The following is a 114,149-nucleotide window of genomic DNA, read 5'->3' on the forward strand; positions in this document are numbered from 1 at the left end:
GCGGCTAACCCGGCGTCCTGCCGGGTTACCCCCCAAATCAATATCGGATGACGGCCAGCGTGGTTTAACGGGGCGCCTAAGATCAAAATCACAAGCAAAGCGAGGCGGCCTGACAGCCGACCTGATCGTCGAAGCGTACGCGTACCCCTGTAGGAGCGGGCTTGCCCGCGATGACGGCAGGTCTGCCAACAGATTCATTGACTGATACACCGCCATCGCGGGCAAGCCCGCTCCTACAGGGGAATGCAGCTTCGCGCTCTGGCTTTGCTGTTGCCCTGCTTTTGATCTGGCTTTTGATCTCAGGCGCCCCGTCAAACCACGATGGCCGCAGGCAGGTATTGCGCAGTGGGCACCCCGGCAGGATGCCGGGGTAGCCGCGACACGGCCATGGATGGCCGATCGCGGCGGGCCCACGGAGCAATGCCTGACTGCGGGCATGCCGAGCCTAGGCGAGGCACCGAGTGGTGGGGCAAGAGCGTTTTGCTTACTTTTGCGCTCTTCAAAAGTGAGCCGCTGTAAGAGCGGAACCCTAAGTGGCCGTGACCGCAGCAACGGATATGTACACAACCCCAAGAACCATCAAAAAATTGTGTAGATACCCATGCGCATCGCAGCCAAGCCAGCCCCCCCATTTGCTTGGGAGTCAGCCCAAGTCTTTCGGCGCCTGCAAGTGCTGGGTCGGGAATGCCTGGGCGTATACCTGGCACACCCGCAACACCTGCTCATCGGCAAACCGCGCACCCACCACATGCAAGCCCACCGGCAATCCATTGGCCGCCAACCCGCACGGCACCGAGGCCGCCGGCTGCTGGGTGAGGTTGAACGGATAGCTGAACGGCGTCCACTCCATCCATTCGCCCAGCCCAGAGCCCGGTGGCACGTTATGCCCGGCATCAAAGGCGGTGATCGGCAGCATCGGCGAGACCAGTAGGTCGTAGTGCTCATGAAACGCCGCCATGCGCGCCACCAATGCCGCCCGGGCTTCCAGGGCCGCGTTGAAGTCGCCCAGGCTGAGGCGTTCGCCCTGTTGCGCAATGCGCAGCAGGCCGGGGTCGAGCAGGTCGCACTGGGCGCCGCTCAACTGCCCGGTCAGGCGCGCCGCGCCGGCGAACCACAGGGTGTTGAACACCTCCAGCGGGTCGCTGAACCCCGGGTCGATCTGTTCCACATGCGCTCCGAGTTGCACCAGGCCCGCGACTGCCTGCGCGACCACCTTGGCCACCTGCGGGTCGACGTCCACGTAGCCAAAATCAGGGCTGTAGGCGATGCGCAGGCCCTTGAGGTCCGTGCCCGGCGTGAGCCACGGCGTGCTGCGTGGCGCGCCGATCAGGCCGTCACGGGCGTCCGGTTGGGCCACGGTTTGTAGCATCAGCACGGCATCTTCCACGGTGCGGGTCATCGGGCCCAGGTGCGAGAGGATCGTCATCGAGCTGGCCGGCCATTGCGGCACGTAGCCAAAGGTCGGCTTGATGCCGAAGGTGCCGGTAAAGGCGCAGGGAATGCGGATCGAGCCGCCGGCATCGCTGCCCTGGTGCAACACGCCAAGGTTCAGCGCCGCCGCCGCGCCCGCGCCGCCGGACGAACCACCGGCCGTGGTGCGCGTGTCCCAGGGGTTGCGGGTGATGCCGTACAGCGGGTTGTCGGTCACGCCTTTCCAGCCGAATTCCGGGGTGGTGGTCTTGCCCAGCAACACTGCACCGGCCTTGCGCATAAACGCCGAAAAAGGCGCATCGACGTCCCACGGCCCGGTGGCGGATGAGGTGCGTGAGCCCTTGCGCGTGGGCATGCCTGCCGTCAGGGTCAAATCCTTGATCGACGCTGGCACCCCGTCCAGCGCACCGCAGGGTTGGCCCTTGAACCAGCGCTGTTCCGAGGCCCGTGCGGCGTTCAAGGCGCCCTCGGGGTCGACGTGGCAGTACGCGTTGACCACCGGGTTGTAGCGCTCGATACGCAGCAACGTGTCTTCGGTCACTTCCACCGGCGACAGGCTTTTATCGCGGTAGCGTGCCAGCAGTTGCACGGCCGTCAGGTTGGCGATATCAGTCATGCCGCGGGACCTCCCTGGGCTGCGTTGACCATGGCCCGCAGTAACACCGCGCAGCCGGCGGCCAAATCATCCGGCGCGGCATTTTCGATTTCGTTGTGGCTGATGCCGCCTTCGCACGGCACAAAAATCATCCCGGCCGGGCCCAGTTCAGCGACAAAAATTGCGTCGTGCCCGGCGCCGCTGACAATGTCCATGTGGCTCAGGCCCAGCACCTGGGCGGCATCGCGCACGGCGTTGACGCAGGTGGGATGAAAGTCCAGCGGCGGGAAGTCGGCGGTGGGCGTCAGTTCATAGCTCAAGCCATGCTGCTGGGCTGTGGCCTCGATCACCTGGCGCACTTCATCGACCATGGCCTGCAGCTTGTCGGCATGCAGGTGGCGCAGGTCGATGGTCATCTGCACTTGGCCTGGGATCACGTTGCGCGAGCCCGGATGCAGGGTCAGGCAGCCGACCGTGCCGCAGGCGTGAGGTTGCTGTTGATGGGCAATGCGGTTGACCGCGCTGACCACCTGCGCGGCACCCACCAAAGCATCCTTGCGCAGGCGCATGGGCGTGGGGCCGGCGTGGGCCTCGACGCCGGTGAACGTCAGGTCGAACCACTTCTGGCCCAGGCAGCCCATGACCACGCCAAGGGTGATGGCCTGATCTTCCAGCACCGGGCCCTGCTCGATATGCGCCTCGAAATAGGCGCCCACCGGGTGCCCGAGTACCGCGCGCGGGCCGGCGTAGCCAATGCGCTGCAACTCGGCGCCCACCGACAGGCCTTGCTCGTCCTGTTTGTCGAGGGTCTCCTGCAGGTCGAATTTGCCGGCAAACACTCCCGAACCCATCATGCACGGCGGGAAGCGCGAGCCTTCTTCGTTGGTCCACACCACCACTTCAATCGGCGCTTGGGTCTGGATCTGCAAGTCATTCAGGGTGCGGATCACTTCCAGGCCGGCCATCACCCCATAGCAGCCGTCGAACTTGCCGCCGGTGGGCTGGGTGTCGATATGGCTGCCGGTCATCACCGGTGGCAGGTCCGGGTTAAGTCCGGCGCGGCGGGCAAAAATATTGCCGATCGCATCCACAGTGACGCTGCACCCGGCCGCCGTACACCACTGCACAAACAGGTCGCGGGCCTGGCGATCGAGGTCGGTCAGGGCCAGGCGGCACACGCCGCCCTTGGCCGTGGCGCCGAGTTGGGCCAGGTCCATCAGCGACTGCCACAGGCGGTCGCGGTTGATCAGCGGGGCGTTGCTCTTGAGCGGTTGCGCAAAACTATTCATCAGCAGTCTCCGGTCAGGCACTCAGGGCCAGGTAGCGGTTCTTGATCGTCGGGTCGGCGCGAAAGGCCTCGGCGCTGCCTTCGTAGACCACGCGGCCCTGTTCGAGCACGTAGTGGCGGTCGGCAAGCTTGTCGCAGACCAACAGGTTCTGCTCCACCAGCAACACCGGCAGGCCGTCCTCCTTGATCTTGCGCAGGATCTTCACCAGTTCGTCGACGATCACCGGGGCCAGGCCTTCGGTGGGTTCGTCGAGGATCAGCAGCTTGGGATCGTTGAGCAGGGCGCGGGCGATGGCCAGCATCTGTTGTTCGCCCCCGGACAACGCATGGCCGGCGTTTTTGCGCCGCTCCTTGAGGCGCGGGAACATCGCGTACACGTCCTCCATTTGCCAACGGCTGGTCTTGCGCACGGCGATGCGCAGGTTTTCTTCCACCGTGAGCAGGCGGAAGATCCCGCGGTTCTCCGGCACCAGCGCTAATCCCTGGCGGGCAATTTCAAAGATTTTCTGCCCCACCAGCGGTTTGCCGTTGAAGTGAATCTGCCCCTGGCGCGGGCAGATAATCCCCAGGATGCTGCGCAGGGTGGTGGTCTTGCCGGCGCCGTTACGGCCGAGCAGGGTCACCAGTTCGCCGGGGTTGACGGTCAGGGACACGCCCTCCAGGACGTGGCTCTTGTCGTAGTAGGAATGGATATTGTCGACGGTCAGCATCAGGCGGCCTCTCCCAGGTAAGCAGTGCGTACGCGCTCGTCGGCGCGCACGAACTCCGGCGTGCCTTCGACCAGGATCTGCCCGTGGCTCATCACGGTGATGCGTTGGCTGATGGACATGACGATGCTCATGTTGTGCTCGATCAGCAGCACCGTATGGTCACGGCCCAGGTCGCTGATCAGTTGGGTCATGATCGGGATGTCGTCGATGCCCATGCCCGAAGTGGGCTCGTCGAGCATCAACAGCTTGGGCTTGGAGCAGATCGACATGCCCACCTCCAGCACCCGTTGCTGGCCGTGGGACAGTTCACCGGCCAGGGTCTCGGCGCGGGCGGTGAGTTGCAGGCGCTCCAGGACCTGGTCGGCCATCTCCAGGTGTTCGCGCTGGCTATCCACCCGCCGCCAGAAGTTCAGGGCCCGTGCGCCGTCACGGCCCTGGGCGGCCAGGCGCAGGTTTTCGCGCACGCTGAGGTTCTGGAACAGGCTGGTGAGCTGGAACGAACGAGCCATGCCCAGGCCCACACGGCCGTGGGCCGGTTTGCGCATCAGGTTCTGGCCGTCGAAGTGGATTGCGCCTGTGGTGGCCTGGCGCTCGCCGGTCAGGCAGTGAAACAGGCTGGTCTTGCCGGCACCGTTGGGGCCGATGATGGTGTGGATGGTACCGGCCTCGACCTTGAGATTGACGCCGTTGACGGCATGGAAGGCGCCGTAGGCCAGTTCCAGGTCTTTGGTTTCCAACAGGATGCTCATAGCAGCTCCTCCTTGGTCACGGCGGCGGCCTTGCGGCTGCCACGCACACGTTCGAACAGCGCCGACAGGCCGCCCCACAAGCCACCGCGCATAAAGATCACCACCAGGATCAGGATCACCCCCAGCAGCATCAGCCAGCGTGGCCACAGGTCGGAGAGAAAGTCCCCCAGCAGCACAATGGAGCCGGCGCCCAGCAATGAGCCGAACAGCGAGCCGGTGCCGCCGACGATGGTCATGATCAGGATGTTCTCCGACATCACCAGGTCGATATTGGACAGCGGCACAAAGTGCAGGAGCATGGCGTACAGCGCCCCGGCAATCCCGGTGACCGCGCCAGACAGCACAAACACCAGGATCTTGAAGTGGCGCGTGTCGTAGCCGATGGCCGAGGCGCGGGTTTCGTTTTCGCGGATCGCCATCAGCGTGCTGCCGAACGGTGACGCGATGACCCGGCGTGCGCCGATAAAGATCAGCAGGAACAGCACCGCGACAAAGCCATAGAACACCCGGGCGTCGGCCAGGGACAGCAGCACCGTGTCACCGATGCGGATTTCCGGGCGTGGCACACTGAGCAGGCCGTTGTCGCCGCCGGTCCAGTCGCTCAGGGTGTAGGCCAGGAAGTAGGCCATCTGGCTGAAGGCCAAGGTCAGCATCACGAAGTAGATGCCGGTGCGGCGGATCGCCAGGGCGCCCACCAGGAAGGCCAGGAACCCGCCGACCAGGGCCGCGCCGAGCAGCGCGCTGAACAGGCCCAGTTGCAGGTGGATCATCAGCAAGGCGGCGCAATAGGCACCGGCGCCGAAGAAGATGCCTTGGCCGAACGACAGCAGCCCGGTGTAGCCCAGCAACAGGTTGCAGGCCAGGGCGGCGAGGGCAAAGATCAGGATCTCGGTGGCCAGGGTCGCCGAGGGCAGGATCAACGGCAGGCCGATCAACACCGCCAGCACCCACAGCAACATGGCCTTGGATTGGGTCTTGGCGAACGGCAGGGGGTTTTTCTCACTCATCTCAAGCTCTCCCAAACAGGCCATAAGGGCGTACCAGAATCACCACGGCCATGGCGCCGTAGATCATCAGGCTCGCGCCTTGGGGCCACAGGGTGGTCATCAGGCTCTGCACCACGCCCACCAGCAGGCCGCCCACCAGGGCGCCGCCGAACGAACCCATGCCGCCGATCACCACCACCACGAAGGCGATGCCGAGGATCTCCGGGCCGACAAAGGGCTGGGCACCGCGCAACGGGGCAAACAGCACCCCGGCGATCCCGGCCAGGGCCACGCCAAGGGCGAAGGTCATGGAGAACAGGCGGAAAATATTGGTGCCCAGCAGGGATACCGTCTCGGTGCTTTCACTGCCGGCCCGCACCAGGGCGCCAAAGCGCGTGCGCTCCAGCAGCAGCCACAGGCCCAGGCCCACCAGCCCCGAGAACACAATCAAAAACAAGCGGTAGTAGGGGTACACGAAGTCGCCGACCACCAGTACCCCGCGCAGCAGTTCCGGCACGGCGACGCTCTTGCCCACCGGGCCCCAGATCATCACGCTGGCTTCCTGGATGATCAACGCAATGCCCAGGGTCACGAGGATCTGGAACATGTGCGGCAGGTGGTAGATGCGCTGGATCAATAATCGCTCGATCAGCCACGCCAGCGCGGCCACCACCAGCGGCGCGATCAGCAGGGCCAGCCAGAAGCTTTCGGTGAGGCTGACGACGGTGTAGCAGATGTACGCGCCCAGCAAAAAGAACGCGCCGTGGGCGAAGTTGACGAAGTTCAACAGGCCGAAAATGATCGTCAGCCCGACCGCAATCAGAAAGTAGATCATCCCCAGGCCCAGGCCGTTGAGAATCTGGAACAGGTAAAGATTGAGCATGCAGGAATCCTCCAACAGGCGGCCGCGGTCAACGGCCCTGTCGTGTGTTACCGGTGAAAGTGGGCGGATCAGCCGAGCTTGCAGCCCGTGGCTTCTACCGGTGGGAACGACTGGCCGGCGCTGAGGACTTTGGCCAGGTCATCCTTGTCGGCCATGTCGCCCGTGGCCTTGCCCACCAGCAGGTAGTAATCCTTGATCACCTGGTGGTCGCCGGCGCGGATCGTTTCCTTGCCGGTCGGGCCGTCGTAGCTCAGGCCCTGCATGGCCTTGGCCACGGTGGGGCCGTCGAAGCTGCCGGTGGCCTTGATGGTGTCGAGCATGACCTTGGTGCTGATGTAGTCGGCGGCCAGCGGGTAGGTGGGGTTGATCCCGTACTTGGCCTGGGTCAGCTTGACCAGTTCGCGGTTGAGCGGGGTGTCGACCTGGTGCCAGTACTGCGCGCCGAGGTATACGCCTTCGAGCACATCGCTGCCCAGTTCCTGGAACTGGTCGAGGCCTGCGGACCACACCAGCAGCACTTTCATGCGCTCCTTGATACCGAAGTTGACGGCCTGGCGCAGGGTGTTGGAGGACTGGCTGCCGAAATTCAGCAACACCAGCACGTCGGGGCGGGCGGCGATGGCGTTGGTCAGGTAGCCGGAGAATTCCTGTTCCTGCAATGAGTGATAGCTGTTGCCCACGTGCTCCAGGCCACTTTCGGCCAGCACGCTCTTGGCGCCTTCGAGCAGCGCTTCGCCGAACACGTATTGGGGGGTGATGGTGTACCAGCGCTTGGCCTCGGGCAGCAGCTTGATCAGCGGCACCAGGGTTTCGCGGATCGCGCCATAGGTGGGCACCGACCAGCGGAAGGTCGCGCCGTTGCAGTCCTTGCCGGTGACTTCATCGGCGCCTACCGGGGTCATGAACACCCCGCCAACCTTATCGACTTCCTTGGCCACCGCCAGCGCCGAGGACGACAGGGTGCAGCCCTGGAAGAACCGCGCGCCGTCCTGGCCAATCGCCTCCTGGACCTTGCGCACTGCCTTGCCGGCGTTGCCTTCGGTATCGATCACCTTGTAGTTCAGTGGGCGCCCGAGGAGCTCGGGGTACTGCGCCACGGCCAGGCGTGAACCCATGTCGGCAAACTTGCCATAGCTGGCAAAGGCGCCAGACATGGACTTGAGGCCGTAAAAGGTAAACGGTTCGGCGGCGAATGCCCCGCGCACGCTCAGCGGAAGGCTGAGCGCGGCGGCGGCGGTGAGGCTGGCTTTCAACAACGTACGACGCTGCATGGGGTGACTCCCTGGTTTAGTTATTGGCAGGAGTGGCAATGGCGATACGGTGGAGCACGGCCTGTGGGCAGGCCTTTTTTATTGAAGTCAAACACGGTCAAAACTGTAGGAGCTGGCTTGCCTGCGATAGCGGTTGATCAGCTGAGAAAATTTTCCTGACCGACCGCTATCGCAGGCAAGCCAGCTCCTACAGGGATTTGTGGTGTGTTCAGGAGTGGTCGAACTCCAGCAAAAAATGCGGGCTGACCTGGCCTTCCAGCGCGGTCATGTGGTGTTCGGCGTCGCACATGTGTTCATGCATCAGGCTGCGCACGGCCGCTTCATCGTTGGCACGAAACGCGCTCAACAGTTGCTTGTGATAGTCCAGGTTGGCCGCGTCGAACTGCTTGCGCTTGGGCTTGTAGGCCTTTTTCAGCACCACCAGGTCGCGCAGCAGGTCGTTGAGGAACTGCGCCATGAAACTCAGCAGCGGGTTGGGGCAGGCCCTGGCCAGCAAATTGTGGAACTCCAGTTCCGCCAGGCGTTGCTCACGCTGGCCGGCTTCGCTGTCTTCCGGGGCGCTGCAAAAGTCCACGTTGTCTTGCAGGGCGCGATAGTCGTCGTCGCTCAGGCGTCCCAGCACCGACACGGCCAGCTCCACCTCGATCACTTTGCGCAACTGGTACACCTGCTCGCCATCCAGGTGCTGGAAGTGCAGGTAGTTGCGCAAGGCACGGCTGGCCGGCTCCGTGCCGGCCTGGTTCAGGTACGCGCCACCGGTTGGGCCGGTGCGGGTGCTGACCAGGCCTTCGACCTCCAGGGCCTTGAGCGCTTCGCGGGCCGAGCCCTTGGAGCACTGGAAGCTCTCCATCAGCTCGCGCTCGGTGGGCAAGCGGTCGCCGGGCTTCAAGGCATCGGTGACGATCGAGCGCTTGACCGACTCGACAATCACATCGGAAAGCTTCTGGCGTTTGCGTCGCAGGGGGCGGCTGAGCATGGTTTTCTATTTATCGTATTAATGCGGATAAATAGCACTTAATAGAGGTTGGGACGGGGCGTCAACGGCGGGGGTCGTTTTCAGTGAAAACAGGTCGTAAATCACGTCCAGGGGCCCATGTGGGAGCGGGCTTGCTCGCGAATGCGGTGTATCAGCCGACATACCCATCACTGACCCACCGCCTTCGCGAGCAAGCCCGCTCCCACAGTTGATGTGCAGCGTTCATGAACCTTGAGCCTGGCGCAGTAATTGCGTGCCTTGGTGCTCCAGTCTTTGTGCAGGAGCACCCGAGCATGCAATTACGAGCCTTGCGGTATTTTCACGAGGTGGCGCGCTGCGCCTCGTTGCGTAAGGCGGCCGAGCGTTTGTACGTCACGCCCACTGCCGTCAGCCGGCAGATCGAACACCTGGAACACTTCTTTGGCGCCGCGCTGATTGAGCGCGGCCCGCGCGGTATCCGCCTGACGGTAGAGGGCGAGTGCCTGGCCGAGCAGGTCACCAGTACCCTGCGCGGCCTCGATCAGGTGCGCGATGTGATCGCCAGCCGGCAAAGCCAGGTGGCGGGTAACATCAGCATTCATGTGTCAGAAAGTATCGTTTCCACGGTACTGGCGCCGGTACTCGCGGCGTTCTACCGGGCGCACCCCAAGGTCACGTTCAATATCGTGATCGCCAGCGCCTCGGCCACTCTGGATGCACTGTGCAGTGGCGAGGCCGACCTGGGCCTGGCGTTCTATCTGCAGGAGCGGGCCGATGTGGAAGTCACCGCGCAATGCGAGTTGTGGCACCGCGTACTGGTCAGCGCCGAACACCCGTTTGCCCAGCGCGACAGCATTGAGTTGCGCGAGCTTGAAGGCCAGCCCCTGGCCATTCCCGACTCGGCGTACGGCGTGCGCCAGGCCTTGGAGGCGGCGGCGAAAAAGCGTGGGGTGACGATCCAGCCGGTGTTTACCACCAGCTCCCTGGAAGTGCAGAAAAGCCTGGCCCGGCAACGGGCGGCGGTCTTGATCCTGCCCCAGGTGGATGCCGATGCCCGCAACCTGGGTGATGGCCTGGTGGCGGTGCCGATTGCCGATGAGCACCTGGGGCGGATTCGCATTGACCTGTGCGGCTACCGCAACCGACCGCGCTCGGTGGCGGTCCTCAAATGCCAGGACATGCTGGCCAGCGCCATGCAGCGTTGCGCGCTGGTGGACTAATCGGCCAGGCAACGGGTCGACGACGGCGGCTGTCTGCCCTGGGCCAGGTAGATGCCGGCCCAGCGGTTCACGCACTGGCTGGCATCGGTGGTGGTGCTCTGTAGATAGGGGCCCTTGAGCCGCAGGGTGGCGGGCAGCGTGTCGGATGCCTGGGCGGTGCTTGCGTCGGGCTCGATCAGCACCATGCGCTCGACACGGTCGGCAAACAATTGGGCGTACTCGGCACCCAACAGATTGCCCTGGGCGATGCCCAGGAAGCTGACGCGTTGCTCCCCCAGTTGCTGGCGCACGAACTCCATGTCCCACGCCGATTGTTCATTGGCCACGCCCTTGCGCGGGCTTAGTTCAACGACGTCGTAGAGGCGCGTCAGCGTGCGGTATGCCTCGGTGTTGTAGTACTTCCAGACGGTTGCCAGATGCACCGCGAACACCCCATGCAAATTCGCCTGGGCCGTGGCCGGTCGCGCGAAGATCACGCCCCGGCGCTCCAGGGGCTGCTGGGCACCGACCCGGGTGAGGGTCAGGCGGTAGGTGCGTGCGTCAGGGGCCTGATGGTCCAGCGGCACGGTGACAATGCCGCACTGGGTACGCGCCACCACCTCCTGGTCAAGCGCCCGCCCGGGCAGGCGCGGGCAATCCACCAACCATTCGATACCGGGCGCCGCGGCATGGCCGGGAGAACTCAAGAGCATCATCCATCCACTGATGAGGCAAAGCGCTGCTGCTTTCAAAGGTTTCATCCGCGTTCCTGGGTAACCGTCCATAGGGAACAGGCTTTTTACCAAGGGCGGCGGCGAGCCAATGCCGGAGCAGTCGCATGTAGGGTGTAAGAATTCTGAATTTTACCCGTCGGCAACTGCTGATGCCGACGGGCGGGTGTCAGAACAGGTTGATGGGGAAATTGCCGACGATCCTGAATTCGTCATAGCTGCCGTCAATCTGCCCGCCACTGGCGCGGTGGTTGTAGACGATGGTGCGCAGGACCGAGTTTTTCAACTTCCCCGATTGCACCACATACGCCAGCATCAAGCCGTTTTCGTTGTGCTTGGCGTTGTCCAGCCCGCGCACGTTGTAGCCGGTGTTGTGGCCGTTGCGATCACCCTCGTAGTGCGTGCCGTCGATGCCCCAGCCCTTGGCGTGCCACAGGCTGGCGGTCAGGCCGGGCACGCCGTAGGCGGCCAGGTCAAGGTCGTAGCGCAGTTGCCAGGATTTTTCGTTGGGGCCGTTGTAGTCCGAGTACAGCGAGTTGGCCATGTAGTTGCCGGTGGACTCCCACACATAGTCGAAGTACTCGTTGCCGAACACCTGTTGCCAGGCCAGGGTCAGGCTGTGGGCCTGGTGGTTGGCAGTCACGGCCAGGCTGGCGGCGTCGTTGTCGATGTAGCCCAGGCGCTGCTGGCCGGAGTCCTCGGTGTGGTAGTAGTGCAGGGCGGTCTTGAGGGCGAGCGTGTTTTTGTCGCCAATGCGATGGGTCAGCCCCAGGTAGTACTGGTCCCACATGTCCTCGAAGCGCGAGCCGTAGAGGCTGGCTTCCAGGCCGTAGCCCGGCTTGAGCGTGGCCCCCAGGTAACTGATGCGCGCGCCGCTGTAGGCGCGGTTGCCGAAGGTGGTGGTCAGGCGCTCGGCGCCGGTGCCGGTGCGCGGGATGGCCCGGTCGAAACTGCCGCCCTGAATCGACAGCCATTCCAGTTCGTTGCTGTACAGGCCCACGCCCTGGAAGCTGGAGGGCAGGGCGCGGTTGTCCTTGTAGCGCAGGATCGGGTTGTCGGTCATCAGGCGCCCGGCCTTGAGCTCGGTATTGGACAGGCGCAACCGCACATCGCCCACCCCCAGTCGGCTCCAGGTCGGGATCGCATCGCCGTCGCTGTCCACCAGCACGCGGTCGCCGCCATTGGCCACCTTGCCATGCCCGCGCTGCAGGTTGACCGCACTGAATACGCCGATATCCACCCCCACGCCAATCACACCCTGGGTGTAGCCGGAGCTGTATTTGAGCATGGCGGTCTGCACCCAGGTTTCGCGCACGCGGGTGCGTTCGATGCCACCGGGTTTCTTGATGCTCAGGTAGGTGCTGCGCTGGGTGTGCTGGTTGGAATAGTAGTGACGCAGGTTCAGGTCCAGGCTGCTGCCCTCGATAAAGCCCGGAGCGCTGGCCTGGGCGTTTTCTTGCGCATAAGCCTGGGTGCCGGTCGCCAGGGTGGCGGCCAGGAAAAGACGTGGATACATGGTTAATCCCCACACAAAGAAGAAACTGTAGGAGCGAGCTTGCTCGCGAAAAGCCGGAGACCGCCGCGTGCATCCAGAATGCGCGCGTTATCGTTGACGGTCTTCGCGAGCAAGCTCGCTCCTACATGAAGGGTGCATACGCGCTGTTCAGCGAACCGGGGCTTCTGTGAGCCGGGTTTCGCGGGCCGGGGTGCCGGGCAGCACGGGCCGGGTTTCCTTGGCGAACCAGGCAGCGGTGAGGCACACCAGGTTGGCGATCAGCAGGTACCACACCGGTGACATCGGGTCGCCCGTGGTGCCGATCAACCAGGTGATGATGATCTGCGCAGTGCCGCCAAACGCCGCCACACCAAACGCGTAGACGATGGAGAAACCGGTGGAGCGCACGGATTTGGGGAAGCTCTCCACCAACAGCACGATCAACGCCGCGCCGCTCATGCCATGCAGGCCCGAGAGCACTGCCAGGGTCAGGAGGAAGGTCGACGGGCTGGGGTGTTCGGTCATCAATTGCAAGGCCGGGAACAGGATCAGCAACAGCACCACCCGGGGCGTCATCAGGATCACCCGGCGCCCGAAACGGTCGCACAACATGCCGCCGGCCACCGCGCACACCGCCATGGCCGCGCCGGCCACCAGGGTCGAGAGCATGGAAATACTGGTGGGCAACTTCAGCTCTGTCAGGGCAAAGGTGGTCATGTAGTTGAGGAAGTACTGGGTGATGGTGCTGCCCGAGAGGATCAGCAAACCCAGGACCAGCGCGCGCCGATGCTTGCCGCAGACTTCGCGCACCAGATCGCCGGTGCTGGTGGTTTCGCCCTGGCCGTGGAAGGTCTCGGCCAGGTTACGGCGGATATAGATCCCAATCGGCAACACCAGCAGGCCAAACACGAACGGCACGCGCCAGCCCCAGCTGTTGAGGTCTTCGGGGGACATCACTTTGGTCAGGGTATAACCCACCAGCCCTGCGGCCATGGCGGCGACACCCTGGGCCACCACTTGCCAACAGGCGTAGGTGCCGCGTTTGTGCGCTGGCGCGGCTTCAAGGATATAGGTGGTGGCGGGGCCGGCTTCACCGCCCCAGGCCAGGCCCTGGATCATGCGGGTGACCACCAGCAGGATCGGCGCGGCAATCCCGATGGTCTCGTAGCCGGGCAATATCGCAATACTGCCGGTGCCCACCGCCATCATCACCAGGGTCAGCAACATCGCCGGCTTGCGCCCGACGCGGTCGGCGTAGGCGCCAATCAGCACCGCGCCCAGGGGCCGCACGATAAAGCCGATGCCAAAGGCGGTGACCGAGAGCATCAAGCTGACGAAGGCGCTGTCGGACGGGAAAAACGTGTGGCCGATCATCACCGCGAAGGTCGCGTAGACCCCAAAGTCGAAAAACTCCACGGCATTGCCCAGCACTACAGCGAAGATGCTCTTGCGGCCGGCGTCCGGCGATGGCGTTTCGGGTGTGTGCTCGGGACCCTCGCGAGTCAATTGTTCAGTGTGCATACCAGCCCCTCGGTTTTAGTTATAGGTCGCCCAGGCCCCGGCCTTGTGGCCGGGGAGCGGGCGTGTGGGTGGGCAGTTCAGTTACAGCGTCAAGGTCAGCTCGGGTTCGGCCATTGGTGGATTGCGCCACGCCAGCTCTCATAGGTTTTTGCGATTTGCAGCAGCCAGATATCGGCAAAGCGGGGGGCGATCATCTGCAGGCCGATGGGCATGCCATCGGCGGCGAAACCACAGTTGATCGACAGCGCCGGTTGCTCGCCCATGTTCCAGGGCACGGTGAACACGATGTGTTCGAACGGCAATTGCGGGTCATTGCTCGGCGATGGCCATTGGGCGGGGAACGCGTTGACCTGGTTGGTGGGCGACAGGATCAGGTCCAGGTCGCTGAAGGCCTGGGCGGCGCGGCGGCGCATCTCGAAGGTCTGGTTGAACCCCTGCACCGCCTGTACGCCGCTGATGTCGGCACCAGGGGCGGCCCAGTCGCGGATGTACGGCAAGACTTTATCGAACTGCTCGCTGCTCAAGGCCGACAAGTCGCCCCATTGCCGGGCGCGCCAGAACTGGTCGAGGCCGTCGAGCTGGGCGCGGTCCATGATCGGCGGGATCAGCGTGACCCTGGCGCCATGGGCTTCGAACAGGCGTGCGGCGTGCTCCACCGCCTCACACACGAAACCTTCCGGTTGCAGGCCGGCACCTGGCTCGAGCATCAGGCCGACCCGCAGGCCCTTGACCGACAGCGGCTGGTTGCTCCACTCGCTGGTGAGCGGCGGCAGGCTGGTGGCGTCGCGGGCGTCGGGGCGGGCCAGGTGCTGCATCATCAAGACGCAGTCGTCCACCGTGCGGGTCATGGGCCCGGCGGTGCGGCCGGTGTAGTACGGGTCGATCGGGATGCGCCCCAGGGTCGGCTTGAACCCCACCAGGCCACACCAGGCGGCGGGCAGGCGCACCGAGCCACCGATATCGGTGCCGATATGCAACGGCCCGTAACCGGCGGCGGCCGCCGCGCCAGCCCCCGAGCTGGAACCGCCGGTGTTGTTGGCGGTGTTCCACGGGTTGCGGGTGATGCCATGGAAGCTCGACAAGCCGGAGGAGAGCATGCCGAAATCCGGGACAGTGGTCTTGGCCAGCACAATCGCCCCGGCTTCGCGCATCCGCGCGGCGGGCGGGGCGTCCCTGAGGGCCGGGGTCAGGCGGGTGGCGGCGCTGCCGAGGGGAATCGGCGTGCCTTCGGTGGCTATCAGTTCCTTGATGGTCACGGGCACACCATCGAGCACGCCGTTGGGCTGGCCTTTGTTCCAGCGCTCGGTGGCGGCCTGGGCTTGCCGGCGTACCTGCTGTGGATCGAAGGCGTACAGCGCGCGGATCTGCGGCTCCCAGCGGTCGATATGGCCCAGCAGGTGGTCGTAGTAGTCGATGGGGGAGAGCTGGCGGCTGGCGAACTGCGCCAGCAATTGCGTGGCCGTGAGGTCGTGAAGATCGGTCATTGAGCGCTTCCTGGTGATGGGCCCTGGGGCTCATGGCGGGTGGCTGTTGGACCCGACTATATAAACCCTGGGCAGCAGCGACCATCACATTCGAAGCGGTGCAGTGTTGCGTTTTTGTGTGCACTCAATTGTCACGACTCTGGGCGCCGGCAAGCCCTAATGCCAGTCAGTCAAGCGCACATCCCCTGTGGGAGCGGGCTTGCTCGCGAAAGCGGCGGTTCGGCCACTATTTGTGGCGGCTGGTATACCGCCATCGCAGGCAAGCCAGCTCCTACCTTTGATTTGTGGTGTGGCCCAAACTACTGCCCCGACGCACATCCCCTGTGGGAGCGGGCTTGCTCGCGAAAGCGGTGGGTCAGCCACTGTTTTTGGCGGCTGGTATACCGCCATCGCAGGCAAGCCAGCTCCTACCTTTGATTTGTGGTGTGGCCCAAGCTTCTGCCCCGACGCAGATCCCCTGTGGGAGCGGGCTTGCTCGCGATAGCGGTAGTTCGGCCATTATTTTTGGCGGCTGGTATACCGCCATCGCAGGCAAGCCAGCTCCTACCTTTGATTTGTGGTGTGGCCCAAGCTTTTGCCCCGACGCACATCCCCTGTGGGAGCGGGCTTGCTCGCGAAAGCGGTGGGTCAGTCAACATCAATGTTTGCTGGGCCGACGTCTTCGCGAGCAAGCCCGCTCCCACATTTGATCTTCACTGCGTTGAGCATTGCGTTCGCTTGACTGATCGGCATTACGGCAAGCCCGCTCCCACACTGGATCAGCGCAACAATTGCTCGATGGCTTTGCACACCCGTGGATCATCACAATGCGCCACATTGAAGCGCATAAAATCATGCAGCCCCGGCTCATACCCAAACAGTGCCCCCGGCGCCAACACCATGCCGCGCTTGAGCCCGGCCTCGGCCAGTTGTTCACCCTTGACCCCGGCCGGCAGACGCGCCCAGATAAACATCCCCGCTTCATACCCCATGGGCAGCTCACAGCCACAGCGGCGCAACCACTGTTCCACCCGCGCACCGGCTTCCAGCAGGCGCTGGACCATGCGCTTGCGGTGCCGCGCATAGCTGCCTTCGCTGAGCAGGCGGTAGACCAGTTGCTCGAACAACTCCGAGGTCACGCCGCCGCTCATCAACTTCATGTTGGTCAGGTTGGCCGCCAATTGCGGCGCCGCCACCACATAGCTGACCCGGGTATTGGCGCTGAGGGTTTTCGAGAAGCCCGACAGATAGGTCACCTGCTCCAGCCCGGCGAGTGCCGCCAGGCGGGGCGGCGGGTTGGGGTGCAGGTCGCCGTAGAGGTCGTCCTCGATGATATGGCAGTGATACTGGCGCATCAGTTGCAGCAGCCCAAAGGCCTGGGCCGCGCTGAAGGAATGGCCGGTGGGGTTGTGCAGGATGCTGGTGGTCACATACAGGCTGGGCCGTTCCTCGCTGAGCAACTGCTCCAGGGCCGCCAGGTCGAAACCATCCGGGCCGCGCGGCAGTGTCACCACCTTGACCCCATGCAACGCCAGGTTGGCGTGGAAGTTGAAATAGCACGGCGCATCCAGCAACACCGTGTCACCGGGGCGGGCCAGCAGGCGCATCAACATGTCCAGGCCTTGCAGGGTGCTGGGGGTGGTGATGATCTGTTCCACCGGCACCGCCAGCCCATCGCCCAGGAGTTTTTGTTGCAGGGCCTGGCGCAGCGGCAGGAAACCCGCCGGCGTGCCCATGCCGGCAACCCGCAGGGACGGGGCCCGTACCACACTGCGCAGGGCCTGGCGCATGGTCTCGGAATCGAGCCAGTCTTCGGGCAGGTGGCCGCCACCGGGGCGCAGTTCGCCCTGGCCGGTCAGCATCGGCCGGCGCAGCACACTGAGCAAATCCTGGGGCAGCAGGTCCACCCAGTTGCTGGACGATGGCTGCGTCTGGCGCTGGGCCACAAAGTGCCCGCGGCCCTGGCGCGAGGTCAGCAGGTGTTGGCCGCGCAGGCGGTCCAGGGCTTCATTGACGGTGAATTTTCCGACACCCAACTGTTGCCCCAGCTCACGCACCGACGGCAGTTTGCTGCCAGCGGCCAATTCGCCTTGTTCGATGGCACGGGCGAACGCCTCGACGATCTGCTGGACCTTGGGGGCGCGCTCATGAAAGTGGATCTGCGGAAGGGCCATCGCGATGTCCTGAAGTTTGCCGGTCACTTTACCGGTAAAGCCTGCATGAATAACCGCCGAGTTTACCTGCCCGGCGCCGGATCTGCGCCCTAGACTGCGCAACATTCCTTGCCGCCGTGAAATTACCCACCATGGTCACTGCCCTTACGCTGTCTTCGTTCCTGTATTTCCTGGTGTTGTGCAGCACCCTGGCCTTCAGCCCCGGCCCCATGACCCTGCTGCTGCTGAGCCTGGGGCTCAAGGACGGCCTGCGCCACTCCTTGCCGGCACAGTTCGGGGCCAGTGTGTCGTACCTGATTTCGATCCTGATCTTTGCCGTGGGCTTTTCCGAGCTGATCAAGGGCTACCCGCTGATTACCCAGGGTATCCAACTGGTGGGCGTGGCTTACATTCTGTACCTGGCCTACAAACAGTGGACCAGCAGCGGCGTGCAGATCAACACCAGCGGGCAAGGGCCAGAGACGCCCCGTGGCCTGTTCGGCAAGGGCTTGCTGACCGGCCTGTCCAACCCCAAGGCGATCATTCTGTTCAGCGCGGTGTTCCCGCAGTTTGCCGCCGTGGGGCAGGACAGCGCCGCCGGCGACATCGCGATCCTCGGCCTGACCTTCCTGGTCCTGCAGTTCGCCAGCGGCTGCCTGTATTGCTACTTCGGCCAGCGCATCAAGCATGTGCTCGAGTCGCCGCGCAAGCGTGTGCTGTTGCAGAAGGTCACGGCGGTGTTGCTGCTGGCCGTGGCGATGTTACTGGCCCGTGGATTCTCCAGCTAGGCGCCTGGCGTCAAGGGTTTGGCAAGGTGATGGGCGCCTGGGATAACCCTCTGAGCGGTAGTGGCTATTTGCCGGTCCCCTGATAGACTTCCAGCATTCATCCAGGATCAGCCAGATCATGCCAGCCGCAGGAGGAAAAGGACTTCCGCTCGCCAGACGCCTGTACAAATCGCGGACCCTGGGGCTCACGCTCGGTTTCGTCTGTGTATTGGCCGGCATGTACCCGCTGGATCCGCCAGGCTGGGTCTGGGCCTGGATGCTGCTCAACGCCTTCGCCTGGCCGCACCTGGCCTACCAACTGGCACGCCGCGCCGAAAACTCCCTGCGCGCCGAACGCCGTCATCTATTGGTGGACTCGTTTTGTGGCGGCTTCTGGGTCGGTGCCATGCACTTCAACCCGCTGCCCAGCGTCACCACGCTGTCGATGATGACCATGAACAACGTCGCCATCGGTGGGCTGCGGTTCATGTTGATGGGCTGGGTGGCCCAGGCACTGGGCATCGGGGTGGCGCTGCTGCTGTTCGCCCCGGCCTATATCGCCCTGACCACGCCCGCCCAGCTTTACGCCTGCTTGCCGATCCTGATGCTCTATCCGCTGGCCCTGGGCTGGATCTGTTATCGCCAGGCCATCACGCTGGCCCGGCACAAGCGTGAACTACTGGCCCTGAGCCGCACCGACAGCCTGTCCGGCCTGCTCAACCATGGCGCCTGGAAAGACCACCTGGAAATCGAGTTCGAACGCTGCCGGGGCGGCCAGCAGGGCGCTGCGATTGCCCTGATCGATATCGACCATTTCAAGATCATCAACGACACCTACGGTCACGTCACCGGCGACATCGTGCTGCGCCAACTGAGCAAGATCCTGCGCCAGAACCTGCGCGCCACCGACCTGGCCGGGCGCTACGGCGGCGACGAATTCTGCGTGATCCTGCCGGACATGCCCCTGGGCCACGCCACCGAAGTGATGGACGCACTACGCGACCGCTTCAGCTCCCTGGGCTACGCCCAGGATCCGACCTTGCGCGCCAGCCTGAGCATTGGCCTGGCGCCGTATCAAGCGTCCCACGGTGATGCGACCAGTTGGTTGAATGATGCCGACCAGGCGTTGTATGAGGCCAAGAGTAGCGGGCGCAATCGGGTGCGTTCGGTGCAGGGCGGGTGGGTGCGGTCGGTTTGAACTGCCGGAACTGAATCCGCGCTCAGCGCGCCAGCGGCGGCCCGCCCGCACCCAGGGGTTTTTATGATGTGTGCAGGGTTGTCGTGCGCCCCAATACCAAACTGCACAGCGCCGGCAAGAACAGCAGCGTCAATAACGTCCCCACCAACACCCCGCCAATCAGCACATACGCCAGGGACGACCAGAACACCGACAAGGTCAGCGGAATAAACGCCAACGCTGCCGCCAGCGCGGTCAAGATCACCGGCCGCGCGCGGCGTACGGTGGCTTCGACGATCGCTTCGCCACTCGCCATGCCCTGTTCCTGGTTCTGGCGGATCTGGTCGGTGAAGATCAGGGTGTTGCGCATCAGGATCCCGCCAATCCCGATCAGGCCCAGGATCGCATTGAAGCCAAACGGCTGGTTGAACAGCAGCAAGGTCGGCACCGCGCCGATCAAGCCCAGCGGGGCGGTGGCGAAGACCATCAACATCACGCCGAACGAGCGCACCTGGAACATGATCACCGTGAGGGTCAGCAGGATCATGATCGGGAACAGTGCCGCCAGGGCCACGTTGGCCTTGGCGCTTTCTTCCACCGGGCCACCGATGTCCAGGCGATACCCGGCCGGTAGCCGCGCGATCAGGGGTTGCAGGTCTTTGTAGACCGCCATCTCCACGTCGGGCGGTTGCACGCCGTCGATGATGTCGGCGCGCACTTCGACGGTGCTCGCGCGGTTGCGACGCTTGAGGATCGGCTCTTCCATCACCGCCTGGAAATGCCCGACCTGGGCCAGGGGCACCGACACCCCGGCGCTGTTGGTCAGGGTCATGTTGTCGAGGTTGCCGAGGTCTTCACGCTGGCTGCCCTGGGCGCGGGCCACTACCGACACGGTGCGGTTGCCTTCGCGCACTTCAGTGATGGGGTTGCCGCTGAGCAGGGCGTTGAGCTGGGATTTCACTTCGTTGGGGGTGAAACCCAGCAGGCGCAGGCGATCCTGGTCCAGCACCAGGCGATAACCGCTGCTGCGCTCGCCCCAATCGAGGAACGCGTCCTTGGTCAGGCGGTTGGCGGCAACCACCTGGCGCACTTCCTCGGACAGGCTGCGCAACACATTCACGTCGGGGCCAGACACGCGAAACACCACCGGGAAGGGCACCGGCGGGCCGAACAGCAATTGCGTGACCCGCACCCGCGCGGCGGGGAATTCGCCGCTGGCGATACGCTCGCGCATACGCAGTTTCAAGGCGTCCCGGGCATGGGCGTCGGGGGTTTGTACGATCAGCTTGGCGAACGCCGGGTCGGGTAACTCGGGGTTCAGCGACAGGAAAAACCGTGGTGCACCGCCGCCCACATAGGTATCGACCATGCGGGTCTGCGGCTCTTGCAGCAGCGCCTTTTCCAACTGCGCCGCCACCGCCTCGGTGCTTTTGAAGGCACTGCCCGGCGGCATATACACCTCCAGAATCAGCTCGGAGCGGTCGGAGTTGGGGAAGAACTGCTTCTTCACCACGCCCAGGCCCAAGCCGCACAGTACAAAGGCCGACACCACCAGCCCGGTCACCAGCCAGCGCCGGCGCACGCAGGTTTGCACCAGGTGGCGCAGTTTCTGGTACCAGGGGCCGGCGTAAATCGCGTCGTGGCCGCCGGGTACCGGCTTGATATTGGGCAGCAGCTTGACCCCCAGGTACGGGGTAAACACCACCGCCACCAACCAGGAGGCGATCAGGGCAAAACCGACGATCCAGAAGATATTGCCGGCATACTCGCCCGCGCCCGAACGGGCAAAACCCACCGGCAGAAAGCCGATGATCGTCACCAGGGTACCGGTCAGCATTGGTGCGGCGGTGGAGCTCCAGGCGAAGGTGGCAGCATGGATGCGGTCGAAACCTTCTTCGAGTTTGACCACCATCATCTCAATGGCAATGATCGCGTCGTCCACCAGCAGGCCCAGGGAAATGATCAGCGCACCGAGGGTGATGCGGTCAAATTCGCGGCCGGTCAGCAGCATGATCACAAACACCATGGACAGGGTCAGCGGCACGGCTGCCGCCACCACCAAACCGACACGAAAGCCCAGGGCCAGCAGGCTGATGACCATCACCACGGCCAGGGCGACGAAGAATTTGAGCATGAACTCATCGACCGCCAGGCTGATGTTTTTCGCCTGGTCGGAGACTTTTGCGAAGTTGACACCCAAGGGCAGGTCCGCCTGGATTTTGCCCTCCTGGGCCTTGAGGCTCTTGTCCAGGTCCAGGCCGTTCCAGTGTTTCTCCATGATGATGCCCAGCATCAAGGCCGGGTCGCCCTGGTGCCGGATACGGTAGCTGGGCGGGTCTTCGTAGCCACGGCTGACGGTGGCGACATCGGCGATGCGCAACACTTTGCCGTCCACCGGCAGCGGCACGTTCTCGATCAGCGCCAGGCTGTCGAAGGCGCCGTCGATACGGATATAGGCGCGGGGGCCGGCGGTTTCGACAAACCCCGACGGCGCCACGGCGTTTTGCGCGGCGAGGGCGGTGAAGATCTGCTCGGGCTTGATCCCCAGGGTCGCCAGGCGCTTATAGGAAAACTCGACAAACACCCGCTGCGCCTGTTCGCCGAGAATATTGACCTTCTTCACCCCTGGCAGCCTGAGGAAGTCCTGGCGCATCGTTTCGGCCATCTGCACCTGCTGGCGATGGGGCAGGTGTTCGGCTTCCAGGGCGTACAGGGCGAAGTACACATCGGAATATTCATCGTTGAAGAATGGCCCGATCACGCCCTTGGGCAGTTTGGCGGCCTCGTCGCTGAGTTTTTTGCGGGTCTGGTAGAACAGGTCCTGGATTTCATTGGGGCGCGTGGACTCGAGGAAGGTCATGCGCATCGACACAAACCCCGGTTGGGCGATGGTTTCCACACGATCGTAGTAGTCCAGTTCCTGTAGGCGCTTTTCCAGGCGGTCGGCCACTTGTTCCTGCATCTCCTGGGCCGTGGCGCCGGGCCAGGCGGCGGTGATGGTCATGACCTTGACGGTGAACAACGGGTCTTCGGCGCGCCCCAGCTTGGCGAAGGAAAATATCCCCGCGGCGAGGATCGCCAGGATCAGGAACAACGTGACGGCGCGGTATTTGACCGCCAGGGCGGAAAGGTTGAGGCCATGCATGCTCAAGGTTCCTGGCGTCGATTGAGGGTCAGTGCCTGGGCGGGCAACAGGCGTACGCTGTCCCCTGGGTGCAGCAGGTGCGCACCGAGGGCGACGATCAGTTGGTCGGGGCTGACCCCGCCGCAAAGCAGGGCGTCTTCCTGGCCCAGGCTGGCCACCGTGACCGGGGCGAAGCTGACTTTGTCATCCGCGCCAATCAGCCACACGCCGGTTCCGTTACCCGCATCGTGCAGGGCGCCGATCGGCACGCGGGTGTGTGGCGGCTGGCCGTTGCCTTGCAGGCGCAGGGTGATGGTGGAACCGAGGGCGAAACGCTCAACCCTGCCGTGCAGCACATAGCGCGCGCGGTAGGTGCGGGTGACGGGATCGGCGCTGGCCGACAGTTCGCGCAGGGTTGCGTTGACGGCCTGGTCCGGCGCGCCGAACGGCAGGGCCAGGGCTTTTTGCGAGGCGCGGTCGCGCAGGTTTTCCGGCAGGTGGATGATCGCTTCCCGTGCGCCGTCGTGGGCCAGGCGCGCGACGATCTGCCCTTCGGCCACCACCTGCCCGCGTTCCACCCGCACATCGGTGATCACCCCGTCGCCATCGGCCCGCAGCACCGAGTAGGTGCGACGGTTTTCGATCTGGCTGGCATCCGACTGGGCGGCGGCGAGCTGCGCTTGAGCGACCTGCAGGTTAGTCGCGGCCTGGTCGAAAATCTGCCGTGATACCGCGCCGGTACTGGCCAGGCGTTGATAGCGGTTGGCGTCATCGCGGCGCTGGCGCAGTTGCGCCTGGGCGGCGTTGACGCGGTTTTTTGCCGAGCGCAGTGCCAGCTCGAAGTCGCCGATATCCAGGACCAGCAGGGTGTCGCCCCGGGACACATGCTGGCCGGGATCGACCTTGCGTTCGATCACCTTGCCGCTGACCCGAAAACCCAGGTCACTTTCGGTACGCGCCGCGACCACCCCGGTATAGGCATTCTGCTGGCTGGCGGCGGCTTCGACTTTGGCCGCCAGCACCGGGCGCGCAGGGGCGGCGTTGGCGCTGGGGTCGGCCTGGCTGTTGCAGCCGCTGAGCAGGATCAACAGCGCCAGGGGCGGGAAAAGGCGGTGAAGGGGAGGGCGTGGGCTCATTTCAGGCTCCTGGTGGCGCTGGGCGAATAAAATTACGGTCGTAATATTTGTCTGAATATTACGACCGAAATATTATTTAAGCCAGCCCTCGATCAGGTTTTGTACGAGCCGGCTTGCCGGCGATCGCGGTGTATCAGTCGATAAATCCATTGGCGGGCCTGCCGCCATCGCTGGCAAGCCAGCGCCTACAAAAGCGCATGCGGGTGCAGTTGTCACACTTTGTCCAAGTTATCCGGGCGTAGATGATTACGATTCTCTTTTGAGATAAAACCTGAAGGTCTACGCCCATGCTTCCTGCTTTTCGTTTTGCGCCGCTGGCCCTGCTGGTGGCTGGCAGTCTCAACGCTCACGCCGATGAGCCTGCGTCACTGCAACTCAATGAGGTGGTGGTGACCGCCTCGGGCTTTGCACAGAATGTCGAAGACGCGCCGGCCTCGGTCACGGTGATCGATGGCGAGGCCTTGCGCCGCAAGTCGTACCGCGACCTGGGCGATGCGGTGCGGGATGTCGAGGGCGTCACGGTGAATGGCGGGGCCAATGAAACCGACATCTCGATCCGTGGCATGCCCGCCGACTACACGCTGATCATGGTCGACGGCAAACGCCAGAGCGCCCGGGAGTCGCGGGTCAATGGCAACAGTGGCTACGAGCAGAGCTTTGTGCCGCCGGCGGCCGCCATCGAGCGCATCGAAGTGGTGCGCGGGCCGATGTCGTCGCTGTACGGTTCCGATGCCATCGGCGGGGTGATCAACGTGATCACGCGCAAGGTGTCGCCGCAGTGGGGCGGCTCCGTTGGCTATGACTACTCGGCCCGCCAGCACAGCGACCAGGGCAATGCGCGCCAGACCCAGTTCTACCTCAGCGGCCCGCTCAAGGAAGACCTGCTCGGCTTGCAGGTGTGGGGCCGTTACCTCGACCGCCAGGCCGATGACGATATTGAGCAGACCAATGGCTTCAGTAAAGCCGATCACCGCGACCTCACCGCGCGCCTGGCCTTCACCCCGGGCATCGACCACGACATTCTTCTTGAAGCCGGCGCCACGCGCCTGAAAAACGGCGATGGGATCAGCGCCAACTGGGCCACCCGCGAGCAGGAAAACAACCGCGATCACTGGTCGCTGTCGCACCAGGGCCGCTGGGGCTGGGCCACCTCGGACATTGCCTTTGCCCAGGAAACTTCCACCCGCGAAGGCCGCGCCACGCCGGCCCAAACCGATATTTTCGGACGCAAGCCCGAGGTCAAGAACAGTGTGTTCGACGCCAAGTTGGTGGTGCCCACGGCCCATAACGTCAGCACCGTGGGCATGCAGTGGAACGAAAGCCAGCTGACCGACTGGAACCAGGGCCTGGGCGACCGTGTGGACTACGAGTTCTCGGTGGTGCAAAAAGCCCTGTTTGCCGAGAACGAATGGTCGGTCACCGATAGCTTCGCCCTGACCACCGGCCTGCGCCTGGATCATCACGAAGAATACGGTGCCCATGTCAGCCCACGGCTGTATGGGGTGTGGCGCGCCAGCGAGCAGTGGACGTTCAAGGGCGGCATCGCCCGTGGCTTCAAGGCCCCGGAGATCCGCGCGGTGGTGGCGGACTACGCCTACCTGCGGCGCAACCGTTTCGTGATGTTCGGCAACCCCGACCTCAAGCCGGAAACCAGCACCAACTACGAAATCTCGGCGCTGTGGAGCAACCGTGACGATCTGTCGGCGGGCGCGACCCTGTTCTACAACGACTTCCAGGACAAACTGTCCACCGTCACCACCGACCAGCGCTGGAACGGCTACACCATCATGGAGCGGGTCAACGTCGACAAGGCGATCATCCAGGGCGTGGAGCTCAACGGCCAATGGGATATCAACCCCAGCGTGCTGCTCAAGGCCAACTACACCTACACCGATTCCGAACAGAAAACCGGTGCCAACGCTGGCGCGCCCCTGGCCTTGACCCCCAAGCAAAAGGCCAATGTGCGTAGCGAATGGAGTATCAACGACCGCGCCCAGGCCTGGGCTTCGTTGAGCTATTACGGTGAGGAAACCGGTAACACCATCACCAGCGAAAAACCGGCGCCGGGCTACACCACCGCCGACCTGGGCGGCTCCTTTGATGCGACCGAATCCCTGACCCTCAATGCCTCCCTCAACAACCTGGCCAACAAGCGCCTGGACGACGAGACCTACGGCACCGTGAACTACGGGCGCACCTTGTGGATGGGGGCCACGCTCAACTTCTAAGGCGCTGCAGGCAACCGCACCACCGCGCAGAGACCTGCCGGTGGGCGGTTCTCCAGGAGCAGTTCGCCGCCATGGGCCTGGATGCACGACCGTGCAATCGCCAGGCCCAACCCCAGGCCACCGCCGCTGGCGCCCAGCTGTACGAAGGGTTCGAACACCTTGTTCAGCCAGTCCTGGGGCAGGCCGGCGCCATGGTCGAGAATCTCCACGCACAGCACCCCCGTGTCCTCGCGCTTGAGGCTGATACAGGCATCGCCGCCATGTTTGACCGCGTTATCGATCAGGTTGGCCAGGGCGCGCTTGAGCGCCAGCGGCCGGCAATCGAGCAGCAGCGGCGGGGCGCCCAGCCAGGTCACTGGTTGTTGCAGGCGCCGGTAACGCTTGGCCAGGTCATCCAGTAATGCACTCAACGAGGTTCGGCGGGTGGCTTCCTGCACGGCGTCGTCGCGCACGAAGTTCAGGGTTTCGCGCACCATGGCGCTCAGCTCGCCGAGGCTGTCGAGCATGTCGTCCCGCTCAGGGCCTGGCTCCAGCAACTCAACCTGCAAGCGCAGTTCGGTGAGCGGGGTGTTGAGGTCGTGACTGATCGCCGCCAACATCCGCGTGCGCCCTTCGACATGCCGCGCCAGGTTGGCCTGCATGGTGTTGAAGGCGGTGGTCAAGTCACGGGCTTCCTGGGGGCCGCTCAAGGGCAGCGGTGCGATCCATTCGCCCCGGCTGACCCGTTCGGTGGCCTGGGCCAGGGTTTTCACCGGGCGCACCACTCGCGCGATGAAAAACATCACGATCAGCAGCACCGGCACCGTGGTCACCGGCAGGCTGTAGGCCAATACGCGGCCCCATTCATACGCCCCGGCGGGATGCTGCAGCGCATTCAGGTACTGGCCGTTCGGCAGGGCGATGCTGCTGCGCAACCGCAAGGGCGCCCAGCCGGCGGGGCTGAACACATGGGTGCGCGCGTTGGCGCCGCTGATGCGTTCCAACTGCATGCCGATGGGCACGTCTGGCGGCAGTTGCAGGTGTTGGCGCAGTTCGTTGGCCAGGCGCCGTTCTTCGGGGCGCAGTTCAAACGGCTCGACTTCGGCCCGGGGGGCGATCCAGAAACGTGCGTTCTCGGTGTTCATCGCGGCCAACAGGTGCGCCGGCTCTTCGCCGCCCAGGCCGGCGGCATGGTGTGCGATCACCAGGCGTTCCAGGCTGAAACTGCGCGACAGCGGGTGGATCAGGCTGCCGGTGCGTTGCAGGAACAGCATGGCGATGGCGTTGGAGGCCAGCAGCGCCAGCAGCAACAACAGGCTCAGTTGCTGCACCAGGGTGCGCGGCCATAGGCGGCGCCAGCGGTTCAAGCGGCGCACGGGGTGACGTCGGCCGCCAGCAGGTAGCCGCCGCCCCAGATGGTGCGCAACAGGTCCGCCGCCGCGCCGTCGTGGGCCAGTTTGCGGCGCAGGCGGCTGACCTGGCGGTCGATGGTTCGGTCACTGACATCACTGTCGGCGGCGGCGGTCAGGTCGATCAGGCGCTCGCGGGGCAACAGGGTGTTGGGATGATCGAGGAACACTTGCAGCAGCCGGCTTTCGGCGGTGCTCAGTTGGATCGGCGGGCAGCCTGCGCGGGTCAGCAGTGCGCTGATGGCGCTGAAGTGCCAGCCGGCGAAGCCGTAGCTGCGGCTGGCCGGCGCCATGGGGGCCTGGCTGCGGCCCTGGCGGCGCAGCACGCTGTGGATGCGCGCCACCAGCTCACGGGGTTCGAAGGGCTTGGTGATGTAGTCGTCGGCGCCCAGGTCCAGGCCGCGAATGCGGTCGGCGGCGGCATCGCGGGCGGTCAACAGGATCACCGGGGTGTTGCTGCGCCGATGCAGTTGGTTGCACAGCTCAAAACCGTCGCCATCGGGTAGCAGCACATCCAGCACGATCACATCGAAGGCCTGGGTCTTGAGCAGTTGCCACATGCCCGCTGCATCTTCAGCGGTGCGCACCTCGAAGGTGTGGCGACGCAAATAGATGGCCAGCGGCTCGCGGATCTTGCGGTGGTCGTCCACCACCAGGACGCGCGGCGCTACTGGCGCAGGGGCAAATGGCATGGCGGCCCTCGGGGGATTTGAGCGGGAGAGCGGGAATATTACTACGAGTCATTATCATTCACGTATTTTATGACACGCCGCCATCAAGTCGTCCCATGTGTGGAACGATGCGAGCCAAATCCGCTGTCTACCACCTTATTGGTATTGGATTTAAGGTGTATGCACATTGGAGGATTCTCATGAAAAACATCATCGGTATCTACACCAGCCCACGCAGCCACTGGGTAGGCGACGGTTTCCCGGTTCGCACGCTGTTTTCCTACGACACCATGGGCAAGCACATCAGCCCGTTCCTGCTGCTGGACCACGCCGGCCCGGCGGATTTCACCCCCACCGCCCAGCGGCGTGGCGTAGGCCAGCATCCCCATCGCGGCTTTGAAACCGTGACCATCGTCTACGAAGGCGAAGTCGAGCACCGTGATTCCACCGGCGCCGGCGGTACCATCGGCCCGGGCGATGTGCAGTGGATGACTGCGGCCAAAGGGATCCTGCACGAGGAGTTCCATTCCCAAGCCTTCGCCAAACGGGGCGGGGCCCTGGAAATGGTGCAACTGTGGGTCAACCTGCCGGCCAAGGACAAAATGAGCGAGGCCGGCTACCAGACCATCGTCGACGGCGATATCCCGTCGTTGCCCCTGGCCAATGGCGCCGGCAGCCTGCGCCTGATCGCCGGTGAGTTCGCGGGTCGCACAGGGCCGGCGCGCACCTTCACGCCGATGGACGTGTGGGACCTGCGCCTCAACGGCGGCAAGGCCGTGACCCTGGACCTGCACGCCGGGCGCAATACCGCGCTGGTGGTGCTCAAAGGCACCGTGCAAGTCAACGGTCAGGAACTGGCACGCGAAGGGCAATTGGTGCTGTTCGAGCGTGATGGCGCGCAGATCAGCCTGGAGTCCAACGCCGACGCCATGGTGCTGCTGCTTAGTGGTGAACCCATCGACGAGCCCATCGTCGGTCACGGCCCGTTCGTGATGAACACCGAGCAAGAGATTCACCAGGCCTTCGCCGACTTCCAGTCTGGCCAGTTCGGCCAAATGCACGGCGCCTCCCACTGATTGGGGGTGCCCTATACCCGCCAACGCCATTTCATGCGATCTTCAGGGCATTCGCCCTGGAGTCGCCTGGATGCTGTCTTTCATCTCCGCTCACCCGATGCTGTGCGCCCTGGCGCTGATCCTTATCGATATCGTCGTCTGGCGTCTGTTTTCAGCCAGTTCCGGCAACTGGAAACTGATCGCGCGCCTGGGCATCTTCGCCGTGTTCAGTGCCGTGCTGTTCAACGACGGCATGAACCCCATGCAACTGGCGCCCTATGCCGACAACACCCCACTGCACCTGGCCGCCACGGCCTTGCAGATCGGCTGGTGGTTGTTCGCCGCGCGCACCCTGACGGTGTTGCTCGGGGCCTTGATGATGCAGCGGGTCGGCCACACCGGGCGCTTGCTGCAAGACCTGATGGGCGCGGTGATTTTCCTGATCGCGATCATCGCGGCCATGGCCTACGTGCTCGACCTGCCGGTCAAGGGCGTGCTTGCCACCTCCGGCGCGGTGGCGATCATCGTCGGCCTGGCGTTGCAAAGTACTTTGAGCGACGTGTTCTCCGGGATTGTGCTCAACACCACCAAGCCCTACCAACTGGATGACTGGATCTCCATCGACGGCACCGAAGGCCGGGTGACGGATATCGACTGGCGCGCCACGCGCCTGCAAACCTCCCAGGGCAGCATGGCGGTGATCCCCAACTCGCTGGCGGCCAAGGCCAAGATCATCAATTTCTCGCGCCCGGCCGACATGTTCGGCCTGGCGGTGAGCCTGCAAGTCAGCCCTCACGCGCGCCCGCAAACGGTATTGGAAGCCCTGGAACGGGCCATGCAAGGTTGCCGGCAATTGCTGGCCAAGCCGGCGCCGAGTGTGGCGTTCAAGACCTCCACCGGGGGTGGCGTGGAATATGAAATCAGCGGCTTCGTGCCGGCCATGGCCCTCAAGCGCGAGGTGCGCAACCAGCTTTATGACCTGGCCTACCGGCATTTGCAGGCGGCCGGCGTAAGCCTGCTGTCCAGCGCCGAAAGCCCGACCACGCCGGCCACCACGCCCGCACGTGCACTGCTGGAAAGCTCGAATATCTTCTCGACCCTGCGCCAGGAAGAGAAGGAAACCTTCAGCCAGAACATGACCCTGCACACCTTCCGCGCCGGCGAGATGATCCTGCCGACCGGGGAGGTCAGCGATCACCTGTTTATTATTGAGTCCGGGGTGGTTTCGGTGATGCTGGTCAAGGCCGGGCACAAATTCGAAGCCGGGCGCATGGGGCCGGGCGAGGTGATTGGCGAAGCGGGGATTCTGGGGGAGCAAAGCGTGCCCGCGGACTTTGTGGCCAAGACCTACTGCACCCTCTATCGCATCGAAAAGGAATACCTCAAGCCGTGCCTGGACGCGCGCCACGACATCAGCGAGGCCATGCAGAACCTCCTGGATTTCCGCCTGCACGCCGCCCAGCACCTGACCCAGGACGCACCCATCGTGCCGGTGAAAAAGGGCTTCTTGCATTGGCTGCGCAGCCGGGCCTGAAGCGCCTGGCATTGGCTACCTGTTCTTCGTCAGGATTGGCTATTTGTGCGAGGCAGTGGGGTGATTAAGCTGGGCGCCAATTCCCACTGTCCAGGAGTCACACAATGCACGCCCGCACCGATTTCTACACCGCGTCCCCTGACGCCATGAAAGCCATGCTCGCCCTGGAAGCCGCCGTCGGCAAACTGTCCATTGAACTGCCGCTGCTCGAACTGGTACGCCTGCGCGTCTCCCAGATCAACGGCTGCGCCTTCTGCCTGGACATGCACACCGCCGATGCACGCAAGGGCGGCGAGACCGAACGGCGCCTGTGCACCCTCTCGGCCTGGCGCGAAACGCCGTTCTTCACCCCGCGCGAGCGTGCCGCCCTGGCCTGGGCCGAAAGCTTGACGCTGATCAGCCAGACCCACGCGGCGGATGAAGATTATGCGTTGCTCAATGCCGAGTTCAGCGCCGCCGAGCAGGTTGACCTGAGCGTGGCCATCGCCACCATCAACAGCTGGAATCGCCTGGCGGTGGGCTTTCGCAAGATGCCCAAGTAACGACATTCAAGGGTAGGCGTTGGCCAATGTAGGAGCTGGCTTGTGTGGGAGCTGGCTTGCCTGCGATGCAGGCGCCTAGGTCTTACAGATGCACCGAGGTGATGCCATCGCTGGCAAGCCAGCTCCTACATAAGCCAGGTTTCCCATAAGCCAGGTTTCACATTGGGTCGGGGGTTAGAAGTTGATGGAAGCACTCAGGCGCGCCGTCAATGGCGCACCCTGAAACAGGTAGTCATCGCCCATGTATTCGCCCGCATCACGCCAGTAGCGCTTGTCGAACAGGTTGTCGATGCTCAGGCGCAACACCGTTTCATAGCCATCGACTTTGGTGGTGTAGCGGCTGCCGACGTTGACCAGCGCATAATCCCCCACTTCCACATTGCCGGTGCGGTTGGCGTTCTTGCTGGCGCTGTATTGCACGCCGCCGAGCACTGCCAGGCCGTTGACCCAGGGCAGGGCGTAGTCGGCGTACACACTGGCGCGCAGCTTGGGCACGTTGATTGTCTGGTGATCTTCGTACTGCGGGGTGCCGCTACCGTTCACCCGTGCGCGAATCGCCGCCACGCTGGTGGCGATCTGCAGACGCTCGGTGGCCCAGCCGTTGGCGGACAGTTCCAGCCCGGTGTTTTTCTGCTGGCCCTGCTGCACGTAGGTGAATTCGCCGGCGCTGTCTGGCTTGGCGTACTGGTAGGCCTGGCGCGTCTGGAACACTGCGGCGGCGAAGCTGATGCGGCGCCAGTCGTATTTCACCCCGGCTTCGATCTGCCGCGAGACGGTCGGGGCGAGGATTTCCCCATCGTTGTTCGCATACCACGGTGCCTCACCGCCCAGTGACAGGCCCTTGCTGTAGCTGGTGTACAACGAGATGTTTTCCACTGGCTTGTAGATCAGCGCAGCGTTGGGCAGGAACTCGTACTGCTGGGTGTGACGCTCCTGCACGCCATTTTGATCGAAAGATTTTTCATCCAGGCGCACTTCGCGGCCACCGAGCACGGTTTGCCATTGCTCGTTGAAGCTGATGCGGTCGGTGACGAACAGCCCGTACTGGCGGCTGTCGAGGCGCCGGTGGCTGTCGTTCAGGGGCTTGTCGGTGGGCGGGAAGGTTTCCGGGTCCTGATCGATATTGCCGCTGCCGACGTATTCATTGACTGACTTGCGCTTGTCGATCACCCGGCGAAAAGCGCTGGTGCCGAAGGTCAGTTCATGGCTCAGGCCGGCCGTGCTGAACAGGCCGGTCATGGCCGCCTGGACTTCATCATTGCGCCGGGTGTCGTCGGGGCTGCGGTAGTCATAAATGTCGTAGTCACCCTCGGGGCTGAACGTGTTCGCGTTGCACGTGCCCACGTAGTAGCAACCCCAGGCAAACGAACTGTAGTCATCAATCACCACCTTGCTGCGGGCGGCGCTGACGCTGCCTTTCCACTGGTCACTGAAGCGGTACTCGAACTTGCCGTTGAGGTTCAGCGACTCGATGCCTACCTGCTTGGCGCCGCTCTGGTGGCCGAGCAGTTTTTTCGGTGAGGCGTCGTGGGGCACTTCGGTGCCGCCGAGCAGTTGGTAACCGGGAACCGAGCGCTGTTGCTTGTCCTGGTATTCGGCATCCAGTTGCAGCACGGCGTCGGGGCTGATGTTCCAGTCGAAGGCCAGGGATACAAAGTCCCGCTGGCCATTGGCGTGCTCGACATAGGAATTGAGGTCTTCATGAGCGACGTTGGCGCGCAAGCCAAATTGCTGCTCGCTGCCAAACCAGCCGCCGACATCGGTGGCGATATAGCCGCTGCCGCGATCATCGGTGGACACCGTGACCGAGCGCACGTCTTCCGGGCGCTTGGTCACGTAGTTGATCACGCCGCTGGGCTCGGAAATCCCACTTTGCAGGCCCGCCAGGCCCTTGAGCAACTCCACCCGCTGCTTGTTTTCCAGGGCCACGTTCTGCTCGCCGGTGATGGTGCGGCCGTTGATCTTGTAGCTGCTGGCGGCATTCAGGGAAAAGCCCCGGACCACGAAATTTTCGTAGTAGCCAATCGGTGCGTAGCTTTCGCCCACCGAGGCGTCGTTGCGCAGCACTTCGCTGAGCAGGCGTGCCTGCTGGTCCTTGATCAGCGCGGCATTGATCACGGTGATCGAGGCCGGGGTGTCGAGCAGCGGCGCCTCATCGAAGCCGCCGACCGACGCGCTTTGCGCACGATAACCGGACTCATCCTGGCCCTGGATGTTCAACGCCGGCAGTTCCAGCTCAGCCGCCAGGCTGTTGCCAATGCCGCCGCTGAGCAGCAGGCCGAGGGCCAAATGTGAGGTGACGACGGGGCGAAAACGCAAAAACATGGGGGCAAGGCCTTAAAGCGCGGGGCGGGGGCGCATAAGCTAGGCATAAGTGCGCGTCTTTACAAGTACTCGCCTTGGCGTGGGGCTTGAGACGTTGCGTCTCAAGCCCCACGCCAATCCCTCCGGGCCTCGACAGCGTGACCCCGCACCTGCGATAGACAAGGCTTCGCTTATCGTTGCAGGAGATCATCATGGGTATCGCTGGAAAAGTTGCACTGGTGACCGGTGCCGGGCAAGGCATTGGCCGGGCCATCGCCCTGCGCCTGGCGCGGGACGGGGCGGATATTGCCCTGGTCGACATCAATGGCGCCAAGCTCGAAGCCGTGGCGGCCGAGGTGGTGGCACTTGGGCGCAAGGCCTCGGTGTTCATCGCCGACGTGTCCAAGCGTGAACAGGTGGTCGCGGCGGTCGAGCATGCGCACCAGACCCTGGGTGGCTTTGACATCATCGTCAACAACGCCGGGGTGGCGCAGATCGATTCGCTGCTGGACGTGACCCCGGAGCAGGTCGAACGCACCCTGGGCATCAACGTGCAGGGCGTGTTGTGGGGCATCCAGGCTGCCGGCAATAAGTTCAAGGCGCTCAAGCAGAAGGGCAAGATCATCAATGCCTGCTCGATTGCCGGGCATGAAGGCTTTGCCCTGCTGGGCGTGTACTCGGCGACCAAGTTTGCCGTGCGCGCCCTGACCCAGGCGGCGGCCAAGGAACTGGCAAGCGCGGGGGTGACGGTGAATGCCTATTGCCCGGGCGTGGTGGGCACCGATATGTGGGTCGAGATCGACAAGCGCATGGCCGAGATTACCGGCGCGCCAGTGGGGGCGACGTACAAGAAGTACGTGGATGGGATTGCCCTGGGCCGTGCAGAAACGCCGGAGGATGTGGCGGGGCTGGTGGCTTACCTGGCCGGCCCGGATTCGGACTACATGACCGGGCAGGCGCCGTTGATCGACGGTGGCCTCGTGTACCGCTAACCCCCAGACTCGACTCGGTAAAAAATCTGGGAGCGGGCTTGGATCTTCGTATATTGAGCACCGTGTGCATCCTGCGGTGGCAGTGAAATGCAATCCTCCAATCCCTGAGGATCAATGTAGGAGCTGTCGAGCCTTGGCGAGGCTGCGATAGCGGCGGCATTGCTGGGGTTGATGTTGGCTGACCCACCGCTATCGCTGGCAAGCCAGCTCCTACATTGGATCTTCAGTACATTGAGTGCCGTATGCATCCTGCGGTGGCAGTGAAATGCAATCTTCCAACCCCTGAGGATCAATGTAGGAGCTGTCGAGCCTTGGCGAGGCGGCGATGGCGGCGGCATTGCTGGGATTGATGTTGGCTGACCCGACGCTATCGCTGGCAAGCCAGCTCCTACATTGGATCGTCGTACATTGAGTACCGTATGCATCCTGCGGTGGCAGTGAAATGCAATCCTCCAAACCCTGAGGATCAATGTAGGAGCTGTCGAGCCTTGGCGAGGCTGCGATGGCGGCGGCATTGCTGGGATTGATGTTGGCTGACCCGCCACTATCGCTGGCAAGCCAGCTCCTACATTGGATCGTCGTACATTGAGTACCGTATGCATCCTGCGGTGGCAGTGAAATGCAATCTTCCAAACCCTGAGGATCAAGGTGGGAGCTGTCGAGCCTTGGCGAGGCTGCGATGGCGGCGGTATTGCTGGGGTTGATGTTGGCTGACCCACCGCTATCGCTGGCAAGCCAGCTCCTACATTGGATCGTCGTACATTGAGTACCGTCTGCATCCTGCAGTGACAGCTGAAATGCAATCTTCCAATCCCTGAAGATCAATGTAGGAGCTGTCGAGCCCCGGCGAGGCTGCGATGGCGGCGGTATTGCTGGGGTTGATGTTGGCTGACCCACCGCTATCGCTGGCAAGCCAGCTCCTACATTGGATCGTCGTACATTGAGTACCGTATGCATCCTGCGGTGGCAGTGAAATGCAATCTTCCAACCCCTGAGGATCAATGTAGGAGCTGTCGAGCCCCAGCGAGGCTGCGATGGCGGCGGCATTGCTGGGATTGATGCTGGTTGACCCGCCGCTATCGCTGGCAAGCCACATTTGGATTGCATTGTGTCAGGGGTGTTTACCGGGCATATCAATGCCCAGCTGCTTGACCCGGCGATACAGGGTCGCGCGGGAAATTCCCAGCGCCTGCGCCGCCGGCAATGGCTTCCAGCGATGGCGTACCAGGGCATCCAGCACCACTTGCCGCTCCGGGCTCATACTTTGCTCAAGCTCGAGCTCCAGCCGCTCACCACGCACCTCCACCGGCAAGTCCGCCAGTTGGATTGTGCCGCCTTCACACACCGCACAGGCATACGCCAGCACATGGCGCAGTTGCCGCATATTGCCCGGCCAGGCATAGCCCAGCAGCAACTCCAACGCAGCCTGGCCGATGCCGACCGTGACCCCGCTGCTGCGGGCCTCCTGTTCCAGCAGCCGGTTGATCAACGCCAGTTTGTCGGTGCGCTCGCGCAGGGGCGGCAGGGTGACGCGGGCGCAGCCCAGGCGAAAGTACAGGTCTTCACGGAAACGCCCGTCACTGACCAGGGTCGCCAGGTCGCGGTGGCTGGCGCAGATCACCTGGATATCCACCGCGCGGGTTTTTGCCGCGCCCAGCGGGGCCACTTCACCTTCGGCCATCACCCGTAGCAAGCGTGTTTGCAGGGCCAGGGGCATATCGCCGATTTCATCGAGAAACAGCGTGCCGCCGTGGGCCTGCTGCAACAGTCCGGTCATGCCCTTGCTGGACGCCCCGGTAAACGCGCCGGCGACATAGCCGAACAACTCGCTTTCGATCAGGTTCTCCGGGATCGCCGCACAGTTCACCGCCACGAATGGCCCGTCGCGGCGCGCGCTGCGGGCGTGCAGTTGGCGGGCGAAGACTTCCTTGCCGGCCCCGGTCTCACCCTGCACCAGCACCGGCAGGTTGCGATCCTTGACCCGCACGGCCAGGCGCAGGTGTTCTTCCACGCGTGGGTCGACCTGGGAGCTCGGCAGCGCCCGCGCCGGTTGGCGTCGCGGGGTGTTGACGCGCACTTGCAGCACCCCAGGTTCTCCCAGCCACTGCAGTTGCTGGACCGACTGATCGGTCACTGCGCGCAGGGCATCGAGGTCGAACACCTCGCCGATATGCACCGGTACCTGGCCAAAACGCCGGCGCAGTGCCTGGCGGGCCTTGCTGTTCAAGGCTTGCAGGCGCCCGTCGTGGTCCCAGGCCAGCAGCAGGTCGGGTTGGCTGTCGACATAACCTGGTGTGCTGTGGGCCTGAAGCACCCAGTGCTTGGCGGCGCTGTGCATGAAGAAGGCGTTTTCGATGGCCTGGGCGCTCTGCGCCACCATCTGCCGCACCAGGTGCTGGCTGCGACGGTCATCCGGGGATTGCAGCGCCGAGGCATCCATCACCCCCAGCAGGTTGCCCTGGGGGTCGAAGATCGGCGCGGCGGAGCAGGTCAGGTTGATAAAGGCGGCGCGGAAGTGGTCGCGTTTGTGCACCGTCACCGCTGCCTTGCTGGTCAGCACCGTGGCCACGCCGCAGGTGCCTTCTTCGGCTTCCGACCAGCAGGTGCCCAGGTACAGGCCGGCCTTGCGGCAGTCGCTGCGGATGGCCGCGTCTACGCGGTGGTCGATGGTCTGGCCCTGGGCGTCGGTGAGCATCACGCAGTAGTCGGCGTGGCGCACGCGGTGGTGCAGTTGGCTGACTTGCTCGCTGGCAATGCGCATGAACAGTTCGGCGCGCTCGCGGCATTCCTTGAGCAGCGGCTCGCTGAGGATCCGCGGGCCCTGCAGGGAACCGGGGTCCAGGTGGTGTTGTTCCATGGAGCGGCGCCATGAATCGAAAATCAGCGACGGCACCGGTGCCTGGGGCAGGCGGTCGGCATTGCGGACCACGCGACTGACGCAGTCGACGTGCTCTCTGGAGTTCGCGGCGAGCATAAGGCCTCCGGTTCTCGATCTTTGTTGTTATGCCCGCCATTAAGCGCCCGCGGGCGCAGGGGGACAAGGGCGGCCTGACCAACTGCCCGCCTTGAGACGCAACGTCTCATCCTGCCTGAGACGCAGCCTGCACGCTGCAATGCGCCGTCTCATTGTGCGGTGGCATGCCGCACCGGCACAACCGCACGGTACTGCTCTGGATCAAGGCTTTGCCAGGTTTTGCCGGGCCTTGGCACAGGCTGTGCTGAACAGGTTGCAACTGGCCGCAGCCAGCCTTTTGTGTGTCGAGACAACCTGGAGAACAACAAGATGTCCACTCACCTGTCCACCGATCAACTGCTGCATGCCTACACCGTGATGCGCACCATCCGTGATTTCGAAGAGCGCCTGCACGTGGAATTCGCCACCGGCGAGATCCCCGGTTTCGTGCACCTGTATGCCGGCCAGGAAGCCTGCGCCGCCGGAGTCATGGCCCATCTCAACGATGAAGATTGCATCGCCTCCAACCACCGTGGCCACGGCCATTGCATCGCCAAGGGCGTGGATGTGTTCGGCATGATGGCCGAGATCTACGGCAAGAAAACCGGGGTCTGCGGCGGCAAGGGCGGCTCCATGCACATTGCCGATCAGGAGAAGGGCATGCTCGGCGCCAACGGCATTGTCGGCGCCGGTGCACCGCTGGCGGCGGGCGCGGCCCTGGCATCCAAGCTCAAGGGCAGCCAGGGCGTGGCCGTGGCATTTTTTGGCGACGGCGGTTCCAACGAGGGCGCGGTGTTCGAGGCGATGAACCTGGCCGCGATCATGAAGCTGCCATGCCTGTTCGTCGCCGAGAACAACGGCTATGCCGAAGCTACCGGTTCCGGCTGGTCGGTGGCGTGCAAGGACATTGCCGAGCGCGCCGTAGGTTTTGGCATGCCGGGGGTGATTGTCGATGGCAATGATTTTTTTGCCGTCCACGCGGCGCTGGGCGTGGCGGTGGCGCGGGCGCGCCAGGGCGAGGGGCCGACCCTGGTCGAGGTCAAGTTGCACCGCTTCTACGGCCACTTTGAAGGCGATGCGCAAACCTATCGCGGCCGTGACGAGGTGAAAAACCTGCGCGAAACCCAGGATTGCCTGGCGCTGTTCCGCCAGCGCTGCAGCGCCGAAGGCTGGTTGCAGGCGGCGCAGTTCGAGCGCATCGACGCCGAAGTCGCGCAGTTGATCGACGACGCCGTGCGCCTGGCCAAGTCCGATCCCAAGCCCCAGGCCGCCGACCTGCTCAGCGATGTCTACGTCGCCTACCGCTCATAACAACAAGACCCGGAGAGAATTTCATGGCTCGTAAAATCAGTTATCAGCAGGCAATCAACGAAGCCCTGGCCCAGGAAATGCGCCGCGACCAGAGTGTCTTTATCATCGGCCAGGACGTGTCCGGCGGCACCGGCGCCCCTGGCGAGCAGGATGCCTGGGGCGGCGTACTGGGGGTGACCAAGGGCCTGTACCCGCAGTTCCCTGACCGCGTGCTGGATGCGCCGCTGTCCGAAGTCGGTTACGTGGGCATGGCCGTCGGCGCCGCCACCCGGGGCATGCGCCCGGTGTGCGAGTTGATGTTCGTCGACTTTATCGGCTGCTGCCTCGACCAGTTGCTCAACCAGGCCGCCAAGTTTCGCTACATGTTCGGCGGCAAGACCACCACGCCGTTGGTGGTACGCGCCATGTACGGCGCCGGCCTGCGCGCTGCGGCCCAGCATTCGCAGATGCTCACCTCGATGTGGACGCACATCCCGGGCTTGAAGGTGGTGTGCCCGGCCACGCCCTATGACGCCAAGGGCATGCTGATCCAGGCGATCCGCGACAACGACCCGGTGATTTTCCTCGAACACAAGATGCTCTACAGCCTGCAAGGCGAAGTGCCGGAGGAGCTGTACACCGTGCCCTTCGGCGAGGCCAACTTTGTGCGCGAAGGCAACGATGTGACCCTGGTGACCTACGGGCGCATGGTGCATATCGCCCTGGAGGCTGCGGCCAACCTGGCGCGCCAGGGTATCGACTGCGAAGTGCTGGACCTGCGCACCACCAGCCCGCTGGATGAAGACAGCATCCTCGAGAGCGTGGAGAAAACCGGGCGCCTGGTGGTGATCGACGAGTCCAACCCGCGCTGCTCCATCGCCACGGATATCAGCGCCCTGGTGGCCCAGCGCGGATTTTCCTGCCTGCGCGCGCCAATCGAGATGGTCACCGCGCCGCACACGCCGGTGCCGTTTTCCGATGCCCTGGAAGACCTGTACATCCCCGACGCGGCGAAGATCGAGGCCGCGGTGCGCAAGATCGCTGACAAGAGGACTGCGGCATGATCCATACCTTGACCATGCCCAAGTGGGGGCTGTCGATGACCGAAGGCCGGGTCGATGTCTGGCTCAAGCAGCCGGGCGACCGGGTAGAGAAGGGCGAGGAAGTGCTCGACGTGGAGACCGACAAGATCTCCAGCAGTGTCGAGGCGCCGTTCAGTGGAGTGTTGCGTCGGGTTTTGGCCCTGAGCGACGAGACGTTGCCGGTCGGCGCATTGCTAGCGATTGTGGTGGAGGGCGAAGCCACCGACGCAGAGATTGATACGGTGATCGACCGCTTCAATGCCGGCTTTGTCTCCAGCGGCGCCGAGGCGCAGGCGTCGGGGCCGAGTGCGCAGAAAGTCGAGTTGGGCGGGCGCCTGCTGCGTTATCTCGACCTTGGCGAGGGCGGTATACCGCTGGTGCTGATCCACGGGTTTGGCGGCGACTTGAACAACTGGCTGTTCAACCATCCGGCCCTGGCTGCCGAGCGCCGGGTGATCGCCCTGGACCTGCCGGGGCATGGCGAGTCGGGCAAGCACTTGCACAGTGGCGATGCCGAGGAGCTGAGCCTGGCGGTACTGGCGTTGCTCGATCACCTCAAGCTTGAACGCGTGCACCTCGCTGGGCATTCCATGGGCGGATTGGTTTCGTTGACGGTGGCGCGCCAGGCACCGCAGCGGGTTGCCTCGCTGGTATTGATCGCCAGCGCCGGCCTGGGTGCGGATATCAACGGTGATTACCTGCAAGGCTTCACCGAAGCCAACAACCGTAACGCGCTCAAGCCGCAACTGGTGCAACTGTTCAGCGACCCGGCGTTGGTCACGCGGCAGATGCTGGAGGACATGCTCAAGTTCAAGCGCCTGGAGGGTGTGGACCAGGCGTTGCGGCAACTCACTGCCAAGCTGTTTGATGGCGGTCGGCAGATGCTTGACCTGCGTGCAGTGGTGGGGCAGCAACCAAGCCTGGTGATCTGGGGCAGTGACGATGCGATCATTCCGGTGCGGCATGCCCAGGGGTTGCAGGCCCAGGTTGAGATCTTGCCGGGGCAGGGGCATATGGTGCAGTTGGAGGCGGCGGAGCAGGTGAATCAGTTGCTGAGCCTCTTCCTCAAATCTCCAGCCTGATAGCAATCAAATGTGGGAGCGGGCTTGCTCGCGAATACGGTGGGTCAGTCAGGCATTCATTGCCTGACACACCGTATTCGCGAGCAAGCCCGCTCCTACAGGGTTGAGCGTGTATCAACCATGACGTTTGAGGGTTTCGCTGGGCAGCTCCTTGAACAACGCGCGGTAGCTATTGGAAAACCGCCCCAGGTGCCAGAACGACCAGTTCATCGCGACCTGCGCCACGGTGGAACCCGCTGAGCTCAACAACTCGCGCCGCGCGCCGTTCAACCGGCGCAGGCGCAACCACTGCGCCGGGCTCATCCCGGTGTAGGTCTTGAAGCCCTGCTGCAACTGGCGCAGCGGCACGCCGGCGATCTGCGCCAGTTGCAGCAGGTTGACGGTTTCATCCGGCGCATCCGCCGCCCACGCGCCAATGCGCGCCATCAACCGGCGTTCTTCGCTGCGCCGCTGCAATGAGTGGCGGTCCAGGCACACACAGGCGTTGTCGAGGATAAACAGGCAATCGTCCAGCAGTTGCCGGGTGAGGGCGTCGCGGCTGATCGGGTCGATCTCGCAGGACAAGCGCGTCAGGGTGCCACTGAGCCAGCGGGTGAACAACGCGTTCTGTTGGCAGGTCAACGGCGCCATGAACAGGCCTTCGAGCCTGGCCACATCCAGGCCATGGCGTTGCACGAACTGCGGGCCGAATACCACCGCCACTTCCCGGTAGTTTTCCGGGGTGATCCAGGTGTTGCGGCTTTCGCCATTGAGCAGGTACAGCGCGTTGTCGCTGCCGTCGAAACAGAAGGCCAGGGCGCCTGGCGGCGCGTTGAAGTGCTGCTCGACGCGGGTGTTCATGCACTCTTCGTACACCTGCACCCCCTGCAGGTCGAGGTAGCGGATCTGCCCGGCAAAATGCCCCGGGGACATCTGCTGGTACTGCTGCACCCAACCGGGTGTCGCACTGCATTGGGCGGCCACATCACCGGTGGTGAAGGCCTGTACGCGCAAAGCGGTTGCCTGTGTCATGGGTGATCCGTGCGCACTCTATTGGTGCGTTGTGGGTCGTGCAAAGTGGATAGATGCCTGGGTAAGGCTGGCCCAAGATAGACCTCAATGCGCCGCAAGTACAAGCCGGCGCAGCACCCAACCCATGCCGAGGTCTTTATGAATGCCCCTTTCGATCAGCTGTCCACCTGGCTGAAAGAACACAAGATTACCGAAGTCGAATGCGTGATCAGCGACCTGACGGGCATTGCCCGCGGCAAGATTGCGCCCACCAACAAGTTCTTGCATGAGCGTGGCATGCGCCTGCCGGAAAGTGTGTTGCTGCAAACGGTAACCGGGGATTTTGTCGACGACGACATCTACTACGACCTGCTGGACCCGGCCGATATCGACATGATCTGCCGCCCGGTGGCCAACGCCACCTACGTGGTGCCGTGGGCCATCGAACCCACCGCCATCGTGATCCACGACACCTTCGACAAGCAGGGCAACCCCATCGAGCTGTCGCCGCGCAATGTGCTGAAAAAAGTCCTGCAACTGTATACCGACCAGGGCTGGCAGCCGATTGTCGCGCCGGAAATGGAGTTTTACCTGACCCAGCGCTGCGAAGACCCGGACCTGCCGCTGAAAACCCCGGTGGGCCGTTCCGGGCGTGCCGAAACCGGGCGCCAGTCGTTCTCCATCGACGCGGCCAACGAGTTCGACCCGCTGTTTGAAGATGTCTATGACTGGTGCGAAGCCCAGGGCCTGGACCTCGACACGCTGATCCACGAGGACGGCCCGGCGCAGATGGAAATCAACTTCCGCCACGGCGACGCCCTCGACCTGGCCGACCAGATCACCGTGTTCAAGCGCACCCTGCGCGAAGCGGCGCTCAAGCACAATGTGGCCGCGACCTTCATGGCCAAACCGGTGGCCGACGAGCCGGGCAGCGCCATGCACCTGCACCAGAGCGTGGTGGAGATCGCCACGGGCAAGCCGGTGTTTGTCGATGCCGACGGGCAGAAGAGCCCGCTGTTCTTGCATCATATTGGCGGCCTGCAGAAATACATCCCGATGCTGCTGCCGATGTTCGCGCCCAACGTCAACTCGTTCCGCCGCTTCCTGCCCGACACCTCGGCCCCGGTCAACGTGGAGTGGGGCGAAGAAAACCGCACCGTCGGCCTGCGTGTGCCGACCTCCAGCGCCGAGGCGATGCGCGTCGAAAACCGTCTGCCGGGGGCCGATGCCAACCCCTACCTGGCCATCGCCGCCAGCCTGCTGTGCGGCTACCTGGGGATGATCGAAAAGATCGAACCGAGCGCCCCGGTCGAAGGCCGTGCCTATGAGCGCCGCAACCTGCGCCTGCCGATCACCATCGAAGATGCCCTGGCGCGCATGGAGGCCTGCGATACGGTCAAGCAGTACCTGGGGGACAAGTTCGTGCGGGGCTATGTCGCGGTGAAGCGTGCCGAACATGAAAACTTCAAGCGGGTGATCAGCTCCTGGGAGCGTGAGTTCCTGCTGCTGAGTGTCTGACTCCACCATCAACCATAAAAAAGGTGTCGATATGCGTCTCGTCAAACAGCTTCTCCCACTGGCCCTGGCTGCGGTGTTCAGCAGCGCCAGCCATGCCGCGCCGACGGTCAGTGTCTACAACTGGACCGATTACATCGGCGAGACCACCCTGGCCGACTTCCAGGCCAAGACGGGGATCAAGGTGGTCTACGACGTGTTCGACTCCAATGAAACCCTGGAGGGCAAGCTGCTGGCGGGGCGCACCGGGTATGACGTGGTGGTGCCGTCCAATCACTTTCTGGGGCGCCAGGTAAAGGCCGGCGCGTTCCTTGAATTGGACCGCGCGCAATTGCCCAACTACCCGAACCTGGACCCCAAGCTGCTCAAGCTGCTGGAGCAGAACGACCCCGGCAATGCCCATGCGGTGCCGTACCTGTGGGGCACCAATGGCATTGGCTATAACGTCGACAAGGTCAAGCAAGTGCTGGGCATCGACCACATTGATTCGTGGGCGGTGATGTTCGAGCCCGAGAACCTGAAGAAGCTGCAGCAATGCGGCGTGGCATTCCTGGACTCGGCGGATGAAGCATTCCCGGCGATCCTCAACTATATGGGCATGGACCCGCGCAGCGAGAAGGTCAGCGATTATGAAAAGGCCGAAGCCAAGTTGCTGACGCTGCGCCCATACATCACCTATTTCCATTCTTCCAAGTACATCTCGGACCTGGCCAACGGTGATATCTGTGTGGCCTTCGGTTACTCCGGCGATGTATTCCAGGCGGCCAACCGCGCCAGGGAAGCCAAGAACGGCGTGAACATCGCCTATGCGATTCCCAAGGAAGGCAGCAACCTGTGGTTCGATTTGCTGGCGATTCCCGCAGACGCCACCAACCCGCAACAGGCCCACACGTTTATCAACGACCTGCTGGACCCCGAGGTGATTGCCAAGGTCAGTACCTACGTCGGCTACGCCAACCCCAACCTGGCGGCGAAGGCCTTCATGGCGCCGGAGTTGGTGAACAATCCCGAGGTGTACCCGCCCCAGGACGTGCTCGACAAACTGTACATTTCCACCACCCCCAGCCCGGCCATCATGCGTGTGATGACCCGGGCCTGGAGCAAAGTGAAGTCCAACCGATGAACCAGTCCCAAGACCATGCCCGTTCCTATTACCTGGCGTCCGCCAATGCCATGCCCGAGCGCGCGGCACTGGCTGCGGACCTGAGTGCCGATGTGTGTGTGATCGGCGGCGGCTTTACCGGCGTCAACACCGCCATCGAACTGGCCCAGCGAGGCCTGTCGGTGATCCTTCTGGAAGCCCGGCGCATTGGCTGGGGTGCCAGCGGGCGCAATGGCGGGCAGTTGATCCGGGGTATTGGCCATGACGTTTCGGGTTTTACCCGGTACGTGGGCGAGGAGGGCGTGCGTTACCTGCAACGGGCCGGGATCGATTCGGTGGCCTTGGTGGGTGAGCGCATCCGTGAGCACGGGATCGACTGCGACCTGCGCTGGGGCTTTTGCGAGTTGGCCAACACGCCGGCGCAATTCGCCGCGTTCCAGGGCGAGCAGGACAGCCTGGCCGCCCAGGGTTACATGGCGCAAACCCGGCTGGTGGCGGCGCAGGACATGGCGCAGGTGGTCGGCTCAACCCTGTACGCCGGTGGTTTGGTGGACATGGGCTCGGGCCACTTGCATCCGCTGAACCTGGTGTTGGGCGAAGCCCGCGTGGCCGAGGCGCTGGGCGTGCGGATTTTCGAGCACAGCGCGGTGCTGCAACTGAGCCATGGCGACACCGTGCAGGTGCGCTGCGCCGGTGGCACCGTACGGGCCGGCAGCCTGGTGTTGGCGTGCAATGCACACCTCGACGAACTGGAGCCACGCCTGAGTGGCAAGGTGCTGCCGGCCGGCAGCTATATCATCGCCACCGAACCGTTGCCGGCTGCGCTTGCCGACGAGCTGATCCCGCAGAACCTGGCGCTGTGCGACCAGAAAGTCGGCCTGGACTACTACCGGCTTTCGGCGGACCGTCGGCTGTTGTTCGGCGGCGCCTGTCATTATTCGGGGCGTGATCCGGTGGATATCGCCGCGTATATGCGGCCGAAGATGCTCAAGGTATTCCCGCAACTGGCCAACACCGCCATCGACTTCCAATGGGGCGGCAAAATCGGGATTACCGCCAATCGTTTCCCCCAGGTTGGACGGTTGCAGCAGTACCCCAACGTGTTTTACGCCCAGGGTTATTCGGGGCATGGGCTCAATGTCACGCACTGGTGCGCGCGGTTGCTGGCCGAGGGGATCCACGCGGGTGTCAGCCAGGGCCTGGACACCTTTAGCCGGGTGCCGCACATGACCTTTCCCGGCGGCAAGGCTTTACGCTCGCCGTTACTGGCGCTGGGCATGTTGTGGTATCGGCTTCGGGAAATGCTGGGATAGGTGGGTAGCGGTTTAAAACACAGCAGGATCGGATCCAATACGCTATAACCCCTCGGTCGCTGTGTCATTCCGAGGCCCCGCTTTTCATGCAGAACCCTTTGCAACGCCCGCTGTGGCAGGTCTACCTGTTCTTTCTTGCGCCGATGGTGCTGTCCAACTTCCTCCAGAGTTTTTCCGGCACCCTCAACGGCATCTATGTCGGGCAGATGCTTGGCACCCAGGCGCTGGCGGCCGTGTCGGGGATGTTTCCCATCGTGTTCTTTTTTATCGCCCTGGTGATCGGCCTGGGGGCGGGCGCTTCGGTGCTGATCGGCCAGGCCTGGGGCGCGGGGGAAACGGCGCTGGTCAAAGTCATCACTGGCGCGACCCTGACTTTGGGCGCGTTGATCGGGATTCTCGCCGCCGTGCTCGGCAGCCTGTTCGCGCGCCCGGCCATGCAGGCATTGGGCACGCCGCTGGATGTGCTGGACGACGCTGTCGGCTATGCCCAGGTGATGATGCTGATCATGCCGCTGCTGCTGGTGTTCATCCTCTACACCCAACTGCTGCGGGGCGTGAGCGATACGGTGTCGCCGCTGCTGGCGCTGATGGTCTCGACGGTGGTTGGCCTGTTGCTGACCCCGGCCCTGATCCGCGGCTGGCTGGGGCTGGCGCCCATGGGCATCCAGAGCGCGGCCTATGCTGGCCTTGTGGCCAACGCCGTGGCCATGCTGTTTCTGGTGCTGCGCCTGCGTCATAAAAACCATGTGATGGCGCCGGATCGCGCATTGCTGGCGGCCTTGCGCCTGGACCGGGCGATCCTCGGCAAAGTCCTGCGCATTGGCCTGCCCACCGGCTTGCAGATGGTGGTGCTGTCGTTGTCGGAGCTGGTGATCCTGGCACTGGTCAACGGCCACGGCTCCCAGGCCACGGCGGCGTATGGCGCGGTGACGCAGATCGTCAACTATGTGCAATTCCCGGCGCTGTCGATTGCCATCACCGCCTCGATCCTCGGCGCCCAGGCCATTGGCGCCGGGCGCCTGGAACGCATCGGGCCGATCCTGCGCACCGGCCTTGCCATCAACCTGTGCCTGACCGGGAGCCTGATCGTGCTTGGCTACGTGTTGTCCCACTGGCTACTGGGCCTGTTCATCACCGATGACCAGGCGCGGGTCCAGGCCGAACACCTGCTGCACATCATGCTCTGGAGCATTCTGGTGTTCGGCTTCCAGGCGGTGATTGGCGGCATCATGCGCGCCAGCGGCGTGGTGCTGATGCCGGTGGCGATCTCGATCTTCTGCGTGCTGGGTGTGGAGCTGCCGGTGGCGTACCTGCTCAATGCACACTTTGGCCTGGAAGGGGTGTGGATGGCGTTCCCGGTGACTTATCTGGTGATGTTGGGGTTGCAGACGGCGTATTACCGGTTGGTGTGGCGGCATAAGCAGATCAAGCGGTTGGTGTGAGTTGAGGCAGCGAGGGGCTGGATGGCATAGTGTCATCATGGAGAGAGACCTATGAAAAAAGCATTAATCGCAATCGGCGTCGACCGCGCCGGCCATTTTCCTGTACTGCGTGGCGCGGCCTCTGGGGCTGAGCAGGTGGGGGAATGGGGCAGGGAGCAAGGTTTCGAGACCACAGTTTTTTCCGATGCTGACGGCAAGGTCGTGGGGCCTGAGGAGATATTCGAGGCGATCAGTAAGATCGTGGAGAGCAGGACGTGCTCTCAACTGGTGGTGTTCTTTTCCGGCCATGGTGTATTGAGAGCCCCGGATTGTGAGTTGTGGCTATTGTCCGAGGTGGGCAGGAATCCCAACCATGCCATCAACGTCAATGGCTCGATCAGCCTGGCGCGTCAGTGCGGTATCGAACACGTTGTGATCATTTCGGATGCATGCCGGTCCCTGGCGGGAACCCTTCAGGTGAGCATGGTCGACGGCTACCGGATATTTCCTGCTTATCGCTCTAACAACACGCCCCCGGAAGTGGATGTGTTTTATGCGGCGTTGCCTGGTGACCCCGCGCTGGAGGTACCGGCGGATGATGCCAATGAGCGTCACTGTGGGCTGTTGACCGAATGCATGCTCACTGCTTTGCGCGGCGACGTTCAAACGGTTATCGAAACTGTGATGACCGAGGGCGGTGCGCCGCAGCAAGTGGTTGCTTCGCGTCCACTCAAACAGCATCTGGCACACGCCATTCCCCAGGCAGCGCAAAGAGTTTCCATCGCCCTTTCCCAACGGCCGGAGTCGCGGGTGGAGTCGGCGTTGCCCAAGTTTTTGGCCACGATTGAGCATGGCGCCGGGGGGGCTGCAGCAGAGGGACCTCACCCACCACCCGACCTGACTGAACCTGCCGCTGCGCGGGGAAGCCTGGAGTGGTCTCAGGAGCATTTGATGCGCCCCAGATGGGGCAAGCCTCTTCCCAAGCGGGTATTGAATACCGAGATGCGGCGCCTTGTGGCAGCCATGGATAACCGCGAGACGGGTATGCAGACAGGGTTCCACGTGATTGGCGGCGAGATTGCTCTGATTTGTGAGATTGGGCGGGACCAGAAGACATGGCGCGGGATCGATGGGCCGAGCATTGAGATCCGTGGCGAGGCGGCGCGCACGTTGTACCTGCGCTTTAAGAACGGTACGAGCACTTTGGTCGCCGCCATGCCCGGTTTTGTTGGCACATTGATTGTTGAGGGTGGGCGCATCGTCACGATCAACTACACCCCGTCGGCCATGCGAGACCCCCATAACGACTATGAAAATCTGGGAGAGGAACTGGAGATGCGTCGCGCCTATGTGGCCGTAGCCGCGCGCCAGGGCAGCTTTCGTTTGCCCCAGGCAACGCTGGCTTGGGACTCTGCCCGATATCTGCGCCTGCTCAAACGCATGGACCCGACCTTGGGCATTTATGCGGCCTATGCCTACCACCAGGCGGGAGATTTGCACGGCATCATGAGTATTTACCGCTTTATGCAGGCCGACCGTCAGCTGATTCCTTTTGATGTGGCCATGCTCGCCATGGCGGGCGGCCGGAGGGAGCAGGTTATCCTGGACTACCTGCCCGGCGTGCCAATGCTGTCGCAGGGGTGGTCATTGCTGGGGGAGATGAAGCAATTGATGCCCTCTTTCCTCCTGGAGGCCGGACGCCATCTCGAACCTTCACTGTGGACGACCTTTTCCAAGAAAGGCTCGGCGATACTGGAACGACATTTTTCGGGGTATTTTCTGTGAAGCTGGTATTTATCCACGGGCGTGACCAACAGGGAAGCACCCGGGAAACCCTGGAAAAATTGTGGCTGGACTCGCTGTATATCGGCTGGGGGGAGGCAGGTCTTCCACGCCCCGAAGGGCTGTCTGTGACGATGGCGTTTTACGCCGATGAACTGGATGAATTGACGCGCGCCCTCAGCACCCCGCTGGCGCGTGGGGTGCGCCTGCGGGGCAATGAACAGGCGCAGGATGATTTTCGTGGCAGATTTTTGCAGGACATCGCGACTGCCAATGGCGTGACCGACGCGCAGATCCAGGCGTTTCTCGATGAGCACAGCACCGAGAAGGGCCTTGGCAGTTCACCCTGGGTCCAGGCGCTGTTACGTGCAGTGGATCAGCGCACCGCCCTGGGTGAAGCCGCTCTTGATCGGTTCACGCGCGATGTCTATCTCTATCTGACTTACCCCGCCGTGTCGGATCGCATTACCGCCATCGTAAAGGCTGCCATTGCAGATGAGCCTTGTGTGGTGGTGGCACACTCCTTGGGGTCGATTGTTGCGTACCGGGCATTGCAGGAGCTTGGGCGTCGCGCCAATGTGCTGGGGTTGGTGACGGTGGGCTCGCCCCTGGGCCTGAACACCGTGCGCGAGATGCTCACCCCCCCTGCATTGTCGATGCCTGCGGGTGTGCAGCAGTGGTTCAATGCCTATGATCCGGGCGATGCGGTGGCGTTGTATCCACTGGACGCTACCCGCTGGAACATCACACCCGGCATCGAGAACTTCAACGGCGTGAGTAACCATATGGCCAATCGGCATGGTATTGCGGGCTACCTTGATGATGTAACCGTCGCAACGTGGATGCATCAACGGTTAGTTAAGTGAGCGCAATGTGAACGTTCGTGAAAATCCAAGGTGGGAGCTGTCGAGCTCCTGCGAGGCTGCGATAGCGGCGGTAAGCAGTGCCGACGCCATCGCAGCCTCGCAGGGGCTCGACAGCTCCCACCGGGTTTACCGGTGTCTGTTGGATTCTCACCATAACTGATCGACATTGGCGGCAATCGCAGCCAGGGCGACGGTCAGTAATTGCTCCCATTAATAGGAAGCATTACTATTCACGCCCCGCCAACCCAGTGCATCCTCGATGACTCCTCAGCCGCCCCGCAGACCAGGCTTTTTCGCGTACTACGAGGAGTTGGTCGGGACCTGGACGCGTCGCTTGCGCAATCGCCAGCAGGCCGAGGACCTGGCCCACGATACATTCGTGCGGGTATTGGAGTCCAAGGCGGCGCTGGTCGAGCAGCCGCGTGCCTATTTGCACCAGACGGCGCGCAATATTGCGGTGGATGCCTATCGCCGTGCCGACCGGCGTGAAGCAATGGAGCTGCAAGGCCTTGACCAGAGTGCGCCGCCAAGTGGCGACCCGGAGCATTTCATGCATGCAGTGCAGTTGGCGGACTCCATCGAGCGGGCCCTGGCCGAATTGCCCCTCAATTGCCGCAAGATTTTCATTTGGCAAAAGGTCGAGGGCCTGACCCAACAGGAAATCGCCGAGCGCCTGGGGTTGTCTAAAAACATGGTGGAAAAGTATATGATCCGCACCCTGCGGCATCTGCGCGAGCGCCTGGACGCGCTGGCCCCATGACCAATGCCCGCTTTGAAACAGGATCTTCCATGATGGATACCCGTGAGTGTGCCTGTGGCAGCGCAGCGGTGCGTGACGAGGCGGCGCTGTGGTTCGTGCGTTTGCAGGATCAGCCCCTGAGCGATGCGGACCAGTGTCTTTTCGACACATGGTGTGGGGAGCATCCCGCGCACCAGTACGAATTCGAGGTGCTGCAAGGGCTGTGGAGCGCCGCCGACCTGCTGCCCAAGCGCCGTTTGCAGGCCCTGGTCGATACGCCTGTGCCGCGCAAGCGGCGTGGAGCAGTGCGCTATGCCATGGCGGCTAGTGTGCTGGCGGTGGCCGTGGGTCTTGGGCTGTTCAGCGGCCTGGATCATCCGGCGGTGTACGACGCGCAGTTCAGCACGGTGTTGGGTGAGCGTCGCCAAGTGGCGTTGCCCGACGGCTCGCTGATGGACCTCAATAGCCGCAGCGTGGTGGCGGTGCACTACGAAAAGGGCCGGCGTGGGATAGAGCTCAAGCAGGGCCAGGCGCTGTTCAGCGTCGAGCACGACACCAGCCGGCCTTTTGTGGTGCGGGCCGGGGCCGGGCAGGTGACGGTTACCGGCACGCGGTTTGATGTACGCCGCGACGATGACCAGACCCGCGTGGTGGTCGAGGCGGGAACGGTCAAGGTGCAAGGGCATGCCGCGCAGCCGGTGGTCACACTGACGGCGGGCCTGGGGACATCCATCGACAACCAGGGCGCGGTCGCGGCGGCTCGCCCGGTCAACGCCCAGGCACTGCTGGCCTGGCAGACCGGCAAGCTGGTGTTCAACGACGCCAGCCTGGCCGAGGTGGCGCGGGAAGTCTCGCGCTACCGCGAAAAACCCTTGCGGGTCAGCACCGCGGCCAGCGAGTTGCGCCTGACCAGCGTGTTCAAATCCAACGACACCGATGCCTTGCTCAAGGCCTTGCCGCACATCCTGCCGGTGGCTCTACGCACGCTGCCGGACGGCAGCCAGGAAATAATTTCACGTTAGATTCAGGTTTTTTCCGAGTTCTTCGTCTTCTTGTCCAACTGCAACTGGTTTGCATTAACAGCCGCGCTTTCCTGGGATTACGACGTGAAAAAACTCGCTGCGAACAACAATAAAACCTGGCGCTGGGCGCCCCTGGCCCTGGCATTGGCGATCAATGCCGCACTGCCTGCGGCCTATGCCGACGATGCCATCCATATCAAGGCCCAGCCTTTGGGCGCGGCGCTGAGCCAATTGGGCCAGCAAACCTCGCTGCAAGTGTTTTTCAGCCCGCAGATGGTGGCAGGCAAACAAGCCCCGGCCGTCGATGGCAACCTGTCGCCGGAACAGGCCTTGCGCCAGTTGCTGCAAGGCAGCGGCCTGGAGTACCAGATCGATTCGGGCTCGGTGACATTGCATCCGGCCTCCACGGGCACTGGTGAAGCGGGCTCGCCCCTGGAGCTTGGCGCGACCTCGATCAAGGTCGTGGGCGATTGGCTGGGCGATGCCAATGCCGAAGTGGTGCAGAACCATCCCGGCGCGCGTACGGTGATCCGGCGTGAAGCCATGGTGGAGCAGGGCGCGATGAATGTCGGCGACGTGTTGCGCCGGGTTCCCGGGGTGCAGGTGCAGGAGTCCAACGGTACCGGCGGCAGCGATATTTCCCTCAACGTCGGTGTACGTGGCCTGACGTCGCGCCTGTCGCCACGCTCCACGGTCCTGATCGACGGTATTCCTGCGGCGTTCGCGCCCTATGGCCAGCCCCAGTTGTCGATGGCACCGATTTCCGCCGGTAACCTGGAGAGCATCGACGTGGTACGCGGCGCCGGCTCCGTGCGTTATGGACCGCAGAACGTCGGCGGCGTGATCAACTTCGTGACCCGGGCGATCCCCGAGACCTTTTCCGGTGAGGTCGGCACCACCCTGCAAACCTCTTCCCACGGTGGCTGGAAACATGTCGACAACGCCTTCATCGGTGGCACCGCAGACAATGGCATTGGCATGGCGCTCCTGTATTCCGGGGTCAATGGCAACGGTTATCGCGACAGCAACAATGGGAACGACATCGACGATGTGATCCTCAAGACCCACTGGGCGCCGACCGATCAGGACGATTTCACCCTCAACTTCCATTACTACGACGCCACTGCCGACATGCCCGGCGGCCTGACCCAGAAGCAGTTCGACGCCAACCCTTACCAGTCGGTGCGCGACTGGGACAACTTCAGCGGCCGGCGCAAGGATGTTTCGTTCAAGTACATCCGTCAGATCGACGACCGTACCCAGGCGCAAGTGCTGACCTACTATTCCGACAGCTTCCGTGGCAGCAACATCGCCAACCGTGACCTGGCTACTATCGGTTCCTATCCGCGTACCTACTACACCTTCGGTATCGAGCCACAGGTGTCCCATGTCTTTGACCTGGGGCCCACCAGCCAGGAAGTCAGCGTGGGCTACCGCTACTTGAAAGAAGGCATGCACGAACAGGCCACACGCCTGAACCTGACCAATAACGTCCCTACGCCGGGGCCGCAGAGTGATGGCCATGTGTACCAGGACCGCACCGGTGGCACCGAAGCCAACGCGTTCTATATCGATGACAAAATCGATGTGGGCAAATGGACGATTACCCCCGGTATCCGCTTTGAAAGCATCCGCACCCAATGGCATGACCGCCCGGTGCTGGCACTCAATGGCACTCCCGTCCAGGAGAAGCGCCGCGAGATCAAGAACAACGAACCGCTGCCGGCACTGAGCGTGATGTACCACGTCTCCGATGCCTGGAAACTGTTCGCCAACTACGAAACGTCCTTCGGCAGCCTGCAGTATTTCCAGCTGGGCCAGGGCGGTAATGGCGACCAGACGGCCAATGGCCTACAACCGGAAAAAGCCAAGACCTACGAGGTCGGCACCCGCTACAACGACAATGTGTGGGGCGGCGAAGTGACGTTGTTCTACATCGACTTCTCTGACGAATTGCAGTACGTCAGCAATGACGTGGGCTGGACCAACCTGGGCGCCACCAAGCATGCGGGTATCGAAGCCTCTGCCCGCTACGACCTGGCCAACCTTGACCCGCGCCTGGATGGCCTGAGCGCAAATGCCGGCTTTACCTACACCAAGGCGACCTCCGAAGGTGATGTGGCCTTCAAGGGGCGTGACCTGCCGTTGTACTCGCGGCAAGTGGCAACCCTGGGCCTGCGTTATGCGGTCAACCGCTGGACCCATAACCTGGATGCGTATGCCCAGTCCGGGCAGCGGGCGCCAGGTACCACCAGCACCTATATCACCCAGCCGACTGCGGACGGCCAGTACGGTGATATCCCGGGGTATGTGTCGGTCAACGTGCGCAGTGGCTATGACTTTGGCGCGCAACTGTCGAACCTGAAGCTGGGCGTGGGGGTGAAAAACGTGTTCGACCAGCAGCACTACACCCGGTCCAGCGATAACAACTCCGGGATCTACCTGGGTGAGCCCCGTACGTTCTTTGTGCAGGCGAGCGTGGGGTTCTGACGCGTGCTTCCTACGATCCTTCTGACGAAAGCGAAGGGTCGTAGGGACGCGTTTCCTACCTTTATTTTGTGATTTTCTGCACTTTGCGGAACCGAACTCCGTAGGCCTGCCACACACCTTCAGCTCATCGTGTGCGGGCACCCATTGTCTGGGTGCCTGGGACCGTGAGGTGAACTGTGTCAACAAGCCGCACTGGAGAACATTATGTCGGTAACTGCATTCAATCAGCCTGTCGTCAAACTACCGAATGACGCCACACCTCAAGGGGCTGAGGCAAAGGCCAGCACCTCGGGCGCTGCGGCGCCGGCCGCCGGGGCAGCCTCCAAGGGGCCCAGTTTCAGCGGGCCGCAGAGTCAGTCGGGGCCGGTGTTCGCAGCACCGCAGCCGATGGCACAGGGCGATGCAGCTCGGGGGGCTGCGCCTGCGTCCTATGGGGGGCCGCCGCCAAGGCCTGTTGCGCAGAAGCCTGATCCTATCTACTCAAAACGCAGCCATGATCAGTTGGCCCAGCAACTGCTGGATAACTTCCAGTCGTTCAAGGATCCGAGCAACCCGTCCTTCATCACGCCCCAAGGTCTGAAAGACAAGGCACAGATGCCCCTGACCGGCTACTCGAGCAAGGATCAGGACACCCGGCTGGCCAGGGAGATCCTGAAACGTCCGGACCTGCTCAAGGCGCTAGACCGTGACGGTCGTACGGGGGCGCTGGATGCCCAACTCACCCGACAAAACATTTATGACGTCATACGCTCGGACAACCCGTTGAAGTTCAAGGACGACGCACAGCTGGCCAAGGACATGCTGAATAACTTCAATCAGTTGAAAGGAAATTTCTGGAACAAAGACATCAAGTTCGCCGATCTCGATGCCAAGGCCCAGCGCCCGCTGACGGGTGACCCGTACCGGGACCAACTCACCCAACTGGCCAGGGAGGTCAATAACCGCTCGAACCTGCGCCAACAAATGGACAATACGGCCAGCCCCGATTATGACGGCAGGATCAGCAGACAAGCCTTGAAGAAGTTGTCCCGTTAAGCCGCGGGTATTGCAGCGCAAGCATAGAACCGGGATGGGCCGCGAGTATTACGCCGTGTTTCCCGGTTCGGCCATTAACGATGGCAGGGCTGGCTGAAAGTGCCAGCGTCCGCTCATCGCCTGCCACTTCAATGAACAGGAACTGTTTTCAGCGGTCTGCCACATAGCTTGTAACTGACGGCCTTTATGACGCCGACGGTTTCACTCAAAGAGAGGGTGTTGACATGACTTCTACGTCGTTTGGAACTCAAACTCCTGGCTTGCCACAATCCCTTCTTGCACCACCTTGCGAAACCCGCGCGCAGTGCCAACGTTTCGATGCTCAGCACCAGGGCGTGGCTGGCGAGGGAGGTGCCGAGGTTCAGCGAGCGAAGGGTTTTTCCGCACAGTACACATTCAAGGCCCCGGCGGCGGATGACTTCGCCAAAGGCATGCTTGCTCACCGAGCCACCGCGACGCCAGGCTCTGATGTGTCGACAACGGCGGGTACCACGGTGGGGTTGATCAATGCAATAAAGGCCATGCTGGGTGTTTCGAAATCCGTGGCATTGCCGCCCCAAAAACCTGACTGAAGCCGCGCCCAGGCCCCCTCCGTTGTTTACATGTAGTCATCGAAAATGATCGACCGCCCCGGAACCATTGCCGGTGCTTGGCCACATACTTTGCGCTTTTTGGAAACCACCCTTGTAGTGACGGTGGTGATAGCCGGTCTGAGTATGGATCTAGAAAAGGTGGATATGAAACATGGCAATTGACGGTGGGGTACCTCTCCTGCGGCCTGATGTTACGAGCCGCCATGATGCGATACCGGATGACGCACAACAGAAAGCTCATGCTGCTTCAATCGAGAGCACGCCGCGTGGGTGGCAGGTTGATAATCAGCCTCTGCCCAGCACGATTCGATCTTCGGGTTTCCGGCGCCCCTTGCGGTGGGCCACGCCTGACGAAGTCACTCTGCATCATCAGGAACTCAGAAACACGCCTTCGGCGCGTACCTCCCATATGAACCCCTATACCCAATTGCCGGATAGCCAGTTGGTGAAGGCCTTGGGTGATCATTTTTCCGTGCTGGAAAACTTTCATGAAAACTGAAGGCTTGAAACTGGTGGCGTTGCGACGGATCGCGGGTGAAAAAATGACGGACACACCAGCGCTCAATAACGCCATTCTGCTGGCCAAGGCCCTGCTCCAGCGCCCGCGCCTGATCGACGCGATCCTCGACGAGGAGGGCTTGATTACGCGGCAAAGCCTGTCCAAAGCGGTACAGGGAGTGTTTGGCAACAGCGACCCGAATGCCTTCAGTTCGGATCCCTTTCACGCCAAGACCAACGTCGAACTGGTGCAGGCGTTCAGGGCGGCATTTGATGAACTGCGTGACAGGTCCCGGGATCGCACGGGCTTTTTCGAGAGCGTCGGCTACGTGCAGATCGAGCGGCTTGTTTCAATCAGCAAGGACCCGGACGAAACGGACCAGGAAGGCGCCGTTATCCGGGACCCCGTCACGGGGTTAGCGAAAAAAATGTACAGCGAACAACTGGTGTACATGTCAAAAAACCTGGTGGACCGCCCCAGGCTCTTGAACTCGCTGGAACGCATCCATTCTGGCTGGCGACGCCTTTACGGCAGCCATTACCAGAAGGGCTGGTTGAGCAACAAGGACCTTGATGGCTGGCTGGAAAACAACAAGACCCTGTAGGGTCTTGAGCGCGTTACACCCGCAGGATTTTCCCGCTGATCGCCACCCCCAGCAGGAGCGCGGCGATCAACACAAAGGCCACGCTCAAGCTGCTGCCATGGGCGATAAAGCCGATCAGCGCGGGGCCGGCGAGAATACCGGCATACCCCAAGGTGGTAATGGCGGGCACTGCAATATGCTCCGGCATGACGGTTTGCTTGCCGACTGCGGTGTACAACACCGGGACGATATTGGAACAGCCGGCGCCTACCAGGGCATAGCCCAGCAGCGCGGTTTCCCAGGCTGGGAGCAGGGTAGCCAGGAGCATGCCGGCAGTGGCCAGCAAGCCGCCGATCACGATCACCCGTTTGGCCCCCAGGCGACGCACAATGGCATCGCCGGTCAGGCGTCCGATGGTCATGGTCAGGGCAAATGCCGCATAACCCAGGCCCGCATAGGCTTCGTCGAGGCCGCGTTCGTCACTGAGGAACACCGCGCTCCAGTCGAGCACGGCACCTTCTGCCAGGAACACGATAAAACACAGGCAGCCGATAAACAGCACTACCCCGTGGGGCATGGCGAAGGCGGGGCCGGAGCTTTCGCTGCCGTAGGGCAGCAAGTGCGGGGCCGCCTTGAGCAGGGCGGCCAGGGTAATCACGATGACCACCAGGGTGGCCGACAGCGGTGACAGCCCCAAGCCCAGCAACGCGCTGACCCCCGCCGCCCCGACAATCCCTCCCAGGCTGAACAACCCGTGGAAGCCCGACATCATGGTTTTGCCACTGGCCCGTTCGACGATCACCGCCTGCAGGTTGACGGTGGAGTCCACCGTGCCCAGGCCCGCACCAAACAGAAACAATCCTGCCATCAGCAAGGGTATCGAGCTGACGGTGGCCAGCATCGGCAAGGCCACGCAGAGCAGGAGCGTGCCGGCGCTGAGTACGCGCCGGCAGCCATAGCGTGAAGCCAGCGCGCCGGCCACCGGCATCGCAATGATCGAGCCCACCCCCAGGCACAACAGCAACAGGCCCAGGGTGCCTTCGTTGAGATTTGCGCGGGCCTTGGCATAGGGCACCAGAGGCGCCCAGGCGGCAATGCCGAAGCCGGCAATAAAAAACGCGATACGGGTCGACATTTGTTCCAGGCGCCCGGGAACCACGGGCGCAGGGGTGGGAATGGCAGTCATGAAAGTCCTTGGTTTTTGCGTTCAGCGAACGATGTCCGGCGCGACATCCTTGCACATCAGGCCCTGTGGAGCGAGCCAGGTTCCCTTGGCGATCGCGAACTTTCCTGCAGCAGCAGCGGATACTGCTGGCCTTCGGGTCAGGTGGTTGCCGGCAGATACGCCCTGACTTGCACGACGTCGGCGCCGTCGACGCGCACCACGACCGTGCCACGGGGCGTCGTTTCCTGGCCGATGTAGCTCTCTACCATTACTCGGTCCGCAGCCGTGGCTTGCAGCGATAGCTTATGGGGTTTGCGCAGCAGCTTGCGAGCCTGGGCGTCCACCGGGAATGACGGGTGGCCGCGGCGCACACTGTCGCAAAACGCTAGCGCCACGGCGCGGGGTGTCGGTGGTGGTGGCGAGGGCAGGTTGGCCCCGGCGAACAGCAGGTTGAGTTGATCGGCGGTGGCGACGGCGCGCGGGAAGCCGGTAAAGGCCGAGGCGACCAGCAGCAGTTCGGTCAACTCCCCAGGCGCCAAGCCTTGGGCCAGGCTGGTCTTGAAGTGCACGCTCAACGGTGGGCCGACCATGCCGGCGGCGACGATCGCGGCAAAAATCGCCGCTTCCTGCAGGCGCGGATCGAGGCCCGGGCGATCATGCAGATAGCCATACACCACGCCGACCGCCAATTCGCCCAGGGCCGGTGCGGTATGGAACAACGCATCCAGGCGTGCGCCGCCATCAGGTACCAGCTCAATGAACGTTTTGCGGCCTTCGCGATAAAGCGTTTCAACGGGACTTTGCGGGGCAAGGGGCTTCATGGTGCATCCTCCGAGAAAATGAGGACGGCGTTTGCTCGACTGCGCACGGACTTCGGCCTGATGAAAACGTCCATCCAGGGGAACTAGGAGTGTAGGGCGAGTGGCTGTTTTTGCCAGGGTCATGCACACCAATGGTGCAGGTGGTGTGCGGTGTCGGCGATAGCGTGCGAATGGGGCTGACCTACATAAACTCGACCTGCGCAGGCTGGCGCTTGATCAGCACCTTGCCATTACGGATCGAATACAGCGCCAGGCCCTGGCTGCGAATCACTTCATAGTCGCTGTTTGCCGACAGGATCAGCAGGTTGGCCGGCCGCCCGGGTTCCAGGCCGTAGCGGTCGCCCAGGGCCATGGCTTGGGCACTGTTGTCAGTGACGAGATCCAGGGCTTTTTGCAGGTTGCTGTAGCCGAGCATATGGCAGATATGCAGCCCGGCTTCGAGCACTCGCAGGATATTGCCGTTGCCCAGTGGGTACCACGGATCGACGATGGAGTCCTGGCCGAAGCACACGTTCATGCCGGCTTCCAACAGCTCGTTGACCCGGGTCACGCCCCGGCGTTTCGGGAAGTTGTCGAAGCGGCCCTGCAAGTGAATGCTTTCGGTGGGGCAGGACACAAAGCTGATGCCAGAATGCCCCAGCAGACGAAACAGCTTGGCGCAGTAGGCATTGTCGTAGGAGCCCATGGCCGTGGTGTGGCTGGCCGTGACCCGGCTACCCATGTCGCGGCTGCGCGCTTCTTCGGCCAGCACTTCGAGAAAGCGCGAATGCGGGTCGTCGGTTTCATCGCAATGCACGTCCACCAGGCAGCCCGTACGTTCGGCCAGGTCCATGAGGAATTTGACCGAGCTGACCCCTTGGTCGCGGGTGTACTCAAAATGGGGAATGCCGCCCACCACATCGGCGCCCAGGCGAATGGCTTCTTCCATCAGTTCGCGGCCATTGCGGTAGGACTCGATGCCTTCCTGGGGAAACGCCACGATCTGCAGGTCGATCAGGTGGCCACTCTCCTGGCGCACTTCGAGCATGGCCTTGAGCGCCGTCAGGTCCGGATCGGTGACGTCGACGTGGGTGCGCACATGCTGGATACCATGGGCTGCCAGGGCCTGGATGGTCTGCTTGGCACGGGTCTTGGTGTCGGCCTGGGTGATGGTGGCCTTGCGCTCGCCCCAGCACTCGATCCCTTCGAACAGCGTGCCGCTCATGTTCCAGCGCGGCTCGCCGGCAGTGAGGGTGGCGTCGAGGTGGATATGCGGCTCGACAAACGGTGGCACTACCAGGTTGCCAGCGGCATCCAGGTCGTCCGGCCCCAGGGGCGGCGTGACGGTTTGTGGGGTAATGCTGGCGATCCGGCCATGTTCCAGGTGCAGATCATGCAGGCCTTCACGGTTGCGCAGGCGGGCGTTGATGATATGCATGGGCAAGTTCCTCTTGGGCAAACAGCAATCAGGCAGACAGCCGCCAGATCATCAGCGCGACGCCGATGTCCGACGGTCATTGGAGTGTCGGGGTTCTCAGGCTCATGCCTGGATGTCAGCCAATGGTACGCGCACCCGTAGGGCGGCAGTGAGTGCAATGTAGGTAGCGGCTGCCGCGATAATCCCCACCAGGGGCGCGACCCATGGCGAGCTGAACGCCAGCACCGTACCCACCGCATAGGCAATCAGCCCCGGCCAATTGAAGGCCGGCAAGCGCACGTCTGCCAGCCGTGGATAGTGACCGCGATAGCGATAGAAGAAGTCGGCCATGATCACCCCGCCAATCGGTGGTATCACTGTGCCCAATAAAATCAGGTAGGGCACCAGCATGTCGTACATGCCCAGCAAGGCGAGCAGGGTGCCGATCACGGCGCCGACCAGGGTTACGGTCTTGCGGCGTTTGGTGCGCAGCAGGTTGCAGCCGGCGACGGCGAAATTGTAGATGGTGTTGTCCTGGGTGCTCCAGATATTGAGCAGCAGCATGGCCATCGCCGCCATGGCGAAACCTTGCAGCAGCAATACTTCCACCACATCCGGTTGCTGATAGACGATGGCGCCGTAGGCACCGATCAGCACCATCAGGCCGTTGCCGACAAAAAAGCCGATCAGGCTGGCCAGTACCGCGACCTTGGCCGAGCGGGAAAAGCGCGTCCAATTGGTGGCCTGGGTAGCACCGCTGACAAAGGTGCCGAACACCAGGGTAATGGCCGTAGACAGATCCAGCTCCGCGCTGGGCACCACCGCGAGCAAACCTTGCAGCCCGCCGACTTTTACGGTGGCCACCCACATCGACAGCAACAGCAGCAGGCCCATGGCCGGGACGGCAATGTAGGAGAGGATTTCCAGCCCCCGGTAGCCCACGTAGGCCGTGGCGCAGAACACCAGGCCGAACAGCACCATCAGTGCCAGTACGCTGCCCTGGCCCAATTCGAAATATTTGCCCAGTACCACGGCCGCCGTGGCGGTACCCCAGGCGTACCAGCCAATCTGGGTGAACCCCAGGATCAGGTCACTTAACTTGCTACCCACTTCGCCAAAGCAGAAACGCCCCATCAGCACCGAGTTCAAGCCGCTCTTGAAGGCGATATAACCCAGGCCTGCGGCGTAGATACCCAATAGCAGGTTACCCAGGGCCACGACACCGAGCATCTGGGTAAAACTGAAGGCCACCCCCAGCTTGCCGCCAGCAAACATGGTTGCGGTAAAAAAAGTGAAGCCCAGCAACACCATGGCCGTGGAGCCAAGGCCCTTGCGTGCATGCATGGGCACTTCGCTGAGAGGGTAATCGTTGCCCGGTTCGTTCTGCGTCATGTGCCGTTCCCCTGTGAGTGACCCAGGGCTTGTTGCAGCGCCCGTGCCAAGTGGGGGCTGTGCAGGTTGCACAGTGTTCGGGCGCGGGGAAGGGCAGGAGGCTGGGATTGCTTGTTGGTTAGGCCCAGCCAGGCACAAAAGCGGTGCAGCGGTGATACAAGTTGGATCACCGTGCCAGGGTGTCAGTCAAACAGGGTCTGGCTGATTTCGCCGCGGTGAAAGGCGAAGGCTGCTGCAAGATCACTCTCGATGGTGCGCCCGCGTGATAGCGGTGGCAGGTCGTCGAGTCTGAAGAAACCAACGTCGGTGGTTTCAACGCCTGATGCCATGGTGGGCTTGCTTGGTGTACTTCAAGGCCTGGTTTTAATCGCTGTTGCCACCGAGCACAGCAGCGAATTACTCACCGCGATAAATACAGCCACTGGTGCAGGTCTCATGGATGCGAATAGCGCTGAGTTCCGGCAACAACGGCTTCAACTCATTCCAGATCCACTTGGCCAGCACTTCGCTGGTAGGGTTTTCCAGGCCGGGGATGTCGTTGAGGTAGTTGTGGTCGAGGCGCTCATAGAGCGGCTTGAAAATCGCCTTGATCTCCGAGAAATCACGGATCCAGCCGGTATGCGGGTCGAGGTCGCCGCTCAGGTGGATGGCCACCTTGAAGGAGTGACCATGCAGGCGCCCGCATTTATGGCCTTCGGGGACGTGAGGCAAGCGGTGGGCGGACTCGAAGGTGAACTCTTTGAAAATTTCCACGGTATGACCTGTAAGGCAGGAGTTTCTAGGGCGGTGTGCGATTGTCAGGGTCGGGTGAGCGCTTGATGGGCCCAGGCGACCGACGTGGCGCGCATTCTAACCTGTTTATCGGGCGACCTGGCGTGGTGTGTAAAGCACGGTTATTCCTGGGACCATAGCGTAGTACTGACCTTGACCCCATCCCCGCAGGCCAATGAGCTCTGCGACCCGCGGCGCTCCAGTTCTGCGTGCGCACGAGCACACTGCACCTGGCCTTGGGCGGCTGCATTATCAATGCTGATATTGCCGGTGGTTTCGGACACCAGGTCGCCGTTTTTCTCCACCCGGATCAATGGCCGTTCGGGCTGGATTTCAAAGCGGCTTTTCGTCGGCTCGGTGTTCAGTGCCAGGTCGGTGGGGGCTGCCGACAACTGGTCTTCGGTGACGCCATAGCGAGTGAGAAGCGAGAGATTGGGCAAGTCCTGCGCGTTTGCGTGGCCGGCCGCCAGAAGCAGGAACATGCCAAGGCTATACAGTTTTTTGCGATTAGAATGCATGGTTGTATCTTTCCAAAGTTGTTTCTTGATGGGCTGGATTGAAGAACAACTTGTTGTTATCGCAACCACGTTTAGGGCAGGGAGTATTCAACCAGAAAGATGAACCGTAGCGGTTGCCGAACTGGGTGCCTGGTTCATAAAACTTGAACGAGGAAGGGTCGTAACTGCTGTTACTACAGCCAGTAATCAGGGCGATAGTGAAGAGGCCCAGGAACTTTATGGGTGTCATAGGGGGGAGGTCCGCGTTAAATTGATCAGTATCTTACAGGGTTGCCCGCAAGCCAGGCAGCCCATTCCAGAGCTAGGCGTCTTCGCTCTCGAACTCCAGCAAGTCGCCTGGCTGGCAATCCAGGGCGATACATAGCTTGTTCAGGGTTTCAAGTTTGAAGCCTTTGATCTTTCCATTTTTCAATAGCGACAGATTGGCTTCGGTAATCCCAATGGCATCTGCCAGTTGGTTGGAGCGAATCTTTTTCTTCGCCATCATGACGTCCAATCGAATAATGATTGTCATGGGTTAGATGATGCTTTTGTTTTCATCGTCGATAACTTTTGATTCGGCCACTATCAATGAGAATGCGCACAGAAAGATGCCTTGTATGATTGCATAGATGGCTGCGGATGATACACCCACACTGAGGCTGAATGTGCGCTCGCCAGGCGGCATTTCAATCGCCAGGGCCAAGCCTTGCAGGGTGGAAACAACCGGTGCCAGCAGCGGGGTAGCAATGAATAGGAGGCCCATCCACCACAGGATCTTGATATTGGCCTCGGTCCAGATGTGCCCCTTGGAAAGGCGCATGAAAAAGATCCCGGTCAGCACCAGCGCCAGCACTGTAAGGCTGATCGGCAGCATTTCCAGGGCCAGGACCAGGCCCATGATCCAGGGGGCCGGTTGGTAGCCAGGGGCTAACAGCGAAGGCATCTGCTCGCCGTAGGCATTGAGATACTCCGCCAGGGCGGTGGGATAGTCGAAGATCCAGTACAAAATCGGCGCGCCGAATTCGATCAGCGCGACCGACCACGCCAACAGTGCGGCAAACGCGCCTATGGACCGCAGCCGGGTGTTGGTGGAGACGGTATGCAGGTGATTGCTCATGGGTTGATCCATACGGGGTTGATGGAAGAATAATCCATGAATAATTATCGAATTACAATAATTTTTTGCGAAAAAAACAGTGGCCGATGCTTAGAGTGCAATCAAACGCTCACCCAATCGACCGCTATCGGCCAGTTCAAGGAATTCATCGCCCAGCCGCTGGCTCTCATTCATCGCGGTTTGCCAGTACTGATTACGCCGGGTGTCGTCCCCCATAAAGCGCTTGAAGTCGCTGCGATCCGGCAATTTGCCGTAGGGCAGGCGGGCCAGGTAGTCCCGTGAAGGGGCCACCAGCAATACATCGCGCAAACCCTGCGGACTGCTGCGCCGCCACGGCAGGCTCTTGTCGAACCAGCCGGGGATGACTCTGTCGGTGAAGTGCGGGTACAGCACAATGTCATCACCGTGGTAGGGCAGGTCGAGGTGGTAGTCCAGCAGGCCGCCATCGCGATAGGTGCCGGCCCCGGCGCCCGGCAAGTCGCGCACGCCTTGCATCACCATGGGGATCGAGCCGGACGCCAGCAAGGCCTGGCGCAGGTTGCCCAGTTCCAGGTCGAGGAAGCGCGACGGGAAATCCTTGAGTGGGTGCAGCGGTGGGGCCTGGCGCGGGTCGTGGATGATCAGCCGCTCAAAGTGCCGCGACAGTCGCGCACGGCCGCGCAGGTTGTCGGCGATCACCGAAGACAGGCCCAGGCCCAGGCGCCCACGGTGGTCATCGGCGAGCAGGCCATGGCTTTTGACCACCACGATATTCAGGCGATAGTGCGGGTTATCCAGCAGCGTTGCATCGCGCCCGGCCAGCAAATCATCGAGCATGCGCTGGCAGCTCTGGCTGACCTCGGCCATGGTCACGCCCTTGGCAAAACGTTGCTCGTTGTACAGGCGACCGAGGTCGAGCAGGCCTTGTACCGGGTCGGGCAGGCAGGCACTGGCAAAGCGCCAGGAGCCGATCGATGCGCCAATCAGCGCGCGCTCGCGGGGCGCGCGTGCCAGCCAGTCACCGAACAACGCCAGGTCCAGGCCCTGAATGCCCAAGGCCTTGGGGCCCCCGGCCGCGCCGGGCAGAATCCCCACGTCTTGAGGTTTGAGGCCGTGCTCGCGAATGCGTGTAAAGGCGCGCTGGCCAGCCTTGAGCGTCAGGGCTGGGAACTTGATGTGGATGGCCGTCATACCGATCTCTGTGCAGGCGAGCAGGGCAGTATAGGAAATTTCCCCAGGGGGCTGGCAAGGTGTTGTGGGACAATTGCCATAGTGGCAATTCAGTTTCAGTTAAGTTGCGCGTCGTACTGTGGGGGCCGTAGGTAAAACATTGTGAAATGGAGACTTGTCATGAAAAACCTCACAGCAATTGTCGCCGCCAGTATCATCGCCCTGACCACCGGCCTGGCCCAGGCGCGGGACCTGGGGCCGGATGAAGCGCTGAAATTGCGTGACGCTGGTACCATCCAGTCCTTCGAGAAGCTCAATGCCGCCGCCCTGGCCAAACATCCAGGTGGCACCGTGCATGAAACCGAACTGGAGCAGGAATACGGCAAATATATTTACCAGGTTGACCTGCGCGATGCCCAAGGCGTCGAGTGGGATGTGGAATTGGACGCTGTCACCGGGCAAGTCCTCAAGGATCATCAGGATACGTAATGAAGGTAAATCTACGCACCGGCAGTCGATTGGCGCTGGTGCTCCTGGCCTTTTGCTCGGTGGTGGCTGCCCGGGACCTCAACCAGGATGAAGCCCTGGAACTGCGCCAGCAGGGGGTGATCCTGTCCCTTGAACAACTGTTGCAGCAGGCCATGGCGCGGCATCCCGGCTCCCGGTTGCTGGAGGCCGAGCTTGAGAGCAAACACGGCAGCTATGTCTATGAAGTGGAACTGGTGACCACCGATGGCGTGGTCCGGGAAATCAAACTGGACGCGACCACTGGCGCACTGCTTAAAGACGAGGAAGATGACTGATGCGCCTGCTTCTGGTGGAAGACCACGTACCGTTGGCTGATGAACTGCTGGCCGGGCTCAAAGCCCAGGGTTATGCCGTGGATTGGCTGGCGGACGGGCGTGACGCGGTGTATCAGGGGCGCAGCGAGCCCTATGACCTGATCATCCTTGACCTGGGCCTGCCTGGGCTGCCTGGGCTTGAGGTGTTGAGCCAATGGCGCGCCGCCGCCCTGGCGACGCCGGTGTTGATCCTCACCGCCCGCGACTCCTGGGCCGAGCGCATCGAAGGGCTCAAGGCCGGGGCCGACGATTACCTGAGCAAGCCGTTCCACCCCCAAGAGCTGTACCTGCGCATCCAGGCGTTGTTGCGCCGCTCCCATGGCCAGGCCAACCAGCCGACCTTGCAGGCGGCAGGCTTGCACCTGGATGAAGGCCGCCAGTGCGTGATGCGCGACGGTGCCGAGGTGCAACTGACCGCTGCCGAGTTTCGCCTGTTGCGTTACTTCATGCTGCATCCCGAACAGATCCTTTCCAAAAGCCACCTGGCCGAGCATTTGTATGACGGTGAGACCGAGCGCGACTCCAATGTCCTCGAGGTCCACGTCAACCATCTGCGGCGCAAGCTGGGGCGCAGCGTGATTGAAACCCGGCGCGGCCAGGGTTATCGCTTTGGCGCCAGCCCCGCGTGAGGTCGATCCAGCGGCGGTTGAGCCTGGGGCTGATCAGCGTGATGGTGATCGTCGGCCTGGTGCTGGCACAAACCAGCCTGTGGCTGTTTGAAATGGGTTTGCAGCGCTACCTGGAGTCGGGTTTGCGCAATGACAGCGAAAACCTGCTGGTGGCCTTGGTGCGCGGCCCTGGCGGCGTGCAACTGGATGAGCAGCGCTTGTCACCGGCCTATCAGCGGCCGTTTTCCGGGCACTATTTCCGTATCGACTTCAGCGACCACCACTGGCGCTCGCGCTCACTCTGGGACCAGGAACTGCCGCAACTGCCCCAGGCCGGCCTGCAGGGCAACCTGCAGTTGGGCCCGGAAGGCCAGCAACTGTTGGTGCTGCGTTCGGACTACAAGCGTTTCGGCCAGTCGATTTCCATCAGCGTGGCCCAGGACTACACGCCCGTGCGGGAAAGTTTCCGCCTGATGCGCCAGGTCGGCCTGGTCCTCGGGCTGGCGGCGTTGCTGCTGATCCTGATCCTGCAACGGGTCACCGTGCGCCGGGCCTTGCGCCCGCTGGAAACCGCGCGTGAACAGATTGCGCAACTGCAACAAGGCCAACGCTCACAACTGGACACCCAGGTGCCAGTGGAGCTGGAGCCGCTGGTGGCGCAGATCAACCACCTGCTGGCCCACACCGAAGACAGCCTCAAGCGCTCGCGCAATGCCCTGGGCAACCTCGGGCATGCCCTGAAAACCCCCCTGGCGGTACTGTTGAGCGTGGCCTCCAGCGAGCAGCTCAAGGACCAGCCGCAACTGGCCAAGCTGCTGCGCGAGCAATTACAGCAGGTGCAGCAACGCCTCAACCGCGAACTCAATCGCGCGCGCCTTGCCGGTGAAACCCTGCCCGGTGCGTTGTTCGACTGCGACAGCGAATTGCCGGGCCTGCTGGCGACCCTGAACATGATTCACGGCGAGCACCTGGACCTGAGCTACCACGTTCGCCCCGGCCTGCAACTGCCGTGGGATCGCGAGGACTTGCTGGAGCTCTTGGGCAACCTGCTGGACAACGCCTGCAAATGGGCGGATGCCGAAGTGCGGGTGAGCATTGACGAGGCGCCCCACGGTTTTCAGTTGCGGGTCGAGGATGACGGGCCGGGGATTCCCGAGGCCCAGCGCACCCAGGTGTTCAGCCGCGGCACCCGCCTGGATGAACAGACCGATGGCCACGGCCTGGGGCTGGGGATCGTGCGCGATATCGTCGAGGTATGGGGTGGCACATTGCAGTTGCACGAGAGTGAACTGGGCGGCCTCAAGGTGCTGATCGAGCTGCCCCGACGCCAGGCCTGATGGCACCTTGCTTCCGATCTGTAGGAATTTGCAACAAGGCTTTTCCTGTAACGCCTGGCTGGGACTATTTCGCTTATAACAGCCGCCTGGCTGGCCACGTCGAGCGGGTTTTCCCGCTCGCAACCCATGGCATCTGTCAGAGCACTTGTCAGCCGGGCACTCGCTTGCTCGGCACCTAATAAGAAAGATAAAAGGTGACTCCCATGCGAATGACCAAGCGTTTGTGCGTGTTTGCTGCTGTCGCAGCCTTTGCCGCAAGTACGGCGGCACTCGCCGCTCCCACATTTATCAACGTGCTGACTGGCGGCACCAGCGGCGTGTATTACCCGATTGGCGTGGGCCTGTCGCAGCTCTACAGCAACGGCATCGAAGGGTCGAAGACCTCGGTGCAGGCCACCAAGGCTTCCGTGGAAAACCTCAACCTGCTGCAAGCCGGTCGCGGCGAGCTGGCCTTTGCCCTCGGTGACTCGGTAGCCGATGCCTGGAATGGCGTAGAGGACGCTGGCTTCAAGGCTCCGCTGCAAAAACTGCGGGCGGTTGCCGGTACCTATCCCAACTACATTCAGATCGTTGCCAGCCAGGAGTCCGGCATCACCACCCTGGCCGACCTGAAAAACAAGCGCATCTCCGTCGGCGCGCCGAAGTCCGGCACCGAGCTCAACGCCCGCGCAATCTTCAAGGCGGCTGGCCTGCGCTACGAAGACATGGCCAAGGTCGAGTTCCTGCCTTATGCCGAGTCTGTGGAGTTGATCAAGAACCGCCAGCTGGATGCCACCCTGCAGTCGTCGGGCCTGGGCATGGCGGCGATTCGTGACCTGGCGGCGACCCTGCCGGTCACCTTCGTTGCCATTCCTGCGGATGTCATCGCCAAGATCGGCAACGCGGCCTACCAGGCCGGCACGATCCCGGCGGGCACCTACGACGGTCAGGCCAGCGATGTATCGACAGTGGCCATCACCAACCTCCTGGTCAGCCATGACGGTGTGCCCGATGACGTGGCCTACCAGATGACCAAACTCATGTTCGACAACCTCGATCGCCTGGGCAATGCCCATTCGGCCGCCAAGGATATCCAGCTCGAAGGCGCGGCCAAGGGCCTGCCGATCCCGCTGCATCCGGGCGCCGAGCGCTTCTACAGGGAAGTGGGCGCCCTGTAGACCACGTGCCAGAGCTGCCAGTAAAGCCTGCGTACACCGTACGCCAGGTTTTATTGGCCTATCGACGTTGTAATGTGGGAGTGCCTCCATGAGTGAGCAAGACCAAAGCCTCGCCGCCAATCCCAGGGATTGGCCCCGAGCCCTGTTCTATGTCGCGCTGTTGTTTTCCACCTTCCAGATCATCACCGCCGCCTTCCACCCGGTTTCCAGCCAGATTCTGCGGGCCGTGCACGTGGGCTTCCTGTTACTGGTGGTGTTTATGTGTTTTCCGGCGCGGGGCAGGGCCCAGCCCTGGCAACCGCTGGCCTGGCTGCTGGGGCTGGCCGGGATGGCCACGGCGTTCTACCAGTGGTATTTCGAAGCCGACCTGATTCAACGCTCCGGCGACCTGACTGGCAGTGACATGCTCGTCGGCCTGCTGCTGATCGTGCTGGTATTTGAAGCGGCGCGACGGGTGATGGGCATTGCCCTGCCACTGATCTGTGCGCTGTTCCTGGCCTACGGCCTGTTCGGCCAGTACCTGCCAGGCGACTTGATGCACCGTGGCTACGCCATCGACCAGATCGTCAACCAACTGGCCTTTGGCACCGAGGGGCTGTATGGCACGCCGACCTATGTTTCAGCCACTTACATCTTCTTGTTCATCCTGTTCGGCGCATTCCTTGAACAGGCCGGGATGATCAAGCTGTTCACCGATTTCGCCATGGGCCTGTTCGGCCACAAGCTCGGTGGCCCGGCCAAGGTTTCGGTGGTGTCGTCGGCACTGATGGGCACCATCACCGGTTCGGGCGTGGCCAACGTGGTTACTACCGGCCAGTTCACCATCCCGTTGATGAAGCGCTTTGGCTACAAATCGGCGTTTGCCGGCGGCGTGGAAGCGACCTCGTCGATGGGCAGCCAGATCATGCCGCCGATCATGGGGGCGGTGGCGTTTATCATGGCCGAGACGATCAACGTGCCGTTCTTCGAGGTGGCCAGGGCCGCGCTGATTCCGGCCTTGCTGTACTTCGGCTCGGTGTTCTGGATGGTTCACCTGGAAGCCCGGCGCTCCAACCTGTGTGGCCTGCCCAAGAGCGAATGCCCCAACCCCTGGGCGGCGGTCAAACAGCGCTGGTACTTGCTGATACCGCTGTTGGTGCTGATCTACCTGCTGTTTTCCGGGCGCACACCGTTGTTCTCGGGCATGGTCGGCCTGGCACTGACGTCCATCGTGATTCTTGGTTCGGCGATCATCCTGCGTGTTTCATCCAGGGTCATGCGCTTGGCCTTCTGGATTGCCCTGGGCGTGCTCTGCGCTGGGTTCTTCCGGCTGGGTATCGGCATGGTGTTCGGGGTGGTGGCGCTGCTGGTGGCGGTGTGCTGGTTTATCAAGGGCGGCCGCGACACCCTGGGCCTCTGCTTGCATGCGCTGGTCGAAGGCGCGCGCCATGCCGTGCCGGTGGGCATTGCCTGCGCCCTGGTGGGGGTGATCATCGGCGTGGTGTCGCTGACCGGGGTGGCCTCCACCTTTGCCGGCTATATCCTTGCCATCGGCCAGGACAGCCTGTTCCTGTCGCTGCTGCTCACCATGCTCACTTGCCTGGTGCTGGGCATGGGCATCCCGACCATTCCCAACTACATCATCACCAGTTCGATTGCCGCCCCGGCCTTGCTCGACCTGGGGGTGCCGCTGATTGTGTCGCACATGTTCGTGTTCTATTTCGGCATCATGGCGGACCTCACGCCACCGGTGGCGCTGGCCTGTTTCGCGGCGGCGCCGATTGCCCGGGCAAGCGGCCTGAACATCAGCCTGTGGGCGATCCGCATCGCGGTGGCCGGGTTTGTCGTGCCGTTCATGGCGGTGTACGAGCCGGCGTTGATGCTCCAGGGCGATAGTCTGCTGGCCACACTGTATGTGGTGGCCAAGGCGCTGCTGGCCATTGGCATCTGGGGCGCGGTGTTCACCGGTTACCTGCAGACTCGGCTCAATGGGTGGGAACGCATGCTGGGCTTTGCCGCCGGTGCCAGCCTGATTCTGGCGACGCCGTTAAGCGATGAAATCGGCTTCGCCCTGGCCGTGCTGTTGATCGCACAGCACTGCTGGCGAGCCCGCCGAGCTCAAGTGGCCACTGCGTGATCGGCCTGTGCCTGGGGTTGGCCGGCGCGGTCTGGGCACAAATCCCCACGCCAGCCTTCACCCTGGCCTGGACCCATACCGTTGAGAAAGTGCGCTGGGAGGAGGACTACCGCATAACGCCCGAGGGGTTGCCGTTGGGCGAGGCGCGGGTCAAGGGTTCCGGGGCAGGCATGGAAATCCCGCACGGCGCCGAACTGCGCGAGGGCAGTTGGCATTACCGGCGTCAGTTGCCGCCTGTGCAACCGTTGCGTGTGGGCCGAGCCCCCGAGGCCGGGGATTATCAAGTGTGCTTCAACCAGCGCTGCCACTGGCTGAGTGCCTGGCTCGGCCCGCCACACGCGAGCCGACCGGCGCTGGAGCTGTGGGGGTGTGAGCTGGATGTTGCATCCAGCGCCAGGCCCCGCGCATTTTAAGGCGCCATCAGACCCGGAACTGGTCCATCAGGCCCTGTTGCTGATTGGCCAGGCTGTTCAGCGTCTGGCTGACCCGCGCCGACTCATTGGCCTGGCCTGACAGCGATTCGGTCACGTCGCGAATCGTCGCCACGTTGCTGTTGATCTCCTCGGCCACCGCGCTTTGCTGCTCGGCGGCGCTGGCGATCTGCAGGTTCATGTCGCTGATCACAGTCACGGCGTCGCCGATCTGGCGCAATGCCGTGACGGCCTGGCCCACCTGCTCGACACTGCCCTGGGCCTGGCGATGGCTGTTGCTCATGGAGCTCACCACTTCCTGGGTGCCGTTTTGCAACTGTTCGATCACCTGGCGGGTTTCTTCCACCGACTCCTGGGTGCGCCGCGCGAGGTTGCGCACTTCGTCTGCCACCACCGCAAAACCGCGCCCGGCCTCACCGGCGCGGGCGGCTTCGATGGCGGCGTTGAGCGCCAACAGGTTGGTCTGTTCGGCAATCGCGCGGATCACTTCCAGCACTGAACCGATCTGCTCGCTATTGGCCGCCAGGCCTTCGACCTGGGCCATCGCCGTACTCATGTCGGCGGCCAGGTGGCCGATGCTGGTGGTGGTGCGGTCGATCACGGTCAGGCCTTCGCGGGTGGCCTGGTCGGCATCGCGGGCGGCTTGTGCTGCCTGGGCGGCGCTGCGCGCGACATCCTGGGCGGTGGCGCTCATTTCGTGGGAGGCGGTGGCCACCTGATCCACCTGGCGGTACTGCTGGTCCATGCCGGCGCTGGTCTGGCTGGCTATTGCCGCCGATTGGTCTGCGGTGCTGCGCGCGTCCTGTACCGAGCGTTTGACCTCGGCAATGATCGGTTGCAGTTTGTCGAGGAAGCGGTTGAACCAACTGGCCAACTCGCCCAGCTCATCGCGCTTGTCGTAGGCCAGGCGCCGGGTCAGGTCGCCTTCGCCGCTGGCGATATCCTCCAGCATACGGGCCACGCCGAGGATCGGCCGGGTCACGCTGCGGGCCATCAGCCACACCAACAGCAAGCCGACGATGGCGGCGAGCAGGCCCAGGCCCAGTTCCAGCAGGGTGCCTTTGGTGTTGTCGGCATCCAGCTCGGCCTTGAGGGCTTGCGCGGGGCCGATCAGGACTTTTTCCGGCACATCCAGCAACACGCCCCAGGACTTGCCATTGGGAATGGGCTGGAAGGGGGCCAGGACCTTGAGTTGATGATCGGTACGCAGGCTGTAGGTCTGGGTGCTGCTGGCCATGGCGCTGATCAGTTGCGCGCCGCTGGCGGTATCCACACTGTCCAGGCGCTGGCTGAGCTTGCTGGCATCCGGGCTGTAGCCGGCGAGCAAACCCACCGGGCTGATGATGCTGACGTTGGTCTGGCCGTCATACAGTTTGCGGCTGGCGTTCTGGCTGACGGCCTGCAGGCTGTTGAGGTTGATGTCCACCGACAGCGAGGCGATGACTTTGCCATTGACCATGAGCGGGAACACGATGCTGGTCAGCAATACGTTGTGCCCGTCGATCACATAGAAGTACGGCTCGATCACACACGGCTTGAGCGTGCTACGCGGGCAGGTGAACCAGGTGTTGGCCTTTTCGCCGCTGGGGCCGACGCTGGTGTCGGACATATCGCTTTCCGGCAGCGCCATCGAGGTCAGCGTGCCGGGTGTCGGCTGCGACCAGTACAGGGCAAAGCGTCCCTTTTCATTGCTGCCCAGCTCCGCCTGGCCGGCGAACAGCTCATCCTTGCCATCCAGGGCGTTGGCTTCAAAGACCAGGGACAGGCCCAGCAGGTCCGGGTTGGCTTGCAGGGCAGCCTTGACCTGGCGGGTCAGGTCCTCACGCAGGTCGAAGGCATCGAGAAAGCGCTTCTCGGCCTGTTCGCGCAAAAACAGCACCTGGCGCGAAAAACCATGGCCGTACTGATAGGCGTCCATAAATTGCTGGCGGATGCCCAGGGCCTGGACTTCACCCTGGGCTTCGATGCGCGATTGGGCCGCGACATTGAGCATCTGCGTGCTGGAGGTCTGGACCCTTTGTGAGCTCTGGTCCATCCGATACAGCGACAGACCCACCAGCAGGGTCACGATCCCCAACAGACAAAGGCCGGCGAGGAGGGTGATTTTCCATTGAATGGACAGCTGCCTGAGCGACATGGAGATCCTTAACCTTTCGTTACGACAGAGATGATCCGTTGTATCGGCCGCGTGGTTTTTTTCTTTATTCATACGATCAATTGAATTCTGTTTGCGACGTCGCGCTTTGACATGACGCGCCGGCTGCTGCAAAGTGCGCGCCCTCTAATAAAACTCCCTTTCTGCGTGTGCCGTGGTCGCCATCTGGCCAGGGCGCCGGCGCGTGTTGTTTTTATGTTTCTGTCTTGAGGTAACCATGATTAACGCAGTAATCGCCGCGGTCGGTACCATGCTCGTGCTCAGCCTGTCCCGCGTGCATGTGGTCATCGCGATCATCGTCGGCGCGCTGGTCGGCGGCTTGACCGGCGGCCTGGGGATCGACGCGACGCTCAGCGCGTTCAACAGCGGCCTGGGCGGCGGTGCCACAGTGGCGCTGTCCTACGCGTTGCTCGGTGCTTTCGCCGTGGCGATTGCCAAGTCCGGCCTGGCCCACGCCCTGGCGGACAAGGCCCTGCTGCTGGTGGACCGCCAGGAGGCTACCGGCGGCAGTCACGTCAAATGGCTGCTGATCTGCCTGCTGGGGGCGGTGGCGATTGCCTCGCAGAACATCCTGCCGATCCATATCGCCTTTATCCCGCTGCTGGTGCCACCGCTGCTGTATGTGCTGACCAAGTTGCAGATTGACCGGCGCCTGATCGCCTGCGTCATGACCTTCGGCCTGATCACCCCGTACATGTTCCTGCCGGTGGGCTTCGGCAACATCTTCCTCAACCAGATCCTGCTGGCCAACGTTGCCAAGAGCGGGGTGGATATCAGCCAGGTCAATGTCACCCATGCCATGGGCATCCCGGCGCTGGGCATGGTGTTCGGCCTGCTGGTAGCGGTGTTTATCAGCTACCGCAAAAAGCGCGTCTATGACCTGGAGAAAATCGAGCGGGTCGAGCAAGTGGCGGTGCAATACAACCCGCTGACCCTGCTGGTGGCCGGGCTGGCCATTGCCTCGGCCTTTATTATCCAGTTGTGGCTGGACTCGATGATCATCGGCGCCCTGGCGGGTTTCCTGATCTTCTCGGTATCGGGCATCGTGCGCTGGCGCGACACCGATGACCTGTTCACCGAAGGCATGAAGATGATGGCGATGATCGGCTTCATCATGATCGCGTCTTCCGGATTTGCCGAAGTGCTCAAGGCTACCGGCCAGGTACAGACGCTGGTGCAGGCCTCCGCCGCCTTCATCGGTCACAGCCGGGGGGTGGGAGCGCTGTTGATGCTGCTGGTGGGCCTGCTGGTGACCATGGGCATTGGCTCGTCATTCTCCACCGTGCCGATCCTTGCGGCGATTTTTGTGCCGCTGTGTGTGCAACTGGGGTTCAGCCCGCTGGCCATCGTCTGCATCGTCGGCACCGCCGGGGCCCTGGGCGACGCCGGCTCTCCAGCGTCGGACTCCACCCTGGGGCCGACCTCGGGTCTGAATATCGACGGCCAGCATCACCATATCTGGGACACCGTGGTCCCGACCTTCCTGCACTACAACCTGCCGTTGCTGGTGTTCGGCTGGTTTGCCGCGATGACCCTGTAACACCCCCCCCGTAGGAGTCGGCTTGCCGGCTCCTACAGTTTTTTCTCTGCGGGCCGTTAACCTCTTAACGTTGCCCTACAAGAGAGAAGATCCATGCGTCTGAGTCTGAAGGCCAAAGTCCTGTCCCTTGCCGTACTGCCGGTGTTGTTGTTTGCCGTGGTCATCAGCCTGACCACGGTGTGGATCCTCAAGGAACAGGCGCGCACCGAGGTGGCCGAAACCCGCCAGCGCCTGCTCAACAACGCCAAGGCCACCCTGCAAAGTTATGTCGAGGTGGCGATGACCACCATCAAGCCGCTGTACGACGCCGCAGCCCCTGGCGACACAGAGGTGCGGGCGCAGGTGGTCAAGTTGCTGTCCAACACCACCTACGGCAAGGACGGCTATTTCTTCGGCTACGACTCCGAAACCATCCGCCTGTTCAAGGGCAACAGCCCCGACGGCGTGGGCAAAAGCTTCAAGGACAACCGCGACCCCAACGGTGTCTACGTCAACCGCGACCTGGTGAAGGTCGGCAAGGACGGCAGCCACTACCTGCAATACAGCTCGACCCAGCCGGGGCAAACCGAACTGGTGCCCAAGCTCGGCTACACCGAATACCTGCCCAAGTGGGACATGGTGATCGGTACGTCAGTCAACCTCGACGGTATCGACGCCCTGGTCAGCGAGGTGGAAGCCAAGGTCAACGAGCGTATGGAAGGGGTGTTGTTGAGCATTATCGGTATTGCGGCGGTGCTGCTGTTGCTGATCGCGGCAGTGGGCATGCTGCTGGCCAATACCATCTTGCGTCCCTTGCACCTGATGAAGGCCAACCTCGACGACATCGCCGCCGGTGAAGGTGACTTGACGCGCCGCCTGGCAATCACCAGCCAGGACGAACTGGGTGAACTGGCGGGCTCGTTCAACCGGTTTGTCGACAAGATCCACGGCCTGGTGCGCCAGATCACCGACATGACTTCGCAACTGACCGGCCTGGTCAGCCAGGTGTCCGAGCAGGCCCATCGTTCGGAGCAGGCCATGGAGCGCCAGCGCCAGGAAACCGACCAGGTGGCAACCGCGATCAATGAAATGTCATCCGCCGCCCATGAAGTGGCGCGCAGTGCCCAGGGCGCGGCGGTGGCGGCCCAGCAGACCGACGCCGAAGGTCAGGCCGCCAAGCGCGTGGTGGATGGCAGCATCGCGCAGATTCATGCGCTGGTGAATGACATCCGCAGCAGTGGCGTGTCCCTGGACAGCCTGCAACAGGACGTGTCGTCGATTGTCAGTGTGCTTGGGGTGATCCGTTCGATTGCCGAGCAAACCAACCTGCTGGCCCTCAACGCCGCCATTGAAGCGGCCCGTGCCGGTGAAGCCGGGCGTGGGTTTGCGGTGGTGGCCGATGAAGTCCGCGCGCTGGCCAGCCGCACTCAACAAAGTACCCAGGAAATCCAGGGCATGATCGACCGCCTGCAAAAAGGCACCGAGGCGGCCGTGGAATCCATGCGCCGCTCCAGCGATGCCGGCGATGGCACCTCGGCCCAGGCCAATGAAGCCGGGGCGTCCCTCGATACCATGGCGCAGCTGATCGGCACCATCAACACGATGAACGCGCAGATCGCCAGCGCCGCTGAAGAGCAAACCGCCGTGGCCGAAGAGATCAACCGCAGCGTGCATCAGATTGCCGTGGCGGTGGACAGCGTGGCGGACGAGACCCAACAGGGCGCGCAGACCTCCCGCAGCCTGGCGGAACTGGGGCAGCGGTTGGGGCAGTTGGTGGGGCAGTTCAGGATCTGATCTGGTAATTGGGGTGCTTGTGCTGGCCTCATCGCAGGCAAGCCAGCTCCTACATTTGAATGTATTCACAGTTCAAAATGGGGGAGTTGGTGGGGCAGTTCAGGATCTGATCTGGCGATTGCGGTGCTGGTTCTGGCCCCATCGCAGGCAAGCCAGCTCCTACATTTGAATGTATTCATAGTTCAAAATGTGGGGGTTGGTGGGGCAGTTCAGGATCTGACCTGGCGATTGCGGTGCTGGTGCTGGCCTCATCGCAGGCAAGCCAGCTCCTACATTTGAATGTATTCACAGTTCAAAATGTGGGGGTTGGTGGGGCAGTTCAGGATCTGACCTGGCGATTGCGATGCTGGTGCTGGCCTCATCGCAGGCAAGCCAGCTCCTACATTTGATCGGTGAACACGGTCAAAATGTGGGAGCGGGCTTGCCCGCGATGAGGCCCTAACAGCCGCTACACATCCCGCATCAACAACCCAAACCCGATATCCATCTCCAACGGCACCGGCACATACACCGTATGCCCATCCCCCGGCGCCACTTCGATCGCCTCACCCTTGGCGTTATGCATCATCCCCAAATCAAAGTGGAAATTCCCCGCCGGGGTCATCAACTCCAGGTGATTGCCCACGGCAAAGCGGTTCTTCACCTTGACCTCGGCCAGTTCCCCACGCCGTTCGCCGGTCAATTCCCCGACAAACTGCTGTTGTTCCGAGACGGAGCTGCCGTTCTGGTAGTTCTGGTACTCGTCGTGCACATGGCGGCGCAGGAAACCTTCGGTGTAGCCGCGCTGGGCCAGGGACTCAAGGTTGGTCATCAAGCCCCGGTCGAACGTGCGCCCAGCCACTGCGTCATCAATGGCCTGGCGGTATACCTGAGTGGTGCGCGCCACATAAAAGTGGGATTTGGTGCGGCCTTCGATTTTCAACGAATGCACGCCCATCTGCGTCAGGCGCTCGACGTGCTGCACCGCCCGCAGGTCCTTGGCGTTCATGATGTAAGTGCCGTGCTCGTCCTCGAAAGCCGGCATCTGCTCATCCGGGCGATTGGCCTCTTGCAGCAGAAACACCTGGTCGGTGGGCGCGCCAAGGCCCAGGGTCGGCTCGGGTTGATACTGCTGGACGATATCACCCACGGTGTTTTCGACCGCCGGGGTGGCCTGGTATTTCCAGCGGCAGGCGTTGGTGCAGGTGCCCTGGTTGGCATCGCGCTTGTTCATATAGCCCGACAACAGGCAGCGCCCGGAATAGGCCATGCACAGTGCGCCATGCACAAACACTTCCAGCTCCATGGCCGGCACGTGCTGGCGGATCTCGGCGATTTCTTCCAGGGACAGCTCCCGCGACAGGATGATCCGGCAGATGCCTTGCTGCTGCCAGAACTCGACGCTGGCCCAGTTCACCGTATTGGCCTGTACTGACAGGTGGATCGGCATCTGCGGGAAGTGCCGGCGCACCAGCATGATCAGGCCCGGGTCGGACATGATCAGCGCGTCCGGGCCCATGGCGATCACCGGTTCCAGGTCCTTGAGAAAGGTTTTGAGCTTGGCGTTGTGCGGCGCGATGTTGACCACCACATAAAAGCGCTTGCCCTGGGCCTGTGCCTCGGCGATGCCCAGGGCCAGGTTGGCGTGGTCGAACTCGTTGTTGCGCACCCGCAAGCTGTAGCGCGGCTGGCCGGCGTAGACCGCGTCGGCACCGTAGGCAAAGGCGTAGCGCATGTTTTTCAGGGTGCCGGCAGGGGCGAGCAATTCGGGGGCAAGGACAGGGAGCATGGGGATTTGGGTCGCAAAAGGGCGGCAGGGTAGCCGAGCCGGGGCGGGCGCTTATTGATCTGGGTCTACGCTGTAGAAATAAAGATGGCACTCGTGCGACGCCCGGCGGACTAAGCAACAGGGCGCGCTGGGCGCCCGGCGTTTTTCTGGTACGGATCGGACATGAACCAAACGAATCTGCAATTCAAAACCCTGCTGTTGCTGCTGGTCATCGTGACCCTCGCATTCTTCTGGATCCTGTTGCCGTTCTATGGCGCAGTGTTCTGGGCGGTCATCCTGGGGATCATCTTTGCGCCCATGCAGCGCCGCCTGCAGCTCAAGTTTGGCTGGAACCGCAACCTGACGTCGTTGTGTACCCTGATGGTGTGCCTGGTGATCGCGATCTTGCCGGTGATCATCACCAGCGCCTTGCTGGTGCAGGAGGGGGCGACGCTGTACAAGAACGTCGAAAGCGGCAAATTGGATGTGGCCGGCTACATCGAACAATTCAAGAACTTCCTGCCGCCGTACTTCCAGCACCTGCTGGACCGATTCGGCATGGGCAACCTGGAAGGCCTGCGCGAGAAAATCGTCAAGGGCGCGATGCAGGGCAGCCAGTTCTTTGCCAGCCAGGCGTTCAGCTTTGGCCAGGGCACCTTTGATTTCCTGGTGAGCTTTTTCATCATGCTGTACTTGCTGTTCTTCCTGCTGCGCGACGGCCCCGACCTGGTGCGCAAAGTACGCACGGCGGTGCCGCTGGCCGAGCCGCAGAAGCGTCGCCTGCAACTGAAGTTCAACCGCGTGGTGCGCGCGACCGTAAAGGGCAATGTGCTGGTGGCGGTGACCCAGGGCGCGTTGGGCGGCCTGATCTTCTGGTTCCTGGATATCCCCAGCGCGTTGCTCTGGGCGGTATTGATGGCGTTTCTGTCTTTGCTGCCGGCCGTGGGTGCGGGGATCGTTTGGGGGCCGGTGGCCGCTTATTTCCTGCTCAGCGGTTCAATCTGGCAGGGGGTGGTGCTGGCCTTGTTCGGGGTGTTTGTGATCGGCCTGGTGGACAACGTGCTGCGCCCGATCCTGGTGGGCAAGGACACCAAAATGCCGGATTACCTGATCCTGATCTCGACCCTGGGCGGCCTGTCGATCTTCGGCCTCAATGGCTTTGTCATCGGGCCGTTGATTGCCGCGCTGTTTATCTCCAGTTGGGCGCTATTTGTCGAGACCAAACCGCGGGTGCGGCTGCCATTGCCCTAGGCTGAGAAGCAATGGGCCATCTTGCGTGACAGGGCCTGGGCGTCGGGTAGTGAAGTCAGTGGGCCGCTGATGGCTTCACCGTCGCGTACCAGGTACCAGCAGGCGAGCAAACCCAGTTCCCGCAGGGGGCCGGGGACGGCACTGCCGATGACGGACATGATCTGGATAGTGGGCATATCTACCTCCATTGCTGATGGAGGTCACCTTACGGCGGCCAGGCGGCGAGGGAAAATCACCCTGCTCGATAGTCAACATCACTGCGATCGAGACTGCGCCGGCAGGGGTTCAGTCAACCACCTGGTCCAGCATGTGCAGCACTTCCTGTTCATTGAGCAGGCCCTTGTGGACCAGGTTTTCTGCCAGCAGCGAGAGAAACTTGGCGCTGCGATGGCCCTCCAGGTGCTTGAGTTCGGTCAAGGCGCTGTAGACCTTGCTCGAAGTGCAGAGGCCGGCGGTACGGTGCGGGTTTTGTGTGGGCATGCTGGGTCGTCCTTGTTGTTATGACCTGTTATGGGGGACAGTTTTGATAGTGAGAGTGCCGCGTGACACAAACATGACAGCGCGCCCCCCGGTTGGGCAAGTGCACTTTGGCCTTAATAATGTCGGATTTAACAGTCGGCGTTGTCTCGATAGCGACCTTGGCGAGATTTATTCAGACCTGGCAGCCCATAAAAAAGCCCCGCCTGGAGGGCGAGGCTTTTTCTGCTGGGCTTACCAGCCGCGCCCGTAATAGCCGCGGGGCGGGCCGTAATAACCGCGTGGTGGCCCGTAATACACCGGCGCCGGGCGGTAATACACCGGCTGCTGCACATACACCGGCGCCGGCTGGTAATAGACCGGTGGCGGGGCGGCATACACCGGCTGCGGTTGGTAATACACCGGTTGCTGCTGCACATATACCGGCCGATCATGGCTGGCGATCACTGAGCCCACTACGGCTGCGCCGACAACCGCACCCAATACGGCCGGGCCACCCCAACCGCCACCATGGGCGCAGGCTTGGCCGGCTACAGCGAGTGCCCCGATCAGCAAGGCGATCCTGGGGATTTTACGAATCATGGTCTTTCCTCGGTTGGCCCCTGCGCTTGTGGTCTGCAATCAATAGACTCAAGGATTGTCGCGGGGATACTTTTAAGACAACGTATTTCAGGAAAACAGCACTACCACTAGGTAAAGGTTGTGTAAGGTCTGTACCGATTTGCTTACTTGAAGAGGCGTTACCGATGCTGATGAACCCTAACAAGGATACCCAGCTGTGCATGTCGTTGTCGGCCCGGCCAGGCAATTTCGGCCTGCGATTTCATAACCATTTGTATGAGCAGTTGGGGCTGAACTTCTACTACAAGGCCTTCAGCAGCCAAGACCTGAACGGCGCCGTGGCCGGCATCCGGGCCTTGGGTATCCGTGGCTGCGGGGTGTCGATGCCGTTCAAGGAGGCCTGTATCGAGTTAGTGGACGAACTCGACGACTCGGCTCGCGCCATCGCCTCGATCAACACCATCGTCAACACCGCCGGGCACCTCAAGGCCTACAACACCGACTACATCGCCATCGAGCAACTCCTGCAAAAGCACGCGGTGCCCAAGGACTCGACCTTCGCCCTGCACGGCAGCGGCGGCATGGCCAAGGCCGTGGCCAGCGCCTTGCGTGATGGTGGCTATGCCAATGGGCTGATCGTTGCGCGCAATGAAACGGCGGGCCGGGCCCTGGCGCACAACCTGGGGTATGAGTGGCAGGCGACATTGGGCAAGGCGCGCCCGCAGATGCTGGTCAACGTGACGCCGATCGGCATGACAGGCGGCGCGCAGGCGCAGGACCTGGCATTCGAGGCCGACGCGATTGATGCGGCCGATACGGTGTTCGATGTGGTGGCGATCCCCGCCGAAACACCGTTGATCGTGCGGGGAAGGGCCCAGGGCAAGCGGGTAATTACCGGCCTGGAAGTGATTGCGATCCAGGCCCTGGAGCAGTTCGTGCTGTACACCGGCATCCGGCCGACCGACGAACAGTTCCAGAAGGCGGTGAATTTCGCCCGCCAGTAAAAAATCTCAAAAACACTGCGGGCCCATGTAGGAGCGGGCTTGCCCGCGATGGCGGAGTGTCAGTCAACTATGTGTTAACTGATCCACCGCTATCGCGGGCAAGCCCGCTCCCACAGGGCGACGCGGTGTTTATTCGAGACGGGACAGGCGCTCTTCCAGCGCCGCAATCCGCGCCTCCAGCTCTTCGATGCGTTCCAGAGGAACCCCGCTGCCAGCGCTGCTGCGCTCCACCGGGCTGCCACGGGCGGCCAGGATCGCCTCGATATCCGCCGGGTCGCCCAGGGAGTGGGTGTAGCGGTCTTCGCGCTGGCCGGCCTGCTTGGGTACCAGCACCGCCAGATCGCGAGCGATCAGGCGTTCCAGTTGGTGCACCACCTGCTCGGCATCTTCAAAGTCATGCATGCGCCCGCTGCGGGTCAGCAATTCGTTGACCGTCTGCGGGCCGCGCAGGAACAGCAGGCCAGTCAGAATCACCTGCGCCGGCACCAGTTCCAGGGCCTTGTCTACGCGGTGTTCCCAGCGGTCGGCGCGACTGCCCATCACCAGTTTGGTAAAGCCACGGCCTTCCAGGGCGCGCAGGCTCTGGCCGACCTGGCCCTGGCTGAGGTTCATCACCGGTTCGCGGCTGGTTTTCTGGTTGCAGGCCAGGACCAGGGCATTGAGGGTCAGCGGGTAGGTTTCCGGGTTGGTGGCCTGCTTCTCGATCAGGCAGCCCAGAACGCGGATTTCCGTGCTGTTCAGGCGTGGCTCGGAGGAGGTGGTGTCGTGCTCGGCGGTCATCGCGCTTTCCCTATGCAGTGAGCCCACTAGCCTAATCCCGAAAAAATAAAAGACAAGCAGCGCTCATGTCTATAATCGCGGCTGTTCAAACCCTGTCACCACTGTCGAGACTGTCATGACTATTTCCCTGTATGCCGCTTCCCTTCCGGTCTTCAAGCAAATGCTCAACGCCCTGAGCGATGTGCTGAACAAGGCCGAGGCCCACGCCACCGCCAAGAACATCGACCCGAACGCCTTGCTGCAGGCGCGTCTGTTCCCGGACATGTTCCCGCTGGTACGCCAGGTGCAGATCGCCGTGGATTTTGCCAAGGGTGTTTCCGCGCGCCTGGCCGAGATTGAAGTGCCGAAATACGAAGACAGCGAAGTCACCTTCGCCGACCTGCAAGCGCTGATCGCCAAGGTCCTGGCCTTCATCGACACCATTACCCCGGCGCAGATCGACGGCAAGGAAGGCATCGAGATCGTCACCCGCCCAGGCACCCCTAAAGAGAAGCGCTTCAGCGGCCAGTCCTACCTGCTGACCTATGGTCTGCCGCAGTTCTTCTTCCACGTCACCACCGCCTACGCGTTGCTGCGTCATAACGGTGTGGAAGTGGGCAAGCGTGACTACATGGGCGCGTTCTAAACCCTGAGTAACACTGCAAAACAGATGTGGGAGCGGGCTTGTGTGGGAGCTGGCTTGTCGGATCGCCGCATCGCTGCGATAGCATCACCTCGGTATCACTGATAGACCGAGGTGATGCTATCGCAGGCAAGCCAGCTCCTACTTGCTTGCCGGGTTGTGTCAGGCCGGGTTTTTGTCTTCGTGGCCCAGGCACGCCGCTGCGGTGAATAGCACGTCGGTAGACGAATTCAGCGCGGTTTCCGCCGAATCCTGCAACACCCCGATAATGAAGCCCACGGCCACCACTTGCATGGCGATTTCACTCGGAATGCCGAACAGGCTGCACGCCAGTGGAATCAGCAACAGCGAACCCCCGGCCACACCCGACGCGCCACAGGCACAGATCGCCGCCACCACGCTGAGCAGCACGGCGGTCGGCAGGTCGACCGCGATGCCCAGGGTATGCACGGCGGCCAGGGTCAGCACGGTGATGGTGATGGCGGCGCCGGCCATGTTGATGGTCGCACCCAACGGGATCGATACCGAATAGGTGTCTTCGTGCAGGCCCAGGCGCTCACTCAACGCCAGGTTGACCGGGATGTTGGCCGCGGAGCTGCGGGTGAAGAAGGCGGTGATCCCGCTTTCACGCAGGCACAGCAGCACCAGCGGGTAGGGGTTGCGACGCAATTTCCAGAACACGATCGCCGGGTTGACCACCAGGGCCACGAACAGCATGCAGCCGATCAGCACCAGCAACAGGTGCGCATAACCGAGCAGCGCATCAAAGCCAGAAGCGGCCAGGGTCGAGGCCACCAGGCCGAAAATCCCCAGCGGTGCGAAGCGAATCACCACGCGCACGATCAGCGTGACGCCGTTGGACAGGTCGTCCAGCACGGTACGGGTGGTTTCCCCTGCATGACGGATCGCGATGCCCATGCCGATGGCCCACGCCAGGATCCCGATAAAGTTGGCGTTCATCAACGCGCTGACGGGGTTGTCCACCACGCTGAGCAACAGGCTCTGCATCACTTCGCCGATCCCGCCGGGAGCGCTGATGGCCACGTCATGGGTGCTGAGCACCAGGCTCGACGGGAACAGGGTGCTTGCAATCACCGCGACCACCGCCGCCGAAAAGGTACCCAGCAGGTACAGGAACAGAATCGGCCGGATATGGGTTTCCTGGCCATGCTTGTGGTTGGCAATCGAGGCCATCACCAGCACAAACACCAGGATGGGCGCCACGGCCTTGAGCGCCGAGACAAATACCTTGCCGATGAACGCGGTGGACAGGGCAGCACTGGGCGACAGCAGGGCTAGCAAGATGCCAGCAACCAGGCCGATGACAATTTGGGTCACCAGGCTGACGCGCAGCAGGCGTTGAAGCAGCGAAGGAGCAGCAGTCATAAGAGTGTCTCTAGTTTTTTTAATGTGTGCAGCGCTATGCAGGGCGCGAAGTCTAACATGCTGTAGGAAACATCCCGTTTGCTGCGGCATTCAGTCGCCAAGGCCGTGTGTGCCCCGGTCACATTCTGTTAAGATTCGCCATCCTCTTCTTATCTCTCTGTCAGCGGGCCCTTGGGTCAGCGCTGGCGTCGCCGTTTCTGGAGTTGTGCATGTTGTTGCCCATCCTGCTGCTGTCCGCAGCCGGTTTTACGGTGTTGACCACCGAATTTGTCATCGTGGGCCTGTTGCCCTCCATCGCCCGTGATTTGGATGTGAGCGTGTCCCAGGCTGGTCTGCTGGTGACCCTGTTTGCCTTCACCGTAGCCGCGTTTGGGCCGTTCCTCACCGCGTATTTCGCACGCTTTGAGCGCAAGCGCCTGTTTATCAGCATTCTGTTGATGTTCGGCGCGGCCAACACCCTGGCGGCGCTGGCGCCGAATATCTGGGTAATGGCCGTGGCCCGCCTGATTCCGGCCCTCGGATTGCCGGTGTTCTGGGCCCTGGCCAGCGAGACGGCGGTGGACATCGTCGGGCCGGACTACGCTGGCCGGGCGATTGCCAAGATCGGCTTCGGCATCGTCTGCGCCACGGTCTTCGGCATCCCGGTGGGTACGCTGATCTCCGATATGTTCGGCTGGCGCAGCGCCTTCGGCATTCTCGCCGGGGTGGCGGTGCTCAAGGCATTGCTGCTGTTGATTTACCTGCCGACGACCACAGTGAAGAAGGACGCGGTGACCCTGCGTTCGCAGTTCAAGATCCTGCGCAACCCGTTGATGCAGGGCCACGTACTGCTGTCGATCCTGGTATTTAGCGGCATGTTCACTGCCTATACCTACCTGGCCGACATTCTCGAGCGCCTGGCCGGCTTCGATGGCACGCTGGTGGGCTGGTGCCTGATGGGCTTTGGCGCCGTGGGGCTGATCGGCAATTCCCTGGGCGGACGCATGGTCGACAAGCATCCGCTGATCGCCTCCATGGTGTTCTGCGGCTTTATGATTGCCGGCATGGTGGCGCTGGTACCGGCGATCCATTCCACCCTCGGCCTGGCTGCGGCCATGGGGATCTGGGGCGTGACCCAGGCGGCGCTGTTTTTGGTCAGCCATGTGCGCTTGATGAAGGCGGCGCCCCATGCGCCGGCATTTGCCGCGTCCTTGAACATTGCCGGGGCCAACCTGGGCATTGGCCTGGGCGCGATGGTCGGCGGGCGGGTGATCGACACCCTGGGCCTGGGCAGCCTGGGGTTCGCCGCGTCGGGTTTTATCCTGCTGTCGATTCTCCTGGCCCTGTGGCTGATGACCGCCAAGACCCGGGTCGCCTGCGCCTAGGCGGGCAACGCGGTAAACAGTTCGCGGCGAGCACCTTCGGTAATCGCCACGATGCCGGGGTGCTTGACCTTACGTTCCACCGAGATGGCATAGAACGACTCGGTGACCGCGTCCGTCTGGCCAATCAATGCCACGCCATATTGGCGCAGCACTTCTTCGGCAATCACGCTGGGGGCAATGAAAATCCCGCTGCCGGACTGGCCGAAGGCCTGCATCAAGGCGCTGTCGTCGAACTCACCGATGATTTTCGGGCGGATCTGCTGCTCGGCGAACCAGCGCTGCAAACGGCTGCGCACTACGGTTTCGGCACCGGGAATCAATAGCGGTGCACCGTGCAGGCACTGTGGGAAATCACCACCGTGCCGGTCCGCCAACGCCTGGGTGGCGAAGAAACTGATGCCGCATTCCCCAAGCTTCTGGCTGTAGCCCTTGATGTCCAGGTGCGTCGGCATCGGGCTGTCGGAGATCACCAGGTCCAGACGCTGGATCGCCAGGTCGGCCAGCAGGCGTTCGAGTTTGTCTTCACGGCAGGTAATGCGCAGTGGCTCGCTCAACTCCATGGTCGGCGCGATCAGGCGATAGACGATGGACTTGGGCACCACGTCCGCCACGCCAACGCGAAACACAATCTGCTGTTCATTGGGCTGGGCGCGCAACATCGCTTCCAGCTCATTGCCGGTCTGGAACATCTGCTCGGCATAGGGCAGGGCCTGGCGCCCAGCCTCGGTCAGCTCCAGTTGGCGGCCGACTCGTTGAAACAGTGCGATACCAAATGTCTGCTCCAACAGGCTGATTTGCCCGCTGATGGTCTGCGGCGTGAGGTTCAGTTGCTCGCAGGCACGCACGATGCTGCCGGTCTTGGCGACTACCCAGAAGTAGTGCAGTTGTCGGTAATTGAGCATCAGGCGCCTCGGTTGCAGAGTGTTACTTCGTGTAAACCGAAGTATAAGCGAAAAAAATACGAATTTTCCTGAAGTGTTCGCTTCCTTAGAATGCCTCGCTATCGCGGGCCCAATGCTTGGGTCCAACGGTTCTAACGAGGAATACATCATGAAATTCAATTCCCTGGGCGCGGCGTCGTTGCTTGCGCTTTCATTTGTGGTGCTCAGTGGTTGCGACCAGGTCGAGAAGAGCACCCAGCAGGTGCTGGGCAAAGCCAGCGAAGCGGCCAAGCAGGCCATTGATGACACCCATAAAGCCGCCGAACAGGCGTTGAGCGAAGCGACCCAGGGTTTGATTGCCCCCAAGGAAGACGAGCAAGAGCAGGATTCCAAGCCTGAGCCAGATTCCAAAGAAGCTTAATTTCCCGTACACCCAGTCAGGACTGACCTATGGATTACCTTTTACAGCTGGCCGCCAGCCCCACCGCCTGGGTGGCCCTGGCGACGCTGATCGTCATGGAAATCGTGCTGGGGATCGACAACCTGATCTTCATCTCGATCCTCACCAACAAGCTGCCGGAGCAACACCGGGCCAAGGCACGGCGCATCGGCATCAGCATGGCGCTGATACTGCGCCTGGGCCTGTTGAGCACCATCGCGTTTATCGTGCAACTGACGGCGCCGGTGTTTGAAGTGTTCGGCCAGGCGTTTTCGTGGAAGGACATGATCCTGATCGCCGGTGGCCTGTTCCTGGTGTGGAAGGCGACGACCGAGATCCACCACAGCATGGACCCGGAGCCCGAAGAGAAGGCCAGCGTCGGCAATACCGTGGCGATCGGCTTTGCCGCGGCCATCGGGCAGATCCTGTTGCTCGACCTGGTGTTCTCCATCGACAGCATCATCACCGCCGTTGGCATGACCGAGCATTTGCCGATCATGATCATTGCCGTGGTGACCTCGGTGATCGTGATGCTGGTGGCGGCTGAACCCCTGGCCAAGTTCATCAACGACAACCCGACCGTGGTCATGCTGGCCCTGGGCTTCTTGATCATGATCGGCATGACCTTGATCGCCGAAGGCTTCGGTGCCCATGTGCCTAAAGGCTACGTGTATGCGGCCATGGCTTTCTCGGCTGCCATCGAGTGCCTGAACATCGCGCGGCGCAATCGCCACAAGCGTTTGCTCGCTGCCCGCCAGTAACCGCTGGAACCCAAAGGCCGGCTGCGCTCACATGAGCCCAGCCGGCTTTTTGCTGTCTGTTAGAATCCCCGCACTTGATAGCTTGAGGTCCACCATGAACGAGCCGATTCGCCTGACCCAGTACAGCCACGGTGCCGGATGTGGCTGCAAGATTTCGCCGCAGGTGCTGGAAGTGATTCTCGCCGGCAGCGGTGCGCAGAACCTCGACCCCAAGCTCTGGGTGGGCAATGCCTCGCGGGACGACGCGGCGGTGTACGCCATCGACGACGAGCGCGGGGTGGTGTCCACCACTGACTTTTTCATGCCGATCGTCGACGACCCCTTCGATTTCGGGCGCATAGCCGCCACCAACGCCATCAGCGATATCTACGCCATGGGCGGCGATCCGTTGATGGCTATCGCGATTCTCGGCTGGCCAGTCAACGTGCTGGCCCCGGAAATCGCCCGCGAAGTGATTCGCGGTGGCCGCGCGGTGTGCGACGCAGCGGGCATCCCCCTGGCCGGTGGCCATTCCATCGACGCCCCGGAGCCGATTTTCGGCCTGGCCGTCACCGGGCTGGTGCACAAACGCCATATGAAGCGCAACGACACCGCCACCGCTGGCTGCCGTTTGTACCTGACCAAACCCCTGGGTATCGGCATCCTCACCACCGCCGAGAAGAAGGGCAAGCTGCGGCAGGCGGATATCGGCCTGGCGCGGGACTGGATGTGCACCCTCAACAAGCCCGGCAGCCGCTTCGGCAAGCTGGCCGGGGTCAGCGCCATGACCGATGTGACCGGTTTCGGCCTGCTCGGGCACCTGGTGGAAATGGCTGACGGCAGTGGTTTGACTGCCCTTATCGAATACGAAAAAGTCCCACGCCTGCCGGGGGTGGAGTACTACCTGGACCAGGGCTGTGTGCCCGGTGGCACCCTGCGCAATTTCGACAGCTACGCCAGCCAGTTGGGCCGTATCAATGAACTGCACAAACGTGTGCTGTGCGACCCGCAAACCAGTGGCGGGCTGCTGGTGGCGGTCACGCCCGAGGGCGAAGCCGAGTTTCTGGCGGCAGCTGCCGAACTGGGCTTGAACCTGGCGCCGATTGGCCAGTTGGTTGAGCGACAGAGCAACGCGGTAGAGGTGTCTTGATGCCCATCGACATTACCGATTACCGCGATATCTTTCTCAACGACCGGCCGATGATGGACACCCGCGCGCCGGTCGAATTCGTCAAGGGCGCGTTCCCCGGCGTGGTCAACCTGCCGTTGATGAACGACAACGAACGCCAGCGGGTGGGCACTTGTTATAAGCAGCAGGGGCAGCAGGCGGCGATTGTGCTGGGGCACCAACTGGTCAGCGGCGCAGTTTTGCAGGAGCGATTGGCGCGCTGGACCGCGTTTGCCCAGGCCAACCCTGACGGTTACCTGTATTGCTTCCGTGGCGGCTTGCGCTCGCACTTGGTGCAGAAGGTGCTCAAGGACGAAGCGGGGATCGACTATCCCCGGGTCGGCGGTGGCTACAAGGCCATGCGTACCTTCTTGCTGGAGACTGTGGAGCAGGCGGTCGAGCAGTGTGACTTTGTCCTGCTGGGTGGCCTGACGGGCAGTGGCAAGACCGAGGTGCTCCATCAGTTGCGCAATGGCCTGGACCTGGAGGGTCATGCCAATCACCGGGGCTCCAGCTTTGGCAAGCGCGCCACGGGCCAGCCATCGAATATCGACTTTGAAAACCGCCTGGCGGTGGACGTGTTGAAAAAACGTGCGCAAGGGATCAAGCAGTTCGTGCTTGAAGATGAAAGCCGCATGATCGGTAGCTGCGCCTTGCCGCTGAACCTGCACCGGGGCATGCAGGCGTACCCGATGGTATGGCTGGAAGAAAGCCTGGAAAACCGCGTCGAGCGGGTCTTGCGCGACTATGTCATCGACCTGTGCGCGCAGTTCGAGGCCGAGTTTGGCGAAGCGGGCTTCAGCCTGTTCGCCGAGCGTCTGGTGCAGAGCCTGGCCAATATCCACAAGCGCCTGGGCGGCGAACGCTACCAGCGCTTGCACGGGCTGATGCAGGACGCCCTGGCCGAGCAGGCCCGCTCGGGGAACGTGGATTTGCACCGCGGCTGGATTGTCGGGCTGCGTGAATACTACGACCCGATGTACGCGTTCCAGCGTGAGAAGAAGGGCGCGCGGATCGAGTTTGCCGGGGAGCGGGGGGCGGTGCTGGAGTATCTGCGCGAGCGTGGTGCCCGGCGCGGGTGATTGGCTGGTTTTCGGGCCTCATTTGCAGGCAAGCCAGCTCCCACATTTTGAATGTATTCACAGTTCCAAATGTGGGAGCTGGCTTGCCTGCAATGAGGCCCTGACAGTCAACCCCTCCCTACAGGACGACCACCGCCACCAACCCACACACCACGCCCATCAGCATGGTCAACCCGGCCACCGTCACCAGCACCCGCGTGTCGAAATCCTTGCGCAGCATCAACAGCGACGGCAGGCTCACGCTCGGCAGGGTCATCAGCAGTGCCACTGCGGGCCCGGTGCCGAGCCCCAGGGCCATCATGGTCTGTACGATCGGGATTTCGGCGGCAGTCGGAATCACAAACAGGGTGCCGACAATCGCCAGCGGCACCAGCCACAGCAGGCTGTCGGCCATCGCCCCGTCCACATGGGGAAACAACCACACCCGCGCCGCGCCCAACAGCAACACCGCGAGGATGTAGATCGGGATGGTGCTCCAGAACAACTGCCACAAGGTGCGCAGCCAGCGGCTGAGGAAGGGCTGGGTCTCGGCGCCGCTGACGTCGGCCACGGCCTCCAGCGCCACCTGTGGCACCTGCTCGGGGCGGGCGATACGTTGGGCGATCAGGGCGACGCCGATCACCAGTACGACCCCGGCCACCAGCCGCAGCGCGGCAAAATCCCAGCCCAGCACAAAGCCCATGAACACCAGGGTCGCGGGGTTGAGCACCGGGTTGGCCATCCAGAACGCCAGGGCGGCGCCCACCGATACTTGCTGGCGACGCATGCCGGCGGCCACCGGCGCGGCGCAGCAACTGCACATCATGCCCGGCAGGGCGAACAGCCCGCCACGCACCGTGGAGCCCAGCCCGGCGCGGCCGAACAGGCGCAACAGCCAGTCCCGTGGAATCAATACTTGCAGCAACGAACCGAGAATTACCGCCAGCACGGCGGCTTTCCAGATCGCCAGGAAATACACCTGGGCATAGGCCAGGGCCGCCGCCAATGGCGAGCCTTGCTGGTCATTGAGGATCGAGTTGCCGATGCTGTGGCTGTCCGCCGCGACGAACGCCTTGAAGTAGTAGGGTGACCACTTCACGTAATACAGGCCGACGCAGGCCACCAACAGGAACAGCGCCGGCTTCCACCAGAAGGACCAGCCGCGTACAGGGCTGGCAGAGGTGAGGTTAGACATGGTCAAGATCCGCAGATAAGTCGATAGCGACGCATCATACGCGGTCCCGGTGTCAGGTGTCGGCGGCTACGTGCGTCGCATCCGGGCAGGTCTGCAAGCCGTTATCCAGCCCTTGCTTGTAGTTGCGGCTGAGCAGGCTGGCCTTGCCGTTCTGCCAGGTCAGGGTCAACACGTACAAGGTGTCGAAATCGCCGCCGGACCAGTCTTCGGTGATGGTGTACTTCTCGCCGACCGCTTCGCTCGCGACCTTGTTGATCAATTCCGGCAGGTAGCCGTGGGACCAGGCGGTATAGATGGTGGAGTTGTGGTACTTGTCCTCCATCAACTCGTCAGCCAGATCGCTGGTGTCGTTGGCCGAAAACTCGATGTTCACCGGCAGCCCGAGTTTGATCGCGCTGGGGCTGATGGTCATCAATGGGCGAATGTAGCTGTAGGAATTGTCGAACTCGCCTTCCTCGACATTGCGCGTCGGGTTGGCCGCGAATACAAAATCGGCGGCGCCGAATTTTTCTGGCAATACGGTGGCCAGGTTCATCGCGCGGTTGAGGCCCTGGCAATTGAGTTGGCCCAGGCCACCCACGGGTTTCTCGCCATGGCGCAGGAACACCAGGGTCTGCACGCCGTTCTTCGGCTCGGCGCTGCTTTCGCGGGCTTCAAAGGCCAGCATCAAGGCGCCACCGACAAACAGTGTCGGCACCAGGAAATAAGCACATTTTCTAAAACGTTTGCCAATGCACAAAGGCTTGATAGTCATTAGGGTTCGAGTCTTCAGTGCGTCGGATCAAGGCTGGAAGGCCCAGCCACAGCGACGCTCCAAGCATCGTGCGGTTTTCCGTGACAGATATGGCGGTATGCCTCCATTCAACCGTTCAAGCGCTTCTAAGAGTGCGTCAGGGCGTTTTGGTTCGCTTGGTACAGGAGATTAGCCGGCGGATGTTGCGAATTGAAGACCGATGCAAGCGTGCCGCCGGATGGCTATCATGGGTTTTTCTCACCTTGGGGTATATCGATGATTTCAGCTGCTGCGTTTCCGATTATTACCAAATGGCCAGCCCAGCACCCCGAGCGCCTGCAGCTGTACTCGTTGCCGACGCCCAATGGCGTCAAGGTCTCGATCATGCTCGAAGAGGTGGGCCTGGCGTATGAGGCGCACAAAGTCAGCTTCGACACCCAGGACCAGCTCTCGCCCGAGTTCCTGTCCCTGAACCCCAATAACAAGATCCCGGCGATCATCGACCCCAACGGCCCGGGCGGTGAACCGCTGGCGTTGTTCGAGTCGGGGGCGATCCTGATCTACCTGGCGGAGAAAACCGCGCAACTGCTGCCCCAGGCACCTGCCGCTCGCTACGAAACCCTGCAATGGCTGATGTTCCAGATGGCCGGGATCGGGCCGATGTTCGGCCAGGTTGGCTTCTTCAATAAATTTGCCGGCAAGGCCTACGAAGACAAGCGCCCTCGTGATCGCTATGCGGCTGAAGCCCGGCGCCTGCTGGACGTCCTGGAAAAACGCCTGCTGGGCCGCAGCTGGATAATGGGCGATGAGTACACCATCGCCGATATCGCGACCTTTCCCTGGATCCGCAACCTGATTGGCTTCTATGAGTCGGGCGATCTGGTGGGCATCAGTGACTTCCCCAATGTGCTGCGCGCGCTGGATGGCTTTGTCGCCCGGCCGGCGGTGATCCGTGGCCTGAATATTCCGAGCTGACCCATGCCGACTTTCGATTTCAAGCAACTGGACGTATTCAGCAGCGTGGCCCTCAAGGGCAACCCACTGGCAGTGGTGCTGGGCGCCGATAGCCTCAGCGACCAGCAGATGGCCGACTTCGCCAAGTGGACCAACCTCAGCGAAACCACGTTCCTGCTGCAACCGCGCGACCCGCGTGCGGATTACCGGGTGCGTATTTTTACCACCGTGCAGGAGCTGCCGTTCGCCGGTCACCCAACCCTGGGCAGTTGCCAGGCGTGGCTGCAAGCCGGTGGTGTGCCCCGGGGCAGCGAAATCATCCAGGAGTGCGAGATTGGCCTGGTGCGCATCCGTCGCCAGGGCGAGGAGCTGGCGTTTATCGCGCCGCCGTTGCTGCGCTCAGGGCCGTTGGATGCCGAGCTGCTGGAGCGTGTACGCCTGGCGCTTAACCTTGAGCCTGAGGCGATTGTGCGCAGCCAATGGGTCGATAACGGCGCCGGCTGGCTGGCGTTGATGTTGCCGGATCGCCAGGCAGTGCTGGACTTGCAGCCGGACTATTCAAAACTGCTCGGGCTGGCGGTGGGCGTGGTTGCCCCGTGCGATCCGACACGCGATGACGTCGATGCGCAGTTCGAGGTGCGTGCGTTTATTGCCGGTGACGGTGCACCCGAGGACCCGGCCACCGGCAGCCTGAATGCGGGCGTCGCGCAATGGCTGCTGAGTGCGGGCCTGGCCCCCCGCCAGTATGTGGTCAGCCAGGGCACGGCCATTGGCCGCGCCGGGCGTATCCGGGTGCAGCAGCAGGGCGATGAGATCTGGATCGGCGGCGCCGTCTCCCTGTGTATCGAAGGGCGCCTGACCCTGTAACGCCGAAAAGCACCTGTGGGGAACGGGCCAGCCCGGTCGCAGCAGGTCACTCGTTGCTGCTGCTTGTTCCGCCTGGGCGCATTGTTACGTGAACGGCAAAACACCGTTATGGCCGCCGTATTTGTGCTCTCGGTCAATCCAGGCATAAGCTTTCGCCTTTAAGCTAGCGGCCTTGCCACTTGCCCTGGCGTTTTTTGTAGGAAATTGTAGGAAAACCCATGTCCAGTCAGTTCCCCGAAGCCCGTTCCCGCCGTCTGCGCCGTTCCCCCGAGCTGCGCAGCCTGTTCCAGGAAACCGAATTCACCCTCAATGACCTGGTATTGCCGATCTTCGTCGAAGAAGAAATCGACGATTTCGTGCCGATTACCAGCATGCCCGGTGTGATGCGCATCCCCGAATCGAAACTGGCCAGTGAAATCGAGCGTTTTGCCCGCGCCGGGATCAAGTCGGTGATGACATTCGGCGTGTCCCATCACCTGGACGCCAGCGGTAGCGATACCTGGAACGAGCGTGGGTTGGTGTCGCGCATGTCGGCGATCTGCAAGGACGCAGTGCCGGAAATGATCGTGATGTCTGACACCTGCTTCTGCGAATACACCGACCACGGTCATTGCGGCGTGATGCACGGCAATGAAGTGGACAACGACCGCACCCTGGCCAACCTGGGCAAGCAAGCGGTGGCGGCAGCCCGTGCCGGTGCCGATGTGATCGCGCCGTCGGCCGCGATGGACGGCCAGGTCCAGGCCATTCGCCGGGCCCTGGACGCGGCCGGGTTCAGCCATATCCCGATCATGGCGTACTCCACCAAATTCGCTTCGGCCCTGTATGGCCCGTTCCGCGAGGCGGGTGGCAGTGCACTGAAGGGCGACCGCAAAAGCTACCAGATGAACCCGATGAACCGCCGCGAAGCCGTGCGCGAATCCTTGCTCGATGAGCAGGAAGGGGCCGACTCGCTGATGGTCAAGCCGGCCGGTGCGTACCTGGACATCATCCGTGACATCCGCGAAGCCTCGCGCTTGCCAGTGGCGGCGTACCAGGTCAGCGGCGAATACGCGATGATCAAGTTCGGTGCCCAGGCCGGTGCCATCGACGAAGCCCGTGTGGTGCGCGAAACCCTGGGTTCGATCAAGCGTGCCGGTGCGGACCTGATCTTCACCTACTTTGCGATGGACCTGGCGCTCGCCGGTATCTGATCCCGGCGCTTGCCGTACTGTGGGGGCCGGCTTGAGGATGCCATCGCGGGCAAGCCCGCTCCTACAGGGATGGGTGTGGGTTTGTGAGATAGTGGGTGCTTTCAGCGACTCACAGGAAACCCCCCGCATGTTTTCATCCCGGCTGACTCTGTGCCTGGCCGCCTTACTGGTGCTGGCCGGTTGTTCGACCCAACGCAGCCAGCAGCTCCCCGAGCGCAGCGAGGCCGAGGTCAAGGCGCAGATCGTGCGACTGATGCCGGCCAAGGTGCCGGATCGCGCCGGTTGGGCCCAGGATATCTACACGGCACTCGACAGCCAGAAAATCTACCCCAGCACCGAGAATATCTGTGCGGTGCTGGCGGTCACCGAGCAAGAGTCCACCTATCAGGTTGACCCGCCGGTGCCGAACATGGGCAAGATCGCCCAGGATGAAATCCTCAAGCGCGCGGCCAGGGTGCATGTGCCGGCGGTGCTGGTGCGCACCGCGCTGCAACTGCGCTCGCCCACGGGCAAGTCCTACGCCGAACGCCTGAACGCCGCGCGAACCGAGAAGGACCTGAGTGGGATCTTTGACGACTTTATCGGCACCGTGCCGTTGGGCCGTACCTTGTTTGGCAGTTTCAACCCAGTGCATACCGCAGGCCCGATGCAGGTGAGCATTGCCTTCGCCGAGCAGCAGGCGCGCAATTATCCTTACACCGTAGACGGGAGCATTCGCCGCGAAGTGTTCACCCGGCGTGGCGGCATGTACTTCGGCATTGCCCATTTGCTGGGTTATCCGGTGAGCTACGAGCAGCCGCTGTACCGCTTTGCCGACTTCAACGCCGGTTGGTACGCCAGCCGCAATGCCGCGTTCCAGGCCGCAGTCAGCCGCGCTTCCGGTACCCGCCTGGCGCTGGATGGCGATTTGATCCGCTATGGCTCGATCATGCCCGGCACCACGGAGTTGGCGGTGCGCTCACTGGGCAAGAAGCTGGACATGCGCAACCCGAGCATTCGCAGCCAGTTGGAGCAGGGCGATCGCCTGGACTTTGAACAGACCACCCTGTACCAGCGGGTATTTGCCCTGGCCGAAAAAGCCGAAGGCAAGCCGCTGCCACGGGCGATCCTGCCGGGGATTGTGCTCAAGAGCCCGAAGATCACCCGCAACCTCACCACGGCCTGGTTCGCCAAGCGCGTGGATGAGCGTTACCAGCGCTGCATGAAGCGTTGAGGTCAGGGGCGGCGCTTGACTAGCTTGCGCCACAGCCAGACCCACAGCCACAACACCGGGAACGCGAGGATCACGAACGGTAGCACGTAGCTGGAGCGTTCCAGGGCATCGGCGGTGCCGTCGACCAGGTTGTCGCCCAGGTTGCCGAACATCCGCGCAAAACGTGATTGCTGATGCTCGCCGTCGGATGGACTGAAGTTCAGGGTCACGCGGTTGGTGTCCAGGCGCCGCTGCTGGCCGGCGGCGATCTGCGCCAGCTCCTGTAGCTCGTTTTCGATGGCGGCCTGTTCCTTGGTGAGGGTGATCAGGTCGCCCACGGTGATGTCCTTGCGTGCGGCCAGTTCATCCAGGCGCTTTTGCTGGGCCTGCAAACGTTGCTGGCGGCGGCGCACATCGGCCACTGCGTCGGCCAGGTCTTCGGCGCTGGTGATGCGCTGGCCCAGTTGCCCGCCCTCGGCCGCCATCTTCACCAAGGGTTCGACCCCGCTGGGGGCGATGCGCAACACGATCATGCCGCCGTCGCTGTTTTCTTCGATACGCAGGATATTGCAGGCGCCGAACTGTGCCGACTCGCAGGCTTGGCGGGTGGCCTGCATGCGCGGCGCGAGCAGCGCCAGCGGCATCGCCAGACTCAACTCGTGTTCATAGGCCAACAGCGCGCCGGCCCGGCCCTGTTCACCATTGATCGGCGTGCCTTCGGAATATTCCTTGGGCGAACAGCCGCCGAGCAGCAGGGCGGCCAATAACATCAACGCAGTAGATCTGCCTTCCAGGTGGCGCATTACGGTTCCTTCAACTGTGCGGGATAGATGCGCGGCGATTAAAGCCGGTTTGCCCGGCGAACGCAAAGCTGGCGCAGGCTTATCGGCCCAGATTTCCCCGGTTGATCATGCTGGCCGCATCGAGCGATGCAGGTTAAACCTCATGCCCGGTCACAAGGAAGATCCACCATGACGAACGTCCCTGAAGGTTTTGCTCCCTTAACCCGCAGCAGCCCGCTCCTGGATCTACTGGGCCCGGTGTATTGCCGTGGTGAGGGCCTACGGCTGCAATTGGGCCTGCGCGCCGACAACCGCCATGCCAATGGGCGCGGTACGGTGCACGGTGGTGTATTGGCAACCCTGGCGGATGTCGGCATGGGCTACGCCATGGCGTTTTCCAGCGACCCACCGGTGCCGTTGATTACCGCCAGCATGACCCTTGATTATCTGGGGGCGGTGCAGGTCGGCGAGTGGATCGAGGTGCAGCTGGAGCATCACAAGCGCGGGCGGCAGATGGCGTTTGCCACGGTCAGCTTGCAGGTGGGGGAGAAGGTGGTGGTGCGGGCCAATGCGGTGTTCGCCGTGCCGCAATCCAATTGACGATAGAAATCTAATGTAGGAGCTGGCTTGCCTGCGATAGCGGTGGGGCAGTCACCGGCAGCATTGACTGTTACACCGCTATCGCAGGCAAGCCAGCTCCTACATTGGACGGTGTTCGCCAATCAAAATAGGCAAAAAAAGGCCCGGCTTTTCGTGGAGCCAGGCCTTTTTCGTGTTGCTCGTTGAATCAGTCGCGCTCAAGGGCCAGTGCCACGCCCTGGCCGCCGCCGATGCACAAGGTCGCGAGGCCTTTCTTGGCATCGCGCTTGATCATTTCATGCAGCAGGGTCACCAGCACCCGACAGCCTGATGCGCCAATCGGATGGCCGATGGCAATCGCGCCGCCGTTGACGTTGACCTTGGCCGCGTCCCACTCCAGTTCCTTGCCCACTGCCAGCGCTTGCGCGGCGAAAGCTTCGTTGGCTTCGATCAGGTCCAGGTCGGCCAACTGCCAGCCGGCCTTGTCCAGGCAGCGACGGGTTGCAGACACCGGGCCAATGCCCATGATCGCCGGGTCGACGCCCGCGTTGGCGTAGCTGGCGATACGCGCCAGCACTGGCAGGCCGAGGGCCTTGGCTTTATCGGCACTCATTAGCAGCACGGCGGCGGCGCCGTCATTGAGGCTCGACGCGTTACCGGCGGTGACGCTGCCGTCTTTCTTGAAGGCGGGCTTGAGCTTGCCCAGGGACTCGGCGGTGGTACCGGCGCGGGGTTGTTCGTCCACGCTAAAGGCAATCGGGTCGCCCTTGCGCTGGGGAATCAGGATCGGCGTGATTTCATCGGCAAAGCGCCCGGCTTCAATCGCCGCGGCCGCTTTTTGCTGGGAGTCGGCGGCGAAGGCATCCTGAGCTTCACGGCTGATGCCGTACTTGTCCACCAGGTTCTCGGCGGTGATGCCCATGTGATAGTCGTTGAACGCATCCCACAGGCCGTCGGTGATCATGCTGTCGACCATCTTCGCGTGCCCCATGCGCAGGCCGGTGCGCGCGGCGGGCAGCACGTAAGGGGCCAGGCTCATGTTTTCCATGCCGCCGGCGATGATCACTTCGGCATCACCGCAACGGATGGCCTGAGCGCCCAGGTGCAAGGCCTTGAGGCCCGAGCCGCAGACCTTGTTCAAGGTCAGGCTCGGCACCGCGTGGGGCAGCCCGGCGAGGATCGACGCCTGGCGCGCCGGGTTCTGGCCGGAGCCTGCGGTCAGCACTTGGCCGAGGATCACTTCGTCCACTTGCGCAGGGTCCAGGCCGGTCTGCTCCAGCAGGCGGCGGATCACGGCGGCGCCCAGTTCCGGTGCCGGGATGCCGGCCAGGGCCCCTTGAAAGCTGCCCACGGCGGTGCGGGTGGCAGCAACAATCACGACGTCTTGCATGGAATCTGTCCTCACTGGAAGTGCATTTCTGGAACGTGGTCCGGGACGATCAGTTTACCGGCGGTCTTGCTCACAATCTCTTCCACGCTGACGCCAGGTGCGCGTTCCTTGAGGACGAAAGCGCCATTTTCGATTTCCAGGTAGGCCAAGTCCGTCAGCACGCGCTTGATACAGTTGGCACCGGTCAGCGGCAGGCTGCACTGGCTGAGCAACTTGGACTCACCGTCCTTGGAGGCGTGGGTCATGATCACAATGATGTTTTCTGCACCGGCCACCAGGTCCATGGCGCCGCCCATGCCCTTGACCAGTTTGCCGGGGATCATCCACGAGGCTATGTTGCCGTGCACGTCCACTTCAAAGGCGCCGAGCACCGTGAGGTCAACGTGGCCGCCGCGAATCATCGCGAAGGATTCGGCCGAGGAGAAGATCGACGCGCCGATGCGTGCGGTGACGGTCTGCTTGCCGGCGTTGATCATGTCGGCATCGATGGTGTCTTCGGTAGGAAACGGTCCCATGCCCAGCAGGCCGTTTTCCGATTGCAGCATCACTTCCATGCCTTCGGGAATGTAGTTGGCCACCAGGGTCGGGATGCCGATGCCGAGGTTGACGTAGAAGCCGTCCTGCATTTCGCGGGCGACGCGTTGAGCCATTTGTTCGCGGGTAAGAGCCATTTTATGAGTCCTTATTGTTCGGGCTGGAGGCAGATTATTTGCGGACAGTGCGCTGTTCGATGCGCTTCTCGAAGGTGCCGCAGATAATCCGGTCGACGTAGATGCCAGGGGTGTGGATCTGCGCCGGGTCCAGCTCGCCCGGTTCGACGATTTCCTCGACTTCGACCACCGTGATCTTGCCGGCGGTGGCGGCCAGCGGGTTGAAGTTCTGGGCGGTGTGGCGGTAGATCACGTTGCCGAAATGGTCGGCTTTCCAACCTTTGACGATGGCGAAGTCGCCGGTGATGGATTCTTCCATCAGGTATGGGCGCCCGTTGAATTCACGGGTTTCCTTGCCTTCGGCGACGGGCGTGCCAACACCTGTGGCGGTAAAGAACGCTGGAATGCCGGCGCCGCCTGCGCGCATTTTTTCCGCGAGGGTGCCTTGGGGCGTGAGCACCACTTCGATTTCACCGCTGAGCAGTTGCTTCTCGAACAGGGCGTTTTCACCGACGTAGGAGGCGATGACCTTGCTGATCTGTTTTTCTTCGAGCAATACACCCAGGCCGAAGCCGTCGACGCCGCAGTTGTTGGAAACTACCGTGAGGTCGCGGGTGCCTTTGCGCTTGATTTCGGCGATGAGGTTTTCCGGGATGCCGCACAGGCCAAAGCCACCGGAGAGTACGGTCATGCCGTCTTCCAGGCCTGCCAGCGCTTCTTCATAGGACGCCACGCGTTTATCGAAACCTGCCATATGCACCTCTTTTATTGTTTGTGGTCCAGCCAGTGAACCGAGTGTTGCGCCGGGGGATTGATTTGTTAAGTTGTTTTTTAAGGTTGATTGATTTAAAAAACAGCACAATTATCCGGCCATTGGAGCAGCGTCATGACAGTTAAACAGATGCGGGCCTTCCTTGCCGTGGCCCAGACCTTAAGTTTTGCCGCCGCCTGTGAGCGCCTGCATTTGTCCCAGTCGGCCCTGAGCCTGACTATCAAAGGCCTGGAGGAAGGCCTGGGCGGGCGGCTGTTCAGCCGTAATACGCGCAACGTCGCGCTGACCCCGGAAGGCGAATCCCTGCTGCCCCTGGCCCGGCGCTTGATTGCCGACTGGGACAATGCCGAGGATGAACTACGCCAGCGCTTCACCCTGCAGCGCGGGCGAGTGACGGTGGCGGCGATGCCGTCGTTTGCCGGCAACCTGCTGCCGCCGATCCTGAAGATCTTTCGCGCGCGGTTTCCCCAGGTCAATGTCACGGTGCACGACCTGATCAACGAACAGGTCCTGGAAATGGTCCGCGATCGCCAGGTCGAGTTGGGTGTGGCATTTGAACCCTCATCGGGATCGTCGTTGGCCTTTACCCCGCTGTACCTGGATCGCTTTGTCGCGGTAGTGCCCGGTGACTCAACGCTGGCACACATGACCGAGATCGATTGGAAAACCCTGCTGGCACAACCCTTCATTACCTTGCAGCGGCCTTCGACGGTAAGGGTGATGTTGGAAGAGCACCTGGGTGCCTTGCAGATGAAGCTGCCGGTGGCATTGGAAAGCCATCAATTGGCGACGGTGGGCAAGATGGTCGCCAGCGGCCTGGGCGTCAGCGCCGTGCCAGCATTGTGCGCGCAGCAGATGGAAGAGGCAGGTGCCCGTTGCATCACCTTGGGTGATCCCGTGATCGAGCGGCCGATTGGGGTGCTGACCAAACCAGGACATGAGCTGTCGGCGGCGGCGCAGGCACTGTTTGATATCTTCAGGGGCGAAGCGCAGAAGGGGCGATTCCCGGGGATTTAAGTCAACACAAACAAATGTGGGAGCTGGCTTGCCAGCGATAGCTATCTAACATTCAACAACTCTGTTGATCGTTAAACGGTTATCCCAGGCAAACCAGCTCCCACAAAGGTCTAGTTATTCTTAGTAGTAGCGGTCAATCACTTTAACTTGCGAGTTGTCCTTGAACGACTCCCAGGCATTGTTAAGTGTATCGAAGACCTGCTCAATAAAGTTGCGATCGGCAGCGGCCTTTTTACCGACATAACCCTGGCCGCGGCGGTACATCTTCAGGCGCGCCGCCAGTTCACGGTTATTGCGGTCGAACTCGGCTTCTTCGGTATGGGGCGCCAGGCAGTCAATTTGCACTTCGCCCGATTTACCAATCCACAGGATATGGTCGTCGAGTGTGTCTTTCTGCGCTGCGAACATCTCAGCCAATTCATCGATAGTTGGTTGGTTGTTCAGATTCATGTGTAAGCCCCTTGACCAGTTGGCGATCTTCAGTTGATTCGTTAATCCACGTTAGTTGTCTCCGGTTGCGAAAACCGGGCGTCAGAAACGGTCTGCCAAATACGGGCAGGGTCTTGAACCTGATGCATGTAGTGTTTCTGATGAACTGCTACGCAATGGTTTCATAACGAAGACAAGCAGCATTTGAGCTTCTTGTACCGATCCTTTCGGGCCGGTCAGCTTCATCAATCTGCCTTGTGGGCAGTGCACATCCGGAAAAACAGCTCGGCGGTCAGACGAGCTTGTTCAAAACGCGTGTTACCAACGCTCCCGATCCGGGAGACGCTTGAATCATGCAAGGTCAAAATGGTTACGTCAACGGTTATGTAGTGATTATTTTTGATCACTACATATTTTTTGCAGAAGAGAGGGCGGTCTGGGAAAAGGTGACTTGGGCGTCATTTTTTGTGCCGGGGAGTCGGGGTAAGCATGGCGATGCTGGACCCTTCCAGTGATCTAATGTGGGAGCGGGCTTGCTCGCGATAGCGGTGGATTAGTCAGTAATTTTTTTGACTGATCCACCGCTATCGCGAGCAAGCCCGCTCCCACATAAGCCTGTGTTCACATTGGCTTCGAGGTGTTTTGGTAAATGCTATTCGCCGCGGATGTACTGTTCCAATTGCTGGATAAGGGCAGCCTGTTCAGCGATGGCTTCCTTGACCAGGTCGCCAATGGACAGCAGGCCCAGCAGTTCTCCGCCTTCCACCACGGGCAGGTGGCGCAGGTGGCCGTCAGTCATGATACCCATGCAGTCTTCGACGCTTTTGTGGGTGTCCACGGTGATTGCCGGTGAACTCATCACCTGGTGGACCTGTGTGCTCGTCGAGGACAGTCCATGGAGAATCAGTTTACGCGCGTAGTCGCGCTCACTGATGATGCCAACGACCTTGTCGTCCTTGACCACCGGCAAAGCGCCGACGTTCTTCGCTGCCATCACCACCAGCGCCTCAAACACGGTGTGGTTCCACTGGATGGTATGGACTTCCTGATTCTTCTGGTCCTTGGACTTGAGCAACTGTGCGACGGTCTTCATGGTGGCCACCCCGGTTTTGTTATTAGGCAGTTCCTACAGAATCCTAGACCGCTGGCGCCAGAGCAAGACCTAAAGCGGCGTATATCCGCTTGAAAAGCGTCATTACCCGACTTTTTTCGGTATTTCAGCCCTTGTTTGCCGGTTTTGCCGCCCGTTTCGGGCTGGCGCCGGCCTTGCGTTTGGCCGGCTTGCGTTTGTTTTTCCAGGGGGCGGCGCCACGGCCTGCCGGGCTGGCCGGGCCGCTGATGGTCATTTGCATACCATTGCAGCGGGCCACTTGCTTGCTCATCCAGGCCGCCTGCTTGGCGACAAACTCTTCCAGGCTCATCTCACCGCTTTGCACCATGTCCAGGGCCTGCTCCCAAATCGCCGTGGTGCCGGGGTCGGCAATCGCCCTGGGCACCGCGTCGATAAGGCTGAAGGCCGCCGGTGTGGCAGACAGTGCCTTGCCGTTTTTCACCAGGTAACCACGGTCCAGCAGGCCCTGGATGATTCCGGCCCGCGTCGCCTCGGTGCCGATGCCGGTGGTGTCCTTGAGCTTTTGCTTGAGCAACGGGTCCTCCACCAGTTTGGCGACGTTCTTCATCGCCTTGATCAGGTCGCCTTCGGTGAAAGGCTTGGGCGGTTGGGTCCACAGGTCCTTGAGGTTGACCTTCGCCACTGCATAATCCTGGCCCTGCACCAACGCTGGCAAAGGCTGTGGCGCCGGCGCCTCGCGGCCCTTGCTGGGCGCCAGGGCTTCGGGCAAGGCGCGCTTCCAGCCCGGCTCCACCACCACTTTGCCTACCGCGCGCAGGGCTTCACCGGCACAGTCGAAATCCGCCTGGGTGCGGTCGTATTCGTGGTTGGGCAGAAACTGCGCCAGGTAACGGGCGCGGACCAAGGTGTAGACGGCGCGGTGCTTGCCGGTCAGTTGCGCGAGGTCCTTGCCGGCGCCGGTGGGGATGATGCCGTGGTGGGCGCTGACCTTGGCGTCGTTCCAGGCACGGGAGCGGCGTTGCGCATCGAGGTGTGGCATCAGCGCATTTACCGCCGGGTCGGCGCGGCCCAGTGCCGCGAGAATTGTCGCCGCGTCGCCATGCTGGCTCACGGGCAGGTAGCCGCAGTCGCTGCGTGGGTAGGTGATGACCTTGTGGGTTTCGTAGAGAGACTGGGCGATATCCAGGGTTTCCTGGGCGCCGAGGCCGAGTTTCTTCGAGCAGATCTCCTGCAGTGTGCCCAGGTCAAAGGGCAGCGGTGCCACTTCGCGCATGCGTTCGGTGCGCAGCTTCACCAGGCGCGCGCTGGCTGCGTTGCTCATCGCCGTTGCCGCCTGCTGTGCCCGCTCCGGGTTGAGGCAGCGGCCCTGATCGTCACAGAGATCGTCGGCGGCGCGCCATTGCGCGATAAAGCGCATCTGCTGGTCCAGTAGTTCGACGTCGATTGCCCAGTAAGCCACCGGGACGAAGTCGGCAATGCTGCGGTCGCGGTCCACCACCAGGCGCAGGGTCGGGGTTTGCACCCGGCCCACTGGCAATACGCCCTGATAGCCGGACTGGCGGCCGAGCAGGGTAAACAGGCGACTCATGTTCATGCCGATCAGCCAGTCGGCACGGGAGCGGCCCAGGGCCGAATGGTATAGGCTGAAGGTGTCTGCGCCAGGCTTCAACGAGGCCAGGGCCTTGCGGATCGAGGCATCATCCAGAGCCGACAGCCACAGGCGCTGGATCGGCCCGCGATAGCGGCAATGCTCCACTAGCTCCCGGGCGATCATCTCGCCCTCGCGATCGGCATCGGTGGCAATCACCAATTCCCGGGCTTCCCCGAGCAGGCGCTTGACGGCCTTGTACTGGTTGGCGGTCTTGGGCTTGACCGTCATCTTCCATTTTTCCGGGACGATGGGCAGGTCGGCCAGCACCCAGCGCTTGTACTTGGCGTCGTAGGCATCGGGCGGGGCGGTTTCCAGCAGGTGGCCGATGCACCAGGTGACGGTGACGTCGGTTCCCAGCCAGCAACCGTCGCCCCGGCGCCGGGCGCCGAGCACGGCCGCGATATCCTTGGCCTGGGAGGGTTTTTCACAGAGGAACAGCCGCATGCTCAGCCCATTCGTTACACAGTTGAATGGAGAGCAGGATGGGCAAAAGAAGGGAATTGAGCAACCTTTATCTGTATGGATATACAGCAATTTGTGTGGGCGCCGGCAAACCAATGTGGGAGCGGGCTTGCCCGCGATGACGGTGTGCCAGTCACTGTATTCATTGACTGACCTACCGCCATCGCGAGCAAGCCCGCTCCCACAAGGGATCTACAGGCTTTGCGGGATATTAGTTTTTATCCAGATCCACATTCTTGGTTTCCTTCAGGCACAGCAGCCCGACGATCAGGCTCACCCCGGTAATCACCACCGGGTACCACAGCCCGTAGAAAATATCGCCGGTGTACACCACCAGGGCAAACGACACGGTTGGCAGGAACCCGCCAAACCAGCCGTTACCGATGTGGTAGGGCAGCGACATGGACGTGTAGCGGATGCGCGTCGGGAACAGTTCCACCATCAGCGCGGCCAGCGGGCCGTAGCACATCGCGGCGATCAGGATCAGGGCGACGATCAGCACCACCACCATGGTTTTGTTGACCTGGGCCACGTCCGCCGATTTCGGGTAGCCAGCCAGGGTCACGGCGCCGCGCAGGGCGTCTTCGTCGTAGCCGTCGATGCGCACATCGCCGATGCTCACTTGCACCGCGCTGCCGGCAGGTGCGGCTTCGCTGCTGTAGGGCAGGCCCTGTTTGACCAGGAAGGTCTTGACCTTGTCGCATGGGCTGTCAAAGCGCGCCTTGCCCACCGGGTCGAACTGGAAGGTGCAGGTGGCCGGGTCCGCCAGTACGGTGATCGGGGCCTGGCGGCTGGCCTGGTCCATGGCCGGGTTGGTGTAGTGGGCCAGGCCCTTGAAGATCGGGAAGTACAGGGCGGTGGCCAGCAGCAGGCCGACCATCAGTACTGGCTTGCGCCCCCATTTGTCCGAGAGCCAGCCGAAGAAAATAAAGAACGGCGCGCCAATCACCACGCTGATGATCAGCAGCATATTGGCCAGGGCCGGGTCCATCTTCAGGAACTGGGTCAGGAAGAACAGCACGTAGAACTGCGCGGCGTAGAAGGTCACGGCCTGGCCGGCGTTGATGCTGAACAGTGCAATCAACACCACCTTGAGGTTTTCCCAGTTGCCGAACGACTCGCGGATCGGCGCCTTGCTGGCCTTGCCTTCCTCTTTCATTTTCAGGAACGCGGGCGATTCGTGCAGGCTCATGCGGATCCAGGTGGAAATCCCCAGCAGCACGATGGACAGCAGGAACGGCAGGCGCCAGCCCCAGACTTCAAATTGATCGCCTGTGAAGTAACGGCAGGCCAGCACCACCAGCAACGACAGCAGCAGGCCGAGGGTCGCGGTGGATTGAATCCAACTGGTGTGGAAGCCGCGTTTGCCGGCCGGGGCGTGCTCGGCGACATAGGTCGCGGCGCCACCGTATTCACCGCCCAGGGCCAGGCCCTGGAGCATGCGCAGCACGACGAGGATGATCGGCGCAGCGATGCCGATGCTGGCGTAGGTGGGCAACAGGCCTACGCAGAAAGTCGCCACGCCCATCAGGATGATGGTGGCGAGGAAGGTGTACTTGCGCCCGATCATGTCCCCCAGGCGGCCGAATACCAGCGCGCCGAACGGCCGCACCACAAAACCGGCGGCAAAGGCCATCAAGGCGAAGATAAAGGCCGTGGTGTCGTTGACCCCGGCAAAGAATTGCTTACTGATCACCGCCGCGAGGGCGCCATAGAGGAAAAAGTCATACCACTCGAACACCGTCCCCAGGGACGAGGCGAAGATGACCTTTTGCGACTCCTTGCTGGAGACAGTGGCGCCAGGAGTGGCGTCCAGGGGTTGAGCACGTTCTGACATGGGGTAGCCCTCACAGTGATTATTTATTGTTGTTCCACTGTCGGCGCCAACTTCAGCGCCGCTCTTGCCCTGTAGGCTTGCCGGCTTCTACAGGTCATGCCGGTGTTGTCTGTTCTCTTTCGGGGGTGAGGTTCCTTGTTGGCGGGGACAGGATCAGTTGCGCGGCTTTTTCCGCGATCATCAACGTGGGTGAGCAGGTGTTGCCGGAGGTGATACGCGGCATGATCGAGGCATCGGCGATGCGCAGGCCCGGCACGCCGTGCACGCGCAATTGGGCATCGACCACCGCGTCCTTATCCTGGCCCATGCGGCAGGTGCCGACCGGGTGAAAGATCGTGGTGCCGATCCGGGCTGCGGCTTCCTGCAATTGTTCGTCGCTCTGCAACGCCTCACCGGGCAGGTATTCCACCGGGTTGAAGGGGCGCAGGGCCTGGGCGCCGACAATGCGCCGGGTCAGGCGGATGGCTGCGGCGGCCACGCGCAAGTCTTCGGGATGGCTCAGGTAGTTGGGCTGGATCAGGGGCGGCGCCGTCGGATCGGCCGAGCGGATATCAATGCGTCCGCGACTCTGTGGGCGCAAGTCGCAGACCGACGCGGTAAACGCCGGGAACGCGTGCAGCGGTTCGCCAAAGCGCTCCAGCGACAGCGGCTGCACGTGGTATTCGAGGTTGGCCGAAGTCTGTTCCGGCCCCGAGCGGGCGAAGGCGCCGAGTTGGCTGGGGGCCATGGACAGCGGGCCGCTGCGGTCATACAGGTATTGCAGGCCCATGCCCATCTTGCCCCACACGGAGCCGGCGATCTGGTTCAGGGTGCGGGCGTTTTCCAGCTTGTAGATCAGGCGCAGTTGCAGGTGATCTTGCAGGTTGCCGCCGACCCCTGGCAGTTCGTGCCGTACCTCGATGCCCAAGGGCTTGAGGAGGCTCGAAGGGCCGATCCCGGAGCGCTGCAGGATGCCGGGCGAACCCACGGCACCGGCGCACAGGATGATTTCCTTGCGCGCTTGCCACGTCACCGCTTGCCCTTGCTGGCGGCCCGCCACTGCATTGGCGCGGCCGTTTTCCAGGAGTACGCGGTCGACTTCCACGCCAGTGAGCACCGTGAGGTTGGCGCGCTGGCGGATGGGCTTGAGAAACGCCTTGGCCGCATTCCAGCGCACGCCGCCTTTCTGGTTGACCTGGAAGTAGCCACACCCCTCGTTATCGCCCTGGTTGAAGTCGTCGATGCTGGCGATGCCGCTCTGCTTGGCGGCTTCGCGGAAGGCGTCGAGGATCGGCCAGTGCAGGCGCTGTTGTTCCACGCGCCATTCGCCACTGTCGCCATGCAGCGGCGAGGCACCGGCAAAATGGTTTTCGCTTTGTTTGAACAGCGGCAATACATCGTCCCAGGCCCAGCCGGGATTGCCTTCGGCGGCCCAACCGTCGTAGTCATTGGCCTGGCCGCGCATGTAGATCATGCCGTTGATCGACGAGCAACCGCCCAACACCTTGCCCCGCGGATAGCTCAGCGCACGGCCTTGCAGGCCAGGCTGGGCTTCGGTCTTGAAGCACCAGTCGGTGCGCGGGTTGCCGATGCAGAACAGGTAGCCGACGGGGATATGGATCCAGGGATAGTTGTCGCGCCCGCCCGCTTCAAGCAGCAACACGCGATGGGCAGGGTTGGCGGACAGTCGGTTGGCCAGCAGGCAGCCCGCAGGGCCGGCGCCTACCACCACGTAATCGTATTGCGCAGGTGCAATAGTCATCTGGGGTCTCGCTTGTTTTTCTTATTGGCTCCATCCTAGTTGTTAGTTTTCGTCTTAAAAATGTTAGTTTTTACCCAGCTGCTGTGCGTTTTTAAACAGCGCTGCGCTCATGGCCGAGAGGGGGGGTGACATGTTCGACTGGAATGACCTGCGGTATTTTCTTGAGTTGCAGCGCAGCGGGCGCCTGCTCACCGCCGCCCAGCGCCTGAAAACCACGCATGCGACCGTGGCCCGGCACATCGAGGCCATCGAGAAAAGCCTCGGCACCGCGCTGTTTGTGCAGCACGCCCAGGGTTATGAACTGACGCCGTCGGGCGAAGCGCTGCTCAAGCATGCCGAAGCCATGGAGAACGTGGCGCTGCTGGCCGAAGAAGAACTGACCCATTCCGCCGCGCCCCTGGGCAAGATTCGCCTGGGGGTGGCCGAAGGCTTGGGCGTGATGTTTCTCGCCAGCCGCATGGGTGGCCTGTTCGAGCGTTATCCGGGGCTGGAAGTGGAACTGGTGGCGGTGCCGCGCTTTGTCAGCATCCTCAACCGTGAGGCCGAGATCAGCATCCACCTGGAGCGGCCCAGCGTCGATCAACTGGTCACGCGCAAACTCACCGACTACCGCCTGGCCCTCTACGCCAGCCGCAGCTACCTGGCGCGCACGCCAGCCATCGAGAAACGCGAAGACCTGGCCGCCCATGCCTGGATCGATTATGTCGACGACCTGTTGTTCAGCCAGGAATTGAAATTCCTCAGCAGCTTTTGCCGCAACCCCAGGGTGGTATTCCACAGCACCAGCGTGATCGCCCAGCACCAGGCGGCGCGCTCAGGGCTGGGGATTGCGGTGTTGCCATGCTTTATGGCCGCCGGCGACCCGGACCTGGTGCCGCTGTTGCCGGAGGAGGGCATCCAGCGCAGCTACTGGATCAGCTCCCGGCGCGAACTGCACAAGTCGGTACGGTTGCGGGTGTTGTGGGATTACGTGGTGGAGTTGTGCGCCAAGGAGCAGGGGCTGCTGTTGGGCGAGTAGCGAAGGGCAAGGGGGGCTTTACAGAGATCAAATGTGGGAGCTGTCGGGCCCCTGGGAGGCTGCGATGGCGGCAGGTCAGTCAACATCAATGCTGGCAGTACCGCCGTCATCGCAGCCTCGCAGGGCGAGACAGCTCCCACACAGGCTTAGAGTTTCACCGTCTGGTGCACCTGTTCACCACACGCACGGGCATCGTTGATCATCTTTTCAAACGGCGCACTGACGATTTCATCATGGCTCAACCAGCGCACTTTCTGGGTCAGCCGGTAGTGGTAGCGCAACCCATCCTTGAGCGGTTCGCCATCGAGTTCCAGGTCATACCAGGGCGAGCTGATCTTGCAGCCCTGAACCGGCTTGTCCATCTTCCCGCCGGTCAAGGTAAAGGTGTAGTCGACGGTGTCCGGATTGCCCAGGTACAGGTCGCCCCGTTGCCCGTTGCGGCGGTAGTTGAGCAGGCCGTCCCACTTCTCCTTGAGCGACTGGTCGGTGTAGACGTAGCCTTCGTCGAGTTTTTCCAGGGCGCGCAGGTCGGTCATGCTGGCCTTGACCGTGTAGCTATCGGGCTGCACGAACCCGGTGGGTTGGCGGGTGACCTGGCAATCGCTGATCTCGCGGCCAAAGTTGTCGCAGATATTCTGGTCGGTGGCGGTGGCGCCCTGTTCGCGGTCAGCCATGCTCAATTGCATCAGCGTCAGGCGGCTGAAGGTGACGCTGGCGCGGGTCGTGCCGTTGCCCTGCTTGTCGTAATGCACCTGCTTGTCCAGGCGGATGCTGGTGTCAGGGCGCGCCAGGGGGATGTGTTCCTCGCGTACCTGGCCCTGTGCATCGTTGACCAGCACCCAGCGATCCTGGATGTCGGGCATGGTCTGGCCCGGGGCGAACACCGGGTTGGTCGGGTCCAGCCACCACACCTGGCCGGCCACTTCGGCGCGCACGATCGCATGGTTGGGCGCGCCAGTGCCCGGCACCAGCAGTGAATCCACCACATCCCCACGGCTGACCCAGGCGGTCTCGGCCTTGATCCCGCTGGCCTTGAGCATGGCGGTCAGGAGAATCGCCAGGTCCTTGCAGTCGCCGTAACCGTGCTGTTCGATCTCTGCCAGGTTAAACGGCACATAGCCGCGATCCGTGGCGCGCCAGTCACCCAGGTAACGGTAGTGATCGTTGATGTGCTGCATCAGCCCGGCCACTTGTCGGGCCGGGGCCAGGCCCTTCACCGCCGCCACGGCAGCGGCACTTGCGGCCGGCAGGTTGGCCGCGAGGATCTGGTTGTAGCGCTGGGCAAAGCCGCCAAAGTGCTTTTGTACATCGAGGCTGCTGCCCACTTCGATCCGGGGGATCACCCGCATATAGGCGTGGCCCGATTCGTTGATGTAGTTGAGATAGCTCGGCGCTTTTTGCTCGATGTCCAGGGTCTTGCGATTGACCGAAGGGGTGATGGTGAAGCCATCCATCGACTCGGCGCGCCACTCGATGGGCCGTTCGGCGGTGAAGCGCGCCTTGAGCCGATCGCGGCGGGCGTTGCTGGGGCCAAACTGCAGGGCGTAGTGGAATTCGGTCATCAGCGGCTTGGCCGGGTGATGTTCGCGCACGGTGTAGCGGATCTGTGTGCCGACCCGCAGGTTGGGGAAGGCCAGGGACGTTTGCTTGAGGCGGGAAAACCCCTGGTCGGGGTTGGGCGCGGTGCGCGTATCGATCTGCGCCTCGTCCAGCGCCTGGGGCTTGCCGCCGGGCTGGGTGGACTCGGCGTGCAGCACTTCAAAACCATCGCCTTCGGCGTAGTTGAAGTCGATTCGCGACAATATCTCCCGGCCACTGGGCTGGAGAATGGTGTAGTGATAGGTGGTGGTGCAATCGGTGCTGGCGTCACGGTTGAAGTGGCAGTGCAGCTCGGATTCGTTGGCAAGTGCAGCTTCGGCCATGGGTTGCAACGCGGCATGGGCGGTGTGCGAAACAAGCCCCAGACTGGCGCATATCAAAGGGCGGTAAAACGAGAAACGGTGCATGGGCGCCTCAGGTGGAACGTTGACACAGATACCCTGGCGGGTACCGAGAAGGCAGCAGATGATAATGGATCGCAACACCAAAGGCTAGCATTGTAGGACAATAAATATCGCCGAAAGGCCCGAGATAGAGCCTTCGGATGAGTAGGAAGGGTCAGTCGATCAGCTCAAAGCCGGTGCTGCCCAAGCGTTCGCCGTTCACCAGTACATGCACGGTGTGCTGGCCGGGGTAGTGCTTGCGCGTAGTCATGTCGCGGATGTGTTGGCCACGCAGCACGGTATGCCGTTCACCCGCGCCGAGGGTAAACGCCTTGAGCTTGAACACTTTGGCGGCGCTATGGCCGGCGCTTTTTACGTAGTCGATGGCGTAGTCCACCACCAGTTTTTGTGGGGCACTGGCCAGGGATTCGAGGGTGAACGACAGATTGATCCGCTCACCCAGGCGAATCACCGCCGGCTCGACCTTGAACTGGTGGATCTTCACCTCGGCCCGCGCGCCTGCGCCGATGATCGTCAGCGCGCGGGTGTTGCCTTGCTTGATCAGGCTGCGCAGGGCGTGGCGGGCGATCCAGGCGGTGTGGGGGTTGTCCAGGGACCAGCTCTCGATCACCTGCAGCACCCAGTCGGGATGATCTTTAGTGATGTCGTTGAGGTGGTTGGCCACGGATTTGCGCACATACAGGCTGCTGTCGGCCTTGAGGTTCTCCAGGATCGATGCGCACAGGCGCGGGTCGGCCTGCACCTGGGCCAGGCGAAACGACCACGGCAACCTCGGCCGCGAGCCCTCGCTGGCGAGGCGGCGTACGTGTTCATTGTCATCCAGCGACCACTGCTGCATCACCGCCAGAGTGCGCTCGAAGTCCTTGAGCAGAAAAGCCCGCACGGCAAATTCGGCAGAGCCAAAGGTGGTGAAGTACTTGAGTGCCGCCATCGAGCGCTGGAAGTCATCCAGGCCATAGCTGGCCACATAGTGCCCGAGGAACAGGCTGACAAAACCGCTGTTCAGGCGCGGGGCCAGGGCATACAAATGTTCGAGGGTTTGTGGGTAGTCCAGTGGCATCACCGCGTGCAGGCTTTCACTGACGCGGGCCATGCGCTGCATCACCGACAACCCGTCCAGGTCGCGCCTGGCGTGCTTAAGAAATCCCTTGGCATCGAATGACGGGTACACCGCGCTCATCTCATCGGCGATGTGCTGCAGGCGTTCGAGGTTGAAGATTTCCTTGAGGGCAGGGGTGCTTTGCTTGGTCATGGGGAGTCCGCAGGAGAGGGCGTTCGTCGGGCTTTTTCAAGGTAACACCTTGCTCAAGGCCGCGAAGCTCAAAATGTGGGAGCAGGCAAGCTGTTCCCACAAGGGTGGGCAGGGTGCTCGGTATTTACAGATACCAGCGATATTCCCGCGCATTGATCTCCTGCTGGAAAGCCAGGTGATCCTGGCGTTTGTTTTCGCAGTAGACGTCGACAAACTCCGCGCCCAAGCCCTCGCGCAGCGCAGGTTGCTGTTGCATGGCGCGCACGGCCTCGAGCATTTCCAGGGGGAAGTCGTGGCCGCTGTCGCGGTCCTCGTTCAGCGGTGCGATAGGTTCGCGCGCCGCCTCCAGGCCATGTTCAAGCCCGACCAGGATTGCCGCCAGCACCAGGTATGGATTGGCGTCGGCACTGGCCAGCCGATGTTCGATCCGCAGGTTGCGCGGGTCGGACTCGGGAATGCGCACGCAGGCATCGCGGTCTTCATAACCCCAGCAGGCTTTGGTGGCGGCATTGACCGTACCGCCCAGGCGGCGGAAGGCGTTGTGGTTGGGCGAGAAAATCGGCATGCAGTGCGGCAGCAGTGCCAGGCAACCCGCTATCGCATGGCGCAAGGGTTGCTGCTGGTGCGCCGCCAGCAGGTTGTTGCCGGCGGCGTCGTACAGGCTGACATGCACATGCATGCCACTGCCGGGATGTTGCAGGTAGGGCTTGGCCATGAAACTGGCGCGATAGCCATGCTTGAGCGCCACGCCACGGGTGCTGCGGCAGAACAGCGCGGCCCAGTCCGCGGCGCGGAGGCCGTCGTCGAGGTGGCCGAAGTTGATTTCAAACTGGCCGGGGCCCAACTCGGCGGTGATCACCGTAATGTCGATCCCTTGGGCCTGGGCGGTCTGCACCATGTCATC

The 114,149-nt window shown here is 62.4% G+C and carries 101 protein-coding genes and 2 pseudogenes (1 of these 103 running past the window's edge); 50 read left to right on the plus strand and 53 right to left on the minus strand.

From position 1 onward, the window contains the following. Positions 1–643 precede the first annotated feature (643 nt). The 8 genes from HBO19_RS16495 to HBO19_RS16530 form a co-directional block, all read right to left on the minus strand. Entirely contained in the window at positions 644–2,047 is a 1,404-nt protein-coding gene (locus HBO19_RS16495) for an amidase (protein WP_170057878.1), read from the minus strand. Further along, on the minus strand, positions 2,044–3,315 hold the full coding sequence (locus HBO19_RS16500; protein WP_169956858.1) for a Zn-dependent hydrolase: 1,272 nt from the start codon (positions 3,313–3,315) through the stop codon (positions 2,044–2,046). Before HBO19_RS16500 ends, HBO19_RS16495 begins: the two co-directional genes overlap by 4 nt. A gap of 13 nt (positions 3,316–3,328) precedes the next feature. After that, the gene (locus HBO19_RS16505) at positions 3,329–4,024 is read right to left on the minus strand and encodes an ABC transporter ATP-binding protein (protein ID WP_169956857.1); all 696 of its coding nucleotides are present in this window, start codon (positions 4,022–4,024) and stop codon (positions 3,329–3,331) included. Continuing rightward, on the minus strand, positions 4,024–4,773 hold the full coding sequence (locus HBO19_RS16510; protein WP_170057879.1) for an ABC transporter ATP-binding protein: 750 nt from the start codon (positions 4,771–4,773) through the stop codon (positions 4,024–4,026). Before HBO19_RS16510 ends, HBO19_RS16505 begins: the two co-directional genes overlap by 1 nt. Next, a complete protein-coding gene (locus HBO19_RS16515) occupies positions 4,770–5,780 on the minus strand; it encodes a branched-chain amino acid ABC transporter permease (protein ID WP_115128584.1) in 1,011 nt (336 codons plus the stop codon). The genes HBO19_RS16510 and HBO19_RS16515 overlap by 4 nt, the downstream gene beginning before the upstream one ends. Position 5,781: 1 nt before the next feature. Beyond that, a complete protein-coding gene (locus tag HBO19_RS16520; protein ID WP_169956854.1) occupies positions 5,782–6,642 on the minus strand; it encodes a branched-chain amino acid ABC transporter permease in 861 nt (286 codons plus the stop codon). Positions 6,643–6,710: 68 nt separating this feature from the next. Continuing rightward, positions 6,711–7,913: an ABC transporter substrate-binding protein gene (locus HBO19_RS16525; protein ID WP_169956852.1), complete on the minus strand. Its 1,203-nt coding sequence runs from the start codon at positions 7,911–7,913 to the stop codon at positions 6,711–6,713. A gap of 208 nt (positions 7,914–8,121) precedes the next feature. Next, complete coding sequence (locus HBO19_RS16530) at positions 8,122–8,889, minus strand: FCD domain-containing protein (RefSeq protein WP_170057880.1); 768 nt, start codon at positions 8,887–8,889, stop codon at positions 8,122–8,124. 293 nt (positions 8,890–9,182) lie between these two features. Between HBO19_RS16530 and HBO19_RS16535 the strand changes: the two genes are divergently transcribed. Continuing rightward, positions 9,183–10,088 carry a LysR family transcriptional regulator gene (locus tag HBO19_RS16535; protein WP_170057881.1) on the plus strand — a complete coding sequence of 302 codons (906 nt, stop codon included), beginning with the start codon at positions 9,183–9,185 and terminating at the stop codon, positions 10,086–10,088. Here HBO19_RS16535 and HBO19_RS16540 read toward each other — a convergent pair. The 6 genes and pseudogenes from HBO19_RS16540 to HBO19_RS16560 all read right to left on the minus strand — a co-directional run bounded on the left by HBO19_RS16540 (position 10,085) and on the right by HBO19_RS16560 (position 17,451). Next, entirely contained in the window at positions 10,085–10,780 is a 696-nt protein-coding gene (locus HBO19_RS16540) for an alpha/beta fold hydrolase (RefSeq protein WP_169956850.1), read from the minus strand. The genes HBO19_RS16535 and HBO19_RS16540 overlap by 4 nt on opposite strands. A 187-nt stretch (positions 10,781–10,967) precedes the next feature. Next, on the minus strand, positions 10,968–12,314 hold the full coding sequence (locus HBO19_RS16545) for an OprD family outer membrane porin (protein WP_170057882.1): 1,347 nt from the start codon (positions 12,312–12,314) through the stop codon (positions 10,968–10,970). 23 nt (positions 12,315–12,337) lie between these two features. Further along, positions 12,338–12,427, minus strand: a pseudogene (locus HBO19_RS28705) (outer membrane lipoprotein carrier protein LolA); the annotation flags it as partial. 34 nt (positions 12,428–12,461) lie between these two features. Next, entirely contained in the window at positions 12,462–13,814 is a 1,353-nt protein-coding gene (locus HBO19_RS16550) for a citrate-proton symporter (protein ID WP_262380942.1), read from the minus strand. Positions 13,815–13,909: 95 nt separating this feature from the next. Then, entirely contained in the window at positions 13,910–15,298 is a 1,389-nt protein-coding gene (locus tag HBO19_RS16555) for an amidase (protein WP_170057883.1), read from the minus strand. Positions 15,299–16,056: 758 nt separating this feature from the next. After that, complete coding sequence (locus tag HBO19_RS16560; RefSeq protein WP_169957191.1) at positions 16,057–17,451, minus strand: PLP-dependent aminotransferase family protein; 1,395 nt, start codon at positions 17,449–17,451, stop codon at positions 16,057–16,059. A gap of 131 nt (positions 17,452–17,582) precedes the next feature. Between HBO19_RS16560 and HBO19_RS16565 the strand changes: the two genes are divergently transcribed. Together HBO19_RS16565 and HBO19_RS16570 are read left to right on the plus strand one after the other, a co-directional pair. Next, positions 17,583–18,218 carry a LysE family translocator gene (locus tag HBO19_RS16565; RefSeq protein ID WP_169957171.1) on the plus strand — a complete coding sequence of 212 codons (636 nt, stop codon included), beginning with the start codon at positions 17,583–17,585 and terminating at the stop codon, positions 18,216–18,218. Between the two features lie 118 nt (positions 18,219–18,336). Further along, positions 18,337–19,395: a diguanylate cyclase gene (locus tag HBO19_RS16570; RefSeq protein WP_169957172.1), complete on the plus strand. Its 1,059-nt coding sequence runs from the start codon at positions 18,337–18,339 to the stop codon at positions 19,393–19,395. Between the two features lie 61 nt (positions 19,396–19,456). Here HBO19_RS16570 and HBO19_RS16575 read toward each other — a convergent pair whose 3' ends face one another. Both HBO19_RS16575 and HBO19_RS16580 read right to left on the minus strand, forming a co-directional pair. Next, a complete protein-coding gene (locus HBO19_RS16575; RefSeq protein WP_170057884.1) occupies positions 19,457–22,519 on the minus strand; it encodes an efflux RND transporter permease subunit in 3,063 nt (1,020 codons plus the stop codon). A 2-nt stretch (positions 22,520–22,521) separates the two neighbouring features. Continuing rightward, on the minus strand, positions 22,522–23,634 hold the full coding sequence (locus HBO19_RS16580; RefSeq protein WP_170043531.1) for an efflux RND transporter periplasmic adaptor subunit: 1,113 nt from the start codon (positions 23,632–23,634) through the stop codon (positions 22,522–22,524). Positions 23,635–23,921: 287 nt separating this feature from the next. Here HBO19_RS16580 and HBO19_RS16585 point away from each other — a divergent pair, with 287 nt between their 5' ends. Next, positions 23,922–25,862: a TonB-dependent receptor gene (locus HBO19_RS16585; protein WP_170057885.1), complete on the plus strand. Its 1,941-nt coding sequence runs from the start codon at positions 23,922–23,924 to the stop codon at positions 25,860–25,862. Here HBO19_RS16585 and HBO19_RS16590 read toward each other — a convergent pair. Next, entirely contained in the window at positions 25,859–27,175 is a 1,317-nt protein-coding gene (locus HBO19_RS16590) for an ATP-binding protein (RefSeq protein WP_170058080.1), read from the minus strand. The genes HBO19_RS16585 and HBO19_RS16590 overlap by 4 nt on opposite strands. A 29-nt stretch (positions 27,176–27,204) precedes the next feature. Further along, on the minus strand, positions 27,205–27,942 hold the full coding sequence (locus HBO19_RS16595) for a response regulator transcription factor (RefSeq protein WP_170043533.1): 738 nt from the start codon (positions 27,940–27,942) through the stop codon (positions 27,205–27,207). Positions 27,943–28,121: 179 nt separating this feature from the next. On the opposite strand from HBO19_RS16595, the gene HBO19_RS16600 reads away from it, so the two are divergent. The 3 genes from HBO19_RS16600 (at position 28,122) to HBO19_RS16610 (ending at position 31,052) form a co-directional block, all read left to right on the plus strand. Further along, complete coding sequence (locus HBO19_RS16600) at positions 28,122–28,997, plus strand: pirin family protein (RefSeq protein WP_170057886.1); 876 nt, start codon at positions 28,122–28,124, stop codon at positions 28,995–28,997. 70 nt (positions 28,998–29,067) lie between these two features. Beyond that, complete coding sequence (locus tag HBO19_RS16605; RefSeq protein ID WP_170057887.1) at positions 29,068–30,510, plus strand: mechanosensitive ion channel family protein; 1,443 nt, start codon at positions 29,068–29,070, stop codon at positions 30,508–30,510. Positions 30,511–30,614: 104 nt separating this feature from the next. After that, on the plus strand, positions 30,615–31,052 hold the full coding sequence (locus tag HBO19_RS16610) for a carboxymuconolactone decarboxylase family protein (protein ID WP_169957183.1): 438 nt from the start codon (positions 30,615–30,617) through the stop codon (positions 31,050–31,052). Positions 31,053–31,226: 174 nt separating this feature from the next. Here the strand turns inward: HBO19_RS16610 and HBO19_RS16615 are convergent, their stop codons facing one another. Continuing rightward, positions 31,227–33,377, minus strand: coding sequence for a TonB-dependent siderophore receptor (locus HBO19_RS16615; protein WP_170057888.1), 2,151 nt, complete (start codon positions 33,375–33,377; stop codon positions 31,227–31,229). Between the two features lie 191 nt (positions 33,378–33,568). On the opposite strand from HBO19_RS16615, the gene HBO19_RS16620 reads away from it, so the two are divergent. Next, positions 33,569–34,348 carry an acetoin reductase gene (locus HBO19_RS16620; RefSeq protein WP_169957189.1) on the plus strand — a complete coding sequence of 260 codons (780 nt, stop codon included), beginning with the start codon at positions 33,569–33,571 and terminating at the stop codon, positions 34,346–34,348. Positions 34,349–35,459: 1,111 nt separating this feature from the next. Here the strand turns inward: HBO19_RS16620 and HBO19_RS16625 are convergent. Beyond that, entirely contained in the window at positions 35,460–37,322 is a 1,863-nt protein-coding gene (locus HBO19_RS16625) for a sigma-54-dependent Fis family transcriptional regulator (protein WP_170057889.1), read from the minus strand. A gap of 309 nt (positions 37,323–37,631) precedes the next feature. Here HBO19_RS16625 and HBO19_RS16630 point away from each other — a divergent pair, with 309 nt between their 5' ends. The 3 genes from HBO19_RS16630 to HBO19_RS16640 are packed head-to-tail and all read left to right on the plus strand — an operon-like array spanning position 37,632 to position 40,755. Then, positions 37,632–38,612 carry a thiamine pyrophosphate-dependent dehydrogenase E1 component subunit alpha gene (locus tag HBO19_RS16630; RefSeq protein WP_057445001.1) on the plus strand — a complete coding sequence of 327 codons (981 nt, stop codon included), beginning with the start codon at positions 37,632–37,634 and terminating at the stop codon, positions 38,610–38,612. 23 nt (positions 38,613–38,635) lie between these two features. Continuing rightward, positions 38,636–39,655: an alpha-ketoacid dehydrogenase subunit beta gene (locus HBO19_RS16635; protein WP_169957330.1), complete on the plus strand. Its 1,020-nt coding sequence runs from the start codon at positions 38,636–38,638 to the stop codon at positions 39,653–39,655. Beyond that, on the plus strand, positions 39,652–40,755 hold the full coding sequence (locus HBO19_RS16640) for an acetoin dehydrogenase dihydrolipoyllysine-residue acetyltransferase subunit (protein ID WP_170057890.1): 1,104 nt from the start codon (positions 39,652–39,654) through the stop codon (positions 40,753–40,755). The genes HBO19_RS16635 and HBO19_RS16640 overlap by 4 nt, the downstream gene beginning before the upstream one ends. Positions 40,756–40,869: 114 nt before the next feature. Here HBO19_RS16640 and HBO19_RS16645 read toward each other — a convergent pair whose 3' ends face one another. Then, positions 40,870–41,766, minus strand: coding sequence for a helix-turn-helix domain-containing protein (locus HBO19_RS16645; protein ID WP_169957333.1), 897 nt, complete (start codon positions 41,764–41,766; stop codon positions 40,870–40,872). Positions 41,767–41,904: 138 nt separating this feature from the next. On the opposite strand from HBO19_RS16645, the gene HBO19_RS16650 reads away from it, so the two are divergent. The 14 genes from HBO19_RS16650 (at position 41,905) to HBO19_RS16715 (ending at position 56,726) form a co-directional block, all read left to right on the plus strand. Continuing rightward, entirely contained in the window at positions 41,905–43,263 is a 1,359-nt protein-coding gene (locus tag HBO19_RS16650; protein ID WP_169957335.1) for a glutamine synthetase family protein, read from the plus strand. Positions 43,264–43,294: 31 nt separating this feature from the next. Next, positions 43,295–44,383: a polyamine ABC transporter substrate-binding protein gene (locus tag HBO19_RS16655; RefSeq protein WP_170057891.1), complete on the plus strand. Its 1,089-nt coding sequence runs from the start codon at positions 43,295–43,297 to the stop codon at positions 44,381–44,383. Beyond that, positions 44,380–45,675 (plus strand): FAD-binding oxidoreductase, encoded by a 1,296-nt coding sequence (locus HBO19_RS16660; RefSeq protein ID WP_170057892.1) that lies wholly within the window; start codon positions 44,380–44,382, stop codon positions 45,673–45,675. The genes HBO19_RS16655 and HBO19_RS16660 overlap by 4 nt, the downstream gene beginning before the upstream one ends. 86 nt (positions 45,676–45,761) lie before the next feature. Further along, positions 45,762–47,117 carry an MATE family efflux transporter gene (locus tag HBO19_RS16665; RefSeq protein WP_169957011.1) on the plus strand — a complete coding sequence of 452 codons (1,356 nt, stop codon included), beginning with the start codon at positions 45,762–45,764 and terminating at the stop codon, positions 47,115–47,117. 51 nt (positions 47,118–47,168) lie between these two features. Beyond that, the gene (locus HBO19_RS16670) at positions 47,169–48,881 is read left to right on the plus strand and encodes a caspase family protein (protein ID WP_170057893.1); all 1,713 of its coding nucleotides are present in this window, start codon (positions 47,169–47,171) and stop codon (positions 48,879–48,881) included. Next, complete coding sequence (locus HBO19_RS16675) at positions 48,878–49,744, plus strand: alpha/beta hydrolase (protein ID WP_170057894.1); 867 nt, start codon at positions 48,878–48,880, stop codon at positions 49,742–49,744. Before HBO19_RS16670 ends, HBO19_RS16675 begins: the two co-directional genes overlap by 4 nt. A gap of 259 nt (positions 49,745–50,003) precedes the next feature. After that, positions 50,004–50,504, plus strand: coding sequence for a sigma-70 family RNA polymerase sigma factor (locus HBO19_RS16680; RefSeq protein ID WP_169957014.1), 501 nt, complete (start codon positions 50,004–50,006; stop codon positions 50,502–50,504). Positions 50,505–50,536: 32 nt separating this feature from the next. Further along, the gene (locus HBO19_RS16685) at positions 50,537–51,505 is read left to right on the plus strand and encodes a FecR family protein (protein WP_170043233.1); all 969 of its coding nucleotides are present in this window, start codon (positions 50,537–50,539) and stop codon (positions 51,503–51,505) included. Positions 51,506–51,589: 84 nt separating this feature from the next. After that, complete coding sequence (locus HBO19_RS16690; protein WP_170043194.1) at positions 51,590–53,995, plus strand: TonB-dependent receptor; 2,406 nt, start codon at positions 51,590–51,592, stop codon at positions 53,993–53,995. A 204-nt stretch (positions 53,996–54,199) separates the two neighbouring features. Then, the gene (locus tag HBO19_RS28550) at positions 54,200–55,030 is read left to right on the plus strand and encodes a hypothetical protein (RefSeq protein WP_262386278.1); all 831 of its coding nucleotides are present in this window, start codon (positions 54,200–54,202) and stop codon (positions 55,028–55,030) included. Between the two features lie 224 nt (positions 55,031–55,254). Continuing rightward, positions 55,255–55,602, plus strand: a complete 348-nt coding sequence (locus HBO19_RS16700; protein WP_169957016.1) for a hypothetical protein — start codon at positions 55,255–55,257, stop codon at positions 55,600–55,602. Between the two features lie 45 nt (positions 55,603–55,647). Then, positions 55,648–55,785, plus strand: a complete 138-nt coding sequence (locus HBO19_RS16705) for a hypothetical protein (RefSeq protein WP_170057895.1) — start codon at positions 55,648–55,650, stop codon at positions 55,783–55,785. Continuing rightward, positions 55,775–56,122 (plus strand): hypothetical protein, encoded by a 348-nt coding sequence (locus tag HBO19_RS16710; protein WP_169957017.1) that lies wholly within the window; start codon positions 55,775–55,777, stop codon positions 56,120–56,122. The genes HBO19_RS16705 and HBO19_RS16710 overlap by 11 nt, the downstream gene beginning before the upstream one ends. Continuing rightward, positions 56,112–56,726 carry a type III secretion effector protein gene (locus tag HBO19_RS16715; protein WP_169957018.1) on the plus strand — a complete coding sequence of 205 codons (615 nt, stop codon included), beginning with the start codon at positions 56,112–56,114 and terminating at the stop codon, positions 56,724–56,726. The genes HBO19_RS16710 and HBO19_RS16715 overlap by 11 nt, the downstream gene beginning before the upstream one ends. Positions 56,727–56,739: 13 nt before the next feature. On the opposite strand, the gene HBO19_RS16720 is transcribed toward HBO19_RS16715, so the two are convergent. The 10 genes and pseudogenes from HBO19_RS16720 to HBO19_RS16765 form a co-directional block, all read right to left on the minus strand. Next, positions 56,740–57,891: an MFS transporter gene (locus tag HBO19_RS16720; RefSeq protein ID WP_169957019.1), complete on the minus strand. Its 1,152-nt coding sequence runs from the start codon at positions 57,889–57,891 to the stop codon at positions 56,740–56,742. Between the two features lie 137 nt (positions 57,892–58,028). After that, positions 58,029–58,691 (minus strand): carboxymuconolactone decarboxylase family protein, encoded by a 663-nt coding sequence (locus tag HBO19_RS16725; protein ID WP_170043191.1) that lies wholly within the window; start codon positions 58,689–58,691, stop codon positions 58,029–58,031. Between the two features lie 181 nt (positions 58,692–58,872). Continuing rightward, on the minus strand, positions 58,873–60,108 hold the full coding sequence (gene codA / locus HBO19_RS16730; protein WP_169957021.1) for a cytosine deaminase: 1,236 nt from the start codon (positions 60,106–60,108) through the stop codon (positions 58,873–58,875). Positions 60,109–60,210: 102 nt separating this feature from the next. Further along, positions 60,211–61,479 carry a cytosine permease gene (gene codB / locus HBO19_RS16735; RefSeq protein ID WP_170043190.1) on the minus strand — a complete coding sequence of 423 codons (1,269 nt, stop codon included), beginning with the start codon at positions 61,477–61,479 and terminating at the stop codon, positions 60,211–60,213. A gap of 182 nt (positions 61,480–61,661) precedes the next feature. Beyond that, a pseudogene (locus tag HBO19_RS16740) lies at positions 61,662–61,808 on the minus strand (DNA mismatch repair protein MutT); the annotation flags it as partial. A 67-nt stretch (positions 61,809–61,875) separates the two neighbouring features. Continuing rightward, positions 61,876–62,232 carry a 6-carboxytetrahydropterin synthase QueD gene (queD, locus tag HBO19_RS16745; RefSeq protein WP_003190259.1) on the minus strand — a complete coding sequence of 119 codons (357 nt, stop codon included), beginning with the start codon at positions 62,230–62,232 and terminating at the stop codon, positions 61,876–61,878. A gap of 140 nt (positions 62,233–62,372) precedes the next feature. Then, positions 62,373–62,768: a hypothetical protein gene (locus HBO19_RS16750; RefSeq protein WP_170057896.1), complete on the minus strand. Its 396-nt coding sequence runs from the start codon at positions 62,766–62,768 to the stop codon at positions 62,373–62,375. Positions 62,769–63,069: 301 nt separating this feature from the next. Beyond that, positions 63,070–63,282: a helix-turn-helix transcriptional regulator gene (locus HBO19_RS16755; RefSeq protein WP_169957024.1), complete on the minus strand. Its 213-nt coding sequence runs from the start codon at positions 63,280–63,282 to the stop codon at positions 63,070–63,072. Between the two features lie 3 nt (positions 63,283–63,285). After that, the gene (locus tag HBO19_RS16760) at positions 63,286–63,867 is read right to left on the minus strand and encodes a hypothetical protein (protein WP_170043189.1); all 582 of its coding nucleotides are present in this window, start codon (positions 63,865–63,867) and stop codon (positions 63,286–63,288) included. Between the two features lie 90 nt (positions 63,868–63,957). Beyond that, positions 63,958–65,037: a patatin-like phospholipase family protein gene (locus HBO19_RS16765; protein WP_170043188.1), complete on the minus strand. Its 1,080-nt coding sequence runs from the start codon at positions 65,035–65,037 to the stop codon at positions 63,958–63,960. Positions 65,038–65,196: 159 nt separating this feature from the next. On the opposite strand from HBO19_RS16765, the gene HBO19_RS16770 reads away from it, so the two are divergent. From HBO19_RS16770 to HBO19_RS16800, 7 genes are all read left to right on the plus strand, one after another. After that, positions 65,197–65,505 carry a PepSY domain-containing protein gene (locus tag HBO19_RS16770; protein ID WP_169957027.1) on the plus strand — a complete coding sequence of 103 codons (309 nt, stop codon included), beginning with the start codon at positions 65,197–65,199 and terminating at the stop codon, positions 65,503–65,505. After that, positions 65,505–65,819, plus strand: a complete 315-nt coding sequence (locus HBO19_RS16775; RefSeq protein ID WP_169957028.1) for a PepSY domain-containing protein — start codon at positions 65,505–65,507, stop codon at positions 65,817–65,819. The genes HBO19_RS16770 and HBO19_RS16775 overlap by 1 nt, the downstream gene beginning before the upstream one ends. Then, a complete protein-coding gene (locus HBO19_RS16780) occupies positions 65,819–66,487 on the plus strand; it encodes a response regulator transcription factor (protein ID WP_169957029.1) in 669 nt (222 codons plus the stop codon). Before HBO19_RS16775 ends, HBO19_RS16780 begins: the two co-directional genes overlap by 1 nt. Beyond that, positions 66,484–67,803, plus strand: a complete 1,320-nt coding sequence (locus HBO19_RS16785) for a sensor histidine kinase (RefSeq protein ID WP_170057897.1) — start codon at positions 66,484–66,486, stop codon at positions 67,801–67,803. The genes HBO19_RS16780 and HBO19_RS16785 overlap by 4 nt, the downstream gene beginning before the upstream one ends. Positions 67,804–68,006: 203 nt before the next feature. Continuing rightward, a complete protein-coding gene (locus HBO19_RS16790) occupies positions 68,007–68,960 on the plus strand; it encodes a TAXI family TRAP transporter solute-binding subunit (protein ID WP_170043186.1) in 954 nt (317 codons plus the stop codon). Positions 68,961–69,048: 88 nt separating this feature from the next. Further along, positions 69,049–71,076, plus strand: coding sequence for a TRAP transporter permease (locus HBO19_RS16795; RefSeq protein ID WP_170057898.1), 2,028 nt, complete (start codon positions 69,049–69,051; stop codon positions 71,074–71,076). Next, positions 71,073–71,489, plus strand: a complete 417-nt coding sequence (locus HBO19_RS16800) for a DUF1850 domain-containing protein (RefSeq protein ID WP_170057899.1) — start codon at positions 71,073–71,075, stop codon at positions 71,487–71,489. Before HBO19_RS16795 ends, HBO19_RS16800 begins: the two co-directional genes overlap by 4 nt. Before the next feature lie 7 nt (positions 71,490–71,496). On the opposite strand, the gene HBO19_RS16805 is transcribed toward HBO19_RS16800, so the two are convergent. Continuing rightward, the gene (locus HBO19_RS16805) at positions 71,497–73,644 is read right to left on the minus strand and encodes a methyl-accepting chemotaxis protein (RefSeq protein ID WP_170057900.1); all 2,148 of its coding nucleotides are present in this window, start codon (positions 73,642–73,644) and stop codon (positions 71,497–71,499) included. A 238-nt stretch (positions 73,645–73,882) separates the two neighbouring features. Between HBO19_RS16805 and HBO19_RS16810 the strand changes: the two genes are divergently transcribed. Both HBO19_RS16810 and HBO19_RS16815 read left to right on the plus strand, forming a co-directional pair. Further along, positions 73,883–75,202, plus strand: a complete 1,320-nt coding sequence (locus HBO19_RS16810; RefSeq protein WP_166647879.1) for a Na+/H+ antiporter NhaC family protein — start codon at positions 73,883–73,885, stop codon at positions 75,200–75,202. A 93-nt stretch (positions 75,203–75,295) separates the two neighbouring features. Next, entirely contained in the window at positions 75,296–76,975 is a 1,680-nt protein-coding gene (locus HBO19_RS16815; protein ID WP_170057901.1) for a methyl-accepting chemotaxis protein, read from the plus strand. A gap of 448 nt (positions 76,976–77,423) precedes the next feature. Here the strand turns inward: HBO19_RS16815 and yegQ are convergent, their stop codons facing one another. Then, complete coding sequence (gene yegQ, locus HBO19_RS16820) at positions 77,424–78,743, minus strand: tRNA 5-hydroxyuridine modification protein YegQ (RefSeq protein ID WP_170057902.1); 1,320 nt, start codon at positions 78,741–78,743, stop codon at positions 77,424–77,426. A 162-nt stretch (positions 78,744–78,905) separates the two neighbouring features. On the opposite strand from yegQ, the gene HBO19_RS16825 reads away from it, so the two are divergent. Continuing rightward, positions 78,906–79,973 (plus strand): AI-2E family transporter, encoded by a 1,068-nt coding sequence (locus HBO19_RS16825; RefSeq protein WP_169956214.1) that lies wholly within the window; start codon positions 78,906–78,908, stop codon positions 79,971–79,973. Here HBO19_RS16825 and HBO19_RS16830 read toward each other — a convergent pair. From HBO19_RS16830 to HBO19_RS16840, 3 genes are all read right to left on the minus strand, one after another. Further along, entirely contained in the window at positions 79,970–80,149 is a 180-nt protein-coding gene (locus tag HBO19_RS16830; protein ID WP_169956212.1) for a hypothetical protein, read from the minus strand. The genes HBO19_RS16825 and HBO19_RS16830 overlap by 4 nt on opposite strands. A gap of 109 nt (positions 80,150–80,258) precedes the next feature. Further along, positions 80,259–80,453, minus strand: coding sequence for a hypothetical protein (locus tag HBO19_RS16835; RefSeq protein ID WP_029296627.1), 195 nt, complete (start codon positions 80,451–80,453; stop codon positions 80,259–80,261). 231 nt (positions 80,454–80,684) lie between these two features. Then, on the minus strand, positions 80,685–81,032 hold the full coding sequence (locus HBO19_RS16840; protein WP_169956210.1) for a hypothetical protein: 348 nt from the start codon (positions 81,030–81,032) through the stop codon (positions 80,685–80,687). 164 nt (positions 81,033–81,196) lie between these two features. On the opposite strand from HBO19_RS16840, the gene HBO19_RS16845 reads away from it, so the two are divergent. Beyond that, positions 81,197–82,015: a shikimate 5-dehydrogenase gene (locus tag HBO19_RS16845; RefSeq protein ID WP_170057903.1), complete on the plus strand. Its 819-nt coding sequence runs from the start codon at positions 81,197–81,199 to the stop codon at positions 82,013–82,015. 129 nt (positions 82,016–82,144) lie between these two features. Here the strand turns inward: HBO19_RS16845 and HBO19_RS16850 are convergent, their stop codons facing one another. Next, on the minus strand, positions 82,145–82,795 hold the full coding sequence (locus HBO19_RS16850) for a DUF480 domain-containing protein (RefSeq protein ID WP_169956206.1): 651 nt from the start codon (positions 82,793–82,795) through the stop codon (positions 82,145–82,147). 115 nt (positions 82,796–82,910) lie between these two features. Here HBO19_RS16850 and HBO19_RS16855 point away from each other — a divergent pair, with 115 nt between their 5' ends. After that, on the plus strand, positions 82,911–83,420 hold the full coding sequence (locus HBO19_RS16855; protein WP_032857425.1) for a DUF1993 domain-containing protein: 510 nt from the start codon (positions 82,911–82,913) through the stop codon (positions 83,418–83,420). A gap of 159 nt (positions 83,421–83,579) precedes the next feature. On the opposite strand, the gene sstT is transcribed toward HBO19_RS16855, so the two are convergent. Further along, positions 83,580–84,803, minus strand: a complete 1,224-nt coding sequence (sstT, locus tag HBO19_RS16860; protein ID WP_169956202.1) for a serine/threonine transporter SstT — start codon at positions 84,801–84,803, stop codon at positions 83,580–83,582. Between the two features lie 209 nt (positions 84,804–85,012). On the opposite strand from sstT, the gene HBO19_RS16865 reads away from it, so the two are divergent. Then, a complete protein-coding gene (locus tag HBO19_RS16865; RefSeq protein ID WP_170057904.1) occupies positions 85,013–86,167 on the plus strand; it encodes an MFS transporter in 1,155 nt (384 codons plus the stop codon). On the opposite strand, the gene nhaR is transcribed toward HBO19_RS16865, so the two are convergent. Next, the gene (gene nhaR, locus HBO19_RS16870; RefSeq protein WP_170043179.1) at positions 86,164–87,069 is read right to left on the minus strand and encodes a transcriptional activator NhaR; all 906 of its coding nucleotides are present in this window, start codon (positions 87,067–87,069) and stop codon (positions 86,164–86,166) included. The genes HBO19_RS16865 and nhaR overlap by 4 nt on opposite strands. Positions 87,070–87,217: 148 nt before the next feature. Between nhaR and HBO19_RS16875 the strand changes: the two genes are divergently transcribed. The 4 genes from HBO19_RS16875 to mnmH all read left to right on the plus strand — a co-directional run bounded on the left by HBO19_RS16875 (position 87,218) and on the right by mnmH (position 90,477). Further along, positions 87,218–87,469: a hypothetical protein gene (locus HBO19_RS16875; RefSeq protein WP_170057905.1), complete on the plus strand. Its 252-nt coding sequence runs from the start codon at positions 87,218–87,220 to the stop codon at positions 87,467–87,469. 29 nt (positions 87,470–87,498) lie between these two features. Continuing rightward, the gene (locus HBO19_RS16880; protein WP_057726241.1) at positions 87,499–88,248 is read left to right on the plus strand and encodes a TerC family protein; all 750 of its coding nucleotides are present in this window, start codon (positions 87,499–87,501) and stop codon (positions 88,246–88,248) included. 94 nt (positions 88,249–88,342) lie between these two features. After that, complete coding sequence (selD, locus tag HBO19_RS16885) at positions 88,343–89,377, plus strand: selenide, water dikinase SelD (protein ID WP_170043177.1); 1,035 nt, start codon at positions 88,343–88,345, stop codon at positions 89,375–89,377. Further along, positions 89,377–90,477 (plus strand): tRNA 2-selenouridine(34) synthase MnmH, encoded by a 1,101-nt coding sequence (gene mnmH / locus HBO19_RS16890; protein ID WP_170057906.1) that lies wholly within the window; start codon positions 89,377–89,379, stop codon positions 90,475–90,477. The genes selD and mnmH overlap by 1 nt, the downstream gene beginning before the upstream one ends. A 118-nt stretch (positions 90,478–90,595) precedes the next feature. Here the strand turns inward: mnmH and HBO19_RS16895 are convergent, their stop codons facing one another. Together HBO19_RS16895 and HBO19_RS16900 are read right to left on the minus strand one after the other, a co-directional pair. Then, entirely contained in the window at positions 90,596–91,651 is a 1,056-nt protein-coding gene (locus HBO19_RS16895; RefSeq protein ID WP_170057907.1) for a permease, read from the minus strand. Between the two features lie 52 nt (positions 91,652–91,703). Continuing rightward, positions 91,704–92,405 carry a histidine phosphatase family protein gene (locus tag HBO19_RS16900; protein ID WP_170057908.1) on the minus strand — a complete coding sequence of 234 codons (702 nt, stop codon included), beginning with the start codon at positions 92,403–92,405 and terminating at the stop codon, positions 91,704–91,706. 255 nt (positions 92,406–92,660) lie between these two features. Between HBO19_RS16900 and HBO19_RS16905 the strand changes: the two genes are divergently transcribed. The 4 genes from HBO19_RS16905 (at position 92,661) to HBO19_RS16920 (ending at position 96,611) form a co-directional block, all read left to right on the plus strand. Then, positions 92,661–93,359 (plus strand): glutathione S-transferase N-terminal domain-containing protein, encoded by a 699-nt coding sequence (locus tag HBO19_RS16905; RefSeq protein ID WP_170057909.1) that lies wholly within the window; start codon positions 92,661–92,663, stop codon positions 93,357–93,359. Positions 93,360–93,362: 3 nt separating this feature from the next. Further along, entirely contained in the window at positions 93,363–94,205 is an 843-nt protein-coding gene (locus HBO19_RS16910; RefSeq protein ID WP_170057910.1) for a PhzF family phenazine biosynthesis protein, read from the plus strand. Positions 94,206–94,423: 218 nt separating this feature from the next. Further along, positions 94,424–95,398 carry a porphobilinogen synthase gene (gene hemB, locus HBO19_RS16915; RefSeq protein WP_057959111.1) on the plus strand — a complete coding sequence of 325 codons (975 nt, stop codon included), beginning with the start codon at positions 94,424–94,426 and terminating at the stop codon, positions 95,396–95,398. 127 nt (positions 95,399–95,525) lie between these two features. After that, positions 95,526–96,611: a DUF1615 domain-containing protein gene (locus tag HBO19_RS16920; RefSeq protein ID WP_170057911.1), complete on the plus strand. Its 1,086-nt coding sequence runs from the start codon at positions 95,526–95,528 to the stop codon at positions 96,609–96,611. Positions 96,612–96,613: 2 nt separating this feature from the next. Here the strand turns inward: HBO19_RS16920 and HBO19_RS16925 are convergent, their stop codons facing one another. Beyond that, positions 96,614–97,393, minus strand: coding sequence for a DUF4349 domain-containing protein (locus HBO19_RS16925; RefSeq protein WP_169956182.1), 780 nt, complete (start codon positions 97,391–97,393; stop codon positions 96,614–96,616). Between the two features lie 168 nt (positions 97,394–97,561). Here HBO19_RS16925 and HBO19_RS16930 point away from each other — a divergent pair, with 168 nt between their 5' ends. Next, positions 97,562–97,972: a PaaI family thioesterase gene (locus HBO19_RS16930; protein ID WP_169956181.1), complete on the plus strand. Its 411-nt coding sequence runs from the start codon at positions 97,562–97,564 to the stop codon at positions 97,970–97,972. Between the two features lie 187 nt (positions 97,973–98,159). Here HBO19_RS16930 and HBO19_RS16935 read toward each other — a convergent pair whose 3' ends face one another. Genes HBO19_RS16935 through HBO19_RS16945 form a run of 3 tightly spaced genes read right to left on the minus strand, consistent with a single transcriptional unit; the run spans position 98,160 to position 100,745 of the window. After that, positions 98,160–99,341 carry an acetyl-CoA C-acetyltransferase gene (locus HBO19_RS16935; protein WP_170057912.1) on the minus strand — a complete coding sequence of 394 codons (1,182 nt, stop codon included), beginning with the start codon at positions 99,339–99,341 and terminating at the stop codon, positions 98,160–98,162. An 11-nt stretch (positions 99,342–99,352) separates the two neighbouring features. Beyond that, positions 99,353–100,012 (minus strand): CoA transferase subunit B, encoded by a 660-nt coding sequence (locus HBO19_RS16940; RefSeq protein ID WP_027603173.1) that lies wholly within the window; start codon positions 100,010–100,012, stop codon positions 99,353–99,355. A 34-nt stretch (positions 100,013–100,046) separates the two neighbouring features. Beyond that, a complete protein-coding gene (locus HBO19_RS16945; protein ID WP_010211319.1) occupies positions 100,047–100,745 on the minus strand; it encodes a CoA transferase subunit A in 699 nt (232 codons plus the stop codon). Between the two features lie 132 nt (positions 100,746–100,877). Here HBO19_RS16945 and HBO19_RS16950 point away from each other — a divergent pair, with 132 nt between their 5' ends. Then, positions 100,878–101,780, plus strand: a complete 903-nt coding sequence (locus HBO19_RS16950) for a LysR family transcriptional regulator (protein WP_170057913.1) — start codon at positions 100,878–100,880, stop codon at positions 101,778–101,780. Positions 101,781–101,900: 120 nt separating this feature from the next. Here the strand turns inward: HBO19_RS16950 and HBO19_RS16955 are convergent, their stop codons facing one another. Then, positions 101,901–102,230 (minus strand): hypothetical protein, encoded by a 330-nt coding sequence (locus HBO19_RS16955; protein ID WP_029296579.1) that lies wholly within the window; start codon positions 102,228–102,230, stop codon positions 101,901–101,903. A gap of 332 nt (positions 102,231–102,562) precedes the next feature. Between HBO19_RS16955 and HBO19_RS16960 the strand changes: the two genes are divergently transcribed. Beyond that, positions 102,563–102,724 (plus strand): hypothetical protein, encoded by a 162-nt coding sequence (locus tag HBO19_RS16960; protein WP_169956119.1) that lies wholly within the window; start codon positions 102,563–102,565, stop codon positions 102,722–102,724. A gap of 137 nt (positions 102,725–102,861) precedes the next feature. Here the strand turns inward: HBO19_RS16960 and HBO19_RS16965 are convergent, their stop codons facing one another. From HBO19_RS16965 to HBO19_RS16980, 4 genes are all read right to left on the minus strand, one after another. Further along, on the minus strand, positions 102,862–103,302 hold the full coding sequence (locus HBO19_RS16965; protein ID WP_169956176.1) for a CBS domain-containing protein: 441 nt from the start codon (positions 103,300–103,302) through the stop codon (positions 102,862–102,864). Positions 103,303–103,426: 124 nt separating this feature from the next. Beyond that, positions 103,427–105,376: a DNA topoisomerase III gene (locus HBO19_RS16970; RefSeq protein ID WP_170057914.1), complete on the minus strand. Its 1,950-nt coding sequence runs from the start codon at positions 105,374–105,376 to the stop codon at positions 103,427–103,429. Positions 105,377–105,605: 229 nt separating this feature from the next. Beyond that, positions 105,606–107,231 (minus strand): MFS transporter, encoded by a 1,626-nt coding sequence (locus HBO19_RS16975; RefSeq protein WP_170043170.1) that lies wholly within the window; start codon positions 107,229–107,231, stop codon positions 105,606–105,608. A 94-nt stretch (positions 107,232–107,325) separates the two neighbouring features. Further along, entirely contained in the window at positions 107,326–108,972 is a 1,647-nt protein-coding gene (locus tag HBO19_RS16980; protein ID WP_170057915.1) for a GMC family oxidoreductase N-terminal domain-containing protein, read from the minus strand. 130 nt (positions 108,973–109,102) lie between these two features. Between HBO19_RS16980 and HBO19_RS16985 the strand changes: the two genes are divergently transcribed. Beyond that, complete coding sequence (locus tag HBO19_RS16985) at positions 109,103–109,990, plus strand: LysR family transcriptional regulator (protein ID WP_169956169.1); 888 nt, start codon at positions 109,103–109,105, stop codon at positions 109,988–109,990. A gap of 146 nt (positions 109,991–110,136) precedes the next feature. Here HBO19_RS16985 and HBO19_RS16990 read toward each other — a convergent pair whose 3' ends face one another. The 3 genes from HBO19_RS16990 to HBO19_RS17000 form a co-directional block, all read right to left on the minus strand. Continuing rightward, entirely contained in the window at positions 110,137–111,996 is a 1,860-nt protein-coding gene (locus tag HBO19_RS16990) for a DUF3857 domain-containing transglutaminase family protein (protein ID WP_170057916.1), read from the minus strand. A 151-nt stretch (positions 111,997–112,147) separates the two neighbouring features. After that, positions 112,148–113,245: a DNA alkylation repair protein gene (locus tag HBO19_RS16995; RefSeq protein ID WP_170057917.1), complete on the minus strand. Its 1,098-nt coding sequence runs from the start codon at positions 113,243–113,245 to the stop codon at positions 112,148–112,150. Between the two features lie 124 nt (positions 113,246–113,369). Beyond that, positions 113,370–114,149 carry the 3' portion of a glutamine synthetase family protein gene (locus HBO19_RS17000; protein WP_169956165.1) on the minus strand. Its footprint extends 567 nt past the window's final position, so 780 of the gene's 1,347 nt are visible here — the last part of the coding sequence; its start codon lies off the right edge, out of view; it ends in the stop codon at positions 113,370–113,372.

The organism is Pseudomonas sp. WS 5021 (assembly GCF_012985535.1).
Classification (GTDB): Bacteria; Pseudomonadota; Gammaproteobacteria; order Pseudomonadales; family Pseudomonadaceae; genus Aquipseudomonas.

Bases quoted from the DNA above. Each gene is read 5' to 3' on its own strand.
- HBO19_RS16495 (WP_170057878.1), bottom strand. From the start codon at position 2,047: ATGACTGATATCGCCAACCTGACGGCCGTGCAACTGCTGGCACGCTAC.
- HBO19_RS16500 (WP_169956858.1), bottom strand. From the start codon at position 3,315: ATGAATAGTTTTGCGCAACCGCTCAAGAGCAACGCCCCGCTGATCAAC.
- HBO19_RS16505 (WP_169956857.1), bottom strand. From the start codon at position 4,024: ATGCTGACCGTCGACAATATCCATTCCTACTACGACAAGAGCCACGTC.
- HBO19_RS16510 (WP_170057879.1), bottom strand. From the start codon at position 4,773: ATGAGCATCCTGTTGGAAACCAAAGACCTGGAACTGGCCTACGGCGCC.
- HBO19_RS16515 (WP_115128584.1), bottom strand. From the start codon at position 5,780: ATGAGTGAGAAAAACCCCCTGCCGTTCGCCAAGACCCAATCCAAGGCC.
- HBO19_RS16520 (WP_169956854.1), bottom strand. From the start codon at position 6,642: ATGCTCAATCTTTACCTGTTCCAGATTCTCAACGGCCTGGGCCTGGGG.
- HBO19_RS16525 (WP_169956852.1), bottom strand. From the start codon at position 7,913: ATGCAGCGTCGTACGTTGTTGAAAGCCAGCCTCACCGCCGCCGCCGCG.
- HBO19_RS16530 (WP_170057880.1), bottom strand. From the start codon at position 8,889: ATGCTCAGCCGCCCCCTGCGACGCAAACGCCAGAAGCTTTCCGATGTG.
- HBO19_RS16535 (WP_170057881.1), top strand. From the start codon at position 9,183: ATGCAATTACGAGCCTTGCGGTATTTTCACGAGGTGGCGCGCTGCGCC.
- HBO19_RS16540 (WP_169956850.1), bottom strand. From the start codon at position 10,780: ATGCTCTTGAGTTCTCCCGGCCATGCCGCGGCGCCCGGTATCGAATGG.
- HBO19_RS16545 (WP_170057882.1), bottom strand. From the start codon at position 12,314: ATGTATCCACGTCTTTTCCTGGCCGCCACCCTGGCGACCGGCACCCAG.
- HBO19_RS16550 (WP_262380942.1), bottom strand. From the start codon at position 13,814: ATGCACACTGAACAATTGACTCGCGAGGGTCCCGAGCACACACCCGAA.
- HBO19_RS16555 (WP_170057883.1), bottom strand. From the start codon at position 15,298: ATGACCGATCTTCACGACCTCACGGCCACGCAATTGCTGGCGCAGTTC.
- HBO19_RS16560 (WP_169957191.1), bottom strand. From the start codon at position 17,451: ATGGCCCTTCCGCAGATCCACTTTCATGAGCGCGCCCCCAAGGTCCAG.
- HBO19_RS16565 (WP_169957171.1), top strand. From the start codon at position 17,583: ATGGTCACTGCCCTTACGCTGTCTTCGTTCCTGTATTTCCTGGTGTTG.
- HBO19_RS16570 (WP_169957172.1), top strand. From the start codon at position 18,337: ATGCCAGCCGCAGGAGGAAAAGGACTTCCGCTCGCCAGACGCCTGTAC.
- HBO19_RS16575 (WP_170057884.1), bottom strand. From the start codon at position 22,519: ATGCATGGCCTCAACCTTTCCGCCCTGGCGGTCAAATACCGCGCCGTC.
- HBO19_RS16580 (WP_170043531.1), bottom strand. From the start codon at position 23,634: ATGAGCCCACGCCCTCCCCTTCACCGCCTTTTCCCGCCCCTGGCGCTG.
- HBO19_RS16585 (WP_170057885.1), top strand. From the start codon at position 23,922: ATGCTTCCTGCTTTTCGTTTTGCGCCGCTGGCCCTGCTGGTGGCTGGC.
- HBO19_RS16595 (WP_170043533.1), bottom strand. From the start codon at position 27,942: ATGCCATTTGCCCCTGCGCCAGTAGCGCCGCGCGTCCTGGTGGTGGAC.
- HBO19_RS16600 (WP_170057886.1), top strand. From the start codon at position 28,122: ATGAAAAACATCATCGGTATCTACACCAGCCCACGCAGCCACTGGGTA.
- HBO19_RS16605 (WP_170057887.1), top strand. From the start codon at position 29,068: ATGCTGTCTTTCATCTCCGCTCACCCGATGCTGTGCGCCCTGGCGCTG.
- HBO19_RS16610 (WP_169957183.1), top strand. From the start codon at position 30,615: ATGCACGCCCGCACCGATTTCTACACCGCGTCCCCTGACGCCATGAAA.
- HBO19_RS16615 (WP_170057888.1), bottom strand. From the start codon at position 33,377: ATGTTTTTGCGTTTTCGCCCCGTCGTCACCTCACATTTGGCCCTCGGC.
- HBO19_RS16620 (WP_169957189.1), top strand. From the start codon at position 33,569: ATGGGTATCGCTGGAAAAGTTGCACTGGTGACCGGTGCCGGGCAAGGC.
- HBO19_RS16625 (WP_170057889.1), bottom strand. From the start codon at position 37,322: ATGCTCGCCGCGAACTCCAGAGAGCACGTCGACTGCGTCAGTCGCGTG.
- HBO19_RS16630 (WP_057445001.1), top strand. From the start codon at position 37,632: ATGTCCACTCACCTGTCCACCGATCAACTGCTGCATGCCTACACCGTG.
- HBO19_RS16635 (WP_169957330.1), top strand. From the start codon at position 38,636: ATGGCTCGTAAAATCAGTTATCAGCAGGCAATCAACGAAGCCCTGGCC.
- HBO19_RS16640 (WP_170057890.1), top strand. From the start codon at position 39,652: ATGATCCATACCTTGACCATGCCCAAGTGGGGGCTGTCGATGACCGAA.
- HBO19_RS16645 (WP_169957333.1), bottom strand. From the start codon at position 41,766: ATGACACAGGCAACCGCTTTGCGCGTACAGGCCTTCACCACCGGTGAT.
- HBO19_RS16650 (WP_169957335.1), top strand. From the start codon at position 41,905: ATGAATGCCCCTTTCGATCAGCTGTCCACCTGGCTGAAAGAACACAAG.
- HBO19_RS16655 (WP_170057891.1), top strand. From the start codon at position 43,295: ATGCGTCTCGTCAAACAGCTTCTCCCACTGGCCCTGGCTGCGGTGTTC.
- HBO19_RS16660 (WP_170057892.1), top strand. From the start codon at position 44,380: ATGAACCAGTCCCAAGACCATGCCCGTTCCTATTACCTGGCGTCCGCC.
- HBO19_RS16665 (WP_169957011.1), top strand. From the start codon at position 45,762: ATGCAGAACCCTTTGCAACGCCCGCTGTGGCAGGTCTACCTGTTCTTT.
- HBO19_RS16670 (WP_170057893.1), top strand. From the start codon at position 47,169: ATGAAAAAAGCATTAATCGCAATCGGCGTCGACCGCGCCGGCCATTTT.
- HBO19_RS16680 (WP_169957014.1), top strand. From the start codon at position 50,004: ATGACTCCTCAGCCGCCCCGCAGACCAGGCTTTTTCGCGTACTACGAG.
- HBO19_RS16685 (WP_170043233.1), top strand. From the start codon at position 50,537: ATGGATACCCGTGAGTGTGCCTGTGGCAGCGCAGCGGTGCGTGACGAG.
- HBO19_RS28550 (WP_262386278.1), top strand. From the start codon at position 54,200: ATGTCGGTAACTGCATTCAATCAGCCTGTCGTCAAACTACCGAATGAC.
- HBO19_RS16700 (WP_169957016.1), top strand. From the start codon at position 55,255: ATGACTTCTACGTCGTTTGGAACTCAAACTCCTGGCTTGCCACAATCC.
- HBO19_RS16705 (WP_170057895.1), top strand. From the start codon at position 55,648: ATGATCGACCGCCCCGGAACCATTGCCGGTGCTTGGCCACATACTTTG.
- HBO19_RS16710 (WP_169957017.1), top strand. From the start codon at position 55,775: ATGGCAATTGACGGTGGGGTACCTCTCCTGCGGCCTGATGTTACGAGC.
- HBO19_RS16715 (WP_169957018.1), top strand. From the start codon at position 56,112: ATGAAAACTGAAGGCTTGAAACTGGTGGCGTTGCGACGGATCGCGGGT.
- HBO19_RS16720 (WP_169957019.1), bottom strand. From the start codon at position 57,891: ATGACTGCCATTCCCACCCCTGCGCCCGTGGTTCCCGGGCGCCTGGAA.
- HBO19_RS16725 (WP_170043191.1), bottom strand. From the start codon at position 58,691: ATGAAGCCCCTTGCCCCGCAAAGTCCCGTTGAAACGCTTTATCGCGAA.
- codA (WP_169957021.1), bottom strand. From the start codon at position 60,108: ATGCATATCATCAACGCCCGCCTGCGCAACCGTGAAGGCCTGCATGAT.
- codB (WP_170043190.1), bottom strand. From the start codon at position 61,479: ATGACGCAGAACGAACCGGGCAACGATTACCCTCTCAGCGAAGTGCCC.
- HBO19_RS16750 (WP_170057896.1), bottom strand. From the start codon at position 62,768: ATGCATTCTAATCGCAAAAAACTGTATAGCCTTGGCATGTTCCTGCTT.
- HBO19_RS16755 (WP_169957024.1), bottom strand. From the start codon at position 63,282: ATGACAATCATTATTCGATTGGACGTCATGATGGCGAAGAAAAAGATT.
- HBO19_RS16760 (WP_170043189.1), bottom strand. From the start codon at position 63,867: ATGAGCAATCACCTGCATACCGTCTCCACCAACACCCGGCTGCGGTCC.
- HBO19_RS16765 (WP_170043188.1), bottom strand. From the start codon at position 65,037: ATGACGGCCATCCACATCAAGTTCCCAGCCCTGACGCTCAAGGCTGGC.
- HBO19_RS16770 (WP_169957027.1), top strand. From the start codon at position 65,197: ATGAAAAACCTCACAGCAATTGTCGCCGCCAGTATCATCGCCCTGACC.
- HBO19_RS16775 (WP_169957028.1), top strand. From the start codon at position 65,505: ATGAAGGTAAATCTACGCACCGGCAGTCGATTGGCGCTGGTGCTCCTG.
- HBO19_RS16780 (WP_169957029.1), top strand. From the start codon at position 65,819: ATGCGCCTGCTTCTGGTGGAAGACCACGTACCGTTGGCTGATGAACTG.
- HBO19_RS16790 (WP_170043186.1), top strand. From the start codon at position 68,007: ATGCGAATGACCAAGCGTTTGTGCGTGTTTGCTGCTGTCGCAGCCTTT.
- HBO19_RS16795 (WP_170057898.1), top strand. From the start codon at position 69,049: ATGAGTGAGCAAGACCAAAGCCTCGCCGCCAATCCCAGGGATTGGCCC.
- HBO19_RS16805 (WP_170057900.1), bottom strand. From the start codon at position 73,644: ATGTCGCTCAGGCAGCTGTCCATTCAATGGAAAATCACCCTCCTCGCC.
- HBO19_RS16815 (WP_170057901.1), top strand. From the start codon at position 75,296: ATGCGTCTGAGTCTGAAGGCCAAAGTCCTGTCCCTTGCCGTACTGCCG.
- yegQ (WP_170057902.1), bottom strand. From the start codon at position 78,743: ATGCTCCCTGTCCTTGCCCCCGAATTGCTCGCCCCTGCCGGCACCCTG.
- HBO19_RS16825 (WP_169956214.1), top strand. From the start codon at position 78,906: ATGAACCAAACGAATCTGCAATTCAAAACCCTGCTGTTGCTGCTGGTC.
- HBO19_RS16830 (WP_169956212.1), bottom strand. From the start codon at position 80,149: ATGCCCACTATCCAGATCATGTCCGTCATCGGCAGTGCCGTCCCCGGC.
- HBO19_RS16835 (WP_029296627.1), bottom strand. From the start codon at position 80,453: ATGCCCACACAAAACCCGCACCGTACCGCCGGCCTCTGCACTTCGAGC.
- HBO19_RS16840 (WP_169956210.1), bottom strand. From the start codon at position 81,032: ATGATTCGTAAAATCCCCAGGATCGCCTTGCTGATCGGGGCACTCGCT.
- HBO19_RS16845 (WP_170057903.1), top strand. From the start codon at position 81,197: ATGCTGATGAACCCTAACAAGGATACCCAGCTGTGCATGTCGTTGTCG.
- HBO19_RS16850 (WP_169956206.1), bottom strand. From the start codon at position 82,795: ATGACCGCCGAGCACGACACCACCTCCTCCGAGCCACGCCTGAACAGC.
- HBO19_RS16855 (WP_032857425.1), top strand. From the start codon at position 82,911: ATGACTATTTCCCTGTATGCCGCTTCCCTTCCGGTCTTCAAGCAAATG.
- sstT (WP_169956202.1), bottom strand. From the start codon at position 84,803: ATGACTGCTGCTCCTTCGCTGCTTCAACGCCTGCTGCGCGTCAGCCTG.
- HBO19_RS16865 (WP_170057904.1), top strand. From the start codon at position 85,013: ATGTTGTTGCCCATCCTGCTGCTGTCCGCAGCCGGTTTTACGGTGTTG.
- nhaR (WP_170043179.1), bottom strand. From the start codon at position 87,069: ATGCTCAATTACCGACAACTGCACTACTTCTGGGTAGTCGCCAAGACC.
- HBO19_RS16875 (WP_170057905.1), top strand. From the start codon at position 87,218: ATGAAATTCAATTCCCTGGGCGCGGCGTCGTTGCTTGCGCTTTCATTT.
- HBO19_RS16880 (WP_057726241.1), top strand. From the start codon at position 87,499: ATGGATTACCTTTTACAGCTGGCCGCCAGCCCCACCGCCTGGGTGGCC.
- selD (WP_170043177.1), top strand. From the start codon at position 88,343: ATGAACGAGCCGATTCGCCTGACCCAGTACAGCCACGGTGCCGGATGT.
- mnmH (WP_170057906.1), top strand. From the start codon at position 89,377: ATGCCCATCGACATTACCGATTACCGCGATATCTTTCTCAACGACCGG.
- HBO19_RS16895 (WP_170057907.1), bottom strand. From the start codon at position 91,651: ATGTCTAACCTCACCTCTGCCAGCCCTGTACGCGGCTGGTCCTTCTGG.
- HBO19_RS16900 (WP_170057908.1), bottom strand. From the start codon at position 92,405: ATGACTATCAAGCCTTTGTGCATTGGCAAACGTTTTAGAAAATGTGCT.
- HBO19_RS16905 (WP_170057909.1), top strand. From the start codon at position 92,661: ATGATTTCAGCTGCTGCGTTTCCGATTATTACCAAATGGCCAGCCCAG.
- HBO19_RS16910 (WP_170057910.1), top strand. From the start codon at position 93,363: ATGCCGACTTTCGATTTCAAGCAACTGGACGTATTCAGCAGCGTGGCC.
- hemB (WP_057959111.1), top strand. From the start codon at position 94,424: ATGTCCAGTCAGTTCCCCGAAGCCCGTTCCCGCCGTCTGCGCCGTTCC.
- HBO19_RS16920 (WP_170057911.1), top strand. From the start codon at position 95,526: ATGTTTTCATCCCGGCTGACTCTGTGCCTGGCCGCCTTACTGGTGCTG.
- HBO19_RS16925 (WP_169956182.1), bottom strand. From the start codon at position 97,393: ATGCGCCACCTGGAAGGCAGATCTACTGCGTTGATGTTATTGGCCGCC.
- HBO19_RS16930 (WP_169956181.1), top strand. From the start codon at position 97,562: ATGACGAACGTCCCTGAAGGTTTTGCTCCCTTAACCCGCAGCAGCCCG.
- HBO19_RS16935 (WP_170057912.1), bottom strand. From the start codon at position 99,341: ATGCAAGACGTCGTGATTGTTGCTGCCACCCGCACCGCCGTGGGCAGC.
- HBO19_RS16940 (WP_027603173.1), bottom strand. From the start codon at position 100,012: ATGGCTCTTACCCGCGAACAAATGGCTCAACGCGTCGCCCGCGAAATG.
- HBO19_RS16945 (WP_010211319.1), bottom strand. From the start codon at position 100,745: ATGGCAGGTTTCGATAAACGCGTGGCGTCCTATGAAGAAGCGCTGGCA.
- HBO19_RS16950 (WP_170057913.1), top strand. From the start codon at position 100,878: ATGACAGTTAAACAGATGCGGGCCTTCCTTGCCGTGGCCCAGACCTTA.
- HBO19_RS16955 (WP_029296579.1), bottom strand. From the start codon at position 102,230: ATGAATCTGAACAACCAACCAACTATCGATGAATTGGCTGAGATGTTC.
- HBO19_RS16960 (WP_169956119.1), top strand. From the start codon at position 102,563: ATGCAAGGTCAAAATGGTTACGTCAACGGTTATGTAGTGATTATTTTT.
- HBO19_RS16965 (WP_169956176.1), bottom strand. From the start codon at position 103,302: ATGAAGACCGTCGCACAGTTGCTCAAGTCCAAGGACCAGAAGAATCAG.
- HBO19_RS16970 (WP_170057914.1), bottom strand. From the start codon at position 105,376: ATGCGGCTGTTCCTCTGTGAAAAACCCTCCCAGGCCAAGGATATCGCG.
- HBO19_RS16975 (WP_170043170.1), bottom strand. From the start codon at position 107,231: ATGTCAGAACGTGCTCAACCCCTGGACGCCACTCCTGGCGCCACTGTC.
- HBO19_RS16980 (WP_170057915.1), bottom strand. From the start codon at position 108,972: ATGACTATTGCACCTGCGCAATACGATTACGTGGTGGTAGGCGCCGGC.
- HBO19_RS16985 (WP_169956169.1), top strand. From the start codon at position 109,103: ATGTTCGACTGGAATGACCTGCGGTATTTTCTTGAGTTGCAGCGCAGC.
- HBO19_RS16990 (WP_170057916.1), bottom strand. From the start codon at position 111,996: ATGCACCGTTTCTCGTTTTACCGCCCTTTGATATGCGCCAGTCTGGGG.
- HBO19_RS16995 (WP_170057917.1), bottom strand. From the start codon at position 113,245: ATGACCAAGCAAAGCACCCCTGCCCTCAAGGAAATCTTCAACCTCGAA.